This window comes from Isoptericola sp. NPDC055881 (assembly GCF_053615895.1).
This window is the reverse complement of sequence record NZ_JBSHCR010000007.1, coordinates 1-104,209: the sequence shown is the minus strand read 5'-3', so window position 1 is coordinate 104,209 and position 104,209 is coordinate 1. Positions and strand designations below refer to the sequence as shown.

The 104,209-nt window shown below is 72.4% G+C and carries 94 protein-coding genes, 1 tRNA gene and 2 riboswitches; of the genes, 50 read left to right on the top strand and 45 right to left on the bottom strand.

The genetic code is table 11. The features are described from left to right. The first annotated feature begins 251 nt into the window (after positions 1–251). Entirely contained in the window at positions 252–938 is a 687-nt protein-coding gene (locus ACWGKI_RS04040; protein WP_452184889.1) for a rhomboid family intramembrane serine protease, read from the top strand. Positions 939–1,007: 69 nt separating this feature from the next. Here ACWGKI_RS04040 and ACWGKI_RS04035 read toward each other — a convergent pair whose 3' ends face one another. Beyond that, positions 1,008–1,274, bottom strand: a complete 267-nt coding sequence (locus ACWGKI_RS04035) for a cell division protein CrgA (RefSeq protein WP_452184887.1) — start codon at positions 1,272–1,274, stop codon at positions 1,008–1,010. A gap of 132 nt (positions 1,275–1,406) precedes the next feature. Between ACWGKI_RS04035 and ACWGKI_RS04030 the strand changes: the two genes are divergently transcribed. Both ACWGKI_RS04030 and ACWGKI_RS04025 read left to right on the top strand, forming a co-directional pair. Then, positions 1,407–2,138 carry a DUF881 domain-containing protein gene (locus ACWGKI_RS04030; RefSeq protein ID WP_452184885.1) on the top strand — a complete coding sequence of 244 codons (732 nt, stop codon included), beginning with the start codon at positions 1,407–1,409 and terminating at the stop codon, positions 2,136–2,138. Between the two features lie 88 nt (positions 2,139–2,226). Next, complete coding sequence (locus ACWGKI_RS04025; protein ID WP_380240712.1) at positions 2,227–2,907, top strand: aminodeoxychorismate/anthranilate synthase component II; 681 nt, start codon at positions 2,227–2,229, stop codon at positions 2,905–2,907. A 46-nt stretch (positions 2,908–2,953) separates the two neighbouring features. Here the strand turns inward: ACWGKI_RS04025 and pknB are convergent, their stop codons facing one another. From pknB to ACWGKI_RS03990, 7 genes are read right to left on the bottom strand one after another with little or no spacing between them, the layout of a single operon-like run. After that, complete coding sequence (gene pknB / locus ACWGKI_RS04020) at positions 2,954–4,990, bottom strand: Stk1 family PASTA domain-containing Ser/Thr kinase (protein ID WP_452184883.1); 2,037 nt, start codon at positions 4,988–4,990, stop codon at positions 2,954–2,956. Then, entirely contained in the window at positions 4,991–6,622 is a 1,632-nt protein-coding gene (locus ACWGKI_RS04015) for a serine/threonine-protein kinase (RefSeq protein ID WP_452184881.1), read from the bottom strand. Next, a complete protein-coding gene (locus tag ACWGKI_RS04010; protein WP_452184879.1) occupies positions 6,619–8,082 on the bottom strand; it encodes a peptidoglycan D,D-transpeptidase FtsI family protein in 1,464 nt (487 codons plus the stop codon). The genes ACWGKI_RS04015 and ACWGKI_RS04010 overlap by 4 nt, the downstream gene beginning before the upstream one ends. Beyond that, a complete protein-coding gene (locus tag ACWGKI_RS04005) occupies positions 8,079–9,623 on the bottom strand; it encodes an FtsW/RodA/SpoVE family cell cycle protein (RefSeq protein ID WP_380240721.1) in 1,545 nt (514 codons plus the stop codon). The genes ACWGKI_RS04010 and ACWGKI_RS04005 overlap by 4 nt, the downstream gene beginning before the upstream one ends. Further along, positions 9,620–10,990 carry a Stp1/IreP family PP2C-type Ser/Thr phosphatase gene (locus ACWGKI_RS04000; RefSeq protein ID WP_452184877.1) on the bottom strand — a complete coding sequence of 457 codons (1,371 nt, stop codon included), beginning with the start codon at positions 10,988–10,990 and terminating at the stop codon, positions 9,620–9,622. The genes ACWGKI_RS04005 and ACWGKI_RS04000 overlap by 4 nt, the downstream gene beginning before the upstream one ends. Before the next feature lie 7 nt (positions 10,991–10,997). Then, positions 10,998–11,504: an FHA domain-containing protein FhaB/FipA gene (locus tag ACWGKI_RS03995; RefSeq protein ID WP_452184875.1), complete on the bottom strand. Its 507-nt coding sequence runs from the start codon at positions 11,502–11,504 to the stop codon at positions 10,998–11,000. Positions 11,505–11,514: 10 nt separating this feature from the next. After that, complete coding sequence (locus tag ACWGKI_RS03990; RefSeq protein ID WP_380240728.1) at positions 11,515–12,234, bottom strand: FhaA domain-containing protein; 720 nt, start codon at positions 12,232–12,234, stop codon at positions 11,515–11,517. 262 nt (positions 12,235–12,496) lie between these two features. On the opposite strand from ACWGKI_RS03990, the gene ACWGKI_RS03985 reads away from it, so the two are divergent. Continuing rightward, positions 12,497–12,580 (top strand) — tRNA-Leu (locus tag ACWGKI_RS03985). Between the two features lie 222 nt (positions 12,581–12,802). Here ACWGKI_RS03985 and ACWGKI_RS03980 read toward each other — a convergent pair. Continuing rightward, positions 12,803–14,434 carry a hypothetical protein gene (locus tag ACWGKI_RS03980; RefSeq protein ID WP_452184873.1) on the bottom strand — a complete coding sequence of 544 codons (1,632 nt, stop codon included), beginning with the start codon at positions 14,432–14,434 and terminating at the stop codon, positions 12,803–12,805. 59 nt (positions 14,435–14,493) lie between these two features. Continuing rightward, complete coding sequence (locus tag ACWGKI_RS03975) at positions 14,494–15,468, bottom strand: site-specific integrase (protein ID WP_452184871.1); 975 nt, start codon at positions 15,466–15,468, stop codon at positions 14,494–14,496. Positions 15,469–16,370: 902 nt separating this feature from the next. Here ACWGKI_RS03975 and ACWGKI_RS03970 point away from each other — a divergent pair. From ACWGKI_RS03970 to ACWGKI_RS03945, 6 genes are all read left to right on the top strand, one after another. Then, positions 16,371–16,751, top strand: coding sequence for a hypothetical protein (locus ACWGKI_RS03970; protein WP_452184868.1), 381 nt, complete (start codon positions 16,371–16,373; stop codon positions 16,749–16,751). A gap of 237 nt (positions 16,752–16,988) precedes the next feature. Then, entirely contained in the window at positions 16,989–17,945 is a 957-nt protein-coding gene (locus ACWGKI_RS03965; protein WP_452184866.1) for an AAA family ATPase, read from the top strand. Then, positions 17,942–20,542: a S8 family peptidase gene (locus ACWGKI_RS03960; protein ID WP_452184864.1), complete on the top strand. Its 2,601-nt coding sequence runs from the start codon at positions 17,942–17,944 to the stop codon at positions 20,540–20,542. Before ACWGKI_RS03965 ends, ACWGKI_RS03960 begins: the two co-directional genes overlap by 4 nt. A gap of 154 nt (positions 20,543–20,696) precedes the next feature. After that, positions 20,697–21,017, top strand: a complete 321-nt coding sequence (locus ACWGKI_RS03955) for a hypothetical protein (RefSeq protein WP_452184862.1) — start codon at positions 20,697–20,699, stop codon at positions 21,015–21,017. Continuing rightward, a complete protein-coding gene (locus tag ACWGKI_RS03950; protein WP_452184860.1) occupies positions 21,014–22,237 on the top strand; it encodes an AAA family ATPase in 1,224 nt (407 codons plus the stop codon). Before ACWGKI_RS03955 ends, ACWGKI_RS03950 begins: the two co-directional genes overlap by 4 nt. Beyond that, a complete protein-coding gene (locus ACWGKI_RS03945) occupies positions 22,234–23,616 on the top strand; it encodes a DUF6414 family protein (RefSeq protein WP_452184858.1) in 1,383 nt (460 codons plus the stop codon). Before ACWGKI_RS03950 ends, ACWGKI_RS03945 begins: the two co-directional genes overlap by 4 nt. A 540-nt stretch (positions 23,617–24,156) precedes the next feature. Here the strand turns inward: ACWGKI_RS03945 and ACWGKI_RS03940 are convergent. Beyond that, positions 24,157–25,269, bottom strand: coding sequence for an epoxide hydrolase family protein (locus ACWGKI_RS03940; protein ID WP_452184856.1), 1,113 nt, complete (start codon positions 25,267–25,269; stop codon positions 24,157–24,159). A gap of 62 nt (positions 25,270–25,331) precedes the next feature. On the opposite strand from ACWGKI_RS03940, the gene ACWGKI_RS03935 reads away from it, so the two are divergent. Further along, complete coding sequence (locus ACWGKI_RS03935) at positions 25,332–26,324, top strand: helix-turn-helix transcriptional regulator (RefSeq protein WP_452184854.1); 993 nt, start codon at positions 25,332–25,334, stop codon at positions 26,322–26,324. Positions 26,325–26,527: 203 nt separating this feature from the next. On the opposite strand, the gene ACWGKI_RS03930 is transcribed toward ACWGKI_RS03935, so the two are convergent. Then, positions 26,528–26,938, bottom strand: coding sequence for an Ohr family peroxiredoxin (locus ACWGKI_RS03930; protein ID WP_452184852.1), 411 nt, complete (start codon positions 26,936–26,938; stop codon positions 26,528–26,530). 173 nt (positions 26,939–27,111) lie between these two features. Here ACWGKI_RS03930 and ACWGKI_RS03925 point away from each other — a divergent pair, with 173 nt between their 5' ends. Continuing rightward, positions 27,112–27,912 (top strand): helix-turn-helix domain-containing protein, encoded by an 801-nt coding sequence (locus ACWGKI_RS03925; protein ID WP_452184850.1) that lies wholly within the window; start codon positions 27,112–27,114, stop codon positions 27,910–27,912. Between the two features lie 51 nt (positions 27,913–27,963). After that, positions 27,964–28,329, top strand: a complete 366-nt coding sequence (locus ACWGKI_RS03920) for an MmcQ/YjbR family DNA-binding protein (RefSeq protein WP_380240738.1) — start codon at positions 27,964–27,966, stop codon at positions 28,327–28,329. 110 nt (positions 28,330–28,439) lie between these two features. On the opposite strand, the gene ACWGKI_RS03915 is transcribed toward ACWGKI_RS03920, so the two are convergent. Both ACWGKI_RS03915 and ACWGKI_RS03910 read right to left on the bottom strand, forming a co-directional pair. After that, positions 28,440–29,342: an NADP-dependent oxidoreductase gene (locus ACWGKI_RS03915; protein ID WP_452184847.1), complete on the bottom strand. Its 903-nt coding sequence runs from the start codon at positions 29,340–29,342 to the stop codon at positions 28,440–28,442. A gap of 45 nt (positions 29,343–29,387) precedes the next feature. Continuing rightward, positions 29,388–30,137 (bottom strand): SDR family oxidoreductase, encoded by a 750-nt coding sequence (locus ACWGKI_RS03910; RefSeq protein ID WP_380240742.1) that lies wholly within the window; start codon positions 30,135–30,137, stop codon positions 29,388–29,390. 138 nt (positions 30,138–30,275) lie between these two features. Here ACWGKI_RS03910 and ACWGKI_RS03905 point away from each other — a divergent pair, with 138 nt between their 5' ends. Then, complete coding sequence (locus ACWGKI_RS03905) at positions 30,276–30,881, top strand: TetR/AcrR family transcriptional regulator (RefSeq protein ID WP_452184845.1); 606 nt, start codon at positions 30,276–30,278, stop codon at positions 30,879–30,881. Positions 30,882–30,921: 40 nt separating this feature from the next. On the opposite strand, the gene ACWGKI_RS03900 is transcribed toward ACWGKI_RS03905, so the two are convergent. Further along, a complete protein-coding gene (locus ACWGKI_RS03900; RefSeq protein WP_380240746.1) occupies positions 30,922–31,500 on the bottom strand; it encodes a dihydrofolate reductase family protein in 579 nt (192 codons plus the stop codon). Positions 31,501–31,713: 213 nt separating this feature from the next. Between ACWGKI_RS03900 and ACWGKI_RS03895 the strand changes: the two genes are divergently transcribed. Beyond that, positions 31,714–32,586, top strand: coding sequence for a DUF3800 domain-containing protein (locus ACWGKI_RS03895; protein ID WP_452184842.1), 873 nt, complete (start codon positions 31,714–31,716; stop codon positions 32,584–32,586). 243 nt (positions 32,587–32,829) lie between these two features. After that, positions 32,830–35,511 carry a pectate lyase family protein gene (locus tag ACWGKI_RS03890; protein ID WP_452184840.1) on the top strand — a complete coding sequence of 894 codons (2,682 nt, stop codon included), beginning with the start codon at positions 32,830–32,832 and terminating at the stop codon, positions 35,509–35,511. 33 nt (positions 35,512–35,544) lie between these two features. On the opposite strand, the gene ACWGKI_RS03885 is transcribed toward ACWGKI_RS03890, so the two are convergent. The 3 genes from ACWGKI_RS03885 to ACWGKI_RS03875 form a co-directional block, all read right to left on the bottom strand. Further along, on the bottom strand, positions 35,545–36,354 hold the full coding sequence (locus ACWGKI_RS03885) for an alpha/beta hydrolase fold domain-containing protein (RefSeq protein WP_452184838.1): 810 nt from the start codon (positions 36,352–36,354) through the stop codon (positions 35,545–35,547). Beyond that, positions 36,351–37,253 (bottom strand): GNAT family N-acetyltransferase, encoded by a 903-nt coding sequence (locus ACWGKI_RS03880; RefSeq protein WP_452184836.1) that lies wholly within the window; start codon positions 37,251–37,253, stop codon positions 36,351–36,353. Before ACWGKI_RS03880 ends, ACWGKI_RS03885 begins: the two co-directional genes overlap by 4 nt. A 70-nt stretch (positions 37,254–37,323) precedes the next feature. Then, positions 37,324–40,695: a DUF5979 domain-containing protein gene (locus ACWGKI_RS03875; RefSeq protein WP_452184834.1), complete on the bottom strand. Its 3,372-nt coding sequence runs from the start codon at positions 40,693–40,695 to the stop codon at positions 37,324–37,326. 192 nt (positions 40,696–40,887) lie between these two features. Here ACWGKI_RS03875 and ACWGKI_RS03870 point away from each other — a divergent pair, with 192 nt between their 5' ends. Beyond that, positions 40,888–41,847 (top strand): diguanylate cyclase domain-containing protein, encoded by a 960-nt coding sequence (locus ACWGKI_RS03870; RefSeq protein WP_452184832.1) that lies wholly within the window; start codon positions 40,888–40,890, stop codon positions 41,845–41,847. Positions 41,848–42,158: 311 nt separating this feature from the next. On the opposite strand, the gene ACWGKI_RS03865 is transcribed toward ACWGKI_RS03870, so the two are convergent. Continuing rightward, positions 42,159–43,082, bottom strand: coding sequence for an SDR family oxidoreductase (locus ACWGKI_RS03865; RefSeq protein ID WP_380240760.1), 924 nt, complete (start codon positions 43,080–43,082; stop codon positions 42,159–42,161). 76 nt (positions 43,083–43,158) lie between these two features. Between ACWGKI_RS03865 and ACWGKI_RS03860 the strand changes: the two genes are divergently transcribed. Together ACWGKI_RS03860 and ACWGKI_RS03855 are read left to right on the top strand one after the other, a co-directional pair. After that, positions 43,159–43,692, top strand: coding sequence for a low molecular weight protein-tyrosine-phosphatase (locus ACWGKI_RS03860; protein WP_452184893.1), 534 nt, complete (start codon positions 43,159–43,161; stop codon positions 43,690–43,692). Between the two features lie 56 nt (positions 43,693–43,748). Beyond that, a complete protein-coding gene (locus ACWGKI_RS03855) occupies positions 43,749–44,291 on the top strand; it encodes a GNAT family N-acetyltransferase (protein ID WP_452184830.1) in 543 nt (180 codons plus the stop codon). Here the strand turns inward: ACWGKI_RS03855 and ACWGKI_RS03850 are convergent. From ACWGKI_RS03850 to ACWGKI_RS03835, 4 genes are all read right to left on the bottom strand, one after another. Continuing rightward, entirely contained in the window at positions 44,245–45,369 is a 1,125-nt protein-coding gene (locus tag ACWGKI_RS03850) for an alpha/beta hydrolase (protein WP_452184828.1), read from the bottom strand. The genes ACWGKI_RS03855 and ACWGKI_RS03850 overlap by 47 nt on opposite strands. 72 nt (positions 45,370–45,441) lie before the next feature. After that, the gene (locus tag ACWGKI_RS03845; protein ID WP_380240769.1) at positions 45,442–46,878 is read right to left on the bottom strand and encodes a GntT/GntP/DsdX family permease; all 1,437 of its coding nucleotides are present in this window, start codon (positions 46,876–46,878) and stop codon (positions 45,442–45,444) included. A 41-nt stretch (positions 46,879–46,919) separates the two neighbouring features. Beyond that, the gene (locus ACWGKI_RS03840; RefSeq protein WP_452184825.1) at positions 46,920–48,536 is read right to left on the bottom strand and encodes an N-acyl-D-amino-acid deacylase family protein; all 1,617 of its coding nucleotides are present in this window, start codon (positions 48,534–48,536) and stop codon (positions 46,920–46,922) included. A 7-nt stretch (positions 48,537–48,543) separates the two neighbouring features. Continuing rightward, positions 48,544–49,875: an amino acid deaminase gene (locus ACWGKI_RS03835; RefSeq protein WP_452184823.1), complete on the bottom strand. Its 1,332-nt coding sequence runs from the start codon at positions 49,873–49,875 to the stop codon at positions 48,544–48,546. Between the two features lie 168 nt (positions 49,876–50,043). Here ACWGKI_RS03835 and ACWGKI_RS03830 point away from each other — a divergent pair, with 168 nt between their 5' ends. Together ACWGKI_RS03830 and ACWGKI_RS03825 are read left to right on the top strand one after the other, a co-directional pair. Then, positions 50,044–50,826, top strand: a complete 783-nt coding sequence (locus ACWGKI_RS03830; protein WP_452184821.1) for an IclR family transcriptional regulator — start codon at positions 50,044–50,046, stop codon at positions 50,824–50,826. Next, positions 50,823–51,230 carry a RidA family protein gene (locus ACWGKI_RS03825; RefSeq protein WP_452184819.1) on the top strand — a complete coding sequence of 136 codons (408 nt, stop codon included), beginning with the start codon at positions 50,823–50,825 and terminating at the stop codon, positions 51,228–51,230. Before ACWGKI_RS03830 ends, ACWGKI_RS03825 begins: the two co-directional genes overlap by 4 nt. Before the next feature lie 24 nt (positions 51,231–51,254). Here the strand turns inward: ACWGKI_RS03825 and ACWGKI_RS03820 are convergent, their stop codons facing one another. Next, on the bottom strand, positions 51,255–52,082 hold the full coding sequence (locus ACWGKI_RS03820) for an HAD-IIA family hydrolase (protein WP_452184817.1): 828 nt from the start codon (positions 52,080–52,082) through the stop codon (positions 51,255–51,257). A 7-nt stretch (positions 52,083–52,089) separates the two neighbouring features. Continuing rightward, the gene (locus ACWGKI_RS03815) at positions 52,090–52,698 is read right to left on the bottom strand and encodes a DnaJ family domain-containing protein (protein WP_452184815.1); all 609 of its coding nucleotides are present in this window, start codon (positions 52,696–52,698) and stop codon (positions 52,090–52,092) included. A gap of 76 nt (positions 52,699–52,774) precedes the next feature. Here ACWGKI_RS03815 and ACWGKI_RS03810 point away from each other — a divergent pair, with 76 nt between their 5' ends. The 3 genes from ACWGKI_RS03810 to ACWGKI_RS03800 all read left to right on the top strand — a co-directional run bounded on the left by ACWGKI_RS03810 (position 52,775) and on the right by ACWGKI_RS03800 (position 55,383). Then, on the top strand, positions 52,775–53,956 hold the full coding sequence (locus ACWGKI_RS03810) for an aminotransferase class I/II-fold pyridoxal phosphate-dependent enzyme (RefSeq protein ID WP_452184813.1): 1,182 nt from the start codon (positions 52,775–52,777) through the stop codon (positions 53,954–53,956). A gap of 156 nt (positions 53,957–54,112) precedes the next feature. Then, the gene (locus ACWGKI_RS03805; protein WP_452184811.1) at positions 54,113–54,892 is read left to right on the top strand and encodes an endonuclease/exonuclease/phosphatase family protein; all 780 of its coding nucleotides are present in this window, start codon (positions 54,113–54,115) and stop codon (positions 54,890–54,892) included. Next, positions 54,889–55,383 (top strand): DUF6328 family protein, encoded by a 495-nt coding sequence (locus ACWGKI_RS03800; protein ID WP_380240789.1) that lies wholly within the window; start codon positions 54,889–54,891, stop codon positions 55,381–55,383. The genes ACWGKI_RS03805 and ACWGKI_RS03800 overlap by 4 nt, the downstream gene beginning before the upstream one ends. Before the next feature lie 7 nt (positions 55,384–55,390). On the opposite strand, the gene ACWGKI_RS03795 is transcribed toward ACWGKI_RS03800, so the two are convergent. Then, positions 55,391–55,714, bottom strand: coding sequence for a CBU_0592 family membrane protein (locus ACWGKI_RS03795; protein ID WP_452184809.1), 324 nt, complete (start codon positions 55,712–55,714; stop codon positions 55,391–55,393). 193 nt (positions 55,715–55,907) lie between these two features. On the opposite strand from ACWGKI_RS03795, the gene ACWGKI_RS03790 reads away from it, so the two are divergent. The 8 genes from ACWGKI_RS03790 (at position 55,908) to ACWGKI_RS03755 (ending at position 66,697) form a co-directional block, all read left to right on the top strand. Beyond that, positions 55,908–56,816 (top strand): LysR family transcriptional regulator, encoded by a 909-nt coding sequence (locus ACWGKI_RS03790; RefSeq protein WP_380240793.1) that lies wholly within the window; start codon positions 55,908–55,910, stop codon positions 56,814–56,816. A 79-nt stretch (positions 56,817–56,895) separates the two neighbouring features. Continuing rightward, positions 56,896–57,552 (top strand): HdeD family acid-resistance protein, encoded by a 657-nt coding sequence (locus ACWGKI_RS03785; protein ID WP_380240795.1) that lies wholly within the window; start codon positions 56,896–56,898, stop codon positions 57,550–57,552. Positions 57,553–57,629: 77 nt separating this feature from the next. Continuing rightward, positions 57,630–57,737, top strand: a riboswitch (glycine riboswitch). A 214-nt stretch (positions 57,738–57,951) separates the two neighbouring features. Then, positions 57,952–60,876: an aminomethyl-transferring glycine dehydrogenase gene (gene gcvP / locus ACWGKI_RS03780; RefSeq protein ID WP_452184806.1), complete on the top strand. Its 2,925-nt coding sequence runs from the start codon at positions 57,952–57,954 to the stop codon at positions 60,874–60,876. A gap of 98 nt (positions 60,877–60,974) precedes the next feature. Further along, the gene (gcvT, locus tag ACWGKI_RS03775; protein ID WP_452184804.1) at positions 60,975–62,129 is read left to right on the top strand and encodes a glycine cleavage system aminomethyltransferase GcvT; all 1,155 of its coding nucleotides are present in this window, start codon (positions 60,975–60,977) and stop codon (positions 62,127–62,129) included. Positions 62,130–62,194: 65 nt separating this feature from the next. Further along, positions 62,195–62,563 carry a glycine cleavage system protein GcvH gene (gene gcvH / locus ACWGKI_RS03770; protein ID WP_380240801.1) on the top strand — a complete coding sequence of 123 codons (369 nt, stop codon included), beginning with the start codon at positions 62,195–62,197 and terminating at the stop codon, positions 62,561–62,563. 249 nt (positions 62,564–62,812) lie between these two features. Beyond that, positions 62,813–63,046, top strand: a complete 234-nt coding sequence (locus ACWGKI_RS03765; protein ID WP_380240803.1) for a helix-turn-helix domain-containing protein — start codon at positions 62,813–62,815, stop codon at positions 63,044–63,046. 93 nt (positions 63,047–63,139) lie between these two features. Beyond that, complete coding sequence (locus ACWGKI_RS03760; RefSeq protein ID WP_380240805.1) at positions 63,140–63,574, top strand: (deoxy)nucleoside triphosphate pyrophosphohydrolase; 435 nt, start codon at positions 63,140–63,142, stop codon at positions 63,572–63,574. A gap of 210 nt (positions 63,575–63,784) precedes the next feature. Beyond that, positions 63,785–66,697: an FAD-binding and (Fe-S)-binding domain-containing protein gene (locus tag ACWGKI_RS03755; protein WP_452184801.1), complete on the top strand. Its 2,913-nt coding sequence runs from the start codon at positions 63,785–63,787 to the stop codon at positions 66,695–66,697. Here the strand turns inward: ACWGKI_RS03755 and ACWGKI_RS03750 are convergent. Then, on the bottom strand, positions 66,655–67,635 hold the full coding sequence (locus ACWGKI_RS03750) for a DMT family transporter (RefSeq protein ID WP_452184799.1): 981 nt from the start codon (positions 67,633–67,635) through the stop codon (positions 66,655–66,657). The genes ACWGKI_RS03755 and ACWGKI_RS03750 overlap by 43 nt on opposite strands. Before the next feature lie 39 nt (positions 67,636–67,674). Between ACWGKI_RS03750 and ACWGKI_RS03745 the strand changes: the two genes are divergently transcribed. Further along, positions 67,675–68,160 carry a MarR family winged helix-turn-helix transcriptional regulator gene (locus tag ACWGKI_RS03745; protein WP_452184797.1) on the top strand — a complete coding sequence of 162 codons (486 nt, stop codon included), beginning with the start codon at positions 67,675–67,677 and terminating at the stop codon, positions 68,158–68,160. Positions 68,161–68,217: 57 nt separating this feature from the next. Next, positions 68,218–68,856, top strand: coding sequence for a DUF2268 domain-containing putative Zn-dependent protease (locus ACWGKI_RS03740; protein WP_452184795.1), 639 nt, complete (start codon positions 68,218–68,220; stop codon positions 68,854–68,856). Positions 68,857–68,977: 121 nt separating this feature from the next. On the opposite strand, the gene ACWGKI_RS03735 is transcribed toward ACWGKI_RS03740, so the two are convergent. Continuing rightward, a complete protein-coding gene (locus ACWGKI_RS03735) occupies positions 68,978–69,406 on the bottom strand; it encodes an NUDIX domain-containing protein (protein WP_452184891.1) in 429 nt (142 codons plus the stop codon). Between the two features lie 33 nt (positions 69,407–69,439). After that, complete coding sequence (locus ACWGKI_RS03730) at positions 69,440–70,018, bottom strand: helix-turn-helix domain-containing protein (RefSeq protein WP_452184793.1); 579 nt, start codon at positions 70,016–70,018, stop codon at positions 69,440–69,442. 36 nt (positions 70,019–70,054) lie between these two features. On the opposite strand from ACWGKI_RS03730, the gene ACWGKI_RS03725 reads away from it, so the two are divergent. After that, the gene (locus tag ACWGKI_RS03725) at positions 70,055–71,326 is read left to right on the top strand and encodes an alpha/beta hydrolase family protein (RefSeq protein ID WP_452184791.1); all 1,272 of its coding nucleotides are present in this window, start codon (positions 70,055–70,057) and stop codon (positions 71,324–71,326) included. Between the two features lie 41 nt (positions 71,327–71,367). Here ACWGKI_RS03725 and ACWGKI_RS03720 read toward each other — a convergent pair whose 3' ends face one another. From ACWGKI_RS03720 to ACWGKI_RS03705, 4 genes are all read right to left on the bottom strand, one after another. Continuing rightward, the gene (locus ACWGKI_RS03720) at positions 71,368–71,982 is read right to left on the bottom strand and encodes a LysE family translocator (protein WP_452184789.1); all 615 of its coding nucleotides are present in this window, start codon (positions 71,980–71,982) and stop codon (positions 71,368–71,370) included. Between the two features lie 77 nt (positions 71,983–72,059). Then, positions 72,060–72,860, bottom strand: coding sequence for an AraC family transcriptional regulator (locus ACWGKI_RS03715; protein ID WP_452184787.1), 801 nt, complete (start codon positions 72,858–72,860; stop codon positions 72,060–72,062). A gap of 60 nt (positions 72,861–72,920) precedes the next feature. Then, on the bottom strand, positions 72,921–73,853 hold the full coding sequence (locus tag ACWGKI_RS03710) for an RNA polymerase sigma-70 factor (RefSeq protein WP_452184785.1): 933 nt from the start codon (positions 73,851–73,853) through the stop codon (positions 72,921–72,923). Further along, positions 73,850–75,076: an NAD(P)/FAD-dependent oxidoreductase gene (locus ACWGKI_RS03705; protein WP_452184783.1), complete on the bottom strand. Its 1,227-nt coding sequence runs from the start codon at positions 75,074–75,076 to the stop codon at positions 73,850–73,852. Before ACWGKI_RS03705 ends, ACWGKI_RS03710 begins: the two co-directional genes overlap by 4 nt. A 168-nt stretch (positions 75,077–75,244) precedes the next feature. On the opposite strand from ACWGKI_RS03705, the gene ACWGKI_RS03700 reads away from it, so the two are divergent. The 10 genes from ACWGKI_RS03700 to ACWGKI_RS03655 all read left to right on the top strand — a co-directional run bounded on the left by ACWGKI_RS03700 (position 75,245) and on the right by ACWGKI_RS03655 (position 83,409). Further along, positions 75,245–75,790 carry a MerR family transcriptional regulator gene (locus ACWGKI_RS03700; RefSeq protein WP_452184781.1) on the top strand — a complete coding sequence of 182 codons (546 nt, stop codon included), beginning with the start codon at positions 75,245–75,247 and terminating at the stop codon, positions 75,788–75,790. Beyond that, positions 75,787–76,248, top strand: a complete 462-nt coding sequence (locus tag ACWGKI_RS03695; RefSeq protein WP_452184779.1) for a carboxymuconolactone decarboxylase family protein — start codon at positions 75,787–75,789, stop codon at positions 76,246–76,248. The genes ACWGKI_RS03700 and ACWGKI_RS03695 overlap by 4 nt, the downstream gene beginning before the upstream one ends. Positions 76,249–76,363: 115 nt before the next feature. Further along, on the top strand, positions 76,364–77,350 hold the full coding sequence (locus ACWGKI_RS03690) for a GNAT family N-acetyltransferase (RefSeq protein WP_452184777.1): 987 nt from the start codon (positions 76,364–76,366) through the stop codon (positions 77,348–77,350). A gap of 103 nt (positions 77,351–77,453) precedes the next feature. Beyond that, positions 77,454–77,786 (top strand): HAD family hydrolase, encoded by a 333-nt coding sequence (locus tag ACWGKI_RS03685; RefSeq protein WP_452184775.1) that lies wholly within the window; start codon positions 77,454–77,456, stop codon positions 77,784–77,786. Positions 77,787–78,017: 231 nt separating this feature from the next. Next, the gene (locus ACWGKI_RS03680; protein WP_452184773.1) at positions 78,018–78,320 is read left to right on the top strand and encodes a hypothetical protein; all 303 of its coding nucleotides are present in this window, start codon (positions 78,018–78,020) and stop codon (positions 78,318–78,320) included. Between the two features lie 354 nt (positions 78,321–78,674). Next, entirely contained in the window at positions 78,675–79,142 is a 468-nt protein-coding gene (locus ACWGKI_RS03675) for a hypothetical protein (protein WP_452184771.1), read from the top strand. Beyond that, positions 79,130–80,161 (top strand): hypothetical protein, encoded by a 1,032-nt coding sequence (locus ACWGKI_RS03670; RefSeq protein WP_452184769.1) that lies wholly within the window; start codon positions 79,130–79,132, stop codon positions 80,159–80,161. The genes ACWGKI_RS03675 and ACWGKI_RS03670 overlap by 13 nt, the downstream gene beginning before the upstream one ends. Before the next feature lie 61 nt (positions 80,162–80,222). Beyond that, the gene (locus ACWGKI_RS03665) at positions 80,223–81,482 is read left to right on the top strand and encodes a peptidoglycan-binding protein (RefSeq protein WP_452184767.1); all 1,260 of its coding nucleotides are present in this window, start codon (positions 80,223–80,225) and stop codon (positions 81,480–81,482) included. Continuing rightward, positions 81,479–82,168, top strand: a complete 690-nt coding sequence (locus ACWGKI_RS03660; protein WP_452184765.1) for an ABC transporter ATP-binding protein — start codon at positions 81,479–81,481, stop codon at positions 82,166–82,168. Before ACWGKI_RS03665 ends, ACWGKI_RS03660 begins: the two co-directional genes overlap by 4 nt. Then, a complete protein-coding gene (locus tag ACWGKI_RS03655) occupies positions 82,165–83,409 on the top strand; it encodes an ABC transporter permease (RefSeq protein WP_452184763.1) in 1,245 nt (414 codons plus the stop codon). The genes ACWGKI_RS03660 and ACWGKI_RS03655 overlap by 4 nt, the downstream gene beginning before the upstream one ends. Before the next feature lies 1 nt (position 83,410). Here ACWGKI_RS03655 and ggt read toward each other — a convergent pair whose 3' ends face one another. After that, positions 83,411–85,267 carry a gamma-glutamyltransferase gene (gene ggt, locus ACWGKI_RS03650; protein WP_452184761.1) on the bottom strand — a complete coding sequence of 619 codons (1,857 nt, stop codon included), beginning with the start codon at positions 85,265–85,267 and terminating at the stop codon, positions 83,411–83,413. Positions 85,268–85,420: 153 nt separating this feature from the next. On the opposite strand from ggt, the gene ACWGKI_RS03645 reads away from it, so the two are divergent. Then, positions 85,421–86,362: a helix-turn-helix transcriptional regulator gene (locus ACWGKI_RS03645; RefSeq protein WP_452184759.1), complete on the top strand. Its 942-nt coding sequence runs from the start codon at positions 85,421–85,423 to the stop codon at positions 86,360–86,362. Positions 86,363–86,372: 10 nt separating this feature from the next. Here the strand turns inward: ACWGKI_RS03645 and ACWGKI_RS03640 are convergent, their stop codons facing one another. After that, on the bottom strand, positions 86,373–87,119 hold the full coding sequence (locus ACWGKI_RS03640; protein WP_452184757.1) for a PAS and ANTAR domain-containing protein: 747 nt from the start codon (positions 87,117–87,119) through the stop codon (positions 86,373–86,375). Positions 87,120–87,382: 263 nt separating this feature from the next. Between ACWGKI_RS03640 and ACWGKI_RS03635 the strand changes: the two genes are divergently transcribed. Both ACWGKI_RS03635 and ACWGKI_RS03630 read left to right on the top strand, forming a co-directional pair. Continuing rightward, complete coding sequence (locus tag ACWGKI_RS03635) at positions 87,383–91,480, top strand: phosphodiester glycosidase family protein (RefSeq protein WP_452184755.1); 4,098 nt, start codon at positions 87,383–87,385, stop codon at positions 91,478–91,480. Between the two features lie 76 nt (positions 91,481–91,556). Continuing rightward, positions 91,557–91,781: a hypothetical protein gene (locus tag ACWGKI_RS03630; protein WP_452184753.1), complete on the top strand. Its 225-nt coding sequence runs from the start codon at positions 91,557–91,559 to the stop codon at positions 91,779–91,781. Between the two features lie 80 nt (positions 91,782–91,861). Here ACWGKI_RS03630 and ACWGKI_RS03625 read toward each other — a convergent pair whose 3' ends face one another. Then, the gene (locus ACWGKI_RS03625) at positions 91,862–93,607 is read right to left on the bottom strand and encodes a CocE/NonD family hydrolase (protein ID WP_452184751.1); all 1,746 of its coding nucleotides are present in this window, start codon (positions 93,605–93,607) and stop codon (positions 91,862–91,864) included. Between the two features lie 122 nt (positions 93,608–93,729). On the opposite strand from ACWGKI_RS03625, the gene ACWGKI_RS03620 reads away from it, so the two are divergent. Next, on the top strand, positions 93,730–94,404 hold the full coding sequence (locus ACWGKI_RS03620; RefSeq protein ID WP_452184749.1) for a TetR/AcrR family transcriptional regulator: 675 nt from the start codon (positions 93,730–93,732) through the stop codon (positions 94,402–94,404). Continuing rightward, positions 94,401–95,468, top strand: a complete 1,068-nt coding sequence (locus ACWGKI_RS03615) for a magnesium and cobalt transport protein CorA (protein WP_452184747.1) — start codon at positions 94,401–94,403, stop codon at positions 95,466–95,468. Before ACWGKI_RS03620 ends, ACWGKI_RS03615 begins: the two co-directional genes overlap by 4 nt. A gap of 83 nt (positions 95,469–95,551) precedes the next feature. Here the strand turns inward: ACWGKI_RS03615 and ACWGKI_RS03610 are convergent, their stop codons facing one another. The 9 genes from ACWGKI_RS03610 to ACWGKI_RS03570 all read right to left on the bottom strand — a co-directional run. Continuing rightward, positions 95,552–96,055 (bottom strand): FBP domain-containing protein, encoded by a 504-nt coding sequence (locus tag ACWGKI_RS03610; protein ID WP_380242062.1) that lies wholly within the window; start codon positions 96,053–96,055, stop codon positions 95,552–95,554. 417 nt (positions 96,056–96,472) lie between these two features. Next, positions 96,473–98,899, bottom strand: a complete 2,427-nt coding sequence (gene metE / locus ACWGKI_RS03605) for a 5-methyltetrahydropteroyltriglutamate--homocysteine S-methyltransferase (RefSeq protein WP_452184744.1) — start codon at positions 98,897–98,899, stop codon at positions 96,473–96,475. A gap of 25 nt (positions 98,900–98,924) precedes the next feature. Further along, a complete protein-coding gene (locus tag ACWGKI_RS03600; protein WP_380242057.1) occupies positions 98,925–99,947 on the bottom strand; it encodes a methylenetetrahydrofolate reductase in 1,023 nt (340 codons plus the stop codon). 5 nt (positions 99,948–99,952) lie between these two features. After that, positions 99,953–100,059: riboswitch (SAM riboswitch) on the bottom strand. Between the two features lie 80 nt (positions 100,060–100,139). Continuing rightward, on the bottom strand, positions 100,140–101,039 hold the full coding sequence (locus tag ACWGKI_RS03595) for an NADP-dependent oxidoreductase (RefSeq protein ID WP_452184742.1): 900 nt from the start codon (positions 101,037–101,039) through the stop codon (positions 100,140–100,142). A 255-nt stretch (positions 101,040–101,294) separates the two neighbouring features. Further along, entirely contained in the window at positions 101,295–101,627 is a 333-nt protein-coding gene (locus tag ACWGKI_RS03590; protein WP_452184740.1) for a hypothetical protein, read from the bottom strand. Positions 101,628–101,658: 31 nt separating this feature from the next. Beyond that, entirely contained in the window at positions 101,659–102,246 is a 588-nt protein-coding gene (locus ACWGKI_RS03585) for a hypothetical protein (protein WP_452184738.1), read from the bottom strand. Positions 102,247–102,386: 140 nt separating this feature from the next. Beyond that, the gene (locus ACWGKI_RS03580) at positions 102,387–102,752 is read right to left on the bottom strand and encodes a hypothetical protein (protein ID WP_452184736.1); all 366 of its coding nucleotides are present in this window, start codon (positions 102,750–102,752) and stop codon (positions 102,387–102,389) included. Positions 102,753–102,890: 138 nt separating this feature from the next. Continuing rightward, positions 102,891–103,145, bottom strand: a complete 255-nt coding sequence (locus tag ACWGKI_RS03575; RefSeq protein ID WP_380242045.1) for a hypothetical protein — start codon at positions 103,143–103,145, stop codon at positions 102,891–102,893. Between the two features lie 2 nt (positions 103,146–103,147). Beyond that, on the bottom strand, positions 103,148–104,209 hold a 1,062-nt coding region (locus ACWGKI_RS03570; RefSeq protein ID WP_452184734.1), incomplete at its 5' end, for a polymorphic toxin-type HINT domain-containing protein.

The window sequence follows — 104,209 nt, the reverse complement described above, 5'->3', positions numbered from 1 at the left end:
CGCTTCCGTCGTCGGAAGCGGGCCAGACGCCCGCTCACAACAGATCCCCGGAGGGCCGAGCCATCTCGACACCGCCACCCGCACCGCAGCCCGCACAGCCCGCCGGGGCGCCTCCGGTGTGCCCGCGACACCCTGACCGGGTCTCCTACGTGCGCTGCCAGCGCTGTGGACGGCCGACCTGCCCCGAGTGCCAGCGGCCTGCCGCCGTCGGGATCCAGTGCGTCGACTGCGTGAACCGGGCCGCGCGGGCCGTGCCGAGCACCCGCACGATCTTCGGCGGCACCGTGCGCGGCGGGCGGCCCGTCGTCACCCTGACGATCGTGGCCCTCTGCGTGGTGAGCTGGGTGCTGCAGCTCGTCACCGGTGGTGACTGGACCCAGCGCTGGGCGTTCGCCCCCTCCGTCGGCCTCGACGAACCGTGGCGCTTCCTCACCGCGGCGTTCCTGCACTCCACCAGCCCGCTGCACATCCTGTTCAACATGTACGCGCTGTGGCTCACCGGCCCGTTCCTCGAGCAGGCGTTCGGGCGCGGGCGCTTCATCGCGCTCTACGTGCTCTCCGCCGTGGCGGGATCCGTCGGCTACCTGCTGCTCGCCAGCCCCACCATCGGCGGCGGCTGGAACACCGCGGTCGTCGGGGCCTCCGGCGCCGTGTTCGGGCTGTTCGGCGCGATCATCCCCGTGCTGCGCCGCACCGGGCGCAGCGCAGGTCAGATCGTCGCGCTCATCGCCATCAACATGGCGATCCCGTTCTTCGTGGGCGGCATCGCCTGGCAGGCGCACCTCGGCGGCCTCGCCGTCGGGCTGGCGGTCGGCGCGGGGTTCGCCTTCGCGCCACGCGAGCGGCAGGCGCTCGTGGCGTGGCTGCTGCCCGCCGGGGTCGCCGTCGTCCTCGTCGCCGCGACCCTGTGGAAGTACGCCTCGGTGGGGATGCTCTGAGCTTCGCCCACAGGGTTGTCCACAGGTGTGGAACGAACTACACCTGTGGAAGTCGTCAGCCCGAGGTCGTCAGCGCCAGCGCGTGGTGAGGCCGAAGCCCGCGATGATCAGCACGAAGCCGACGGCGAGGTTCCAGCCCTCGAGCGCGGGGATCGGCAGGCCGAGCCCGGGTGCCGTCAGGTAGTACAGGACGATCCACGCCAGGCCGACGATCATGAGGGTGAGCATCGTCGGCACCAGCCACGGCGGGTTGCCCTGCGCCTTGGCCTTCGGGGTCGCGGTCGCGGTCTGCTCGACCGGCGCGCTCTTCTTCTTGCGGGACTTCGACTCGGGCACGGGGTGGGCTCCTGTCCGGACGGGCGGGTCCGGCGGTCGTAGGCCGGATGCCTGACACCGCCGGTGATTCTGTCGACTAGCGTAGTCGTCAGCAGGCTTAAGAAGGACAGCCCGGGACTGAGGTGTACTGCGATGAACCGACGACTGCGCGCGAGCGCGACCGTCGCGTGCGTCCTCGCCGCGTCCGGGCTCATGTTCACCGCCAGCGCGCAGCTCGCGGACGGCAAGGACGGCCGCGAGCCGCAGGACCTCGCAGAGCTCGTCACGACGGAGTCGGACCGGGTCTCCGACCTCACCGACCGGATGAACGAGCTCGAGGCCGAGATCGACGACCTCGGCAAGAAGGCGAACGCGGACCTGCCCACGCGCAGCGCCGCCCTCGCCGCCGACGAGTCCGTCGTGACGGGCGCGCTGCCGGTGGGCGGACCGGGGGTGCGCGTGGCGCTCGACGACGCTCCGGCGTCCAGCCAGTCCATCAGCGGCGCCCGCCCGGACGACCTCGTCGTGCACCAGCAGGACGTCCAGCACGTCATCAACGCCCTGTGGGCGGGCGGTGCCGAGGCCATGACCCTGCAGGGCGAGCGCGTCACCGCGACGTCGGCGTTCCGCTGCTCCGGCAACATCCTGCTGCTGCACGGCAAGGTGTTCTCCCCGCCGTACGTCATCGAGGCCGTCGGGGACCCGACGGCGCTCCGCGCGTCGCTCGACGCCGACCCGGGCGTCGCCATCTACAAGCAGTACGTCGACTGGGTCGCCCTCGGCTGGTCCGTCAAGCAGTCGGACGACCTGGACCTGCCCGCCTACACCGGCAGCTCGGAGATGAAGTTCGCCAAGGTCCCCGCCGGGACGGACGTGTTCTCGTGACCGGCGTCGGGCACCCGGGCCGGCGATGGCGCACGCGCCACGCCCCCGCGTCCTCCCCCGCCGCCCCCGTCGAGACGAGCCCTCTGCCATGACCGTTCCCGCCACCCCCGCCGCACCGCGCATCCTCGTGGTCGACAACTACGACTCGTTCGTCTACACGATCGTCGGCTACCTCGACCAGCTCGGGGCGCGCACCGTCGTCGTGCGCAACGACGCCGTGCCCGAGCCGGACGCCGACGGCGTCTTCCGGGACGCGGACGGCGAGCGGTTCGACGGCGTGCTCGTCTCCCCCGGGCCCGGCACGCCGAAGGAGGCCGGCGCGTCCGAGGACGTGATCCGGGCCTGCGCCAGGTCGCGCACCCCCATGCTCGGCGTCTGCCTGGGCCATCAGGCCCTCGCCGAGGTGTACGGCGCCACCGTCGCGCACGCGCCGGAGCTGATGCACGGCAAGACCAGCCTGGTGGAGCACGACGGCGAGGGCGTCCTGGACGGTCTCGCGTCCCCGTTCACGGCCACGCGCTACCACTCGCTCGCGGTGCTCCCCGAGACCGTGCCTGCCGAGCTCGAGGTGACCGGCGCGACGGAGAGCGGCGTCGTCATGGGCCTGCAGCACCGCGACCTGCCGCTGCACGGCGTCCAGTTCCACCCGGAGTCGGTGCTGACCGAGGGCGGCCACCGCCTGCTCGCCAACTGGCTCACGGTGTGCGGCGACGCCGGCGCGGTGGAGCGCTCGCACGGCATGGCGCCGCTGGTCCACACGGCAGGCTGAGCCCGGCGCCGGTCGGCACGGCCGGCGCCGGGTCAGAGCCGGTGGTTCAGGAGTCGTCGCCGCCCAGGTCGAGGCCGGGCAGCGCGCCGTCGTCCCCGCCGTCCGTCGAGGTGTCCGTGGGTGTCGGCTCGTCGGTCGGGGTGGACCCGGCCTCCGGGCCGGTCGAGACCACGATGCCCACGTGGGACCCGACCTCCACCTCAGTGCCCGCCGGCTTCTCCTGGGAGATCACGAAGCCCACGGGAACGTCGTCCGAGGGCGCGAAGGTCGTGTCCGGCGTGAGCTGGGAGTCGCCCATCAGGGTCTGGGCCTCCTCCGCGCCCTTGCCCACGACGTCGGGCACCGTCGTCATGTCCGGCGCCTTCTTCTTGGCGATGACGATGGCGACGTCGCTGCCCTGGGTGACCGGGCCGGCGTTCGGGCTCTGCCGGATGACGGTGCCGGGCGTCTCGTCGCTCTCCTCGGTGGTGCTGGACGAGCTGAGCTTGAGCTCGCTGATCTTCTTCTTGGCGTCCTTCTCCGACATCCCCACGAGGTTCGGCAGGTCGACCTGACCGGTGGAGACGACGATGTCGACCGTGTCGCCCTCGCTCGCCGCCTTGCCCTCGCCCGGGTCGGAGCTGATGACGAGGTCCTTCTCGACCGTGGCGCTGTTGGCCTGCGAGACGTCGCCGAGCTTGAGCTTCGCGTCGGAGAGCTTCTGCTCGGCCTCGGACTGCGTGAGCCCGGAGAGCTCGGGGACGGCGACGGTGTCCGGCCCGGCGGAGAACGTGACGGTGACGGTGCTGCCCCGGTCCGCCTCCGTGCCGCCCTGCGGGTCCTGGCCGAGGAAGGTGTTCTCCGGCTCCGTGGAGTCGGTGTCCATCTCCTGCCGGTAGACGAGGCCGGCCTTGGTGATCTGGTCCTCGGCCTCGGCGGGGGTGATCGTCTTGCTCAGCGACGGGACTGTGACGGTGTCCTCGCCGGCGGAGTTGACGATGATCAGGGTGATGATCGTGGCCAGGGCGATGGCGCCGATCGCGATCAGCGTCCACATGAGCCCCTTGCGGCTCTTCTTCTCCTCCTCCTGCGGCGGGACGCCGCCCGGCGGGGTCTGCACCGCCGTCGCGCCCCACGGAGAGGCCCCGGCCGGGTCCATCACCTGGGTGGCACCGCCCTGACCCATGACCTGGGTCGCGGCGGCACCGGCCGCGGCGGCGCCCAGCAGCGGCGCCGTGACGTCCCCGCCGCGCAGCGCCGTCTCGAGGTCCGCGCGGAACTCGGCGGCCGTCGAGTACCGGTCGTCGCGGTCCTTGGCGAGCGACTTGAGCGTGATGCGGTCGAGGACCTCCGGCACGTCCGACGCGAGCTCGCTCGGACGCTGCGGCGCCTGCCCGACGTGCTGGTAGGCCACCGCCACCGGGGAGTCCCCGATGAACGGGGGACGGCCGGTGAGGAGCTCGAACAGGAGGCAGCCGGTGGAGTACAGGTCGCTGCGGGCGTCGACGGTCTCGCCGCGGGCCTGCTCGGGCGACAGGTACTGCGCGGTGCCGATGACGGCATGGGTCTGCGTCATCGTCGCGGCGGAGTCCGCCATGGCGCGGGCGATGCCGAAGTCCATCACCTTGACCGCGCCGGTGGGCGTGATCATCACGTTGGCCGGCTTGATGTCGCGGTGCACGATCCCGGCCTGGTGCGAGTACTCGAGCGCGCTCAGCACGCCCGCCGTGATCTCGATGGCCTCCTCGATGGGCACCGCCGCGCCGTCCTGCAGGATGTCGCGGACCGTGTGGCCCTCGACGTACTCCATGACGATGAACGGGATGGGCACGGACGCGCCCTGCGTGTCCGTGTGCGTGTCCTCGCCCGTGTCGTACACGGCGACGATGGCGGGGTGGTTCAGGGCGGCCGCGGACTGCGCCTCGCGGCGGAACCGGGCCAGGAACGACGGGTCGCGCGCGAGGTCGGAGCGCAGCACCTTGATCGCGACGGTGCGACCGAGGCGCGTGTCGTGCCCGATGTGTACCTCAGCCATGCCGCCGCGGCCGATGAGCTCACCGACCTCGTACCGGCCCGCGAGTACCCGGGGCGTCTTGTCCACCACTCAGTCGTCCTTCTTGGTCATGGCCGCGCGCGCGGCGCGCGGCGTGTCTCGGAGCATCATCCCAGAGTTGGGACGGACGCCCGCGCGAACGGTCGTCGGGCACGGCGACGTGTCGCGCGGTACGCACGGCGTGCCCTGGTTCGTGCCCTGCACGGTGCGCCGCGTCGCACGCCGTGCCGTCGGGCGGGTGGTGAGTGGTGCGAGCCGGCCGCCGGTGAGGGTGAGGGCCGGACCGAGGAGGACCGCCGCCGCGGCCTGGTCGTCGGCGCCGGCGGCCATCGCCTGCACCAGCGTGGCGAGCAGCAGCACCACCAGCAGGCCGAGCAGCGCGAGGAGCGGCCACGAGAGCCGTCCGAGGGGGCCGAAACGCTGGCCGGTGGACGTCGAGGTGCGGCGCGTGGCGGGCTTCGCCTCCGGGTCCGGCCGGGACGCCCCCGCGCGGGTGCGGGTCGTGGCCGGGGCGGTCGGCGCCTTGCGGACCGCGGGTCGGCGGGGGTCGTGCGAGCCGGCGCGCACGTCCCGGCGCGACGGGAACGCGCGCGCGACGTCGTCGGACGAGGGCGCGGTCGGGGCGACGGCCGCATCGGCCTCCGCCCGCGCCTCCGGCATCGTCGCTCCGTCCGCGGCGTGGCGCGCGTCGTCGGCCGACCCGACGGACGCCCAGGTCACGGGCATCGCGGTGGACGGCGGGGTGGAGGGTCGCGGCGTCGGGGCGGCGTGCGCGGGGACGGCACGCGGCGGGCGCGCGCTCTGCCGCGCCGCGGCGGCGACGCGACGGGCCGACCGGGACCGCGCGCCCAGCGGGTCCTCCGCGATCTCGCGGGCGAGCGCCTCGAGCTCGCTCGCGAGCGCGGCGGCGGACTCGGGTCGGCGCGACGGGTCCTTCTCGAGCATGCGGCCGATGACGTCCGCGAGCCCGGGATGCACGTGCGTGGGCAGGGGCGGCACGGGCGCGTTGACGTGCGCCACCGCGATGTCGACCGGCGTCGAGCCGGTGAAGGGGCGCTTGCCCGCCGTGGCCTCGTACGCGACGACCCCGAGCGCATAGACGTCCGAGGCCGCCGTCGCCGGCTGCCCCACCGCCTGCTCCGGCGACAGGTACTGCGCGGTCCCCATGACCATGCCGGTGGCGGTCATCGGGGCCTGGTTGGCGGCTAGGGAGACGCCGAAGTCGGTGATCTTCACGCTGCCGCCGTGCTCCAGCAGGATGTTGCCGGGCTTGACGTCGCGGTGCACGACCTTCGCCAGGTGCGCGTGGTGCAGGCCCCGGGCGGTGGCGGCGAGGATCGGCAGCAGCTTGCGCGGCGCGACGACGGGCTCGCGCTCCAGGAGGTCGGCCAGCGGCTCGCCGAGCACGAGCTCCATGACGAGGTAGCCCGCGCCGTCCTGCTCGCCGTAGTCGTACATCTGGGCGATGTTCGGGTGCGACAGGGCCGCGCTGTTGCGCGCCTCCGTCCGCAGGCGGCGCAGGAAGTCCTCGTTGCCCGTGTACTCCTCCCGGAGCACCTTGACCGCGACCTCGCGCCCCAGGTAGCCGTCGTCGGCCACCCAGACCTCGCCCATGCCGCCCACCGCGATCTGGCGCGTGAGGCGGTACCGCTCGCCCAGCGCGAGCCCCGTGCTCGGCCTCATCCGTTCAGCACCGCTTCCATGACGGCCTTGGCGATGGGCGCGGAGACGGAGCCGCCGGTGGCGTGCGAGCCGAGGTCGCCGCCGTTCTCGACGACGACCGCGACCGCGACCTGCGGGTCCTCCGCCGGCGCGAAGCCGGTGAACCACACGTGCGGCGGCTCCGAGTTGTCGCCGTGCTGGGCGGTGCCCGTCTTGCCGGCGACGGTCACGCCGGAGATCTGGGCGGCGGTGCCGGAGCCGGACTCCACGACGCTCTTCATCATGTCGGTGAGCTCCGACGCCGTCTTCTCCGAGACCGCGCGGCCGAGGCTCTGCGGCGAGGTCTCGCGGACCACCTCGAGCTGCGGGTCGCGCACCGTGTCGACCGAGAACGGCTGCATGACCTCGCCGCCGTTCGCGATGGCCGCGGTGGTCATCGCGACCTGCAGCGGCGTGGAGACGACGCTGCCCTGCCCGATGCCGGACAGCTCCACCTGAGCGGTGTTCATCGCGTCCGGGTCGGGGTCGTACTGGCTCGCAGCGGTCGAGAACGGCACCTCGTACTTCTTGCCGAACCCGAACTTCTCGGCCTGCTCGTCCATCGCCTGGGCGCCGAGCTTGCCGCCGAGGCCGAGGAACGCGGTGTTGCAGGAGATCCGCAGCGCGTCGGCCAGCGTCATCTCCCCCGCGGACGCGCACGACGTGCCCGCGAAGTTGCCGACCTGCGTGCTGGTGCCCGTGAGCGTGTACGCGGAGGGTGCCGGGATGACCGTCGACGGCGTGTAGTCGCCGCTCTCGAGCGCGGCGGCGGTCGTGACCAGCTTGAACGTCGAGCCCGGGGGGTAGACGTCGGCCGTGGCGCGGCTGATCAGCGGGTCGTCGTCGGCGTTGAGCAGGTCCGTGTAGGCCTCGCTGGCCTTCTTGGTCGAGTGGGTCGCGAGGTCGTTGGGGTCGAACGACGGCTTCGACACCAGCGCGAGGATGGCGCCGGTCTTCGGGTCGAGGGCGACGACGGCGCCCCGCTGGTCGCCGAGCGCGTCCCACGCGGCCTTCTGCGCCTTCGGGTCGATGGTGAGCTCCACGGACGAGCCCTCGGGGTCACGACCGGTGAGCAGGTTCTGCAGGCGGTCCACCCACAGCGCGTCGGCCTGCCCGTTGAGGTAGTCGTTCTCGGCGTGCTCGATGCCCGTGGTCCCGTTGGCCAGCGAGAAGAAGCCCGTCAGCGGCGCGTAGAGCTTTCCGCTGGGGTACTGCCGCTGGTAGCCGAACTCGTCGTCGACCGGCTTGGACAGGGCCACCGCCTCGCCGCCCACGACGATCGGGCCGCGGGCGCGCCCGTACTCGGCGTAGATCGACCGGACGTTGCGGGTGTCGTTGTTCAGCTCGTCGGCGTGGAAGAACTGGATCCACGTGGTCGACACCATGAGCGCCAGGAACATGACCATGACGACGCCCGCCAGCCGGCGCAGGGTCGTGTTCACTGCTGCTCACCTTCTCGGGTGTCGCGGAAAGGCTCGAGCGCCTCTGTCGGGTGGTCGGAGCCGGTGACGGACCGCCGCACCGGGGTGCCGCCCGCCGGGGTGCCGGTGCCCGACCTGGACTCGTCGTAGGCGCCGACGACGATCGGGTCGTGCATCGCAGCGCCCTGCGCGACCGTGCCGCGCACGGGCAGCGCGGACGGGCGACGGGCGTTGTCCGAGATGCGTAGCAGCAGCGCGATGACGATCCAGTTGGCCAGCAGCGAGGACCCGCCCTGCGCCATGAACGGCAGCGTCAGACCCGTGAGCGGGATGATGCGCGTGATGCCGCCGACGACGACGAACAGCTGCAGCGCCATGACGAACGCGAGACCGCCGGCGAGCAGCTTGCCGAAGCCGTCGCGCACGGCGACCGCGGTCCGCAGGCCGCGCTGCACGATGAGCAGGTACGCCATGAGGATCGCGAGCAGGCCGGTGAGGCCCAGCTCCTCGCCCAGCGACGAGTAGATGAAGTCGGAGAAGGCGTACGGGACCTTGTAGGGGTACCCCTCGCCCCAGCCGGTGCCGAACAGGCCGCCGGCCGCCATCGCGAACGTGCCCTGGACGATCTGGTACGACGCGCCCGACGAGTACAGCTCGGCGTCGAACGGGTGCAGCCACACCTCCATGCGCGCGGCCACGTGCGAGAACACGCTCGTCGCGAGGACGGCGCCGGCGGCGAACAGCACGAGGCCGATGAGCACCCAGCTGAACCGCTCGGTGGCGAGGTACAGCATCGCGACGAACAGGCCGAAGAACAGCAGGGACGTGCCGAGGTCGCGCTCCAGCACGAGGACCGCCAGGGACGCGGCCCACACGATGATGATGGGGCCGAGGTCGCGGATGCGGGGCAGCTGGAGGCCGAGCACCTTCTTTCCCGCGAGGGCGAGGGTGTCGCGGTTCGTCACCAGGTAGCCGGCGAAGAAGATCGCGAACGCGATCTTGGCGAACTCGGCGGGCTGCAGCGAGAACCCGGCGATGTTGACCCAGATGCGCGCGCCGTTGATCTCGGTGCCGATGCCGGGCAGGAGCGGCATCAGGACCAGCGCCAGGCCTACCAGCATCGCCGTGTAGGTGAGGCGGCGGATCCAGCGGTGGTCGCGCAGGAACCAGATGAGCAGGATCGCGATGACGGCGCCGAGCACCGTGTACATCATCTGTGCCCAGGCGTTCGCGCCGGCCATGCCTGCGAGCTCGAGCCGCAGGATCATCGCGAGGCCGAGCCCGTTGAGCAGCACGACGGCGGGCAGGATCACCTGGTCCGCCCACGGGGCGCGCAGCCGCAGGACGACGTGCCCGGCGAGCGCGACGACGACCAGCAGGATGCTGACCGGCCAGAACTCGGTCGGCAGGGAGCCGGTGACGCTGCGGCCGACCATGGCGAAGGCCGTGATGCCGGCCGTGAGGGCGAGGATCAGCAGGAACAGCTCAGCCAGGCGTGCGGGGCGGCGCTCCGTCGGCTCGACGGTGCGAGCGGCGGGAGTCTCGACGGCGGCGGCGCTCACCCCTTCGACCCCCCGCCGGCCTTCGTGGCCGTGGCCTTGGGGCTGGGCGTGCTGGACGGCGTGGCCTTCGGTGTCGGCGACGGCGTCGGGGTGGGGGACGGCGTCGGTTCGGGTGCAGCCTCGGCGATGAGCCGGTCCGCGCGCTCGCGTGCCTCGGCCTCCGAGGAGGCGCGGATGGAGCCGTCGAGCCGCTCGGTCCAGTAGTCCGGCAGGTCGGAGACGGGGGTGCCGGTGAGCTCCACCGCGGTGGACAGCGTGATGGGGCCGGCGCTGGCCGGGATGCCCTGGTAGACGGCGACCTCGCCGTCGGCGACCCCGACGTAGTACTGCTGCTGCGTCCACCCGTACGCCCACCACAGGCCGTACCCGACGCCGCCGAGGACGACGAGCACCACGAGGGCGGTGAGCCACGGGCGTCGGCGGCGGCGCGGGCGGGCGTCGGTGTCGTCGGCCTCGTCGTCGGGGTCCTCGTCGTCCTCGTCGTCGTCCGGGTCGGTGGCCGCGGGCGCGCTCTCGGAGGTCTCCGCCGGGGTCGTGAGGACGTCGGGGAGCTCGCCGGTCGCGGCCGCGCCCACCACCTGCGGGACGGTGACGCCCTCGACCGGCACGGCAGCGACGGACTCCTGGGTGGTCGACGCGTCGTCGTCCACGACGTCGGCGACGATCACCGTGATGTTGTCGGTGCTGCCGGCCGTCATGGACAGCGTGATCAGCAGGTCGGCGGCGTCGTCGGGCGAGGGCGTCTCGGCGAGCACCTCGGTGATCTGCTCGGGCGTGACGAAGCCGGACAGGCCGTCGGAGCAGAGCAGCCACCGGTCGCCGGCGCGCGCCTCCCGGACGGACATGTCGGGCGTGAGGTCGACGTCGAAGTCGCCGAGCACCCGCATGACGACGTTGCGCTGCGGGTGGTGCTCCGCCTCCTCCGGCGAGATGCGGCCGGTGTCGACGAGGTGCTGCACGAACGTGTGGTCCACCGTGACCTGGGTGAGGCGGCCGTCGCGCAGCAGGTACGCGCGCGAGTCGCCGAGGTGGGCCATGACCAGCGTGGTGCCGGTGTGCAGCAGGGCCGTGACGGTGGTGCCCATGCCGACCAGCTCGGGGTCGGCGTCGCTGGCGCGCACCAGGTCCTGGCGTGCGCGCTCGACCGTGTGCTCGAGGTCGGTCAGGGCCTCTTCGGGCCCGTGCTCGGTGCTGTCGAGGGGCGCGAGCGCGGCGATGGCCAGCCGCGACGCCACGTCGCCGCCCGCGTGCCCGCCCATGCCGTCGGCGACGGCGAGGAGGTGCGGTCCGGCGTACGCGGAGTCCTGGTTGTTGGAGCGCACGAGGCCGACGTCGGACCGTGCGGCGTAGCGCAGGGTGAGGGTCACGGAGCAGTCACCCCTGGAGCTCGACGACGGACTGGCCGATCCGCACGCCGACGCCCGGCGCCAGCGGCTGCGGCCCCGACACCTGGGTGTCCCCGATGAAGGTGCCGTTCGTCGATCCGAGGTCCTCCACGTACCACTGGTCGCCCTGCGGGAAGATGCGGGCGTGCCGCGACGACGAGTAGTCGTCGTCGAGCACGAGGGTGCAGCCCGGAGCCCGGCCGATGAGGATCGACGCGGACGACAACGGGAGCGTGGTGCCGGTCAGCGGGCCGGTCGTGACGACCAGGCGCGTGGGGCCGGAACGGCGCGGGGGCGCGGGAGCCGCGGCCGCGCCGGCGGGTGTCGCGGCGGGGGCGGCCGGGGCCGGGTCCGTGCGTCGCCGGTCCGCACGGGAAGCGCGCGGGGCGCCCCGGGGTGCCAGGTCGCGGCGCAGCACCGCGATCGCGGAGAGCACGAACACCCAGAGCAGCACCAGGTAGCCCAGCCGCAGCAGGGTGATCGTCAGCTCACTCATCCTGGGGGGATCACCAGCCTTCGGTCTGCTGGCCGGAGGCGCTGCCGGTCCAGAACATGATGCGGGTACGGCCGATGGTCAGGGTGTTGCCGTCGAGCAGGGTGGCCGCAGGCACCTGGTGGCCCTCGACGAACAGGCCGTTGGTGGAGCCGAGGTCGGTCGCGACGACGCCGTCCGGAGTCACCCGGATCTCCAGGTGGCGGCGCGAGACGCCCGGGTCGTCGACGACGATGTCGGCCTCGGCGTCGCGGCCGATGACCGTGACGGGGCCGGTGAGCAGGTACCGCTGCCCGTCGATGTCGATGAGGGGGTGGCGCGTGGACGGCGCGGCCGACGTGGCCGGCGCGACGTTGCCGCGCACGGTGGCCGAGCGGAGCTCGAAACGTCCGGCGGAGATGTCCTCGTGCTCCTCGAAGGAGACGCTGACCGGGCCCACGAAGGCGTAGTGCTGCGACGCCGCGTACTCGGTGAGGTTCGTGGCGAGCTCGTCGGCCATCGTCTCCGCACCCCAGGCGTCGATCTGGGAGAAGTCCGCGGTCGACAGCTCGATCGTGAACTCGTTCGGGACGACCGTGCGGTCGCGCCCGACGACGGCGGCGCGGTCGTCGACCTCGCGCCGCAGCCGGCTCGCCAGCTCGACCGGCTTGATCTCGCTGTTGCGTCCCACCTTCGCGAACGCGTTGTTCATCACGCGCTCGACGCTCTTCTCGAAGCGCTCCAGGGCGCCCATGCCACCTCCTCCCGTCGGCCCACTCGTTCGCGGGCAGACTATCTAGATCGTAGGCAGGGCCGCAGCACCACTCCTCCGCGCGGTGTGGATTTCCTGCGAACGCTCGGCGCAGAACCGCGACCAGCAGGTCACGGCGAGGTGACGACGCGCTCTCCTGACCTGCCGCCGACCTGCGCGGGAACCGACCCTCGCCGGGGCGCGTCCGCACGGGCTGGAGGCGATTGGGGGCTACCCCCTGCGCCGTGTTAATGTTCTGCGGCACGCGCGAGTGGCGGAATAGGCAGACGCGCACGGTTCAGGTCCGTGTGCCCGAAAGGGCGTGGGGGTTCAACTCCCCCCTCGCGCACGTGAGGAGGGTTTCGGCTTCAGGGTCGAAACACCTTCGGAAAGTCCCGGTCAGGTTCTCCTGGCCGGGACTTTCTGCGTTCCGGGAGGTGTGATCCGGCTGTGGGCGCCGGCGCGAGCCTGACTCCGCTGTCGGACCTGGTGAAGCCGCGTCGTGAGGGCCGCGGGAGCCGTTGCGGGGCGACGGCGTGCGGCGCGGCCGGGCTGCGCAATGCCGGTGATGTCAGTTGTCGCCAGGTGCCTGGGGTCGCTGGGGCGGTCCTCGACGATGTCGGCGCGCTGACCGGGTGAACCGGCCCATGGGTCGAGTGTCGGGTGGTTCGCCGAGCTGCTCGGCCCAGGGTTCGGTCTGGTCGTGGCTGGTGGACCACCGGAAGAGCTCGACGGTGTTGTAGCCGGCGAGGTAGATCGCGAGCAGGAGCTCGGTGGCGTGGCGGTTGAGGATCTGAATGAAGCCGCGGTTGAGGTTGGTGTCGGTGAATCGGATCCGGGAGTTGAGGGTCTCGGCGTAGGTGCGGCGGTTGTAGGAGAGTGACCAGACGGTGGACTGCCACGGCAACTGCTGACGGTCACGCTCTTGATCGGTATCGGGAGCGGTGACCGTGGCGCCACAGCCGCACTGCGATCCGGGCTTGCAGGTGGAGGTCGGTAGGTGGGCTCCGAGTCGCATGCTCGCCGGGGAGTTCGGGCAACGGAGGCGGCCGGAGACGGCGGGTCCCTTGAGTCGTTGGGTGCCGAGGGCGTCGTTGTGGCGGCTGTGCGGGATGTAGCGGTACGGCTCCCGGGCGTCGAACACGTCCCTCAGGTGGGCTTTGGTCGCAGCAGTGTCGCCGACGTTCGGCGGGTTCAGGCGGCGCAGCGGGAGGGGCAGTGCCTCGGAGTAGAGGTGTCCGTCGAGCCAGAGAGTGCCGGGGACTGGACCGGGGTTGGTGCCCCTTTGGTTGGTGTGCAGGTCCATGGTGACGGTGATGCCGAGGTGGCGCATCGGCCTGGCGAAGCGTTCGGCGCTGGCCATGGTGTATCCGCGGTCGAAGAGGCCCTCGTCGACCGGCCCGTGCTGCTGGATCGCGCGTGTGAGCGCTACTGCGGCGCCGGCGCGGTCCTGGACACCTGGACGTATCGCCATGCCGGCGCAGATGCGCGGTCCCTCGTCTTCGCCGATCGAGGCGACATAGGTCGCGAGGTGGAACTCGTAGCCCACGTAGAACTCGCTCGGGCGCCGGTCGGTGGATGTGCGCTTGCCCCAGCGCGCGTCGGGGTCGGCGCACACCTGGCCCTCGCGGGTGCTGTGCCCGTCGTGGTATGGGACGGCGTAGGACTCGAAGTCGGTGCCGTCGATGGCGATCGCGTGGGTTCGGCGGAACGCCCGTGGCAAGGCCGCCTGAACGATGGTCACCGCGAGCTCGTCAGCGCTCAGGTCGAGGAAAGAACAGGCTGGCGGGCAGGGGTCGACCTCGCCGGTGTCGAGGTTCACCCGCAGGTCGTGGTTGTGGTCGACGTGCACGCCGTCGCGGGTGGCGGTGCTGAGGGCGGTGAACGCACTCCAAAGACGGCGGTAGAGCCGCTGCCGCCCGGCGGGGTCGTTGATCCAGGTCTCGGGGACTCCGAGGCGGTTGCGGGAATCTGGCGTGAGCCCGAGAACGGTGTTCTCGACGCTGCCGAGCGTCATGCGGTGGGGGCTCGACAGGGCGTGGAGGAACAGGAGCCGGGCGACAAGCTGTAGGGAGACGGCTCGTGGGCGTCCTCGGGTCGACGTGCTCGCCTGCAGGATCGCATGGATCCTCGGGTGGTCGGCGAGAGCGAGGGCGCGAGCGACGCGCTGCTTCTCGGTGAGCGGGTTGGGGCGGTAGCGCACGATGCTTCGACCTGACGCTGTGCGCGTCGGTCGGGCGTTGCGGACTGCCGTCCGGCGGCTCATCGAAGGGCGATCTCCGCGACGAGATCGGCTTCGTCGAAGGGTGGAAGGTAGCCCATGAGGTGGCCGAAGCTCTTCCACGAGGTGACCCCGGCCAGCTGAGCGAGGGCGTTGAGATGGACGCGGTGCTGCAGGTGATCGAGCATCCAGGTTGCCCGGAGGCGCGACATCCTGATCGGAGGGCAGTCGGCCGGGATCTCGGCCTTCTCGATCATGTGCCAGAGCCTGGAGCGGTCCCACTCGCGAGCGATGAAGCCGAGGATGGTTGACCCTGGGTCATCGCGTCGAATCCGATCGAGCGTCGTGTCGTGCGGCGGCGTGATCGGGATCGTGCGTGGCATGTCGCCGGGAACCTCGAGGCACAGGTGACCATGTCGCAGGACGAGGTGGTCGGTGGTGACGCGCCAGGTCTCTCGCGGATAGATCCCGGTGCCCAGCCCGAGGGCGAGTGTGGAGGTGAGCCTGCGCCGCTGTGTCGGGGTGCGCTGCTGCTCCGCGACCTCGAGCAGTCGATCCACTTCCGCGTGTGTGTACGGCACGATCGCGTAGTCGGCGCGCATGCGGGCTGGTAGCGGCGCCCATGGCGCGCGCCGGGTGACGGCTGTCGAGAACCGGCGCAGGTCGGACCGCCGCGTGGCTCGTGATGCGTGCGCGAGGTGGCTGCATCCGACCGCGATGTACCGCCCGACGACGTCGGGCGTGAAGATCTTCTCGCGTTCCAGCGGGATGCCCTGTCGGTGGGCCCAGACGACGAATTGGCTGAGGGTTCGCATGGCTTCGATCGCGCGCCGCCGGTCGACGGGACGGATATCGAGCGCGACGGCCCGGGTGAACTCGGCGACGGGCTGCCAGTCATCGGGTCGCAGCGCCGAGGGGACGTAGCGGCGTACTGCTTCGCGGGCGGACTCGGTATCGTCGTCGTCGTCGGCGTGGCGGTTGACGGGCGAAGTTCCAGAAGAGGACGCTGAAGGCATAGGAAGACCCCAATCGGTACTCGGGGTGGTTCTGGCAGCGGAGTCGAAGTCCGCTGATGCGAGGCGATCGGGTTCAGGAGGTGCGACTCCTGGACCCGTTTTCGCGCCTCCGGCGCCCAGCGCCGACCGAATCAGCCCATCGGGCCCCCGGCTGCGTCGTCGAGAGCCCTGGCAAGAAGCTCGGCGTGGACGGCGGTCACCGGCCGACCCGTCCGGTGCGCCACGTCGTACAGTCGCTGCGCAGTGCGGGCGGGGATGCGTGCGTCGAAGCGCACGAGCTCGTCAGGCTGATGGACACGGGGGCGCGACGACGGGCGCCCGGTCCTCGCTGACCGGATCTCAACCAAGTCCTTCGGTTCCATCGCTGCGTCCTCCCATCGCCCACGTCCACACCACAAACACCGGATCCGTGAATCCGTCGTGTCGGGTGGTTGGGCCGACTGAGAGGACGGTGGTCAGCCGCACCTCGCGCGCCGCGGTCTGGAGCCGCAAGCCAACTCCCGCACCTCGTACGGGTAGCCCTTCCAGAGTAGGCGCGCGCACCCTGGAGTCACGAGGGCGCGCGGGGCCAGCCGCTGAGTTAGGGCGGTCTCCGGTCTAGTCAGAGGTTCGACCGTGGGTAGCGATACCGACGGATCTCCGCCGCTGCGCACGCCACGTTCCGAGTCGTGCAGCAGGCTGCTGCACAACTGCTCCCGCGTGAGACCGGGAATCATGCGGAGGCGCTGCGCAATCCGTAGTAGCAAGGCAGGCCGCGGTAGGAGTGGCAGGTGGTGCACGCTCGGGCACCAGCGGCATGGTCGCAGGCGGCGGCAAGAGACGATTCTCGCCGCGGCGATGCCTGAGGGATTGTTGTTGCATTCAATGGTGCTTTGGTGTGCTCCACGGCTACAGTCGTTCCCATGGCTGGCAGCATCCGCACCAGAGCTCACGCCGCGGCAACCCAGGCGGACATCCACGACCTCGTGCGCGTACTGAACGAGAACGTCGGTCCGACGATCGTGCAGACGATTGCTGGCGTGAAGGACCGCACCCTGCCGAGCAAGTGGGCCAAAGCTGACGGCCCTACGCCACGCCAGGATGCGCAGCGGCGCTTGCGCCTGGGGTATCAGGCGTGGTGGACGGTGAGCAGTGCGCAGGGCCCGAGCGTCGCGATCGCTTGGCTCGTGGGTGCCAACCCCATGCTCGACGAGAACCTGCCGCTGCAGTACATCGTCGACGAGCGTGCGGCCGAGGTCCTCGGCGCCGCGGTCGCATTCGTCGATGACATGCACGCGGCATGACCCAGGGACTGTTCGAGTCAGTGGCGAGGCGCCGCCGTCAGTTCGCCCAGGGCGTTGGGACGTGGGCGCCACTGACGACGGGCGGTGTCGCGATGGCCGTCAGTCCAACGAAGCAAGGAGAGGAGGGGCCATGATGTCGACGCCAGCCGACCGGCCATCCGGCGTGGGCCAATCCGCTCCTCTTCATCGGCGATAGGATCGGCGCGCCAGTGCGCAGCACGACCGAAGGAGGCCAAGATGGCACGCGCAGACATGCTCCTTGACCTCGTACAGGCCGAGCGGCGAGGCGACAGGGAACGCTTCCGCGTCCTGGTCGAAGCCGTGATTGCCGAAGAGCGCGCCAACCAGCACCACCTGCTCGCCGACCGTCTCTCCGAAATCATCACCACCACCGGTCAGGGTCTGGCCCGTGACGACCGTGCCGCGGCTGTCAGTGACCTGGTTCAAGAGATCGTCGCCAACCGCCGGCTCGGCGACTTGGAGCTCGCAGACGTCCCGCGCCGGGTCGTGACAGAACTGATCGAAGAGCAGCGACGTGCCGACCTGCTCAGGAACTACGGGATTGAGCCGAGGAACCGCATCCTCCTGTCTGGTCCTCCGGGCAACGGGAAGACCAGCGTGGCCGAGGCGATTGCCTCGGAGCTGATGCTGCCGTTCTACGTGGTCCGGTACGAGGGGGTCGTGTCGAGTTTTCTTGGCGAGACCGCGGCACGGCTCGACAGCGCCTTCGAGTTCGCGCGTAGCCGACGGTGCGTCTTGTTCTTCGATGAGCTCGACACCATTGCCAAAGAGCGTTCGGACGAGCACGAGACAGGTGAGATCAAGCGTGTCGTGTCCACGCTCTTGCTTCAGATCGACCGCCTCCCGGCGCACGTCGTCTTTGTCGGTGCGACCAACCACAGCGAGCTCCTGGACCGTGCCGCCTGGCGGCGCTTCCAGGTGCGCGCCGAGCTCGATGCGCCGAGCCGCGACCAGGCGACAAGGTTCCTCGAGCGACTTGCCGCCAGGTTGGGCGGAGACCTCGGGTATGCGCCGCGAACCTTGGCGGACAAACTTGCAGGTTCAAGCTTCGCCGAGTTGGAGGAGTTCGCGCTAGATGTCAGGCGGCGTGCTGTCCTCGAGATGCCAGACGGCGACCTACGTCGCATCGTCCGTGAGCGCCTCGAGCACCGCCGTGGTCAGATGACGCGGTGAACGAAGCACAACGGCCACTGCTGGCCCTCGGCGCACCCACCGTGGCGCAGAGGGTGAAGCAGAAACCGCTGGCGATGCCCCGCGCATCTAGGGTGGGCGCCGCGCGGCAAAAGGAACGACTGACGCCGCAGTTCCGCGAGCTGGCGGCCGCGTTCGACGCGGAGCGGGCACGGCTCGGCCAGGACGTCCCTGACGAGGTCGATCCCGAACTGGTCGTCGTGTTCGACTTGGCCGGGAGCATCGGCGAGTTCCGCAACGCGGTCAACCGAATCGACGGCCTGGAGTTCCTGTCTGAGCTGCTGGGCGACGAGAGCGACCCCGACGACGATTTCTATATGACGGAAGTTGGCACCGGGCGTACCACCAAGCCGGTCCCGCACTCGCTGTACATGGTGATGACCAACTCCCGGGCGATCGAGGAGCTCCTGCGCCTGTTTGCCGTCTGGCAGCAGGACCCGTCGGCCAAGTTTGAGCACGGGCTCGGCAAGTTCAAGGACGCCTTCCAGCAGCTCTCCTCGATCAGGCGCTGGGGCCCTGAAGACCGAGTTCGGGAGACGGGCCTGCTTGACGCGTGGCGGGAACACCTCGAGTTCGTCGGCCAGTCTGTTAGCACTGTGATGGCTGAGATCGAACTCTGGTACCGGGGCGACCCAGGAGCCCGGACTCAGGCCGAGGACCACGTTACGCAGGTTGTCGTCGACTCTGGAGGGCGGGTGCTCCAGCGGTCCCAGATTGGCGAGATCGGCTATCACGCGCTCCTGGCAGAGCTTCCCGTCCAGCAAGCCGAGACCGTGTTGACTCAAGGAGCAGCGTCGATCAGGCTGCTGACGACCGACGACGTCATGCTCGTTGGTCCCTTCGCCCCGATGAGTGTCACACCGGCGAGCGAGGCGCCCGCGGTAAAGGTGCAGGTTTCCTCACAACCTGAAGCGGCCGGGCTGCCGAGGATCGCGCTTCTGGACGGTTATCCGTTCACGAACCACGACGCTCTGAGGGGCAGGCTCTCTATCGACGACCCTGACAGCCTCGAAAGCAACTATCCGGTGCTCGCACGGAACCACGGCACCGCGATGGCGTCGCTGATTCTCCACGGCGATCTTTCGATTCCCGGAGACCCGCTCGAGCGTCCGCTCTACGTGCGGCCGATCATGAGACCTCACGAAATCAACGAGCGGGTCGAGCAGGTCTTCCCGGACAAACTGTTCACCGATGTCCTTCACCAGGCGGTGCGGCGCATCGTCGTCGGAGACGGAAGCCGCGAGGCCGTGGCACCCAGCGTCCGGATCGTCAGCCTCTCCCTAGGTGCGCCGACGCGGGCGCTCGTGCGGCGGATGAGCCCGGTGGGCCGGTTGCTCGACTGGCTGGCATACGAATACAACCTGCTGTTCGTTGTGAGTGCAGGCAACCATGTTGGTCCAATCACGGTCCCCGCTGATGCCGCAACCGACCTGGACCGCGCCAGGACCGAGGCCGTCAAGTACGTCTACGGCAGAGCGATCCTCCGTGGCATCTTCCCGCCTGGTGACGCACTCAACGCCCTCACCGTGGGCGCCACCCACGAGGATGGGCTCAGTGACCACGAGGTACCGGATACGGTCTGGGACCTGACGCGTCCTGGTGCGCCGGCGCTCTATGGCGCGACTGGACCCGGAGTGGGCCGCTCGATCAAGCCGGACATCCTTCACAGCGGCGGACGTGCGTTCTTCACCCGCCCGGTCTCGGACGTCGAGCAGGGCACGGCCACTGCGGAGCTGTTGGCGACCACCGTCTCTGGACCTGGCCACCAAGTCGCTGCGCCCGGGCGGGGCGGAGCGACGAATCTCACCGTCTTTACTAACGGGACGAGCAACGCTGCTGCCCTCGTGACCAGAGAGGCGAGCCGCATCTTCGACATCCTCGAGGCGGGAGCCTCGAGCGAGGATGACATTCCGCTGCCTGACGCCCAGTACCACCCTCTGCTCGTTCGGGCCCTGCTTGCTCACGCCAGCTCGTGGGGACCGCTCGAGGGGACCCTGCGCCGCGACCTTGGGATCAGCAACCAGGACGCAAGGCGACGTTTGACTCCGCTGCTGGGTTACGGGCGGCTGGACACCAGCCGCCTTGGTGCTGGCGCAGCAAACCGTGCCGTGCTCGTCGCGGGTGGAAGCATCGGACGTGACGAGCGGCGAACGTATGGTCTGCCCTTGCCGACGTCGCTACAGGCTGTGGCCGATTGGCACCGCATCACGATCACTCTGGCCTCGATGGCCCCGACGATCGGTCAGCGAACCCAGTACAGGGGCTCGAAGGTCTACTTCGTCACACCCGACACCAAACTCGGCGGCGGAGACCGGATCGACGCAGAGCACAACGCCGTGAGGCGAGGCAGCCTGCAGCACGAAATCGTTGAGGGCAATCGCGCCATGGTGTTCGGTGACGGCGACTCGTTCCCCATCCATGTCGAGTGTATGAATCACGCACAGCGCCTGGGCGCAGGCGAGAGCATCCGCTACGCGCTCGTCGTCTCCATCGAGACAGCCCTGCAGACGTCGACCACGATCCACGACGAAGTCCGGACGAGGCTGCGTGAACGAGTACGAGGTCGCGCGACCGTGTGAGAGCCCGTGCGTACCCGCCACCTCCGCTGCAGGCTAGATCAGAGCCTCCACTGAACCCGGGCATAACAGTGATGCGGGTGAATCCTCGCCGAGTCCTGCGCTCTCGCCGCGTCGGCCTGGCGAGCAGCCAGTGGGTCACGGTAGGACTTCGGTTATGACGGAAGTGACCGAGCGACCGCAGACGCCGACCAGACCTGTCGAGCATGGTGCGTACCGTGCGTGGCTCCGCACCGGGGCGAGGGAGGATTGGGTCGACCGTGCTGCCGACCATGTGGGTGCGTGGCTGCGCAGCAAGGACCAGCGCTTGGACGTGGACCTGTCCCGCGGCGATGGTGTGCACATGGTCGCCGTAAAGACGATTATCGTGCGCCACCAAATCAACAGCGGTAAGAGTGCGTTCCGGCTCGCGATGGTCGAGGGTGTGCCAGGCTCTCGGTACAACGAAACCTCGCTGGCGCATGAGGAGTGGGAATGACCGACGAAGTATCGGTCGGAAATCTCATCAAAGTCGTCAGTATCGATGCACTTGACGGGACTGTGTACTTCCGTGTGAATGACGGGCGAACTGGTCGACACCCGGGCTGGCGTGGGGAGCTTCCCGAGCGAGGCGATCTCTTCATCGTTAGCGATGATAGTTGGGATCCTGCGCCCGCCGAGGCTTGGCCCGAAACGAACTCGATAGCAATCGTGAAGGGAATTCTTGACGACGGAACAGTCCTCCTCGACGCGTCTCTGGGAATACGAACCGCGCACAATCATCGCGGCGTAGCCATCGACATCAATTACACGGTCGAGTACAACGACGTGGACGGTATCGTCCGAGTCGTCTCAGAAACACCGATCCGCAGTAGAGACTTTGGGATGGACGCCGAAGATGTGGAGAGGGAGTACCATGTCGCGAGCAGCGGGGACGGACCATCCTTCGCCGACTTCGGCGGCTACCCAGAGGTGATCGCGCGCGCGCGTGAACTCATTGAGACGCAGCTTGAGCGACGCGAAAAGCTAGACGAGATCGGAGCGCGCCCGGTGAAAGGCGTGCTATTCACTGGGCCGCCTGGAACGGGAAAGACGCACCTCGCGCGAATTATCGCCCATGAGTCAAAGGCGGACTTTTACCTCATCAGTGGACCGTCGATTGTAAGCAAGTGGATGGGGGACACCGAGGAGACTTTGCGCCGCATCTTCAATGCCGCGACGGCAAGCGCCAGTGGCCGCGCGATCATCTTCTTCGACGAGATCGACAGCATCGCGGAACGCAGAACCAACGACTCTCACGAAGCGTCGAAGCGCCTGGTCGCGCAGCTCCTGACGTTGATGGATGGCTTCGACGACAAGGGCAAGAGTGTCGTCGTGATCGCCGCAACGAACCGAGTCGACACCCTCGACCCTGCACTGACGCGACCCGGTCGGTTCGACTGGGAGATCGAGTTCGGCCTTCCGGGCGTGGTCGATCGGCTCGAAATCCTTCGCGTACGCGCCCGTGAGCTGAAGACCGCGCGGGACCTGCCACTTGAGGACATCGCGGTTCTCTCGGAAGGATGGTCCGCCGCTGACCTAGCCTCCATCTGGACAGAGGCGGCGCTGGTTGCTGCCGGCGATTCTCGAGGCGAGATCGCTGCTGAGGATGTCGCACAGGCGTACGAGCGTGTCGCAGCTCGTCCCCGCCGCGCATACGTCGAGGAGGCGAGCAAGTGAAGGTTTGGACTCGGATCAAGCGCTGGCTACGGCGTCCCAAGCGCACCGCCGACCCGGACATGCCCCAGGCGCTCCAGGAGTCACCGCTTCGTGAGTTCGTCTACCTAGACGAGGTGAGTCTTAGGAGCCTCCTCTCCTCGCAGACCGGTGAGGTAACCGATTCCACATCGGAACAATTGAGCGACGCACTATCAACGGAGCTGTCCGGAACGATCGGAGCGAACCCTGGCCTTGTTGCGAAAGCAGAGCTAGCCTCGAAGTTCCAGACCAGCAACAGCAGCAGCATTCAGACGTCGCGCAAAGCGACCGTCCAGTCCTGGTTCCGCGAGTTTCATGCGATCTCCGGTCTTCGCCGCATCGAGCCGACAAGCGTGAGTGGTCCCGCGGATGACATCCCCTCCCTCGAGAAGGTCGACGATCCAGCACTCGCGTTGAAGTCAGCGGATCTGCGGCGCGGTGATCTGGTCGAGTTCCGAGTGCGGCTGAAGGCAGACCCCGTGTTTCACCTTGGCACGATGGTGTCCGAGTTTTCCGCGATGGCCGAGGACTTCCCGGACATGTTTGAGGCGGGGAACGGGCTCGAATCACTCCGCGAGGCGCAGCCTGTGAACAAGATCTTGCAGCGGCTGCTCGCGGGGCTCATTCCTATCCGGGCCGAGGCGATTGACTACTCGGTCGCAGTTGTAAACGGGACAGAGTATGTCGTTCATAACGAGCTCATCGAAGGGCTCCCGCTTGACGACGTGAAGCACCTTGAGATCGTTGGCGTCACGGAGCATATCGCGTACTGGAAGGACATCCGCCGAGTCCTGTTCTCGGATGCTGAGTTCACGTTGCTTGCGCGTGTCGCGCGATCCGGCCTCGAAGATTCTTGGACGCCGGTAAAGCTCGCCGACCTATTCCGCCAAGTTGCTCCCGGTCTAATCGACCAGATCAACTCTGCGAGCCGGGAGCCGTTCGACGGCACGCCACAGTTGCATTCTCCTGCGTCGGCACCCGAATCCGCGTTAACGAACGCGTTGATGATTTACTCAGACTCCCTTTTGAAGGAGTCAGGCAAGAAGCTAGTAAAGGCCGGGAAATCCCAGCTCGCCCAGCGTGTCAACAGGCTTGAATCGCTCGGCGAATCCGTTTCGGATCAGCGAACTGCTTTCCGGAGTATCAGAGAACTACTCGATGAGCTTTCGGGCGTCGCGGTTACGCCAGAGCGGGATCTGGAGCTCAGGGAAACTGCGCGCACGGCCGCAGGGCTGCCGATCTTTCCTGCACTTGCGCATGGGCGGTCGACGGCTGCGTCCACCAGTGTTGTCACTCAGAGCGCGAGTGCGGCCGCGAGTGAGCGTCTGCTCGACGTAGATGTGATTGCAATCTACTGGTGAACGATCTGGGTCTGCTGCATGGATAGGCGACAGCGGTGACCCGCCCTAGGGCTCGGTTACCAGATCCGGTCTGGTGGTTCGACTTCTCCAGTGAGAATGCTCGAGTATCCCGAAGCCGTGTCAGTCGTTCCTGTGACGAGACGATCCGGGACATGTTCGAGCTCGATGTTCAGCAATCAACTCAGATCCTGAACGAGGTTCGGTCGGCCGACGTTGTGGTGAAAGATGCGGCTGCTCCACAGCGCGGGCCTTCGATCAGGTGGCTCCCCGCTGAGCAACGTCATGGGCGTGGGACACGCCAGCCCTGATCGGCGATCGCCATCGGAACCCACGGTAGGGGGCGAGGGTGTGCTTGGACGCCGCGTTGGGGTGTGCCTGAGCCGCGGAGGAGCATGGGATCCCGCCTGGTGAGCGACTTTCCGGAACCACCCACGTGAGGAGGTTCCCGGGTAGTCGGGAGCCCACAAGACGAAAGTCCCGGTCGAGTTCAACTCGGCCGGGACTTTCGTCGTTTCAGAGGTCGACGGCCGACCTGACGCTTCAGCGCAGCCTGCGGAAGAACCCGCGGATGTCGTCGACCAGCAGGTCGGGCGCGTCGTGCGCCGCGAAGTGGGAACCGGTGTCGTAGACGTTCCACGACACGATGTTCTTGTGGTCCCGCTCGGCGAACGCGCGGATCGAGTGGAAGTCCCAGGCGAAGTTGGCCAGCCCCAGCGGCACGGTGGTCGGCTCGGTCGGCTTGTCCGTGGCGTGGAAGTCCTCGTAGTAGAGGCGCGCGGACGACGCCGCCGTGTTGGTGAGCCAGTAGATCATCGTGTTGGTGAGCACGTAGTCGGGGTCGAGGTTCGGCCCGAGCAGCTGCGCGTTCCAGCCGAGCTGTCCCACCGGCGAGTCCGCGAGCGCGTGCGAGAGCGTCTGCGGGGCGGTCGACTGCAGCTTGTCGTACGCACCGCCGTTCTCCAGCCACCACGACAGGAACTCGACGTTCTTTCGGTCTTCCGGCGACAGGTTCTCCAGCTCGGCGGGATCGCCGGACGGGAACGAGAAGACCTGGGTCACGTGCACCCCGAGGACGTGTTCGGGGTCGCAGCGCCCGACCTCGGGCGAGATGAGGGAGCCGCCGTCGTTGCCGTGAGCGCCGTACTGCTCGTACCCGAGGCGGTGCATCAGCTCGGCCCACGCCTTCGCGATCCGGTACCGGCTCCAGCCCCGGTCGGTGGTGTGGCCCGAGAAGCCGAAGCCGGGCACCGACGGGATCACCAGGTGGAAAGCGTCGGCCGGGTCGCCGCCGTGGGCTCGCGGGTCGCTCAAGCGGTCGATCACGTCCAGGTACTCGACGACCGTCGTCGGCCAGCCGTGCGTCAGCAGCAGGGGAGTCGCATCCGCCTCGGGTGAGCGGACGTGCATGAAGTGCACGTTCTGCCCGTCGATGGTCGTCGTGAACTGCGGGTACCGGTTGAGCCGCGCCTCCCAGGCGCGCCAGTCGTACTCCTCGCGCCAGCGCCGGACCAGACCCTGCAGGTACTCGAGCGACACGCCGTAGTCGGCGCCGCCGTCGGGCAGCTCGTTGGTCCAGCGCACGCGGGAGAGGCGCTGGTCGAGGTCATCGAGGTCGGCCTGGGGGATGTCGATGCGGTACTCGTTGATGTCCATGGATCCCACTCTGTCGGCCCATGAGGAAGACTTGCTTCCTCATAGGATGCGAATCTTGGGCCATGTCGGAAACCTCTGCGCGGCTCCTGCGCCTGCTCTCGCTCCTCCAGCTCCCGCGCGACTGGGCCGGTCCCGAGCTGGCCCGGCGGCTCGGGGTGAGCGGGCGGACCGTGCGCGCCGACGTCCAGCGTCTGCGGGACCTCGGCTATCCGGTCGTGGCCACACGCGGGAACGTGGGCGGCTACCGCCTCGGCGCGGGTGCGAACCTGCCGCCGCTGCTGCTCGACGACGACGAGGCGGTCGCGGTCACCGTCGGACTCCGTACGGCCACGGGCGGTGCCATCGCGGGGATCGAGGAGGCGTCGCTCCGGGCGCTGGCCAAGCTGGAGCAGGTGCTGCCATCCCGGCTGCGCCGCCGGGTCGGCGCCCTGCAGACCTACACGGTGCCTGTGCCCCATGACGACGCAGGACCGACCGTCGACACGGAGGTCCTGACGACGCTCGCCGCCGTCTGCCGCGACCGCGAGCGGCTCCGGTTCGACTACGCGGACCACTCCGGCGCGGCCACCGTCCGCGCCGTCGAGCCGTACCGGCTGGTGAACTGGGGCCGCCGCTGGTACCTCTTCGCGTGGGACCTGGACCGGGACGACTGGCGGACCTTCCGCGTCGACCGGATGCGGCCGCGCATCCCGACCGGTCCGCGGTTCGCCCCGCGGGAGCTGCCCGACGACGTCGCGGCGTACGTGTCGAGCCGGGTCTCCGCCGCCGCCTGGCGATACCGGACGCGGGTCACCGTGCACGCCCCTGCCGAGGTGGTGGGCGAACGGATCAGCCCGGCGGTGGGCGTCGTCGGACGCATCGACGAGCAGACGTGCGTGCTGGACACCGGAGCCGACACCGTGGAGACGCTCGGCGCGTACCTGGGACTGCTCGACGCGGACTTCGACGTCACCGGACCGCCGGAGCTCGTCGCACATCTCCGCCGTCTGACCGCGCGCTACGCGCGCTCGACCCCACCCACCTCCGACCGGGTGTGCCTGGCACCGGTGCCCTAGTCGCGGACGTGCTGGTCAGCGAGCTTCCGGAACCACCCACGTGCGATCCGGCTGTGGGCGACGGCACGGGCCCGTGGCCTGCTCGCCGTCGTCCTCGCCGCTCTCGTCGTCACCCAGGTCGCCGTGCTCCCCGCGGCGTTCGTGCGGACGGCGGGCGAGCCGCCCGACCTGACGCCGCTCGACGACCCATCGACCCAGACTGCTCACTCGACGACGATCTCGACCGGCACGTTCCCCTGGGTGGCCAAGGAGTACGGGCAGGAACGGTGTGTTGCCTCCAGCAGGGTCTTGCCGGTGTCGCCGGCCAGGTGCTCGGGGAGCTCGGCCCGCAGTGTGGCGGCGAGCGTGAAGCCCGGCCCGGTCGGCACGAGGCTGACCTCGGCAGTGACCGCAACGTCCTTGGCGTCGAGGCCTCTGCTCTGGGCGATGAGACCCATCGTGGTGGAGAAGCAGGCCGCCCAGCCCGCGGCGAAGAGCTGCTCAGGGTTGACGCCGTCGCCTGTTCCACCCATCTCCTTGGGCAGCGCGAGCTGAACGTCCAGCCGTCCGTCCGAGCTGACAGCGCGGGCGTCGCGTCCAGATGACGTGGCGACGCCGGTGTACGTCGGGTTCATGTTCTGACCTTCCGTCCTGGTGTACCTGGGAACGCTGTCAACGATCACCACCGTCCGTGGCAGCCGCCATGACCTCCTAGGTACAGCAACCCGCGTTACCTGACTGGTCATGGCCGCTCGCCTGCGAGCGCGCCACACTGGCGTGACCACCACACCCGAAGAATGCGACCGCCATGACTGCAGAACTTCGTGACGAGCCACAGGCCGTCGGCGAGCTCGTCCGCTTCTGGCGGGTGCACAGGCGCCTGAGTCAGCTCGACCTAGCCCTCCAGGCCGAGATGTCGACCAGGCACCTCAGCTTTGTCGAGACAGGGCGTGCCCAGCCCAGCCGGCAGCTGCTGGTCCATCTGTCCAACCAGCTCGACCTGCCGATGGCCGAACGCAACCGTCTCCTGCTGGCCGGTGGGTTCGCGCCGATCTACCTGGAGAAGTCGTACGAATCCGAGACGATGCGGCCGCTGCGCGAATCCCTGCACCAGCTGCTCGACGCACACATGCCTCACCCGGCGCTGATCGTCGACGGACTGTGGAACCTGATCGACGCCAACGACGCGGCGTCCTTGCTCTGGGCCGGGGTGGACCCCGAACTGCTGAAACCGCCCGTCAACCTGTTACGGCTGTCGGTGCATCCCGGTGGCATCCCCAGCATCTCGTCGATGACGGCCGCGTGCAGCGCCCCACTGATCCACCAGCTGAGACGCCAGAGCCGCGACAACGCCGACGGGGCCCTGGCCGAGCTGGTCGATGAGGTCGAGTCCTACCTACCCCACCAAGCACCCAGGGCTGCCACCCAGCCGATGGTCACTCTCGACCTCCGCACCCGCCGCGGCAACGTCCGCCTGTTCACCCTGATCGCCACGATCGGAGCCCCCCTCGAGGTCACCGCAGCAAGCCTCGCCATCGAGACCTTCCTCCCCGCCGACCCCCTCAGCGCCGCCCGCCTCCAAGAGCTGGCAGCCTCCGACGACAGCTGACCGAAACCATCGGCCGCCTCAGGAACGGTGGGCCAGGAAGGGAACTGAACCATGGCGGCCGTCGACGACGTTCGAGCGCTGGGCACACAGCTCGAGCGTTCCTCCGAGGTCTACGTGCGGGGGCGGCTGAAGTTCCGCGTCGGTCAGATGGTCTACGTGGCCTTCTCCCTGGACGAGACAGTGATGGGTTTCGCCTTCCCGAAGGAAGAACGGGCAGCGCTGGTCGGAGGGGACCCCCGCACCTTCCAGCTCCCCGCGGAGTCGGACCTCCGCTTCAACTGGGTCCACGCCGACCTCGCGGCCCTGGACCCGACCGAGGCGCGCGAGCTCGTCGTCGATGCTTGGCGGATGGTCGTCCCACGCAAGCTCTCCCGTGCCTACGACCTCGCCCATCCCGCCGGCCCGCACGACGGCTGACCGACGGCGCCACGCCATCGCGATCTCCCTCGCCGGCCGGGACCGGACGGTGGACTGTCGAGAGACCGGAGCCTTCCGCATCTCATCCGGTCGTGGCGCCGGGTCGAGCGTCAGGGAGCGAGCAGGAACTTCGAGCGCTCGCCCGCCTCGAGCCGTCGGTGCGCGTCGGCCGCCGCGTCGAGCGGGACCACGGTGCGCGCCCGGAGCGCCAGGCTCCCGTCGGCGAGGCGGCTCATCGCTTCCGACAGCGCGCCGACGATGCCCTCCGGCCTCGGCCCGGACAGCGGCACGCCGAGAGCGGGCCCGCTCGCGTTGCTCAGGGTGACGACCCGCTCGGGGCCGCCGGCCAGAGCGATCGCATCGCGGAGCTCGGAACGGGTCGCGGCGTCGACCACCGCGTCGACGTGCGGTGCACGGGCGCGGACGTCCGCCACGAGGTTCGGGCCGTAGGAGACGGGGACCGCACCCCAGCCCTCCACGGTGGCGAAGTCCGCCGGTCGTACGGCGGCGATCACGGTGGCGCCCCGGGCAATGGCGAGTTGCGTCACGATGGTGCCGACCGAACCCGCCGCGCCGAGCACCAGCAGGGTGTCGCCCTCGCCGACGGAGACCAGGTCGAGCACCCTGACGGCGGCCTCGCCGGACGCGGGGAGCGCCGCGGCGTCCTCCCAGGAGACGGTGGCGGGCTTGCGGACCCAGAAGTCGGCGACGGCGAGCGCTGCGTAGCCGCCGAGGCCGGGGAGGAAGACCGCCACCTCGTCTCCTGGTCCGACGTCGTCCACGCCGGACCCGACGGACTCGACGGTGCCCGCGCCCTCGAAACCGAGCACGGTGCCCTCGTGGGCGCCGAAGGCCTTGAGCCTCCCCGACCGCAGCGCCAGGTCGGTCGGGCCGACGCCGGCGAGGCGCAGGGCCACCCGGATCTGGCCTGGGCCTGGAGCGGGCACGAGGACATCTGCCGGGCGCAGCACCTCGGGAGAGCCGAAACTGGTCAGGGCAACAGCGTGAGTCATCACGAGCCTCCATTCGTTGGTGGTGAGAAGTGTGGGGCGGTCCGGTCAGACCTGGCTGGCGCCTCCGTCGACGTACAGCTCTGTGCCCGTGATGTAGGAGCTGCGCGGCGATGCCAGGAAGAGCACCGCGTCGGCGACCTCGTCGGGCGTCCCCAGGCGTCCGGCCGGCACGCCGCTGGCCAGGCCCGCGAGCAGCTGCTCCGACGCCGCGGCGTCGGGCGCGAGCCCGCTCAGGCCGGGCGTCCTGATCGGGCCGGGCGCCACCGTGTTGACGCGGATCCCGCGGCCGACCAGCTCGGCTGCCCAGCTGCGCGCGAACGACCGGAGGGCGGCCTTGCTCGCGGCGTACACGCTGAAGCTCGGGCTGCCCTTGACGTCGATGTTGGAGCTGGTGATCACGACGGACGCCCCGGGGTTGAGCAGGGGCAGCGTCTTCTGCACGGTGAACAGCGTCCCGCCGACGTTCCCGTTGAAGATGTCGGCATAGTGCTGCCAGGAGATCTCCTCCAGCGAGGCGAACCCTCCGCCGCCGGCGTTGGCGAACACGACGTCCAGACCTGCCCCCCGCTCCTCGATCGCGGCCACGAGCCGGTCGAGGTCCGCCAGGTCGGCGACGTCGCCCCGTACGCCGGTCGCGCCGTCCCCGATCGAGGCGACCGCCTCGTCCAGGGCCGTCTGGCGGCGGCCCGTGAGGAAGACGTGGGCACCCTCGCGCGCGAACCGCTGCGCGGTGGCCAAACCGATGCCCGAGGTCGCTCCCGTGACCAGCACCGTCTTGCCGTCGAACTCTCCCACGACTTCTCCCTCGCTCTGCCCCGGCGTCAGGCCGGGGCTATTTATGTATCGCGCGGTACATAAGTCGCGTGCGGGTCCCGGTATTCCGAGGACGGCGGATCTCTGTACGGTGCGGTACAGAACGCGGGAGGGGATGCGGTGACCGACGCAGACGGCAGGCGGGGCAGGCCCCGCGAGTTCGACGTCGACGAGGCGCTCGATCGCGCGATCGAGGTGTTCTGGCGGCACGGCTACGAGGGCGCGTCGCTGGCACAGCTCACGGCCGCGATGGGGATCAACCGGCCCAGCATGTACGCGGCGTTCGGCAGCAAGGAGGAGCTCTTCCACCGCGCGGTGAGCCGCTATGCCGAGGTCGACATGGCCTACGCCCGTCAGGCGCTCCAGGAGCCCACCGCCTACGAGGTCGCCCGCGCCTTCCTGCACGCCAACGTCGAGGCGCTCACCCGCCCCGACCGCCCGTCCGGCTGCCTCTCGGTCCAGGGAGGCCTGGCCGCGGGCGGCGACGGCGGACGGGCCGCAGCGTTTCTGGCGCAGAGCCGCCTGCGCGGCGAACGAGCGATGGCTGAGCGGTTCGCCCGCGCCGTCGTCGAGGGCGACCTGCCCGTCGGGACCGACGCCACCGACCTGGCGCGGTTCGTCATGGCCGTGAGCGAGGGGCACGCGGTCCATGCGGCGGCCGGCGTGGACCGCGCCAGCCTGCGCGCCTCCGCCGACATCGCGCTGCGTGCGATCAAGCACGCGTGAGGACCTGGATGCGGGCGGGACCTTCTGTGACCCGGACGGGTCAGGCGCGGTCGTAGGTGAGGACCTGCACGCCCGAGGAGAGCGTGACCTGCTCGGCCGGCTGGAAGAGGTGCGGCTGGAACGGGCCGTCGAAGAGCGGGATGCCCGACCCGATCACCGACCTGTTCTGCTTGAGGACGAGCCGGTCGATCTCCGGCAGCAGCGCGTGCGCGAGCTTGCCGCCACCCACCAGCCACAGGTCCAGGCCGTCCTCGGCCTTGAGCGCGCGCACCCGGTCCAGGGCGTTGTCACGGACGATCTCGACGGCAGGATCACGGCTCTCCAACGTGCTGGAGAAGACGAGGTGGCGCAGGTGGGGGTACGCGTCGGTCATCCCGGCGGCGAGCCCGACCTCGTACGAGGCCCGGCCTTCGAGGACGGTGTCGAACGCCCGCCCGGGCGCGTCGATGCCCATCGCCTGGCGGGCCGGGCCGGGGAGGGTCTCGGGAAAGTGCTCGACGATGAACTGGACGACGTCCGGTGTGATCGGGAAGAACTCCGCGCCGCTGGGGTCGCCGCCGTCGGGGCCGGCGATGTAGCCGTCGAGAGTCGTGGCCACGTAGTACACGAGCTTGCGCATGCATGTCTCCTTCGCGGTCCGACGAGTCGTGGGAGAGCACCGGACCCGTCGCCGGCTGGTCAGGGGGGGTCGCAAGCCCGGCACCTGCGACGACGCCCCAAGACTAGGGTCACCGCACCGGTTCGGTCCTTCGACCAGGGCAGGCGAGGCGCGGGTCGTGGTGGGGAAGGTATCCGCTGGTGCGCTCGGTGGTGTCCGGCCCACGATGACCCCATGACCGTGCCCACCGGCGAGACCGCGCAGGTCGTCGAGGTCGCGTGCGACGAGTCGGGGTTCTCCGGCACGAACCTGCTGGACCCGGCGTCGCCGGTGATCGTGCACGCGGCGGTGGACCTCGGCGAGGCGGACGCGGCGGAGCTGCTGGGCACGCTGCGGACGCGGTTCCACCACCGCGGGGCGGCGGAGCACAAGGCACACCTGCTGCTGCGGCCCGGGCAGCCGGAAGCGGTGGCGTGGTTCCGCGACGCGCTGGACGGACGGTCCACGGTGCACGTCGTGGACAAGCGCGGCCACCTCGCCGCGCGGGTGCTGGACCTCCTGACCGGGACGCCGTCGTACCTCGACGGCACTCCCCTCGGCCGCGACCACGGGGTGTCGGTCGACGTGCTGCGGGAGCGCACCGACGTGCTCGCCGCGTTCGTCGCGATGACACGGCTCAAGCACCGGCGGCGCGTGGACGGCGGCGCGGTCGACCGGTTCCTCGCCGTCGTCCCGGCGGACGTGCCGGAGCTCGCGGGCCTCACCCGCGCCGGTGTCGTCACGGTCCTGGAGCGCCTGCTGGACGGCGACCCCGCGGTGCCGCCCCCGCTGGAACCGCTCGTCCCCGCGCTGGCCGCGACGGCGTTGCGATGGAGCGACGGCCGCCGGTCGGTCGCCGTCGTGCACGACGAGCAGAGCGCGCTCACCCCGCAGCGCACCACCCTCCTGGCGGCCGCCCTCGCCGCGGCGGTCGCTCCCGCCCCGCCGCCGCTCCTCGGCGTGCGGCAGGTGGACTCGCGCCGCGACCCGCGCGTCCAGGTCGCCGACCTGCTGGCCGGGCTGGCCCGGCGCGACGCCCTCCAGGCAGCCGGGGCGCCCCGGCGCTGACTCTCACGGCGATGGACGCGGCATGGGGTTGCGCAGTGAGAAACCGGTCTCTAATGTCGGAAACCGGTTGCTGTACCTTTCCCATGACCAACGACGGTCGGGAAGGGCGGGTGCGCGCTGGCTGGCGCACCCCGTGCACCCGGTGAAAGTCCCGCGTTCGACGACGAAGGTGAGGCAACGACGATGAACCGACATGCTGCGCGACGACTCCTCGCGGCGGGGGTGACGACATCCCTGGCCGCCGTGATCGGAGTGACTGCCCTGACGCTCCCCGGCGCCCAGGCCGCGACAGGCGGCGTGACCGGGTTCGCCACCCAGAACGGCGGTACGACCGGCGGTGCCGGTGGCGCCGTCGTGAAGGCCACGACCGGTACCCAGATCCACGAGGCGCTGTGCCGGCGCGCCGCCGACGACACCCCGATCACGATCCAGGTCGAGGGCACGATCAACCACGCCAACACCAGCAAGGTCTCGGGGGACAGCTGCAACACCGCGGACGGCGTCATCGAGCTGAAGCAGATCAGCAACGTCACGCTCGTGGGTGTCGGGTCCGGGGCCACGTTCGACCAGCTCGGCATCCACCTGCGCGAGTCCAGCAACGTCATCATCCAGAACGTCACCGTCCGGAACGTCAAGAAGTCGGGCTCCCCCACGTCCAACGGCGGCGACGCGATCGGCATGGAGTCCGGCGTGTCGAACGTGTGGGTGGACCACGTGACGCTGGAGGCGTCCGGCGGCGAGTCCGAGGGCTACGACGGCCTCTTCGACATGAAGGCCGACACGAGGTACGTCACGCTCTCCTACAGCATCCTGCGCGGCTCGGGGCGCGGCGGACTCGTCGGGTCGAGCGACAGCGACCTCGAGAACGGGCCCGTCACCTACCACCACAACCTCTACGAGAACATCGACTCGCGCCTCCCCCTGCTGCGCGGGGCGACGGCACACATCTACAACAACCACTACGTGGACATCCACGAGTCAGGCATCAACGCCCGTGCCGGCGGCAAGGCCAAGGTCGACAACAACTACTTCGAGGACTCGAAGGACGTGCTCGGCACGTTCTACACCGACCTGCCCGGCTACTGGCAGGTCTCCGGGAACACCTTCGACAACGTGACCTGGTCGGCTCCCGGCGAAGACACCCACCCGGCGGGTCCGAACCCGACGTCGACGACGACGGTGTCCGTGCCCTACGCGTACACGCTCGACGACGCGAGCTGCGTACCCGACGTCGTCGACGCGACGGCCGGCGCCGACAAGGGCCTCCAGGTCTCCGACGGGTCGTGCGAGGCACAGACGCCGGACCCGACCGAGGAGCCCACCCCCGAGCCCACCCCCGGGCCCACCCCCGAGCCCACCGACGACCCGACGACCGACCCGACCGACCCGCCGAGCGGCACCAACCTCAGCCTCGGCGCGGGGGCCGACGGGTCGAGCAAGGCCTCGGGCACCAGCTACGGGAACGTCGTCGACGGTGACCCGGCCACCTACTGGTCACCCTCCGGCACGACGGGCCGCGTGTCCGTCAAGTGGGCCACCGCGCAGAGCGTGTCGCAGGTGAACGTGGTCGAGGCGGCAGGTTCCGCCGGCACCATCACCGGGTTCCGCATCGTCGACCACGACACCGGGGCCGTGCTGGCCACCGGGACCCGGGCGGGAGCCGTCGCGCTGCCGACCACCACGCTCAGCAAGCTCGACCTCGAGATCACCGGCGCCTCCGGCACACCGAAGGTGGCGGAGCTCGAGACCTACGCCGGCCGGGGCTCGACCGACCCGACCGACCCGACCGATCCCACGGACCCGACCGATCCCACGGACCCGACCGATCCCACGGACCCGACAGACCCGCCGACCGGTGGCCCGACCCCCGCGAGCGGTGCGATCTACGCCGCCCCGGACGGCTCGGCCTCCGCCGCCGGCACCGAGGCGGACCCGACGACGGTCGCCGCGGCGATCGACGCCGTCGAGCCCGGCGGGCAGATCTTCCTGCGCGGCGGCCGCTACGACCTGGCCCAGACCCTGACGATCGAGCCGGGCGACGACGGCACCTCGGCGGCACGCACGGTCCTCGCCGCCTACCCGGGCGAGACGCCGGTGCTCGACTTCTCCGCCCAGGCGGAGGACCCGTCGAACCGTGGCCTCGCCATCGGCGGCAACTTCTGGCACGTGTACGGCATCACCGTGCAGAACGCGGGCGACAACGGCATCCTGCTCGGCGGCGACGACAACGTGATCGAGCGGGTCGTGACCCGCGGCAACGCGGACACCGGGTTGCAGATCGCCCGGCTCGTCGCGGGCGCGCCGAAGGCGGAGTGGCCGGCGGACAACCTGGTGCTCAGCTCGGAGTCGCACGACAACGTGGACTCCGACGGCGAGGACGCGGACGGGTTCGCGGCCAAGCTGACCGTGGGCGAGGGGAACGTGTTCCGCGACTGCGTGTCCCACCACAACATCGACGACGGCTGGGACCTGTACGCCAAGACCGACACCGGCCCGATCGGCGTCGTGACGATCGAGCACTCGCTGTCGTACGAGAACGGGACGCTGTCCGACGGCTCGCAGGCCGGCAGCGGCGACCGCAACGGCTTCAAGCTGGGCGGCTCCGACATCCCGGTGGACCACGTGATCAGGGACTCGATCGCGTACGACAACGGGCACCACGGGTTCACCTACAACAGCAACCCGGGGTCGATCACCGTGACCGACAACGTGGGCGTCGGCAACGAGGAGCGCAACTTCGCGTTCGACGAGGGCTCTCACCTCTTCAGCGGGAACGTCTCCTGCGGCGGCGGCTCGGACGACAAGCTGTCCGGCACCGACGACGGCACCAACGCCTGGAACGGCAGCGGCGGCTGCGGGGCCTACGCCGGCGCGCTGGACTGGTCGTTCGCCGCGGACGGCACGCTGGAGGTGACCTTCGGTTGACCCGGACCGCCCTGCGTGCGGGACGGGAGCAGGTCAGGGCAGGTGCTCGCCGAGGCCGAAGAAGTCCGCGGCCGCGGCGAGCACCTCGCCCGCCCGCTCCGAGCCCACGAACCCGTGCTCCGCGCCGGTCAGCTCGACCAGGCGACAGGGCACGCCCTCGCGTCGACAGGCCGCGGCCAGGTCCCGTGCCTCCGGCAGCAGCGAGTCCAGCGTGCCCACCGCGACCACCGTCGGCGGCAGCCCCCGCGCGGACCGGTGGAGCCGCGGCGCGGCGGCAGGTTCGACGCCGGTCCACGCCCGCATCGCGTACGTCGACAGCTCCCGGCCAGGGCCGCCCGGCAGCGCGTCGTCGTACGTCGCGAGCGACAGGTCCAGGTTCGGGTTGGTGAGCAGCAGACCGGCGAGCGGACGCCGGCTGCGCAGTGCGGCGAGCGTCGCGACGGCACCGCCCGCCGAGTCGCCGTCCAGGTACAGCCGGTCGAAGCCCTCGTCCGCGAGCACCTCGACGGCCGCCACCGCGTCCTCCACGGCGTCGTCCAGCCGCGCCTCGGGCGCCAGGCGGTAGTCCACCGACACGACGACGACGCCGAGCGTCTCGGCAGCCCGCCGGCACCAGCCGTCCTGGAGGTCGAGGTCGCCGAACAGCCCGTACCCGCCGTGCAGGAACACGGCCGCCGCGCCCAGGGCCCACCGGTCGGGCGTGTACCGGCGCCACGCCCTCCCGGCGGGCGCGAGGTCCTCGACGACACCCGCGAAGGCGCGCGGAGGTCGGGCCAGGGCGCGCTCGCGGGCGCCGCGGCGCAGCGCCGCGACGTCGGGGACGGTGCCCGGCCTCTCGCTCACGACGCGATCCGCAGCTCGCCCATGTCGACCACCGGCTCGTAGCCGAGCCGCTGGTACAGGGCGTTCGACACCGGGTTCTCCAGGTCGGTGAACAGGCAGACGCGGTCCCCGCGGTCGCGCAGGAGGGCCGACACGTGCGTGACCAGCGCGCCTGCGTACCCGCGCCCGCGGTGCGCCGCCGGGGTGAAGACCGGGCCGAGACGGGCCACACCGAGGGACGGGCCGACGACACCCACGAGCGAGACGGGTGCGCCGTCGGCCTCCCACCACCACAGCCTCTGGTCGGTCACCCGGCGTTCCACCGTGTCGCGCGTCGGTCGAGCGTCGGTCGTGCCGGGCGCACGTCCGGCCTGCTCGTCGGCGGCGGCGCCGAAGTCGCCGAACCAGCCGTGCACGACGTCGACCTCGGCCGCGCTCACCGGCCGTGGCCCGCCGGGAGGCGTCCGCGCGGGCGGGACCAGCGTGCCGAGCTCGAACAGGCGGGTCGGGCGCGCGAGGACCAGGTCGCCGCCGGCACGCGCGCGCATCCGCTCGAGGAAGGCGTGGACCGGCACCTGGGCACCGTTCGCGGCAGGGACCATCTCGCCGCGGGCCAGGAGCAGGTCGGCCAGCGACGTGGCCAGGTCCGGCTCCATCGCCATGAGGTGCGCCTGGTGCGGCGGCGTGGCGGCCGTGCGCATCGCGGCTCCGACGACCTCTCCGTCCGCGGCCCGGGCGATCGCGAACCAGTGCGGGTGCTCGGGTGCCGCCTCGCCCCGCGCGGCGCGGGCGGCCAGCCGGTCCGCCGTGGACGCGACGATCGTCGCGCGCACCGGGTCGGCGGCCAGCACGCCGGCGACGGCGTCGAGGAAGGCCTGCGGGTCCTCGGTGAGCTCCCACGCGGGGGTCCGTTCGTCCATGCGCGCACGCTAGCGGCGGGCCGCGCACCCGTCACCCGTATTCGTCGCCGGAGGCGACGGTTGTCCGGTGTCAGGCGCGGACGACGGCGGCCAGCCGGCGGACGACGACGCCCAGGAGCACCAGCCCGGCGGCGAGCAGGGAGAGCGGTCCGCCCCCGAAGCCGGTCTCCGGCAGCTCGGGCTGGTCGGGGGTCGTGACGACCGGCGCGGCCGTGTTCGTCAGCGTGAGGGTGTTGAGCCGCTCGTCGTCCGCGTGGATCACCACCCAGCCGTCGTCGTCGGGCTCGAGCGGCTGCCCGTCGATCTGCCAGCCCTCCGCGCGCCACGCGACCCCGTCCACGCCCGGCGGGTCGGCCTCGCGGAGCGTCACGGTGGTGCCGAGGGGGACGTCGTCGGCCACGAACGGGTCGCCGAGCACCAGGTCGCCCCGCTGCACGGGCCCGTCGTCCACGCGGTACTCGACCGGGAACCGGGTGCCGTCCGGCACGTCCGCGCCGGTGACGACCTTCTCCACCCGCAGCGTCGTGGTCGGGACCGCGGTGTTGGTCACGGCGAGCTGCGCGGTACCCGTCCCCTCGTCGACGGTGATGCTGCTGCCGGGCGACCACGTCGCGACCGCCCACGTCCAGCCGTCCGGGAGGACGGCGTCGGAGGGCGGCCGCTCCGTGACGTGCACGGTGGTGCCGACCGGGAAGTCGCGGCCCGGTCCGGCAGGGCTGCCGTCGGTCGGCGCCCGGAGGACGCCGTCCACGCTGCTGCCGTCGGGCAGCGTCGCCGTCCAGGCGACGTCGAAGGCGTCCGCGTCCACGTCGCCGCGGTCGGCGCCGAGCAGGTCCTTGCTCACCTCGAAGGTGCCGTGCTCCACCGTCGCCTCGTTGGTGACCGTCACCCGCGTCGTCCCGCCGTCGCCCACCGTGATCTCGGCCGGCGAGATCGTCGGCGTGCCCCAGTCCCAGCCGGGCACGTCGGGCAGGTCCGCCTCGTCGAACGTCACGGTGGTGCCGACCGGGAAGTCGAGCGGGTCGCCCTCGGCGTCCGTGGGGGCGACGGGCCGGCCGTCCGGGGCGAGCGTGGTGGAGCCGCTGGTGGTCGTGCCGTCGACGTAGGTCGCGGTCCAGCCGACCGTGAACTCCAGGCCGGTCGGGACGTCCTCCGCGGCGGGCCCGTCGAGCGTCTTGGCGAGCGCGAACGTGCCCGTGGGGACGTGCCCGACGTTCGTCACCTCGAGCGCGACCGTCTCCCCGTCGACGAGCTCGAGCGGGTAGAAGCCGTCCTCGTCCGGGTCGGTGAGCGGTGTCCCGTCCACGGACAGGACCGGTGTCTCCCACTCGACGCCGTCGTCGAAGGTCGGCGGCGCCTCGCGCACCCACACCGTCGACCCCGCAGGGATCGGGTCCCCGTCCAGCAGCGACGTGACGGTCACCGGGTCACCGACCGCGATCTCGCGCTGGCGCGCCTGGCGTGTACCACCCGGCGGGTCGAAGGTGTACAGGACCGAGAACTGGAGGTCGGGGTCCACCGGACCGTCCACGTCGAGCACCTTCACCATGCTGAACGCGGTCTCGGCCTCGGTGTCGCTCACGAGGTTCGTGAGGTCGACGCCCACCACCTGGTCGTCCCGGTCGATGACGATGCTCTGCCCCGGGCTCAGCGACACCCCACCCCAGAAGAAGCCGTCCGGCGGGTCGCCGCGGTTCGTCTCGCTCAGCCGCACCTCCGTGCCGACGGGGAACGTCACCGGGTCGCCCGCGTCGTCGACGGGACGGGTGGGGGCGAACGTCCCGTCGGCGCCGGCGACGAGGTCGATCGTGCCGCTGCTGGTGCTGCCGTCCGGGTCGGTGGCGGACCACCCGACCGTGACCGTGGTGCCCTCCGGCACCGGCACCGCGTCGTCCGTGCCCGTGGTGACCGTCTTGGTGATCTCGAACGTGCCGGTCGTACGCTCCGCCGTGTTCGTGAGCGTCGCGGAGACGACACCGTCGCCGTCGGCCGTGACGGTGAGCGAGGACGGCGACACCGCCGCCCCCGTCCACTCCCAGCCGGGGACGTCCCCGGGCTGCTGCTCGTCGAACGTGACGACCGTGCCCACGGGGAAGGTGCTCAGGGTGTCGTCCACGTCCTGGGGCCGCACCGCGGTGCCGTCGGCGGGAAGCACGAGGGTCCCGGAGCCGAGGACGTCGCCGTCCGGAGAGGTCGCGGTCCAGTCGACGGGGAACGTGGTGCCGTCGGGCAGGTCGCCCGCCGTGACACCCTCCAGCGCCTTGGAGACCTCGAAGGTGCCGCTCGGCGCCCCGCACGGGACGGTGCCCGCGAACAGGAACGAGTGCACCTCCCCGCCCAGCAGGGTGACGTCACGACCGATCACCTGGCCGTCGAGCGGGGCGGCGTCCACGGTGACGTCGGCGAACGGCGCGTAGATCGATCCGTCGATCCGTTCTCCCGTGTGGCCCACGGTCACGTCCCCGGTCACGGCGGACAGGTCCCACAGGATGTACGGCGAGTACTGGCCCTGCGGGTCGATCCGCAGGCCGTGCACGTCGGTGGTGCCGGCAGGGACCCGGATGATCAGCGGGTTCTGCCGGCCGGGCACGGGGCTGCCCGGGGAGAACTGCAGCAGGTCGGCGCCCGCGACGTCCTCGTAGGCGACCACGTTGGGCCGGTCGGCGGAGAGCGGGGAGAGCACCTTGCGCTCGCCGTCGTCCTCCGCGACGGTCAGGTGGTTCGCCTCCTGCCCGTCCGGCGCGGTGACGGTCGCGAGGCACTGCGCGGTGTCCGCCAGGGTCGCGTCCTGCGCCGCCTGCACGTAACCGGCGACGACGTCCTGGGTGTCGCCCGTCTGCTCGGTGAAGATCGACGTGTTGTCGCTCGTGGGCGGCTGGGCGTCGGCCGGGTAGGACTGCGCCGTCGCGTCGATCAGCGGCGGGCTCGACCCGGGCAGGGCCACCCGCACCCAGCCCTCGCCGCGTGCCTCGGTGCCGAACGGACCGAGGTCGCGGTCCACCATCTTCAGCGCCCCGACGTTCTCGGGGGTGGTCGCACCACGGCTGGTGATGTTCACCTGGCCGACGTTCTCCGAGGTGTCCGGGTCGTAGCGTCCGACGAGGAGGCGCGTCGGGTCGCCGTCCACGGTGGGGATCGTGTAGTCCGCCGTCCCGGCGGCGACGTGGATGACCGCCCACTGGGCCGCCTGCGTCACGGTGAGGTCCCGCCCTGCCGCGAGCGACCCCTCCAGCTCCTGGTTGCCCACTCGCGCGTCGCGCTGCGCGTAGACGGTGAACCCGCCGGCGGACGAGAACGGGTTGACGTCGCCCTCGGCGGCGGCTGCCGCCGCCGGCGCCGTCGCGGCCTGGGCGCCGAGACCCACCAGCCCGCCGAGCGCGAGTGCCGCGGCCAGCAGTCCGCTCGTCGTCCTGCGTCCGCTGGTCGAGCCCGATCTGTGCATGTACCGCTACCCCCGGTGAGCGCCGTCCTGTCCGCCTCGCGACACTCTAGGGACGCGCGGCCCGGGCCGCCCGGTGGTCGCGCTCCCACGTTCGGGAGGGTGTCGCACCGGCGGCTGAACGACGGGCGAACGCTCGGCGAACATCACCCGCGACCCCCTGACGAGGGCCGCGGGCGCGACCATACTTCCGCTGTGCATGATGAGATCGCCCGCCTGGCGCGCCACGTCGCCCCGCGCGGAGCCACGCGCGCCGGGGCGATCGCGGACCTGGCGCGGCCGGTGCTCGTGGTCGGCTCCACGTTGCCGGTCGGGGAGCTCGAGGTGATGTTCCGGCGGCCCGAGGTGGGCTCCGTCGCGGTGCAGGACGACGCCGACACGACCCGCACGGGGATCGTCACGCGCGCCGGGCTGACGGCGGCGCTCACCGGGCGCCTCGGGTACGGCCGGGCGGTCCTGGAGCGGCGGCCCACGGGGGCGGTGGCGGACTGGTCCCCCCTCGTCGTCGGGCCGGGGACGCCGGTCGCGGACGTCGCGGGGCTGGCGATGTCCCGGACGGCGGTGCGGCGCTACGACGACGTCCTGGTGCCCGGCCCGACGGCGTGGGGCGCCGCGAGCACGGCCGACGTCATGCGCGCGGTCGTCGCCGAGCTGGCCGACCGCTCCACGCACGACCCGCTCACCCGCCTGCCCGGGCGAGCCGCCACCTGGTACGCACTCTCCCGGCGCTGCGAGCTCGTGCGCGGCGGCGCGACCCGCGTCGTGCTCGTGCTCCTCGATGTGCGCGGGCTCGGCGGGCTCAACGCCGAGCGAGGGCAGGACGACGGCGACGCGCTGCTCGTCGAGCTGGCGGCACGGCTGCGCGCCGCGTTGCCCGCCGGGTGCGAGGCCGGACGCGTGGACGGCGACGGGTTCGCCGTGCTCGCGACCCTGCCGGCGATGGACGACCTCCGTGCCGCGGCGTCCGCCGAGGCGTTGCGGCGGCACGTGCTGGCGCAGCTCGCCGACCCGTCGGGAGGGTGGGACGCCGTCGTGTGGCCCGCGCTGCACTCGGCCGCCGCCTGGTCGGTGGCCGGTGCGGCGGACGCGGACGAGCTCGTCGCCCGGGCGGAGCGGCGCCTCCTGCGGGAGCGGCGCGCGGCCGTCCTGGTCTGAGGCAGGGAAAAGCCCGCGGGCTGGAGGTCGAACCTCCTGCCGTGCTGGACGAGGGCACGGCACCCGCGGGCTCCGGTGGTCGCGAGGAACTCGCTACCCGTCCCGTGCGCCGTCCTGCCTGACGACCGGTCGTCAGGGGGACAGCGCGAAACGCTCAAGGGCGCACGCGACTAGCGCGCGACCACCTCATGGGTCCGAAGAGTCTTCACTGCTTCGATCACCTCCTTTCTCATGTGCCGACGACGGTACGCCGCACCCCCGGGCGAGGCCAAGGGTTTTCCTCAGGGTGAACGACGACGGCCGGGGAGGTCTCAGGCGCGTCGCAGGTGAGCCCACTCGCCGGGGTAGTCGTCCAGCCACTGCGCGAGGGAGCGCGCGGGCCGGCCCACCAGGCGGGAGACGTCGTCGGAGACGTGCGCCAGCTCGCCCGCGGCGATCGCCGTGTAGGACGTGACCCACCCCTCGACCTCGAACGGCTCGGCCCCGTAGCCGGCGCGGGAGGCGTACGCCTCCTCCACGGTCTCCGGGTCGTAGGTGATGGCCCGGCCGGCGGCGCGGCCGAGCGTCGTCGCGACCTCGTCGAGCGTCAGGGCCTGCGGCCCGGTGACCTCGTAGACGGCACCGTCGTGGCGGGCGGGCCGCTCGTCGAGGATGACGGCGGTCGCGACGTCCGCGACGTCGTCGTGCGACACCGCGGCGACGCGGCCGTCGCCCGCCGGGCCGCGGATCACGCCGTCGCGGCCCACGAACGTGCTCAGCGCGTGCAGGTAGAGGTTGTCGCGCAGCACCGTCCACCGCAGCCCGGTGCGTGCTGCGACGCCCGCCAGGTGCTGCTCGGTGTACCAGTGGTCCCGCGCGAACGTGAAGACCGCGTCCCGGGCGGCGCCCGCGAACGACGTGTACACGAGCCGCTCGACGCCGACCTCCGCCGCCGCGTCGATCATCGCCGTGTGCTGCGCGACGCGGTCGGGGGCCTCCCGCGCGCTCACCAGGAAGACGGTGCGCGCTCCCTCGAAGGCCGCCCGCATCGCCGCGGCGTCGTGGTACCCGTCCGCCACCGCGACCTCGGTGACGGGCAATGGGCGGCCGTCGCTCAGTCGAGGCGCTCGTGCCCGGTCGCGCACCACCAGCCGCTGCCGCGCACCCTCCGCGGCCAGCCGGAACGCGAGCCGCGACCCGAGGCGGCCGCTGGCCCCCGTCACGGCGACCAGCCCGTCCGCCGCCCATCTCGCCATGCCCCACGGTAGGCACGACCGTGGGGGTAGGGCCCGTCGAGCGGGTCGGCCGGGCGAGAATGGCGCGGTGAGTGTGATCCCGTTCCGTGTCATGACCGTCTGCACCGGCAACATCTGCCGGAGCCCGATGGCCGAGATCGTGCTGCGCGACCGGCTCGACGCCGCCGGGCTCGGCGACCAGGTCGAGGTGAGCTCGTCCGGGGTGAGCGACGAGGAGCACGGCCGCCCGGTGGACCGGCGCGCGCGCCGCACGCTGGAGGCGCACGGCTACCCCGGCGGCGACGGGCACCGCGCGCGCCAGGTCACCGTCGACGACCTCGCCTCCAGCGACCTGCTGCTCCCGATGACCGCCCAGCACGCGCGACGGCTGCGCCGCCTCGCCGCCGGGGCGCCTGCCGACGGCCTCGCCGAGATCCGCATGTACCGGTCGTTCGACCCGGACGCGCCGGTCGTCGAGCCGGGCGGCGACGAGCAGCCCCTCGACGTCGACGACCCCTGGTACGGCGACGAGGCCGGGTTCGAGGACTGCCTGGCCGAGATCGAGGCCGCCGCCGACGGCGTCGTCGCGCACGTGCGCGACCGGATCGCCGCCCGCGAGCAGGCCAGCTGACGGCGGCCCGTACCCCCGGGCCCGTCTCCCGGTCTCCGGGGTGGAAGGATCGCCGCATGACGACGACCCCCTCCCTCACCGTCCGCCGCGCCCGCGCCGAGGAGTGGCGCGAGACCCGGGAGCTGCGACTCGCGGCGCTGCGGGACCCCGCGGCCCCGGTGGCGTTCCTCGAGACGCACGACGCGGCCGAGGCCCGGCCGGACGAGTTCTGGCAGCAGCGCGCGACCACGGCCGCGACCAGCGACGCCGTGTGCGCGTTCGTCGCCGTCGACGCGGACGGGCGCTGGGTGGGCGCGACCACGGGCCTCATCGAGGAGCCGGGCGCGACGGACGTGCTCGGCGGCCCGGTCGAGCAGCGTCAGGTGCACCTCGTGGGCGTGTTCGTGCGGCCGGAGGCCCGGGGTGCGGGCGTGCTGGGGCGGCTGTTCGACGGCGTCCAGGAGTGGGCGCGCGGGCAGGGCGTCGAGCGCGTCCGGCTGTGCGTGCACGTGGACAACGCTCGCGCGCAGGCCGCCTACCGGAAGCTCGGCTTCGCGCCGTCGGGTGTGCGGTTCACCCTCGAGCAGGGCGAGGAGCTGGAGATGGTGCGGGCGGTGTGACACGCCGCCGGTCGGCGCGACGGCGGAACGTGCGCTGCCACCACGCCCCCGCCCCGGAGCGTTCGGGCGCGGGAGGCGTCGGACGCGGCCCGACGTAGGCCGCGAACCAGCGGGCGGTCTCGCGCCAGACCACCTCGCGCACGTCCGGCGCGGACAGGGTCACGTCGTGCACGGCGCCGTCGAGCCGCACCAGCGTGACGAGGCTGCCGAGCGCGGGGACCCGCAGCGCCACGCCGCCGACCTCCAGCACCGAGTCGGTCCGCAGCATCTCGGGGCTCCACCGCAAGGGCGCCGTCGAACGTGCCGAGAGCAGCACCAGCACCGGCACGTCGATCCCGAGCCCCCGCGACACCCGGTCCTGCCCCTGGAAGATCGCGGCCAGCCACGCCGGCGTGGTGCGCCAGCCCTTGTCGGGACGCCACAGCGGGTCGATGTCCCACGCCCCGTCGAACCGGCTCGACACGCTGCGCACGTAGTACCCCAGGTCGACGTTCACCAGGTGGCTGCGCGGCGCGAGGGCCGCCCGCGCGCGCAGCCCCGGCTCCAGCACCCACCGGCCCACGCTGCGGGTCTGGAACTCGAGCCACGGGCTGTTCAGCACCAGCGCCTCCGCCCGGCCGGGCTTGTGCGCCACCCACAGGCTGAGCACCAGCCCGCCCGTGGAGTGCCCCATGAGCACCAGGCGACGGTCGGACGACGGTTCCGGGCCGTGGCCGAGGACGGCGAGCGCGGCCTCGATGTCCTCGTCGTACGTCGCGAGCGCCGTGATGAAGCCGGGCGTCTGGTGGTCGCGCAGGCTGCGGCCGTACTTGCGCAGGTCGAGGGCGTAGAACCGGGCGCCTTGCCGCTCCCAGAACGCGGCGAGGTGGGTCTGGAAGAAGTAGTCGGTCCAGCCGTGCACGTACAGCACGTCCACGCCCGTGTCCGGCACGCCGCCGGGGTCACCGGGCTCGGGCGCCCGGCGCACCAGGGTCGCGACGACCGGGCCCTCGAAGTCCTCCTCGAGGTCCAGCGTCGTCTGCTCGAAACCGGGCAGCACGTCGGGCGTCCACACGGCGCTCGTCCCGTCCACCCCCACGTCCCGAAGGTAGAGAACGTGGCGCGCCCGCGCGACCCGGCGCCGCCCTGGCACCGTGGATCAGGGCGGGCCCTAGACGACCAGCCAGAGCAGCCAGGTGAACAGCAGACCCAGCACGGCGATGATCGTCTCCATCACCGTCCACGTCTTGAGGGTCTGGCCGACCGTCATGCCGAAGTACTCCTTGACCAGCCAGAACCCGGCGTCGTTGACGTGGGACAGGATGAGCGACCCCGCGCCGATGGCGAGCACGACGAGCGCGAGGTGGGTCGGGGTCAGGCCCGTGGCCAGGGGCGCGACGATGCCGGACGCCGTCACGATGGCGACGGTCGCCGAGCCGGTGGCGATGCGCACCAGCACGGCGATCAGCCAGCCCAGGAGGAGCAGGGACAGGCTCATCGCCACCGCCGCCTTGCCGATCGCGATGCCGGTGCCGCCCTCGACCAGCACGGCCTTGAAGCCGCCGCCGGCACCGACGATCATCGTGGCGCTCGCGATGGGCTTGAGGCTCTCCGTCATCTTGGAGCTCAGGGTGCCGAGGGAGAAGCCGACGCTCGTGCCGAACGTGATCATCGCGAGCAGGACGGCGATGAGCAGCGCCACCAGGGGCTCACCGATGAACGACACGAACGGGTAGAACCACGAGTCGGGGCTGGCCCAGACCTCGACGCCCGCGCGCACCAGCATGAGGATCACCGGGCTGAGGATGGTCACGAGGGTGAGCACGAACGTGGGGTTGCGCGTCTTCACGGTGCCCGGCTCGTCGGTGCCGTCAGTGCCGCGGGTGTCCTCCGCGACGATGCCGCCGCCGCCGCCCTGGGCGCCGATCGGCACCAGCTTCGCGGCGAACCGCCCCCACACGGGGCCGGCGATGATCACGGTGGGCACGGCGATGAGCAGGCCGAGGGCCATGGTGATGCCGACGTCGGCGCCGAGGTTGCCGATCGCGGCGAGCGGACCGGGGTGCGGCGGCACGAAGCCGTGCAGCACGGACAGGCCGGCCAGGGCCGGCATCGCCAGCAGCATCGCGGGCAGCCCGGAACGCCGCACGGCCAGCATGATCACGGGGATCAGCAGCACCAGCCCGACCTCGAAGAACATCGGGATGCCGATGAGGAACGCGATGAGCGCCATGCGCCACGGCAGGCTCCCCGTGCTGCCGCGGAAGATCTTGTCCACGATCTCGTCCGCGCCCCCGGAGTCGGCGAGCAGCTTGCCGAGCATCGCGCCCAGCACCACCAGCACGCCGACGCTGCCGAGCACGTCGCCCACGCCGCCCTCGAACACCTTGGCGACGTCGCCGAGCGGGATGCCCGACCCGATCGCCACGAACAACGACCCGAGGGTCAGGGCGAGGAAGCCGTGCATCTTCAGCATCGTGATGAGCAGCACGACGATCGCGATGCCGATGGCCGTGACCACCAGCACCTGCGTGTCGTGGCTGCTCCACGGCTGGTTGATGAGCTCGAGGGTGTCGTCGTCCCCGGCTGCCTGAAGCAGTGATCGCATCGGGGGTGTCTCCTGTCTGTCGGTCCGCGTCGGTGTGGACGTCAGCGGGTGCCGTTCCCGGTGCGCCGCAGCGCGCGGCCGGGAAGGGCGTCGGTGCGGACGGCGTCGTCGATGACGGCGACGCCGTCGACCAGGACCAGGTCGATGCCCGTCGCCTGCTGGCGCGGGTCCTCGAACGTGGCGGTGTCCTGGACGGTGTCGGGGTCGAGCAGCACGAGGTCCGCGGCGTAGCCGGGGCGGACCAGGCCGCGGTCGACCAGTCTCAGGCGGGCCGCGGGGCGGCCGGTGAGGTGGTGCACGCAGTCCTCGAGGGTGAGGACGCCGAGCTCGCGCACGTAGCGCGCGAGGTAGCGCGGGAAGGTGCCCCACGCGCGCGGGTGGGGGCGGCCGCCGACGAGGATCGCGTCCGAACCTCCGCAGTGCACCCGGTGCTGCATGATCGCGCGCACGTTCTCCTCGTGGCCCACGTGCTGCAGGATCGTCGTGCCCAGCCGGTCGGCGAGGAGCTGCTCCACGAAGACGTCGCCGGGCTCCCGGCCCTCGTCGCGCGCGATCGCCTCGACGGTGCGTCCCACCCGGTGCTCGAGCGCCGGGTTCTGCACCCCGCTGACCTCGATGGTGTCCCACTCGGCGACGCAGCCGTGGCAGCCGTCCGTGCCGACGTGCTCCACCTCGTGCAGGATGCGGGCCCGGTCGTCCGGGTCGGCGAGCCGCGCCAGCAGGGCGTCAGGCCCGCCGGAGAACGCCCAGCTCGGCAGGACGGCGCTGAGCGTCGTCGAGCCCGGCAGGTACGGGTAGGTGTCGAGCGTGACGTCCACGCCGTCGTCCAGGGCCTGGTCGACGAGCGCGAGGAACTCGCCCGCGCGTCCCTTGTTCGGCGCGAAGTTCATCGTCGCGTGCGTGAGGTGCAGGGCGCAGCCCGTGGCCCGCGACAGGTCGATCATCTCCGCGTACGCCTCGAGCGCGCCCTTGCCGTACGACCGCGTGTGCGGGCTGTAGTAGCCGTCGTGCGCGGCGACGACGCGCAGCAGCGCGGCGAGCTCGGCGTCGTCCGCGTACATGCCGGGCGTGTAGGTGAGGCCGCTGCTCATCCCGAGCGCACCCTCCCGCATCCCCTGCGCGAGCAGCTCGCCCATGCGCGCCACCTCGGCGGCGGTGGCGGCCCGCTCGTCGGGACCCACGACCAGGTGGCGCAGCGTGCCCTGGGGCACGAGGTACGCGGCGTGGCACGCGATGCCCCGGTCCAGCCGGTCCAGGTAGCCCGCCACGGACTCCCAGTCCCAGTCGAAGTCCGGCGGGTCGTCGTTCCAGCCCGCGATCTGGGCACGGACCGCCGTCCGGGTGCGCTCGTCGACGGGCGCGAACGACAGGCCGTCCTGGCCCAGCACCTCGAGCGTGACCCCCTGGCTCACCTTCGCCGTGTGGTCCGGGTTGGCGAGGAGCTGCACGTCCGAGTGGGCGTGCATGTCGATGAACCCGGGCGTCAGCGCGCGCCCGCCCGCGTCCACGGTGCGGTGCGCGCCGCCGGCGCGGGCGTCGGAGCGGCCCGCGTCGACGGCGGTGATCCGCCCCGCGGTCACGGCGACGTCGGCCACGACGCCCGGCGCGCCGGTGCCGTCCAGCACCAGCGCGTCACGGACCAGCAGGTCGGCCGTCATCGGGCGCTCAGAACCACGTGCGCACGAGGTCGACGACGACCGGGTCCGCCGCGTCGGCGTCGTCGACCACCGGCACGAGGGACCACTTGTCCATCGCGGTGCACGGGTGCGACAGGCCGAGCCGCAGCTCGTCGCCGATGCGCACCGGCGCCTCGCCCTCCCACCGGAGGAAGCCGTGCTGGTCGTTCAGGGCGGTGACCTGGGCGCCGGCCAGCGCGGTGGGCGCCTCCCCCGCCTCGCGCGGGCGACGGAGCTGCACCTCCGGCAGGCCTTCGTCGAACGGCAGGTCGCGCTTGCCCGCGTCGAAGAGCGCCAGCCCCGGCTCGGGCTGCGAGGTCACCCGCACCCAGCCGTGCATGGCGCTGCGGAACCCGGGGCCGTCGGTGCGAGGCTCCTCGCCGAGCGGCGAGATGTGCCGGTAGAAGCCGTCGTCGTGCACGACGTACGCGCCGCTGCGCAGCACCACGCGCGCCCCCTGCGTGGTCAGCGGGGACAGCACCTCGTCGACGAGGTCGAAGTACGCGCTGCCGCCCGCGGACACCACGGGCTCCTCGACCTCGTACGCGTCCGCCAGCCGGCGGTGCACCTCGACCATGTCGTCCAGGTAGCCGCGCACCACGTCCCGGCTGTGCGCGTCGGAGTCGTGCGCGAGCGCGCCCTCGTACCCGGCGACCCCCGCGAGGCGCAGGTGCGGCGAGGCGACGACGCGCTCCGCCACCGCCAGCGCCGTGTCCAGGTCGCGGGCGCCGGTGCGGCCCCCGGCACCGCCCCGCTCGACGAGCACGTCGACGGGCGGGCGCGAGCCGGCGTCGGCGACGTGGGTCGCGAGCGCGTCGTGCATGAGGTCGACCGTCGCCGGCGAGTCCGCCCAGACCAGGACGCGCAGGTCGCGGTCGGCAGCCAGCTCGTCGGCGATCCAGCGCAGCGCGAGGGGCGAGATGACGGTGTTCGCGACCATGACCCGGCCGACGCCGAACTCCAGCGCGACGCCGAGCTGGAACGGGTTCGCCACCGTGATCGCCCACGCGCCCGCGTCGATCTGCTCCGCCCACAGCTGCGGCGCCATCGTCGTCTTGCCGTGGGGCGCGAGGTCGAGGCCGCGCGCGGCGCACCAGTCGGCCATGACCCGCAGGTTGGTGTCGAGGGCGGCGCGCGAGAGCGTGAGCAGCGGGGTGGGCAGCTCCGACAGGCGCGGGCGGCGCTCGCGGACCTCCGCCACGGTGAGCCCCCAGAACGTCGGCGGCAGGGCCTTGTGGCGCCAGTCGACGCGCTCGCCGTCGCGGCGCGCGACCTTCTGACGGTCGATCCGACAGGCGTCGTCGGCTCCGGTGCGGTCCATCGGCAGACCCTCCTTGCTCCCGCTGCGTTGCGCATAGCGCAACGTTTGTTGCGCATGGTGTGGCACCTTGCTAGCATCGCGCCGGTCGTGCCGTCAATCCGGCACGAGTCCGAGCATGTGCCCGCTGGTCTCCCAGCGCGAGCCGGGCAGCAGGTCAGGGAGGGTGCGATGAGCCAGAGCGTGGGTCGGGCGCTGCAGATCGTGGGCCTCCTCGGCCACGGGTCGCGCACCCTCGACGACCTCGCCCAGGAGCTGGGCGTGCACAAGACCACCGTGCTGCGCCTGCTGCGCGCGCTCGAGGAGGAGCGCTTCGTGCGCCGCGACGACCGGCACCGCTACTCGCTGGGCTCGCGCCTGTTCGAGCTCGGGCGCCAGGCGCTCGAGGGCCACGGCGTGCGCGACGTCGCGCTCCCCCACCTGGAGCGCCTCGGGCGCGACACCGGCGGGCAGGCCGTGCACCTTGCCGTCCTTGAGGGCACGCGCCCCGTGTACGTGGCGAAGGTGGAGAGCACCAGCTCGGTCCGCATGTACTCCGAGCTCGGGCTCCCGGCCCCCCTGCACGCCACCGCCGTCGGCAAGGTGCTCGCCTCCGAGCTGCCCGAGGGCCGGCTCGCCCAGGTGCTGGCCGCGTCCGACTTCCATGCCTTCACGCCCCGCACCCTCACCGACCCCGACGCCTACCGTGCCGAGCTGGCGCGCGTGCGCGAGCAGGGCTGGGCGCAGGACGCCGCGGAGCACGAGCCCTTCGTCAACTGCGTCGGCGCGCCCGTGCGCGACGCGTCCGGCACGATCGTGGCAGCGGTGTCCGTCTCCGTGCCCGACGTGATCCTCGACCTCGACGGGGTCCGTGACCTCGTCCCGCTCCTCACGGCGACCGCCGCCGCCGTCGAGGCCGACTGGGCGGGGCGTGACACGCCCCGTCACCCCTCCACCGAAAGGACCCCGGCATGACCACCAAGACCGCGATCTCCACCGACCAGGCCCCGGCACCCGCGCACACGTTCCACCAGGGCGTGCGGGTCGGCAACCTGCTGCAGGTCTCGGGCCAGGGCCCCGTGGACCCGGCCACCAACGAGTACCTGTACCCGGGCGACGTGGCCGCGCAGACCACGCGCACGCTCCAGAACGTCGAGGCGATCGTCACCGCCGGCGGCGGCACCCTCGCCGACGTCGTCATGCTGCGCGTCTACCTCACCACCCGCGACGACTTCGCCGCGATGAACGACGCCTACGGCGCGTTCCTCACGGAGCGTCTCGGGCCCGACGCCGTGCTGCCGTCCCGCACCACCGTGATGGTCGAGCTGCCGCGCGAGGAGATGCTCGTCGAGATCGACGCGCTCGCCTTCGTCGAGTGATTCGTCGAGTGAGGTAGCCCCCACCTATCCCGCGGCGTCCTCCGCGCCCGCGAGCAGCGCCGGCAGCCCCGTGACGTCGGCGAGCACGTGCTCGGGGCGCGGCAGGGCGCCGTCGTGCTCCTGCCGCGCGAACTTGCCGGTGCGCACCAGCACGGTGCGGACCCCGGCGGCACGGCCCATCGCGACGTCCGACGAGCGGTCGTCGCCCACCACCCATGTGCGTGCTGGCCCGGGCGCGGGGTCGACCGTGCCGAGCGCGAGCCGCAGGAAGTCGGTGCTCGGCTTGCCCAGCGTGCGCGCGGTCACCTCCGCACCGTGCTCGATCGCGGCGACCACCGACCCCGTGTCCAGGGCGGGACGCCCACCGTGCAGGAACCAGCGCCCGTGCTGCAGCGCGAGCAGCTCCGCACCGCCGAGCACCGCGCGGAACGCCCCGTCCAGCGCCGGGTAGTCGAGCACGTCGTGCACGTCGCCCACCAGTACGTGCGTCGGGCCGTCGTCCACGCCGACGACGGTGAGGCTCGCGGCGAGCTGGTCGCGCACGGCCCCCGTCGCGAGCACGTGCACCCGCGCGTCCCGTGACCTCAGGTCGGCGATCGCCGCGTCCACGGGCGTGAACAGCTCCGCCGCGTCCAGGGCCAGGCCCATGTCGCGCAGCGTGGCGACGACCGACGGCGAGTCCTGCGAGTCCGTGTTGGTGACGAACCGGACCGCGTGCCCCGCGTCGCGCAGCGCCGCGACCGCGTCGTCCGCCCCCGGCACGAGCCGGTCGCCCTCGTAGACGGTGCCCTGCAGGTCGAGCAGGACCGCGTGCCCGGTCGTCCCCCGCACCTCCTCGGACGCACCGCCCACGGTGGCCTCAGAAGATCCCGCGGGCGCGGCGGCGCTCGCGCCACCGCTGCACCTCGCGCTCGACGTCGCGCGTGGGGGTCACGACGGGCGGCCCGCCCAGCAGCTGGCGCCGGGCGTCGACGACGCGCGCGTTGAACTCCTCGACGATCGTGCGGACCCGGGACTCCTCCGGTTCGCGGTCGAGGGTCTCGTCGAGCTCCGCGTCGTCACGGCGCAGCTGGCCGGCGGGCAGCACGCCGGTGATCTGCTCGCGCTCCACGAGGTTCTTCAACCACCAGTCCGGGTCGTGGGTGCCCCGCAGGCCCGGGATGGGCTTGCCCGCCAGCGGCAGGTCGTCGTACTCTCCGCGGCGGATCGCCTGGTCGACGACGGTGTCCACCCACAGGGCGCGGTCGTCCATCCGGCGCCGGGCGCGGCCGCGCGCGCCGTCCTCGGATGCCTCGGCACGTTCCGCGTCACCTGTCTCGTCGGACGTGTCGCGCGAGGCCGAGGCGGTGTCGGCGGCGATCTCCTGGTCCACCCGGTACTGCGCAGCCCGGCGGGCCGGGTCGCTCGGTTGCTCGCTCCCGGGCACGGTCCCGGGCTCGTGCTGGGAATCGCGGCGGCGTCGGAACATCGGCATCCCTCCGGTCGGTGGTTCCAGCCTAGGCGCGCTCCGCCCGGTGTCGGCGGCGACCCGGCATGATGGCCGCATGAAGGTCTCGCGCCGCAGCCACGTGCCGCCGTTCGCCGTCATGCAGGTGCTGGCCACCGCCAACGAGCGCCGCGCCGCCGGCCGCGACGTGCTCAACCTGTGCGCGGGCGAGCCGTCGACCGGCGCGTCCGACGTCGTCCGGGAGAAGGCGGCCGACCTGCTCCGGCACGCCGACCTCGGCTACACCGAGGCGATGGGCGTGCCCGCCCTGCGCCGGGAGATCGCGGGGCACTACCGCCGCTGGTACGACGTCGAGGTGGACCCGGCGCGCATCGCCGTGACGACGGGGTCGAGCGGCGGGTTCCTGCTCGCGTTCCTCGCGGCGTTCGACGTCGGGGACCGGGTGGCCCTCGCGCGGCCCGGGTACCCCGCCTACAAGAACATCCTCGCGGCGCTGGGGTGCGAGGTCGTGGAGCTCGACTGCGGACCGGGCACGCGCTACCAGCCCACGGTCTCCCAGCTCATGGAGGCGTACTACGAGGGCGGCCTGGACGGCCTGGTGGTCGCCTCCCCCGCGAACCCCACCGGGACGATGCTGCCGCCCGCCGAGCTGGCCGCTCTCGCCAGGTGGTGCGAGGAGCGCGACGTCCGCCTGATCAGCGACGAGATCTACCACGGCATCGCCTACTCCCCCGATGTACAGCAGGCGACGGCTGCGATGTACACGGGTTCGGGAGCCGTCGTCGTGAACTCGTTCTCCAAGTACTGGGCCATGACGGGCTGGCGGCTCGGCTGGCTGGTGCTGCCCGACGAGCTGGTCGGCCCCGTCGACGCGCTCGCGGGCAACGTGGCGCTCTCGCCGCCGGCGCTGGCGCAGCACGCGGGCGTGGCCGCCTTCTCCCCCGCGGGCTACGCCGCCGCGGCCGACAACGTGGCGCGGTACGCGGTGTCGCGCGCCGCCCTGCTCGACCGCGTCGACGAGCTCGGCTGGCGCCCCGTCGCCCCCGCAGACGGCGCGTTCTACCTGTACGGCAACGTGTCCGGCTTCCGCGACGCCGTCGGCGGGGACTCGGTGGCCTACTGCCGGCGGCTGCTCGCCGAGGCCGACGTGTCCCTCACGCCCGGCGCCGACTTCGACACCGTGCACGGCGGGGACTGGGTCCGCCTCTCGTTCGCCGCCGCGCCCGACGTCGTCACCCGCGCCGTCGACCGCATCGTGGCCTGGCACCGCACCCTCTGACGGGTTCTCTGCCGCACTCGCTGCCGCACCCTCCGGCGCCGGGGCTGCCCGCGCGCCGCGAGGTGGTGCGAGACGCCGCGTCGTGCGGGAGGCTCGCTCTACCTCGGGGCGCGGTGCGCCTTCGCAGGGGCGTACGGGCTCGCGAACGGAGGACGGATGATCCGGCTGGTGACGGCGAACGTCCAGCACGCGCTGGTGGACGGGCGGCAGGTGGACCTCGAGAGGCTCGGCGCGGCGCTGGCCGCGCTGGACGCCGACGTCGTGGCCCTGCAGGAGGTGGACCACGGCCAGGGGCGGTCCGGCGGCGAGGCGCAGGCGTACCGCGTCGCCGCGGCGCTCGGGATGCCGGAGCACCGCTTCCTCCCCGCGATCCGCGGGTCCCTCGACCCGGCCTGGCGCCGTCGTCGCGCCCCGCGCAGCGCCACCGGGGACGACGGCCGCATGCCCGCCCCGGCCGGCTACGGCATCGCGCTGCTGAGTCGCCACCCGGTGCGCGCCTGGCACGCGATGCGCCTGCCCGGCCTCAACCTGCCAGGGGTCCCGCCGCTCGGCGTGGACGAGCCCCGGGTGGCCCTCGCCGCGACCGTGGCGACCCCTGACGGCCCGCTGACCGTGGTCGCCACGCACCTGTCCACGAACGAGCCGTGGAAGGGTGCGCAGCTGCGCCGGTTGCAGCGCCGGGTGCGGCACGCGCCGCGTCCGCTGGTCCTGCTGGGCGACCTCAACACCCGCGGTGACCTGCCGGCCCGGCGCACGGGCTGGCGGGAGCTCGTGCACGTGCCGACCTATCCGCGCACGAGGCCGCGGCTCCGCATCGACCACGTCCTGGCCGACGGCCCGGTGACGGCGACCGGTGCCGCGCGCGCCGTGGACCTCGGCGTCAGCGACCACCGCGCGGTCGTGGTCGACGTCGCGCTCGGCGGGGAGGCGGCATGACCGACGAGCCCACGGGCGGGGTCCCGGACCACGGGCGCGGCCGCTCGGAGACGCCGGAGCAGCGCTCCGACCGGAACTGGGTCGAGCTGCTCCAGGAGCTGCGCGTCATGCAGACGGGCGTGCAGATCCTCACCGGGTTCCTGCTGACGCTGCCGTTCCAGCAGCGCTTCGCCGACCTGGACTCGTACCAGGTCGGCCTCTACCTGGTCCTGGTGGTCCTCTCGGTGGCGACCACCGGGATGCTCGTCTCCCCCGTCACCCTGCACCGCGCCCTGTTCCGGCGGCGGCTCAAGCAGGAGATCGTCACCGGTGGTGACCGGATGACGCGCGTCGCCATCGTGCTCATGGCGTTCGTCATGACGGGCGCCGTGATGCTCGTGTTCGACGTCGTCGTGAGCCGCGCCGCGGGAGTGGTGGTCGGCGCGTCGATCCTCGGGGTGCTGCTGGTGCTCTGGGTCGTCGTGCCGCTCGTGGTCCGGCGGCGCAGCTAGCCGGGGCTCAGGCGGCGAGGTCCACCTGCGCGGCGGACTCGACGCGCAGGGCGTCCTCCTGCTCGCGCCGGGCCGCGGCCCGCGCCTTGCTCACGGTCAGGAGCGTCTGCGCGCCGATGACGATCCAGGCGAGGTTCGCGGCAGCGGACGGCCAGACGCCGTTGACGCCCGCGACCACGGTCATCACGACCGCGCCGCACATGTTGGTGATCTGGAACGCGAAGGAGTTCGCGGTCCAGCGACCCTTGCTCACCATCCCGTAGGCGATGAGCCCGGCGAGGGCGCCGGCCCATCCGAGGGCAGTAATCACGGTCAGCAGGGAGATCGTCATGACGGGCACCTCCGGGTAGGTCGGCGCGGCACACCTGTGCCACGACAGAGGAAGGAACTGAGGGATGTGGACGCCGGCCACCGGGAACCGGGGGGCCGGGGCGAGGCACCGGCTTGGCGTCGAAACGATTCTGCGGTACGAAGGGCGTTCAGCACAATCAAATCTTTCTCCGACAGGTAGTTAGGATCACTACATGGCCACCGACCCACGGAGACTTGCCTTCCTCCTTGCCGTCCACCGTGCTGGAGGCGTGCTCGCGGCAGCAGACCTTCTGCATGTCACCCCGTCCGCGGTCTCCCAGCAGATCGCGCGCCTCGAGGCGGAGGAGGGCTTCGCCGTCCTCGACCGCGGGCCGCGCGGCGTGACGCTCACGCCGGCCGGTCGGGTGCTGGCCGAGGCGGGCGAGCGCATCGAGGGCGAGCTCCTCGAGGCCCGCCAGGCGATCGCGGCGCTCGGCGAGGGGGTGAGCGGACGCGTCGTCCTCGGCGCGTTCCAGACGGCGATCCGCGCCGTCGTCGCGCCGATGCTCATGGACCTGGCGGAGCGGTACCCGGGCGTCGAGGTCGACGTGCGCGAGCACGAGCCCGCCGAGGCCGTCCGCATGCTGCGTGCCGGCGACCTCGACGTGATCCTGCTCGAGCGGGACGCCGACATGGACGCCCCCGCCCCGCGCGGGGTGCACGACGTGCCGCTGCTCGACGAGCCCTGGTGCGTCGTCGTCCCCGCGAGCCTGCCGATGCCCGAGCGGCTCGACGACCTCGCGAGCCTGCAGTGGATCGGGGCGGAGAAGGACACGGCCTCCGACCGGGCGCTGCGCCGCCTGGCACGCACGCTGGGCACCACCATGAACCAGCGCCACCGGTTCTTCGACTTCGACACGGCGCTCGCGCTCGCCGCCGCGAACCAGGGCGTCGCGATGCTCCCCGCCCTCGCGCTGCAGGGCGGTGACGTGCCCGAGGGGCTCGAGGTCGCGCGGCTCGCAGGCCTCGGCACCCGCCGCATCGTCGCGCGGCACCGGGCCACCCGCCACGAGCCGGGGCCGGCCGTGCGCGCCGTCGTCGACGCGATGGTCGAGGTGACCCGGGACCTCGAGCTCGGCTGACCCCGCGGCGCGGGCCGGCCGACGAGCCCCGGCGACGCCCGGCGCGCGTCCGGGCGTGGACGCTCCTAGCATCGCGACCATGAGCGACACGACTGCGGGGTCGGCGGGTTCGGGCACGGGGGCCGCTCCCCTGTCCGACCGCACGTTCGGCGTGGTGCGGCGCCTGTGGGGGCTGGTCTACCTGCGCGCGCTCCTGTACCTCGCCGCGGGCATCGTGCTCTTCGCGAACCCGGACCGTGGCCTGGTGTGGGTGCGGTGGATCGTGGGGGCGCTGATCGTCGCGCAGGGCGTGCTGCTCACGGTCGAGGGCGCCCCGACGAAGCGCTCCGGCCGGCCGGAGGGCGCGGGCGACGAGATCAGCTGGCGGCTCATCGCGGGCGTCGTGAGCCTCCTCGCGGGCGTCCTCGTCATCGTGTGGCCGTCCATGACGGGCCCGGTGATGTACCTGGTCGTGGCCGTGTGGGCGTGTGCGGCAGGCGTCGTCGGGGTCATCGGCGGGCTGCGGGGCCGCGCCCTGCGGACCGCCTCCTGGGACTGGCAGCTCGTGAACGCGGTGCTGTGGGTCGTGCTCGGCCTGGTCATGCTGCTGCGCCCCGGCGCCGACGTCGCGACGTCGGCCCAGCTCCTCGCGATGTACCTGGTGCTCGCGGGCGCCGTGCTCGTGGTGGGGGCGTTCGCCACGGGCACGCGAGCCCGTGACGCACGCAAGGCCCGGCAGGACGGCGAGGCCGGGTAGGATCGGCCGCGTCACACGGCAGCCCCGGCTGCCACCACAACGCAGCGGCACCCTGGTGCTGCCGCCACATAGCCGCTCGAACCGCGACGGGAGAGCTCGCGCCGCGCCCCCGAAGGAGGGCCGGCCGGCGCCGAAGGAGCAACCCTCCCCGGGAATCTCTCAGGCACCCGTACCGTCACGGCGAGGCAACTCTGGAAAGCGGCCCACGTCGTCGTCAGCGACGGGTGGGCCCACCGACGGTGCAAGTCGGCGCGCCCCGTCGCGTCGCGGGGCCAGCCCTGCGACGACGCCACGGCGGACCGGCAAAACTCTCAGGTCGACGTGTGCGCGTCGGATGACAGAGCGGGGAGGACCTGCCCGTCCCCCGCCTGCCCCGGCCCGACCCACGGAGCGTCCGACGTGACCACCACCCCGTACGACACACCCTCGCAGGGCACCGTCGTCGACCCCGACGTCTTCGCCGACCGGCACATCGGCCCGCGGGGCCGGGAGATCGCGGCGATGCTCACGCAGCTCGGCTACTCCGACCTCGACGCGCTCGTCGACGCCGCGGTGCCGAGGACGATCCGCGCCGACCGCCCGCTCGACCTGCCCGCGGCGCGCTCCGAGGCCGAGGTGCTCGCGCACCTGCGCGACCTCGCCGGGAAGAACCAGGTCAAGCGCCAGATGATCGGCCTCGGCTACTACGGCACCACCACTCCCCCGGTGATCCGCCGCAACGTGCTCGAGGCCCCCGCCTGGTACACCGCGTACACGCCCTACCAGCCGGAGATCTCGCAGGGCCGGCTGGAGGCGCTCCTCAACTTCCAGCAGGCGGTGGAGGACCTCACCGGCCTGGGGATCGCGGGTGCGTCCCTCCTCGACGAGGCGACGGCCGTCGCCGAGGCCGTCGCCCTCATGTGGCGCGCCTCGCGGGCCAAGAGCGGCTACGTGGTGCTCGACGCCGACCTGTTCCCCCAGAGCCTGGCCGTGACGCGCGGCCGCGCGGAGGCCATCGGGCTTCCCGTCGTCGTGGTGGGGCTCGACGCCGGGCTCGAGGCGGGTCTCGACGCCTTCGTCGCCGCGGGCGGGACGCTGCCCGAGGGCAACCTCGTGGGTGTCGTGGTGCAGCAGGCGGGCGCGTCCGGGCGGGTGCTCGACGCGCGCGGCGTGGTCGCCGTGGCCAAGGAGCGCGGTGCGCTCGTCACCGTGGCCGCGGACCTCCTGGCCCTCACCCTCCTCACCTCTCCGGGCGAGCTCGGCGCGGACGTCGCGGTCGGTTCCGCGCAGCGCTTCGGCGTCCCGCTGTTCTACGGCGGCCCGCACGCCGCGTTCATGGCGGTCCGCCAGGGACTCGAGCGTCAGCTGCCCGGCCGCCTGGTCGGTGTCTCGACCGACGCCGACGGTGCCACCGGCCTGCGTCTCGCGCTCGCCACCCGGGAGCAGCACATCCGCCGGGAGAAGGCGACGAGCAACATCTGCACCGCGCAGGCGCTGCTCGCCATCGTCGCCTCGATGTACGCCGTGTACCACGGCCCGGAGGGCCTGCGCGCGATCGCCGAGCGCACCCACGCGCGCGCCGCGGACGTGGCTGCCGGCCTGCGCGCCGCGGGGATCACCGTCGAGCACGACGTCTTCTTCGACACGGTGCGGGCCGTCGTCCCGGGTCGCGCCCAGGAGGTCGTCACCGCCGCCGCCGACGCGGGCTACAACCTGTACAAGGCCGACGCCGATCATGTACAGATCGCCTGCGACGAGACGACGACGGCCGCGGACGTGTCCGGCGTCCTCGCCGCGTTCGGGGCGACGGACGTTCCGGCCTCCCGGGACGCCGGCCTCCCGGCCGCCGTCACCCGGACCACGCCGTACCTGCAGCACCCGATCTTCCACCTGCACCGCAGCGAGACGTCGATGCTGCGCTACCTGCGCGCGCTGAGCGACAAGGACCTCGCCCTGGACCGCACGATGATCCCCCTGGGCTCGTGCACGATGAAGCTCAACGCCACCGCGGAGATGGAGGCCATCAGCTGGCCCGGCTTCGCGGACATGCACCCGTACGTGCCCGCCGACCAGGCGCTCGGTTACGCGGAGCTCGTCTCCACCCTGGAGGCGCAGCTCGCGGAGATCACGGGGTACGCGGCGGTGTCGGTGCAGCCCAACGCAGGCTCGCAGGGGGAGTTCGCCGGCCTGCTGGCGATCAAGGGCTATCACCGGTCCCGCGGCGACGAGCACCGCGACATCGTGCTGATCCCGGCGTCCGCGCACGGCACGAACGCGGCGTCCGCGGCCCTCGCAGGGCTCCGCGTCGTGGTCGTGGCGACCGCCGACGACGGCGAGATCCAGCTCGACGACCTGCGCGCGAAGCTCGCCGCGCACGGTCCCCAGGTGGCCGGGATCATGATCACCTACCCGTCGACGCACGGCGTCTACGAGGAGCACGTCCGCGAGGTGTGCGACCTTGTACACGAGGCTGGCGGTCAGGTGTACATCGACGGGGCGAACCTGAACGCCCTGGTGGGCCTTGCGCGGCCGGGCGAGTTCGGCGGCGACGTCTCGCACCTCAACCTGCACAAGACGTTCTGCATCCCGCACGGCGGCGGCGGCCCGGGCGTGGGCCCGGTCGCCGTGGCGGCGCACCTGGTGCCGTTCCTGCCGGCCGACCCGACCCCGGGCGTCGCCCGGCACGAGGGGATCGCGCCCGTGAGCGCGGCGCCGCACGGCTCGGCGGGGATCCTGCCGATCTCGTACGCGTACCTCGCGCTGATGGGTCCGGACGGGCTCACGGAGGCGTCCAAGGCCGCCGTCCTGACCGCCAACTACGTGGCGTCACGCCTCCACCCGTACTTCCCCGTGCTCTACACGGGCGAGAACGGCCTGGTGGCGCACGAGTGCATCCTCGACCTGCGCCCTCTGACGGCGGAGACGGGCGTGACGGCCGAGGACGTGGCGAAGCGCCTCATCGACTACGGCTTCCACGCCCCCACGATGTCGTTCCCGGTCGCGGGCACCCTCATGGTGGAGCCGACGGAGAGCGAGGACCTCGCGGAGCTCGACCGCTTCGTCGACGCGATGATCGCCATCCGCGGCGAGATCGACCGCGTCGGGGCGGGGGAGTGGGCGGCGGACGACTCGCCGCTGCGCCACGCCCCGCACACCGCGGCGAGCGTCATGACCGACACGTGGGAGCACCCGTACCCCCGCGAGCTGGCGGCGTTCCCGCTGCCGAGCCTGCGGGCGGGCAAGTACTGGTCGCCGGTGCGCCGCATCGACGGTGCCAAGGGCGACCGCAACCTCGTGTGCGCCTGCCCGCCCCTCGAGTCGTACGCCGAGCCCACCGCCCACTGACCCGGTTGTGGGCGGGCGTTTGGCCCTGATTCGGGGGTGAACCGGGGCCAAACGCCCGCTCACAACGCACGACCTGAGTAGCACCGAAGGGAGCCTCGATGGCCGAGGACCAGCAGGACAAGACCACGCCGCTGCACCACGAGCACGTCGCGCTGGGTGCCAGCCTCACCGGGTTCGGCGGCTGGCTGATGCCGCTGCGGTACACCTCGGACCTCGCCGAGCACCGGGCGGTGCGCGAGGCCGCGGGCCTGTTCGACCTGTCGCACATGGGAGAGATCCACCTCGAGGGCCCGGGGTCGGGCGCGGCGCTCGACCTGGCGCTGGTGGGCAAGGCGAGCGCGATCGGCGTCGGCCGGGCGCGGTACTCGATGATCTGCGCCGAGGACGGCGCGGTGCTCGACGACCTCATCGTCTACCGGCTCGCGGACGAGCACTTCCTCGTCGTCGCGAACGCGGGCAACGCGCCGCGCGTCGCGACGGAGCTGGTCGCGCGGGCCGCCGGCCTCGACACGGTCGTCACGGACCGGTCGTCCGAGACGGCGCTGGTCGCGGTGCAGGGCCCGCGTGCCGAGAAGATCCTCGCCTCGCTCACGGCCGCGGACGACGTCGAGACCGTGCGCGGCATGAAGTACTACGCCTCCGCTCCCGCGACCGTGGCCGGGGTCGCGGCGCTCGTGGCCCGCACCGGGTACACGGGCGAGGACGGCTTCGAGCTGTTCGTCCCCGCCGGGCATGCCGTGGAGCTGTGGCGGGCGCTGCTCGCCGCGGGGGAGGGGCACGGCCTGGTCCCGGCCGGCCTGTCCGCGCGCGACTCCCTGCGTCTCGAGGCGGGCATGCCCCTGTACGGGCACGAGCTCGACGAGACCACCACGCCGTACGAGGCCGGCCTCGGGCGCGTCGTGAAGCTCGACAAGACCGACTCCGACGGCGAGCCGCTGCCGTTCGTCGGCCGCGCCGCGCTGGCGGCACGTGCCCAGAGCCAGCCGGCGCGCGTGCTCGTCGGGCTCCGCGGCGAGGGGCGCCGGCCCGCCCGTGCCGGGTACGACGTCGTGCAGCGCGGCCTGGACGGGGCCGTCGGCGCCGTCGTCGGCCACGTGACGTCCGGCGCGCCGTCGCCCACGCTCGGCTACCCGGTCGCGATGGCGTACGTGACGCCCGAGGTGTCCGCGGAGGGCACGGCCCTCGCGGTGGACGTCCGGGGCCGCGCCGAGCCGTTCGTCGTCGTGCCGCTGCCGTTCTACCAGCGTGCGTAGGACCATCGTCCTCTGACCGTCCTGATCCTCTCCACACCTGCCGAAGCCCCTGAAGGAGCAGTCCCATGGCCGACTTCCCCGAGAACCTCCGCTACTCCGCCGAGCACGAGTGGGTGGACGACGCGTCCCCCGCGACCATCGGCGTGACGTCCGTCGCCGCCGACGCGCTCGGCGACGTCGTCTACCTCGAGCTGCCGGAGGTGGGCGCGACGATCGAGGCGGGCTCCGTCGTCGGGGAGATCGAGTCCACCAAGTCGGTCTCGGAGCTGTACTCGCCGGTGAGCGGCACCGTGGTCGAGGTCAACCAGTCCGCCGTGGACGACCCGGCCGTGGTGAACTCCGACCCGTTCGGTGCGGGGTGGCTCTTCAAGGTGGACGTGACCGGTCGCGGGGACCTGCTCACGGCCGAGCAGTACGCCGCGCAGGCGGGCTGACGCTTTCCCAGATTCCGTGACCAAATCGTGACTTACGGGTCCGATATGGGTTGATTGCCTGGGATAACCGCGCTGACCTGCGACAACACGGCCGGCTTCGCCTCCACGGGGTGCGAAGCCGGCCGTGGACGTCCCGCCGTCGCGACAACGCGCAGAAATCTGCGTCATGACCAGGCTGCACGTTCCTCCTCATCCATGACGGCTTCCCCTGGTCGACCAACGGTCGGCGGCCGTCGAGGAGGAAGAACGATGAGCACCATCGAGCTGACTGGCCCCACGACGTCCCGCCTGCTGACGCGCCGCGAGCGAGTGGTTCTTTCCAACCTGTCCGAGGACGTCACCCTCGAGCAGATCGCGACCAAGCTGTTCGTCACGCGGAACACGGTGAAGTCGCAGGTTCGCAGCGTGTACCGCAAGATCGGCGTCTCCAGCCGGGCCGAGGCCGTCGCATGGGCGCGACAGTCCGGGTACGGCATCGGCTGACCGCACGCGTGATGTAGGAGCCCCGCTCGACGACAGGGGAGGTCGTCGGTGCGGGGCTCTCGCACGTCCGGGCCCGGATGAAAGACTCCGCTCATGACTGCACGCCGCCTCGTGGTCGCTGCCGCGATCGTCGACGACCTCGACCGTCCGGCCCGCCTGCTCGCGGCCAGGCGGAGCCGCCCGGCCCACCTGGCGGGCCGTTGGGAGTTCCCGGGCGGCAAGGTCGACCCGGGGGAGACGCCGGTCGAGGCGCTGCACCGCGAGCTGGTGGAGGAGCTCGGCGTCCGGGTCCAGCTCGGCGACGAGCTTCCCGGGCCCGACGACGGCGCCTGGATCATCACCGACCGGCACGACCTGCGGCTCTGGCTCGCCGTCGTCACGGACGGCGACCCCGCACCCCTGGTCGAGCACGACGAGCTGCGCTGGCTCGGGCGTGACGACCTGTTCGGCGTGGACTGGCTCGACGGCGACGTGCGCATCGTGGAGGCGCTGGCCGCGGCCCTCGACGGGGTCGACGTCAGCCGCTAGACGAGGCTGCCTCCAGGCCGGCGCTCCGGCCGGACACACGGACGCGCGCGGCCGTGAAGTCACTTGCCCGACACCCGGTACGGTGTGGAGAAAATTGCCAACCGGGTCAGGGGACAGGGCCGTCGTGACGCGGGAGGGCAGCGCGGTTCCGCCCGGCGGGGGCCGTGCTCGCGAGGCATCGTTGCCAGGGAGGCCCACGGAGGTGCGGGAATGACGGCACGACTCACGACCGGACGCACGCGACGGCGCCCACCGTCTCCCGAGGACGCCCTGGGCTATGAGCTGCGGACGGACCTGCTGACGCGGGTGGCGCACGCGCACGACGCGTCGCACTACCTGCTGCGGCCGGAGGTCGTGGTGCGCGCGGACGGTGTCGACGGCGTGGTCGCCGCGATGCGGGAGGCGAGCCGGCGGGGTCTGCCGGTGACGTTCCGCTCCGGCGGCACGAGCCTGTCGGGGCAGGCGTCGGGTGCGGGGATGCTCATCGACACGCGCACCCGGTTCACGCGCGTGGAGGTGCTGGACGGCGGGGAGCGGGTGCGCTGCCAGCCCGGCGCCACGCTGCGGCTGGTCAACGGCCACCTGGCTCGGCACGGTCGTCGCCTCGGCCCGGACCCGGCGAGCGAGATCGCGTGCACGGTCGGGGGAGTGGTGGCGAACAACTCGTCCGGGATGTCGTCGGGCACCACGCGCACGGCGTACCGGACGGTCGAGTCGATGACGGTGGTGCTGGCGAGCGGCACCGTGGTGGACACCGGGGCGCCCGACGCCGACGCGCGCCTCGCGGCGCGGGAGCCGGACCTGCACCGTGGGCTTGCCGCGCTGCGCGACCGCGTCCGGTCGAGCCCGGCGATGCGCGCCGAGGTCGAGCGGCAGTTCGCGATGAAGAACACCATGGGCTACTCGGTGAATGCGCTGCTCGACCACGACTCCCCGGTGAAGATCCTCGAGCACCTGCTGGTGGGCTCGGAGGGCACGCTCGGCTGGGTCGCCGACGTCACCTTCCGCACCGTGCCCCTGCTGACGAAGGTCGCGACGACGCTGCTGGTCTTCGACTCGCTCGAGCGCGCCACGGACGCGCTGGTGCCTCTCGGCCTCTCCGGGCCGGAGGCGATCGAGCTCATGGACGCCGCGTCGCTGCGCGTGGCGGCCGCCGACCCGAAGGCGGACCCGTCGATGCGGTCCCTCGCGCGCGGCGCGGGCATCACGGGGCAGACGGCGCTGCTCGTCGAGTACCGCGCGGCGACCGACGACGCCCTCGCGCCCCTGCAGGACGCCGCGCGCGCCGTCGTCGACGGCCTCGCGCTGGAGGTGCCCGCGACCCTCACGACCGACCCCGCCACGCGCGAGCGCCTCTGGCGGGTGCGCAAGGGCCTGTACACGGCGGTCGCCGGCGCCCGGCCGGCCGGGGCGACGGCGCTGCTGGAGGACGTCGTCGTCCCTGTCCCCGACCTCACCGCCACGGTGCGCGACCTGGGCGGCCTGTTCGCCCGGCACGGGTACGACGACGCCGTGACGTTCGGGCACGCCAAGGACGGCAACCTGCACTTCATGATCAGCCCCCGTCTCGGCGACCCGGCCGAGCTGGACCGGTACGAGGCGTTCAGCGACGACCTCGTGGACCTCGTCCTCGGCCACCGCGGCTCGCTCAAGGCCGAGCACGGCACCGGCCGCATCATGGCGCCGTTCGTGCAGCGCCAGTACGGCGACGACCTGTACGCCGTGATGCGCGAGATCAAGAGCCTGTTCGACCCGCACGGCGTGCTCAACCCCGGCGTGGTCCTCACGGACGACCCGCGCGAGCACCTGCGCGACCTCAAGGTCGAGGCGTCGGCCGGGGGAGAGGACGCCCCGCTGGTCGACCGGTGCGTGGAGTGCGGGTACTGCGAGCCCGGGTGCCCGTCCCGCACCGTCACCACGACGCCGCGGCAGCGGATCGCCCTGCTCAAGGAGCTCGCCGTCGCCCCCGAGGGGGAGCGGGAGGAGCTGGCGAAGGCGTACGAGTACTGGGGCGTGCAGACCTGCGCCGCCGACTCGATGTGCGTCGAGGCCTGCCCCGTCGGCATCGACACGGGCGTCGTGATGAAGGGGCACCGGGCGCGGTCGAACCCCGCCCTCGTCCAGAAGGGCGGCGAGGCGCTCGCCGGGTCCTGGGGGCCGGTCGTGGACGTGCTGCGCGGCGCGCTCGGCGTCGTGCAGAAGGTGCCGACGCCGGTGGTGCGCGTCGCGTCGGAGGTCGCGCGCGGCGCGGTGGGGACCGACGTCGTGCCGCGCGTCGACGGCGATCTGCCCGGGCCCGGTCCGCAGCGCGAGGAGGCAGACCTGGCGGCGGCCGACGGCGACGCGCCCCGCGCCGTCCTGTTCGCCTCCTGCATGGGCGAGCTGTTCGCCCCGGCGGACGGCGGGCTGCCCGACGACGGACGCCCGGTCGGCGCGGAGGTCGCGTTCCGCGCCCTGTGCGAGCGGGCAGGGGTCGGCCTCGTCGTGCCGCAGGGCATCGGTGGGCTGTGCTGCGGCACGCCGTGGGTGAGCAAGGGGCTGCCCGACGGCGCCGCGCGCATGGCGCGGCAGGTGCTCGACGCCCTGTGGACGGCGACCCGCGGCGGCGAGCTGCCGGTCGTGTGCGACGCGTCGAGCTGCACGCACGGCCTGGTCGAGACACCGCACCACCTGTCGGCGCAGGACGCCGCACGGTTCGCGCGGCTGCGGATCGTCGACGCCGTGACGTTCGTGCGCACCGACGTGCTGCCGGCGCTCGCGGCCCGCGGGGTCGACGTCGAGCGCCTGCCGGGCGTCGTCGTGCACCCGACCTGCGCCACCGTGCACCTGGGCGCGGTCGACGACCTGCGCGCCGTGGCCGCGGCCGTCGCGGACGACGCCGTCGTGCCCGCCGCGTGGGGCTGCTGCGGCTTCGCCGGCGACCGCGGCATGCTCCACCCCGAGCTGACCGCCGCCGCCACCCACGCCGAGGCGACGGAGGTCGCGGCAGGGGAGCGGACGCTGCCGGACGGCCGGTACGCCGCGTACGTCTCGAACAACCGGACCTGCGAGATGGGGATGGCCCGCGCCACCGGCAGGGACTACGTGCACGTGCTGGAGCTGCTAGAGGCGGCGACGCGCTGAACCGGCTCCCGCTGCCGGACCGGGCGGGTCCCGGGGGGAGGCGCCTCCCGTCGCGCGGACCCGGCCCGGCGGCCGCCCGTGGCGAACGCGATGCTCGCCAGCACGAGGCCGATCCCGACCCCCTGGAGCGCGGTGAGCGTCTCCCCGCCGACGGCGACCCCGAGGGCGACCCCCGTGACGGGGTTGAGCAGCCCGATCACCCCGACGGCGCCCGCCGGCAGGTGCCGGAACCCGCTGAACCAGCAGACGAACGCCAGCGCCGTCGCGACGACGCTCACGTAGGCGAACGCGAGCGTCTCGGAGAGCGACAGCGCGGGCGGCCTCCCCTCGACGAGGGCCGCGGCGACCAGCAGCTCCATGCCACCGACGACCAGCTGCCACGCGGTGACCGTGAGGACGGGGGTGCCGTCCTGCCACCGCTTCGTGAGGACGGCTCCGACGGACGACAGCGCCATCGAGGCGACCGACGCCGCGATGCCCCACCCGTCGAGCGCGGCGGTCGCGGTGCCGACGATCAGGAGGACGCCGGCCCCGCCCACGCCGGCCCCGACGAGGATCCGCGGCGTCGGGCGCTCGCGGACCAGCAACCATGCGGCGCCGGCGATGGCGAGCGGGCTGAGCGACATCAGCGAGGCGGCGACGCTCGCCGGGAGCAGCTGGGCCGCGAGGTACACGAGGCAGAAGAACAGCCCCATGTTGAGCGTCCCGAGCACCAGAGACCGCCACCACCATGCGCCGCGCGGCAGCCTGCGGGCGATCAGCACGAGGAGCACGCCCGCCGGCAGCGCGCGGGTCGCCGACCCCCACAGGGGCGTGTCCGCGGGGAGGAGCTGATGGGTGACGAAGTAGGTGGACCCGAACGCGACGGGCCCGACGGCTGCGAGCAGGGGCCAGCGGACGGCGTGCCACCACGGGGCCGCCCTCAAAGAAGTTTCCACGGAAACCAGTGTACTTTCCACGGAAAGTACACTGGGCCCATGGTGGAGGTTGATCGCGTCGGGACGTTCGTCGAGCAGTGGCGCCGCGAGCGTCCGGACCTCGACCCGAGCCCGATGGCCGTGATCGGCCGGATGCGCCGGGTCTCCGACGACTTCACCGCGGCGCTCGTGGAGAACTATCGGCGCTACGGGATCGGGGAGGGCGAGTTCGACGTCCTCTGCGCGCTCCGGCGGGCGGGCGCGCCCTTCGCGCTCAACCAGGGAGACCTCGCGGAGCACACCATGGTGACGGCGGGCGCGACGTCGAAGCGGGTCGACCGGCTGGAGTCCGCCGGGCTGGTGTCCCGGCAGCTGCAGGCCGACGACGGCCGCGGGCGCGTCGTCACGCTCTCGCCCCAGGGCCGCCGTCTCATCGACGAGGCCTATCCCGAGCACCTCCAGCTCGAGGAGCAGCTGCTCTCCCCGCTCTCGCGCGACGAACGGACGCAGCTCGAAGCGCTGCTGCGCAAGCTCGTCGGCGGCTGAGCGCGGCACCGAAGCCGTCGGCGTCTATGGAGCCGACCAGAGCCCTAGGGTGGTGCGGTGCCTCCTGCGATCGACCTGCACCTGCCCACCGGATCGGGTGTCTACTCCGAGCAGCAGCTGGCGGTGCTCGACGAGGGGTTCCAGGACGCCGTGCGGCTGGTCCATGACGTCCTGCACCTGAGCGGGGTGGACGTCTTCGCGGTCGACGCCCCGGACATGACGATCCCGAGCTGGGGTTGCGGCGGCTACACGTACAGTGCGCGATCCGTCGTCCTCGCGGTCGACGCGTCGCAGACGACCACGACGTCAGCCGTCCGTGCGACCCTGGTCCACGAGCTCCACCACGTGGCGCGGGAGCGAGGACCCGGGTGCGGGTCGAGCCTTCGTGACCGCGTCGTGTCCGAGGGCCTGGCCATGCTGTTCGAGGAGGAGGTCCTCGGGGCGGCGTCGGAGTTCGCGCACCAGGACGTCACCGACGCCCAGGTCGCGCGCCTGGTCGACGCGCTGGACGAGGATCCCGCCGACGACGGGCGATGGTTCTTCCGCGCCGGGGACATGCCCCTGTGGCTCGGGTACACCGCCGGCTACCGGTGGGCGCGCTCGTACGCCCGCGAACACGGGCTGAGCGCGTCCGCGCTGGTCCACGCGCCCGCCGCCGCGATCACGCGCGCGCTCGAGCACGACGAGCCGCGCTGAGACACCTCTGCCCGCCTGTCCTCTGTCGCCGTTCTGAGTGACGACCCACAAGTCGTCGTCGGGTCGCCATACCTCCGTCGTCCACGCGGACGTCCACGACCTCGAGGTAGCTCCTGACAGGTCAGGTCGGGTCCGCGACTGACGACTCATGCCGACGGTGCGGCACGTCCCTGCCGCGCTGTCTCGCGACCAGGTCCGTCAGCAGACTCGGGTACTCGGGGTGAGCGAACTCGAGCCGCGGGAACTCCTGGACGTCGACGAAGCGCAGGTCGTCGTGCTCGTCGGGCGCAGCGTTGGTGATGCGACCGGACCACGCGGGCACGAGGTGAGCGTCGAGCGCCAGGTCGCCTGACTCGACCCGGAACAGGGCCCTCGGCTCGACGACGGCCTCGACACCGAGCTCCTCGCGCAGCTCGCGGGCCAGCGCCTCCATCGTGCTCTCGCCTGGTTCGACGTGACCACCCGGAAGATCCCACACGCCCGGGTACGCACGACGTGCCGCGGACCGTAGCCCCAGCAACACAGACCCGGTGCGGAAGAGCACACCCACCACGACCCGATGCTCGAAGCTCACGCGCGCACGCTACCGCTCCGAACGCTCGCGGGACCGGGCGGCGAACTCCTCTCCGCCGGCGGGGAAGAGCACGGGGCTGAGGACGTAGCGCCGTCGTTCGCCGTCCTCGGCGGGCTCGGGGCCGCCGGTCAGGGCCGGGGTGATGGCGTCACGCAGGCGGGTGATGAGTTGCTCGACCTCGCGCGGCGAGAGCCATACGGCGTGCTGCCGATATCCGACGAGGTCGGCGGCCGGATCGGCGTCGGGGCGGTCGACGTAGGCGCCGAACTCGGCGAGCAGGGCGGCCATCGCGACGCCGAAGGCAGCCCGGTGGTCGTCGACGGTCGCGGTGCGTGCTGCTGCCGGGGTCACCGCGGCTCGATCGGGGACCAACCGGTAGGTGCGTTCGACGGCGCCGCGGACCCGCCGTTCGCTGGTCACCTCCAACAGGCCGGCGTCGAGGAGTATCGCGACCTGCCGATAGAGGGTCGCCTGGGAGACGTCGGGCAGCGCCCGGTGCAGCTGGGCGGTGGTGAGCTCTCGCCGGCCGGACAGTGCCCCGGCGATCCGCAGGCGGACAGGGTGGACGATCGGATGGTTGCCGGCCATGGACCCATGGTCTCACCGCCGCTAATGTTCTCATTCGTGCAAACAATCGCGGTACGGAATGCCGACCTCGTCCTGCAGCACCTCGACCGCGGCGACGCCCGACGTGCCCAGGCGCTGTTCGACCCCGCCGTGCGCCGGCGCCTGCCGGCGCGCCGGCTGGGGCACGCCTGGCGGCAGGCTGTGAGCGTGCACGGCGGCCTGACCGCGTGGCAGCTGGACAGCGTCGCGGTGCCCGAGGAGCCCGGCGCGCCCACGGTCGTGCGCCTGGCCTGCCGGACGCCCGGCCCGGCGCTGACCGCCGTCGTGACGGTCGCACCCGACGGCGGGCTGCTCGACCTGCAGGTGCGTCCCACCGTCCTGGCATGGGAACCACCGACCTACGCGGACGTCGAGGAGCTCGACGAGGTCGAGACCGTGATGGGTGCCGGCGACACCGCCGTGGGTGGAACCCTCACGATTCCGCACGGGAACGGCACCGTGCCCGCCGTCGTGCTGTTGTCCGGGATGGGCCCGTTCGACAGGGACATGACGACCGGGTCGAACCGGATCGGCCGGGACCTCGCCTGGGGCCTGGCCACTCGCGGCATCGCCGTGGCGCGCTACGACAACCCGAGCCATGGGGCGCCCGAGCGCGCCACCCGGCCTGGCGCCGTCGCCATGGACGACTACCGGCCGGTGCCCGACGCGGTTCGCCAGCTGGGGCAGCACCCGCGCGTGGACGCCGCGAGGATCACCCTGGCCGGGCACTCCATGGGCGGCAAGATCGCACCGCGGGTTGCCGCCCTCCTCGACGACGACCGCCGCGCCTCCCTCGGCGGTCTGATCCTCCTGGCAGCAGACGCTGCTCCGATGCCCGAGGCGGCCGTCCGGGTCGTCAAGCATCTTGCGACGCACCCGGGCACCGGCGTCGACCGGCGCGACGTCCGCCGCACCGTCCGCCAGGCCCGTCGCGCCGCCGGTCCTCGCCTGCGGCAGAGCACCCCCACCTCGCGGCTCCCCTTCGGGCTGCCTGCCTCCTTCTGGCTCGACCTGCGTCGGTACGACCCGGTCGCCACCGCGCGGCAGTCGGGTCTTCCGCTGCTGCTGCTCCAGGGCTGCCGCGACTACCAGGTCACCGTCGAGGACGACCTCGCTCTGTGGCGACAAGGTCTGGCCGACCACCCCCACGTCACGATCCGGGAGGTGCCCGAGGACGACCACTTCTTCCTGCCCGGGACAGGACCATCGCTGCCCAGGGACTACGAACAGCCGGGCCATCTCGACCAGCAGGTCGTGGACGCGATCGCCGACTGGATCCACGCGCACTGAGCCCATCGACTGAACGGCGCGGTACCTGCTCGCCACGCTCGTCACTGCGCGGCGGCTACGAGCCTGACGATCATCCCGATCCCCAGGAGGACGAGCACGGCGCCCGCAGCCTTCGTCAGCCACGGCAGCACACGGGCGAGCCGGGCGCGCGCCCGCTCGGATCCCAGCGCGACGGCGACGAACAGATCCCATGCGAGCACGACGGCGACCATCCACACGCCGTACAGCGTGAGGACGGCGGGGCCGGCGCCGGTGAGAACGGCGGCGAGGCTGACGTAGAACAGAGCGTTCTTCGGGTTGAGGAGCCCGGACGCGAGACCGAGACCGAGGCTCCGCGTCCACGCCGTGCGGGCGAGCCGAGCGGGCGAGGCGACGCCGACGTCGACTTTGGCCCGCAGGAACGTGACCCCCATGACGACCAGGAATCCGCCGCCGGCGCCCTGGACCACCTGCAACACCGCGGGACTCGTGATCGCCGCCAGCCCGCAGAACGCCGCGGCGACGAAGACGCCGTTGGCGCAGGCGATCCCCACGCACACGCCGCTGGCGCTGCGCCAGCCGCTGGTCAAGGTGGTGCGTGCGATCAGGAAGAAGTCGACCCCTGGGATGAGCAGGGCGAGAAAGTGCGCGACGGCGACGGCGAGGAACTGCTCCATCTCTCCCCAGACGTAGAGGACGACCTGTCGCCTCGAGTCTGGAGTGGTCCCGGGTGGGGGTCTTGAACGATATTGCGTCAGCGCCGGTAGGCGCCGGGGGTGGCGGCCACGTGGGCGCAGAACACCCGGTGGAAGTGGCTCTGATCGGCGAACCCGAGCGCTTGCGCGGTCTCGGCGAGCGATCTGCCCTCACGGAGCATCGTCCGCGCGGTGATGACCCTGTCGTTGTGCCGCCACGCCACCGGCGTGAGACCGGTGGCCCGCCGCATCGCCCGGATGAGCTGATACCGGTCCATCCCGGCGGCCTCGGCCAGCTCGGTGAGCGCCGGGTTCGACGCGTCCTCGTGCAGCCGGTCGAGCGCCGGCCCCAGCCGGTCCAGCAGCTCGATGTCGGTGGCGGAGGGCAACCGGTGGAGCGGTGTGGCCGCCATGCACTCGTTCAGGGCCCGGCGGAGCGTGGCCTCGACGTCTCCGGTCGCTGCCTGCCGAGCGTCGGGCCCGGCGAACAGCAGGTCGTTGACGGCGTCAAACCTCCGGTGCACGCCGCGGTCGCGGACGACGGTGATCCCCCCGAGGAGGATCTCGCCGCCCTCGGGCAGCAGGCTCGCGATCCAGCGCTGGTCGGCGTGGATCATCTGGTACTCCCAGCGCCCCCGGCCGGGGTTGCAGGCGTGCACGTGCCCAGCCGGAATGAGGATCACGTCGCCGGCGGCGAGCGGGACGGAGCCGCCCGCCGGCCCGGTGAATGCCGTCGTGCCGGTGTCGACGAGTCCGATCGAGAAGCGGTCGTGCGCGTGCGGCCGGTAGCAGGCGGCATCCTGGCAGGAGCGTCGTGACTCCAGATGTGGCAGCTCCGTGCTGTGCCAGAACTCAGCCATCGATCGTCCTCCCCCTCGGACCGTCATTCGACAAGCGCACGCCCGCCGCGCGCGGTCCGCTCATCGCGCCCCGAGGTCGTAGGCGGTGCCGCCCGCCACGGCACGGAGCTTGTCCGGGTTGGCCACGTTGCGGACCGCGATGACCCTGCCGTCGCCGTCGACCTCGACCGTGACGGTGGCCACGACCCGCCCCCCACCCCGGAAGACGATCCCGGGCTCGCCGTTGATCTCGACGAGCTCGGTCACCATGTCGGCGGGCTCGACCCCCTGATACGTGACGGTGCCGATGGCTGCGAACCACCGGGCCACGGTCTCCGCGCCGACGATCGGGCGCAGCGCCTGCCGGACCTTGCCGCCGCCGTCCGTCCAGAGCGTGACATCCGGCGCGAGCAGGTCCAGCAGCGTGTTGACGTCCCCACCCGTCGCCGCGGCGAAGAAGCGCTCGGTGACCGCACGGTGCTGCGCACGGTCGGCCGCGAACCGGGGCCGTCGGGCATGGACGTGCTCGCGCGCACGGTGCGCGGCCTGACGAACCGAGACCTCGGACCGGCCTACGGCCTCAGCAATCTCGGCGTGGCTGAAGTCGAAGATCTCCTTCAGCACGAACACGGCCCGCTCCAGCGGGCTGAGCGTCTCCAGCACCACCATCATCGCCATCGACACGGACTCGGCGCCGGTCACGGCGTCGACGGTGTCCCCGGCGGTGAGGATCGGCTCGGGCAGCCACGGACCCACGTACGTCTCGCGCTGGTACCGCGCGGACCGCAGGCGCTCGAGCGCCAGGTTCGACACGATCCGCGCCAGGTAGGCCTTCGGGTCGGCCACGTGCGAGCGGTCCGCCGACGACCACTTGATCCACGCGTCCTGGACGGCGTCCTCGGCATCGGCGGCGGAGCCGAGGACGCGGTACGCCACGGAGAACAGGAGCCTGCGGTGCTGGTGGAAGACGTCGTCGTCGGGGCCGGGCGCGCCGTCCTCACCGGCCGCCGTCACCGGGCGGCCCGCGTGTACCGGCCGCCGCGCGGCCAGAACGCACCGGAGGCGGGCAGCTTCTTCATGCGGCCGTACGTCGGCCAGGGCGAGGCAGTCACGGTCTCCTTGTACCGCACGGCCGCGCCGCCCGTCAGGCAGATTCGCCGGGGGCTGTCGTCGGGACGCGTGAACTGCACGACGGCGTCGTGCCGGCCGAGGCTCACCGGCGTGTGGTAGTACCCGAAGCGGAACGGCTTCGGCTGCCTGCCCCGCAGCACCCGGTCAATCGACAGCGCGGCGTGCACCCCCGTCGGCATCCCGCCCTGGCAGGTGCCGTGCATGACGCCGTACCCCTGGCGGATCGCTGCGGCGTCACCGACGGCGTACACGTCGGGGTGCGACACCGACCGCAGCGCGGAGTCCGTGACGATCCGTCCCCGGTCGTCCACCGTGAGACCGGCGGCGGCGGCCATCGGCGAGACGCGCGTACCGCTCGTCCACAGCACCACGTCGGCGGCGAGGACCTCCCCGCCCGCCAGCTCCAGCGTGCCGGGGAGCACCTTCGTGACCTCGGCTCCCGAGCGCACCTCGACGCCGAGCCGGTCGAGCGCCCCGCGCAGGTAGGCCCGTGCCCTCGGGTTCAGGCTCGCGCCGGGCTCCTGCCTCCCCACCAGCACGACGTCGAGGCCCGGGTGCTGCTCGGCGATCTCGGCCGCGGACTCCACGCCTGTCAGGCCGCTGCCCGCGACGACGGCGACGCCGCCCCGCAGGCCGGCGAGCCGGCGGGCCAGCACCTCCGCGTCCTGGACGCTGCCGAGGCTGTGGGCGTGGTCCTCGGCGCCGGGCACCGCCGACGTGTCGGCCGCGCCCCCGAGCGCGTAGACCAGCGTGTCGTAGGTCAGGGTCCGGTCGTCGTCGATACGCACGATCTTCGCGTCGGCGTCGACCGCCGTCACCCAGCCCTGCACGAACCGTGCGCCCGTGCCGTCGAGAATCTCGGGGATGCGCAGGTCCGCGACCTGCTGCCCGGTCGCCGTCATGGGGAAGCGCAGGCGCTCGGAGAACCGCTCCTGGGCGTTCACCATCGTCACCTGCACGTCGTCGCGCCGCCCCACGCGGGCGGCGAGCTGCACCGCCGCCGCCATCCCGGCGTAGCCCGCCCCCAGGACCACCACGTGGTGGGGAGCACGCCGGCCGGTCGTCGTGGCCGAGGTCGTCGTGTGCTCTGCCTGCTGTGCGTCCATCGTGTCCGTCTCCTCCGTAGGTCCGGTGATGCCCACGAGATGGGCGCGGCCGGGCAGAACGTGACATCGCCGCACTGTGACGCCCGTCACGTCGCGCCGGGGCATGGCGCCAGGGCATGGCGCCGGGGGTCGGCGCAGCGCTCGGGAACCTCGGCTCTGTGTCCTGTCGTGCATGTCGTCGTGCAGGTCGCGGGGCGGGCCATGTCGCCGCTTGCGTTCGAGTGCGCTCGAAGCCCTACCGTCCTCGGCATGGAACTGGACGACGCACTGAGCAGGGCGCTCCGCCTGGCGGTGGACCCGCCGGGAGGGGTGTCGGTCGAAGCGTTGCGGGAGCTCGCGCGCGACGACGATGCCGTCGAGTGGGACATCGCGACCGCGGCCGAGCATCTCGAGGTCAGCCCGCACACCTTGCGGTACTACGAGCGCATCGGGCTGGTCAGCGTCGCCCGCGACGCCGCCGGCCATCGTCGCTACGACGCGGCCGCGGTGCGGCGGCTGGTGTTCCTGACGCGGATGCGCACGTCGGGCATGTCGATCAGCGACCTGCGCCATTACGTCGACCTCGTCGACGAGGGTCGGGACACTGTGTCCGAACGCCTCGACCTGCTGTTCGAGCACCGCGACACGCTGCGGTCCCAGGTCGCGCAGCTGCAGCTCGCGCTGGCCGCCACCGAGTACAAGATCGCCACCTACCAGGAAGCGCCTCGACCATGACGACCACCACCCCGCAGCACGCCATCGACAGCCCCGAGAACCTTGCCCGCCGCCGGTACGGGCAGTCCGTCCTCGCGCAGATCGACGGGCACCAGGGCGAGGCGGTCGTCGACTCCCTGGCCGACATCAGTCCCGCGCTGGGCCATCACGTCGCGGCGTTCGCGTTCGGCGACATCTACGACCGGCCCGGGCTCGACCCGCGCAGCCGGCAGCTGGTCACCCTCGGCGTCCTGACCGCGCTCGGGGGCTGTGAACCCCAGCTCAAGGTGCACGTCGGCGCCGCCCTCAACGTGGGCCTCAGCCGCGAGGAGATCATCGAGGCGATCCTGCACGCCGCCGTCTACTGCGGGTTCCCCCGGGCGGTGAACGCGACCTTCGCCGCCCGTGAGGTCTTCACCGAGCGCGACGACGATGCCGCGCGCACGTCCGGGGAGGCTTCTCAAACCTCCACGGACTGACGGGTCCGTCCTGATCGGTGAGGTCCTGGTGTGCGGTCACGGTCAGTCTGGGGAGCGGCCCGTTCGGTGATGACCAGGCGTCTGTCGGTGGGGCTGGGCCTGGCAGGATCGCCCCATGACCTTCCCGAGCACGGCCGCTCCTCGCTTGTCCGCCGTGCCCGGTCCTGGCGCGGAGCTCGACCGTGTCCTCGCGCTGACGTCGCGCGAGCCCGTGTGGCGGTTGTCTGCCGACTCGTACCGGGCGGAGGCCGCCGAGCAGCAGTACCGGCCGGAGTGGACGTGGGCCGCCTGGGGCGCGGACGGCCAGGTCCTGGCCCGCGCGCTGTGGTGGGGGCAGAGCGACAGCACCCACCCCCTCGCGCTCGACTGCCTCGCCGTCGTCGACGACGTTCCCGCCGTCGACCGGGCTCCGCTGGCGGCCGCGCTCCTCCGGGCCGGGCACGACGCCTTCCGCGGGGCCGGCGCGGAGGCCCCGCCCCTGTACAACCTGATGCGCCTGCCCGAGTCCTGGCGGGACGACCCGGAGCACGTCAGCGCCGTCGCCTGGCGCAGGGACGCCGCCCGCCTGGCGGGTCTCGGCGTCGAGGTCGAGCGGCTCCAGTTCGAGTGGACGCCCGAGTCGCCGCTGCCCGCCGCGCCGCAACGGCTGATCTTCTCGCCGGAGCCGGACGACGAAGCCTTCCTCGCGGCGATGCTGCGGGTCGCCGAGGGCACCCTCGACGCGCACACCCGCGAGGGCGAGGCGGCACACGGGCCCGAGGCCACCGCCCGCGAGAGCCTGCAGTTCTACCTGGACCGGCCCGGAAGGCGGGAGTGGTGGCGCCTCGCGCACACCCCGGACGGTGCCCTCGCCGGTCTCGCGATCCCGTCGGCGACCCCCTACGCCCGCAACGTCGGCTACCTCGGCGTCGTCCCGGAGCTGCGCGGCCGCGGCCACGTCTCGGAGATCCTTGCCGCCATCACGCGCTTCCACGCCGCCGACGGCGCAGAGCGCATCACCGCCACGACCGACCTCGGGAACCGCCCGATGGCGGCGGCGTTCACCCGCGCCGGGTACCGGAACACCGACGTCCGCCTCATCTTCTCGGCGCCGGTGGACTAGCGCTGTCCCACAGCGTCGGACACGCGCGCTGGCGGAGCCAGGTGCACGAGGCCACACCCTCTGAGTTTCAGGGTGAACAACGCGCTACCGGCAGCACGTGCGCATGGCCGTGGTGACCACCTCCAAGCGCGCGGACTTCGAGCTCATCCACGCCACGCGCGACATCCTGCGGTTCATGGACTTCGCCCTCGTGCGCGAGGACGACACGCACGCGAAGCCGCACCCGGAGCCGTACCTGACCGGCCTGCGCCGCTTCGGGGCCGATGCGGGGGAGGTGCTGGTCGTGGAGGACTCGGCCCGAGGTCTCGGCTCCGCCGTGGCGGCGGGCATCGACTGCGCCGTCGTGCACCACCCCTTCACGCAGGCCCAGGACCTCTCGCGCGCCACACATCGCATCGCCGACCTCGCAGAGCTCGCGGACCTCGTCGTGGAGTGACTTGTACCGTCGCGCGAGCGAGCGCAGAGGCCAGGAACCTCGAACGTCTAAGGTCGGATCTGACACCAGCCGTGCGGACTCTGCAACACAGCGTCGTCGCGGTGGCCGACGGTGTTGAGTCGTGACGAGGTCAACCACATGGGTGGTTGAGGTACACGCGCCACGAGGAGCTTCATGAAGCAGCGACCTTTCCCGGCTGGAAGCGGAAGATCATGACTTCTTCCGGCTGCTATGCCTGACCCCGTCGTCAATCGCTCGGCCGAGGTGACGGCGGTCGGCGTTGGCGTCATCGCCCTCCTTGCGGTCGCGTTCCTCACCCCGGTGGTCGGGACGCTGGCCGCCCTCGCCGCTGCGGGGCTCGCCGTCCGTGCCCTCGTCAGACGCGTGGGTCGCCGTTCCTGGATCCTTGCGGGCCTCTCCCTGGCCGCATGCGGCGCGCTCCTGGGGGTCGGCCTGACGGTTCTCGCGATGGGCGTCACCGACGATGTCGGTAGAGACCCGGACGGTAACAACTCGGTCGAGGTCTTCACCTAGGCCCGGCAGGGGCGGTCCTTGAGGGTGTGGCCGGGGCGGAGCGCGCCTGGCGAGCACTCGAAGCGAGCAGCACGGAAGCGAACAGCACGCCGCGACCGCCTCGACCGGAGCAGTCGCAGGACCTGCACGCGCCACGCATCGCATCGCCGGCCTCGCCGAGCCTGCGGACGTCGCCCGCCGCGGAGGGTCGCGTCCCGGTCGCACGGACGATCGGTGGCGACGCCAAGCACGCCTGGCTTCACGGGTCGAATCTGGCACGTACCGTGCGAATCTTGCAACACTGCACCGCTTAGGTGACCGATGGTGTTGAGTCGGAGCGAGGAACCCGACAGGCAAGGCTCGAAGGAGAAAACTGTGCGCAAGGCGTTGGCGTCCGTCGGTATCGGGGCGGTCCTGGCCGTCGGCCTCGGGGCGGCGGCCGTGCCGACCGCGTCGGCCGCGACCTACCCCGGTTGTGACCACGGCTACGGCTGCATCTGGAAGGACAAGAACTACAACGGGTTCAACGGCATGGGGGACCCCTATGGGGCATGGGCGCGCATCGGTGACACCAAGAACGACTTCACAAGATTCAGGTTGCGGGACGGCTCCGCGGCCAGCAACAGCGCCTCTTCCATCGGCCAGAACCTGCGCCAGTGCGAGAAGGGCTTCTTCTACGACTATCGCTTGGCGCCGTACAACGGGGGCACCGGCTCGTACGTGCTGTTCCACAAGGGCACGCGCGACCCCTATCTGGCCAACGGCGGCGGCTCGAGCCCGTACAAGGACGAGAACTGGGACAACCGGATCAGCTCGAACTGGTACAAGTCGTGCATCTGGTGAGCAGAACGCCGGCGAGTCTGAGGCCACCTGGCGCGATGCTCGCTGCAGGCCGTCGAGCGGGACTGGCGACATCGATCGCCGTGTCCCTCTGCGTCGTCGCCGGGTGCGCGAACAGCGTCGACGACCCCGGGCCGCAGTCGACCCGTGAAACGGTGCTGGATGTCCCGGACGCAGTCGCACCGATCATCGACGAGCGGGGAGGCACGGTCCAACCCGGATCCATGCGTCTCTTCGTCGACGAATACCACCGAGACAAGCTGGACTTCATCGTCCGTGCCGCGACGACCGACTGTCTGCGACGCCAGGGCTATACAGGGCCGGTCGACAGGGTGCGGGTGCCGGACCCGCTGTACGGGTCGGCGGTCGTGCTTCCGCCGTGGCTCGAGACGCAGGCCGCACGCTTTGGATTTCTGCCGCCGCAACCGTTGGCAGACCTGGTGGCCAACGGGGTCGAGATCCGCACGTCCGCGCAGGATCGGGCCGAGGAGATCCGGGAACTCTTTCGCCGCAGCGACCGCTTCTACGACGACCTCGATGCCGCGAAGGAGACAACCCGGTACAAGGACGCAGCGGCGGCCTGCAAGAGTGACCCTGCGGTGGCCAGATGGTCGTCCCTCGACATCGACGAGCCTGCGCAGGGCCCCTGGCTCGAAGAGTTCACCGCGGACCAGACGCAGGCGTTCGCCGACCCGGCGATGACACCGATCAAGGCGGACTACGACCGGTGCCTGTCGAAGCACGGGCTCACCGCCGCGGCCCCCGACTCGGTCGCCTACGACGACATGTTCTCCGTCGTGGGCCAGAGCTGGGAGGTGATCGACGAGCAGCAGGTCGCGCTGGCGACCCAGGTGGCGCGGTGCAAGGCCGACACGGACGCGGTGCCACGCATGATGGAGGTGTGGTCGCGGTACGAGGGCGCGACGTTCCTGAGGTACGAGCAGGAGCTGACGGAGGCGCTGACCTTCACCGAGAAGACCGAGGCCATGATCGACGAGTACCTCGCCACGCATGCCGAGTGACGGGCGCAGGACCGCGCGCGACCCAGGTGACCGCCGTGCCCGGTGGGTCGCGGTCTGGGTCGTGTCCGCGGTCGTGGTCGTGGGCGGCGCGTTCGTGGCGGGCTCGTTCGTGCGTTCGCCGTGGCAGGACGCCGTGGAGAACGCCGAGGGTTCGGCGTCGACGACGGCTCAGGTGGTGTCCCGGGAGTTCAGCGCCCGGACCGCCCCGGTCGCCGGGGCGGTGTCGCTCGGCGCGACGATGACGGTGGCGGTGCCGGAGGTCGCGACACCGCGGACCGTGGTGACGTCCGCGACCCCGGCGAAGGGGTCGCGGGTGTCCAGCGGACGAGTTCTCGCGGGCGTCTCCGGACGTCCGCTCATCGCCCTGGACCTGCAGCTGCCGCTGTACCGGGACCTGACCCCGGGGACGACGGGTCCCGACGTCCGGTCGTTGCAGCAGGCCCTCGTCGACCTCGGGCTGCTCCACGGCGCGGTCGACGGGGAGTACGGTCCGGCGACCTCAGGCGCGGTGACGGCGCTCTACACCCGCTCCGGGTACGACCCGCCGGCCGCAGTGCGGTACGCCGGGGTGGAGACCGCGGACGAGGTGTCGCCGCCGGAGGCCGCCGCCGATACCGACGAGACCGACGAGACCGACGAGACCGACGAGACCGAGGACGATGCAGACACCGCGCAGGCTCGGTCGCCTCAGGCCGAGGCGTCGGCGTCCGTCCGGACGGGGACGCCGCTGCCGTGGGCGGAGGTGGTGGACGTGCCCGCGAAGGGGGCGACGGTCCGCACCGCCAGCAAGGCAGGCCGCGTGCTGGAGCCGGGGAGCCCGCTGCTGACGTTGCGCACGGGCAGCGCGCACGTGACGGCGCGGGTCCCCGCCGCGGACAAGGCCCACTACCGCCGGGGCACGAAGGTCCTGGTCGACCTGCCGGGGACGGAGACCCGCCGGTTCGAGGCGTCGATCACCTCGCGGTCGCGCTTCCGGCCCGGGGACGGCGACGGCGCCCTGCCCGGCTACGACATCCGTGTCCCGCTGCCTGCCGCCGCGCTGGACGGCGTCCGGGACGGCACATCGGCGACCGTCGGCCCCGCGGCGGCGGAGGCGGCGGTCACCGCGCCGGCCGTGCCGCTCGCCGCGGTGCGCCAGGACGACGGCGGCACCTACGTCCTCACGCCCGCCGCGTCCGGCGACGTCCCGCGACGCGTGGACGTGACCCTCGGCCTCCAGCAGGACGGGTACCTCCAGGTCGACGCGGGTGAGGTGACGGTCGGGCAGACGCTGGTCGTCGGGGGCGACGCCGAGGCGCCGACCCGCGGGAGCGACGGGTGAGCACCGGCCCCTCCCTCCGGGTGCGCGGGCTGCGGAAGGTGTACCCGTCGGCTCCGCCGGTGGTCGCGCTGGACGGGGCCGACCTCGACGTCCATCCCGGCGAACGGCTGGCGGTGCTGGGACGCTCAGGGGCCGGGAAGTCCACGCTGCTCAACATCCTCGGCCTGCTCGACACCGCCACGGCCGGCGACTACGACCTGCTCGGCGTACCGGTCGCCGCTCTCTCGGGCCGTCGGCGCGACACCCTGCGCGCCGACGCGCTCGGCTTCGTGTTCCAGGCCAGCCACGTCCTCGGGCACCGCACCGTGGCCGAGAACGTGCTCCTCAAGCTCACCACCGCGCGGGTTCCCGCCGGACGGCGCCGCGACCTCGTCGACCGGGTCCTGCACACCGTCGGGCTGTCCGCCCGCGCGCACGCCCTCGGCGCCACGCTGTCCGGCGGGGAGAAACAACGGCTGGCCCTGGCACGCGCCGTCGTGACCGGGCCGCGCGTCGTCCTGGCCGACGAACCCACCGGCAACCTCGACGACGGCAACGCCGCCAACGTGCTCCACCTCCTCGACCGGCAGGCAGCCGCGGACGTCACCGTCGTCGTCATCACCCACGACCCGCGCACCGCGCGCTGGGCGGACCGCGTCGTCGAGCTCGCCGACGGGCGCCTCCACCGGGTCGAAGGGCGCCCATGAGGATCACCGACCTGGTCGCCGACGTCGTCGTCGACCACACCGCCCGGCGCACCCGCGTCCTGCTCATGCTCACCGCCATCGCCTTCGCCACGGGATCGCTCGTCACGGCCCTCGGCATCTCCACCACGGCCGCCCAGCAGATCGACGCCGACCTCGCGGCGGCCGCGACCGACACCCTCACCCTCACGCCGAACACCACGCCGTCCGACGAAGGCGCGCCCTCTGGCGACGGCCCGGACCCGACGACGACCTACTTCCCCGCCGGAGCGGCCGGGCAGGTCGAGGCGATCGACCTGGTCGACTCCGCCGGGCTCCGTCTCCCTGTCTCCACCGAGCGCGTCACGCGCCCGACCGGCGACAGCGACCCGGGGGCGGGCGCGTCGGACGGCGCGCCCGCCGAGCTCCGCGTCGTCGGCGCGACCAGCGGGTACCTGGCCACCCAGGACGTCGCGTCGAGCCGGGCCTGGATGCTCGACACCGCGGACTCCTCGCAGCAGCCCGGTGCGGGGCTGCGGGTCGCGTTCCTCGATACCTCGGCGGCGTCCGCGCTCGGCGTCCCGCCGGGGCTGTCCGACTACACCGGCTACCGCGTCGTGGTCGACGACGTGCCGCTGGAGGTCGTCGACGTCGTCCACGGCCCTGCGACCGCCGGGGCGGTCCTGGTGCCGTACCAGCTCGCCCTGCACCAGCTCGACGGGTCCGCGACCGACGCCCAGATGCTCGTCCGCACCCGCCCCGGCGCCGGGCCCGCCGTCGCGAGGGTGGTGCGCGAAGCCGTGCACCCCGACCGCCCGCAGCTCCTGAGCGTCTCGACCGCCGTGAGTCTCGAGTCCCTGCGCCAGGGCGTCGCCACCCAGCTCGACCGCTTCGCGGCGGCGATCGGCGCCGTCCTCCTCGTCCTGACCACCCTGCTGATCGCGAACTCCATGGTCACCGCCGTCGTGACCCGCACCCCCGAGATCGGGCTCCGGCGCGCCCTGGGCGCCTCCCGTGCCACGATCTCCGGGCTCTTCCTCGTGGACGGAGCCCTGTCAGGCGTCCTCGGCGGCCTCGCCGGTTCGGCGCTCGGCACCAGCGCGATCGTCGTCGTCGCCTGGCTCAACCGGTGGACGGCGATCATGACCTGGCACGACGCCGTCCTCGGCCCCGCCGTGGGCCTCGTCGTCGGGCTCACCGCCTCGGCCTATCCCGCCGTCCGGGCCGCCGCCGTCTCGCCGGCCGAGGCCGTCCGCGCGGAATGAGTCACGGCGTCGCCGGGTGCACCACCATCGCGGCGCCGCCGCCGCGGCGACGAGGCTCGGACACGGCGGTGAGCAGGCCGTCGTCGCCGATCTGGACGGCGGTGGCGGCACCGATCTCGGCGGCGGCCGTGAACAGGTCGCCCGAGGGCACCAGGGTGTGGCCGTACTCCTCCAGCGCGGGGCCGTACGCGGCGATGAACTCCGGTTCGGCGGTCACCGACGCGGTGTTGCGCTGGGCCGCGCGCGGGGCGGCGAGCGCCTCCCCGATCGGCATCCCACGGTCGAGATGGTTGGTGAGCGTCTGCAGCACGGTCGTGATGATGGTGGAGCCGCCGGGGGAACCGAGGGCGAGCACCGGCTCGCCGTCACGGAGCACGATGGTGGGTGCCATCGACGACCGGGGGCGCTTGCCCGGCTCGATGCGGTTGGGGTCGTCCGGCGCCCACACGGTGGAGAAGTCGGTGAGCTCGTTGTTGAGGAGGAAGCCGCGGCCCGGCACGAGCATGCCGGAGCCGCCGGTCTGCTCGATCGTCAGCGTGTACTCGACGACGTCGCCCCAGCGGTCCACGACGGTGAGGTTGGTGGTGGACACGTTCTCCGTGTCGGAGTCCGCGGGGGCCACAGTCTCCCCGCAGGTCGGCTGGTCGGCGTTGACGTCGCCGGGAGCCACCGGCTTCACGGCGGCCTTCTCGGGGTCGAGGAGGCAGGCGCGCTCGGCCGCGAAGTCGTCGGAGAGCAGGGTGTCGAGCGGGACGTCGACGAACGCGGGGTCGCCCACGTAGGCGCCGCGGTCGGCGAACGCGAGGGCGCTCGCCTCCAGGTAGTGGTGCAGGTAGGCGGCGTCGTCCATGCTCGCGAGGTCGAACGTCTCGAGGATGTTCAGCGCCTCCTCGACGGTGGACCCGCCGCTGGAGGACGGCGCCATGCCGTAGACGTCGTAGTCCCGGTAGTCGGAGACGGCCGGGTCCTGCACGATCGCCTCGTACCCGGCGAGGTCGTCGACGTCGAGGTAGCCGGGCGGCACCGGCAGGGTGGTCGCCGGGTCGGTGCGCGGGTGCTGCACGACGTCCGCCATCTCGGCCGCCAGCGGGCCCTCGTAGAACGCGTCGGTGCCGTGCTTCGCCAGCAGGTCGTAGGTGGCCGCGAGGTCGCGGTTGCGGAACACGCTGCCCACGGTGGGCGGCTCCCCGCCGGGCAGGTAGAGGGCGGCGGTGTCGGGGAACGCGGCGAAGCGGGTGGCGTTCGACGCCGTCTGGTCGTGGAACGTCTGGTCGACGACGAATCCGCGCCGGGCGAGCTGTGTCGCCGGCTTGAGCGCCTGCTTCAGCGAGTACGTGCCCCACTCGTCGAGCGCGGTGGCCCAGGTGGCGGGGGTGCCGGGCGTCCCCACGGACACGCCGCTGGTCACGAGCTGTGGCGTGAACGGGTACGGCTTGCCGGTGGCCGGGTCGATGAACGCGTCCGTCGGCATGTCCGCCGGGGCGGTCTCACGTCCGTCGATCGTCTGCACCTCGCCGGTGCTCGCGTCGTAGTGGACGAAGTACCCGCCGCCGCCGACCCCCGCGCTGTACGGCTCGGTGACGCCGAGCGCCGCCGCGGCCGCCACCGCGGCGTCGACCGCGTTGCCGCCCTTGCGCAGCACCTCCAGGCCGATGCGGCTCGCCTCCGGGTCGACGGTGCTGATCGCGCCGCCGTAGCCGACGGCGGTGGGCACCTTGACGTCGTCGCGCGGGTGCGCGCCCGCGGACGTGGCGCCGAGCGTGCCGACGACGGCGGTGCTCGCGGCCAGCGCCGCGGCCGTCAGGACGGCGGCGGCCCGGGTGCGGGTCGAAGGGCGGGCGGAACGGCGGTGGTCCACGGCTGCCTCCTGGGCGGTGGTGCGTTCCTCCCACAGTGACGGAGTTCGGCGCCGGGCGCCCGCCGAAGACGCCGGGCGGTCCCCAGGAGCGACCCCGCGGGGGGTCTACCTGCGGTGTTGCGCGCCGGCCGTGCGAGCCGCCACCGTTGTCGGATGACGACACCGGTCGAGGGGTTCGCGCTGCGCACCTCGGACGCCCAGGAGGCCGAGGCGGCGCTGAACGCCATCTTCCCGGGCGTGCAGCTGCGGGCACCGCAGGAGTCGTTCGAGTTCTCGATCCGCTCCGCGGCGGTCGCCCACGCCACCTGGACCGACCACACCCTGCCCATCGCGGGCGCCACGACGATGGACGAGCCGGGGCCGGTCATCGTGCTCCAGCTGCACGGCCGGATCCGGCTGGAGCACGCCGGGGCCGCGCACACCGAGGGGCCGGCGTTGATGGACGCGCCGGGTCCCGCGAGCGCGACCTGGCAGACGGCCCGCTCGAAGGGCTTCGCGCTGGACCGCGAGTACGTGCGGTCGGTGGCGACCCGCCTGACGGGGCGGAACCAGCCGGCCCACCTGTTCCACGCCGGCCGGCCGCAGGGACCGGCGGAGGCGCGCACCTGGAAGGCCGCGGCGGACTTCGCCGCGCAGTCGCTGACCAGGCACGCGGACGCGATGGCGACGCCGACGCTGCAGCGTTCGCTGGTGCACCACCTGGTGCTCACGCTGCTGCACACGTTCCCCAACGTCGCGCTGGACGACGTGCAGCGCGGGACCGACCGGGTGCTGCCCGCGGCGGTGCGGCGGGCCGTGGCGTTCATCGACGAGCACGCGCACGAACCGGTGACCGTGGACGACGTCGCCGCCGCGGCCCACGTGTCGAGCCGCGGGCTGCAGGCGGCGTTCCGCCGGTCCCTCGGCGTCACGCCGGGGCAGGTGCTGAGGCGGGCGCGCCTGGACGGTGCCCGCCGGGACCTCCTCGACGCCGACCCGGAGGTGGTCACCGTGGCAGCGGTGGCGCACCGGTGGGGCTACCTCCACCTGGGCAACTTCGCCGCGGTGTACCGGGACGCGTTCGGCGAGCTGCCGTCCCGCACCCTGCGGCGTTAGCGGATCCCGGTCAGCGCGTCCCGTGGGACGTCGCCCGAGGGATGCCGAGCACCGGACCGAGCTGCCGGTGGGCCTCGGCCCCGTCCCGGCGGGCGACCTCGACCACCAGCGCGGCGAGGTCGCGGAGCTTGACGTTGCGGACGTTCGACGCGGTGCGCAGCACGGCGAACGCCTCGTCGGACGTGAGGCCGTAGAGCAGCGCGAGCGCGCCCTTGGCCTGGTCGATCGTCTCCCGGCTCCGCGTCGCGGCCGCGACCTGCTGCGAGGCGTCCCGGCGGGCACGGTCGCCGACCTGGTCGGTCACGTCCGTGACGAAGCCGCAGAGCGCCTCGCGGGAGGGGTCGTCAGGCAGGTGCTCGACCTGCCCCATGAGGACGACCGTCCGCTCTCGCCCGCGGGCGTCCATGATGCGGTGCAGGCTGGCGAAGGGCGTGCGCGTGCGGCGTGCGCCGGCGAGGATGCGGCGGACGCGCTCGCGGTCCTCGGGGTGCTTGTGGGCCAGCACGAGGGCGGTCGTGGGGACGACGTCGCCCGGTTCGAAGCCGTGGATCCGGTACGTCTCGTCGGACCACCACCAGGTCTCGTCGGGCAGCACGCACCGGAACGACCCGGCGGGCTGGCGGTCCTCGATCTCCAGGGCGTGGTCGACGAGCGGGGAGTCGAGCGGCTCCTGGAGAGGTGGCCGCATCATGCTTCCCGGTGCGCTCTTCGGGGTGGTCCCCGGTGTGCCTTCTGTCGCCGCGCGGTCCGTGTCCATGGCACCTCCTGCAGGGGTCCTCTCGATGAGAGGTCCGTCGGCCGGACCGCTGCTCGATGCCGGCGGACCACCACACCACAGGCCGGTGCGCCGAGGGTGACGTGGTGCGGATCCGGGACCTTGTCGTGCGGGTCAGCGACATCGAGGGGAGCAAGCAGTATGACGAGAAGTTTCCGTAGCCGTTGACATCGTGAAAGTTGATGGCAACCTGGACGCGGGACGCTGCGACGGCGCACGTCCCGGCCCGACCAGCGGAGGTTCCGATGAGCCGAGCTCTGCCCCCAGCCCGACGCACCACGACCGTTCCCGCGGGGATCGGCATCCTCGTCGGCCTCGCGCTGGCCGTCCCGGCGGGCACCGCCGCCGCGGCCCCCGACCCTGACCAGGACCTGCCGGTCGCCACCGCCGACCTCGCGCCCGCCACGGCCCTCGCGCCGAGCGACGACGTCGCCGACCTGCCGCTCGACGACGGCGGCGCGGCCATCGTCACCGAGCGGACGGAACGGCTGGTCGCGCCCGGCCTCGAGCTCACCCAGTTCGGCCGGGTCTCCGCCGCGGGCTGGCTGAGCGGCGAGGTGCTCGTCGCCCACCTCGGGCAGAAGGGCGGGCCCCGGTTCGGCTACCTCGGCCCGGACGCCGTCGCCGGCAACGCGACCGTGAGCGACATGGCCGCCGACCGTGGCGCCGTCGCGGCGGTCAACGGCGACTTCTTCGACATCAACAACTCGGGGGCCGCGCTCGGCACGGCGGTCGACGACGGCACGCTGCTCAAGTCCGCGACCCCCGGCCGCGAGAAGGTTCTCACCGTCGACGCGTCCGGCGTCGCGCGGCTCGCGGAGCTGTTCCTCGAGGGCACCGTCTCGTTCGGGTCGGGCGACGGGGCGCGCGAGCTGCCCGTCGCGGGCCTCAACGTCACCGGGGTCCCGGCCGGCGGCGTCGCCGTCTACGACACCGCCTGGGGCGACGTCGCGCGCACCCGCCCGCTCGGCGCAGGGGAGCAGGGGGTCGAGGTGCAGGTCCGGACGTCTCCCGACAGCCCCGACGGCACCACGGGCACCGTCCTCTCCGTCGGCACGCCCGGCGCGGGCCGGCTGCCCGCGGGGGTGCGGGCCGTCGTCGCCCGTCCGGGTGCCGCGGCCGACGCGCTCGCGGCGCTCGCGCCCGGCGCCACGGTGACGCTCGCGTACGGCCTGCGCGACGACCTCGGCGAGATCCGCACCGCCATCGGGGGCGACCCGGACGACTGGCTGCTCGAGGACGGCGAGGTCACGTCGTCCACCAGCGACTTCGCGACGCTGCGCCACCCGCGCACCGCGGTGGGCCTCAGCGCGGACGGCGCGACCGCCTACCTCGTCGTCGTCGACGGCCGGCAGGCGCAGAGCATCGGCGCCTCCCTGCCGGAGCTCGGACGGTTCCTCGCCCAGCTCGGCGCTGACGACGCGATCAACCTCGACGGCGGCGGCTCGACGACGATGGTCGCGCGGCTGCCCGGTGACACGGGCACGAGCGTGCTGAACAGCCCGTCCGACGGCGCCGAGCGCCTGGACGCCAACGGCCTCGGCCTGTTCACCCCGCAGGGCTCGGGCGAGGTGCACGCGTTCGACGTCCGCGCCGCCGTCCCCACGGGCGACGCCCCCGCCACCGACGCGCTGCGCGTCTTCCCCGGCCTGCACCGCACGCTGACCGCCGCGGGCTACGACGAGACGCGTGCCGCCGTCGACACCCTGCCCGACGGCTGGACCAGCAACGACGCCGCAGTGGCGACCGTCGCGCGCGCCGCCGACGGCGCAGGCGTCGTCACCGGCGTCGCGCCCGGACGGGCGACCGTCCGTGCCGCGGCCCCCGCGGCCGACGGCGTCGCGACGGGCTCCGCCGACCTCACCGTCCTCGGCGAGCCCGTGCGGCTCACCGTCCCCGACCCCGTGGTCACGCTGCCCGACGCGGACGCGACCGCGTCCCTCACCGTCGTCGGGCACGACGCCGACGGCTACTCCGCCCCGGTCGAGGCGCGGGACGTCGAGGTCACCGGCGGTGACGGCGTCGCGGCGCTGGAGCCTGCGGCCGACGGGTCGTTCACCGTCCGCGCCCTGCGCCCTTCCGGAGCCGCGAGCTTCACGCTCGCCGTCGGGGACGAGGAGGTCCGCGTCGCCGTGGCGGTGTCGCTGGAGGACGTCGTGGTGGCCGACCTCGCGGACGCCGCCCGGTGGACGTCGGCGAACGACCGGGCCCCCGGCGGGTCCGTGACGCCGGCCGACGGGCACGACGGCGCCGCGGGGCTGCGCCTCACCTACGACTTCACGCAGTCCACCGCGACGCGTGGCCAGTACGCCGTCGCACCGGACGGGGGGATCGTCGTCGCGGGACAGCCCCGCAAGATCACGATGTGGGTGGACGGCGACGAGCAGGGAGCCTGGCTGCGCCTGCAGGTGCGCCAGGGCGACGGCGTCGTCACGAACCTCGACGGCCCGACGGTGTCCTGGAAGGGCTGGCGCCAGGTCGAGCTCACCGTGCCCGAGGGTGTGGCCTACCCGCTCACGGTGCAGCGGGTGCGCTTCCTCGAGACGCGGGCCGCGGCGCAGTACCAGGGTGCGGTCACGATCTCGGACGTGCGGGCGCAGGTGCCGCCGGACGTCGACGCGCCGCAGGCCGAGCGGGTCGAGGACCCGGTGGTCGTCGCGGAGGACGCGACGGACGACGCGCCCCTGCGCGTGGCGGTCCTGTCCGACGCGCAGTTCGTCGCCCGGGACCCCGGGTCCGGCGCGGTGCAGGGCGCGAAGCAGGCGCTGGCGGAGATCGTCGCCGAGCACCCGGACCTCCTGGTCATCAACGGCGACCTGGTGGACGAGGCGTCGCCCGCCGACTTCGACCTGGCCCGCCAGATCCTCGACGAGGGCCTCGCCGACGCCGACTTCCCCTGGTACTACCTGCCGGGCAACCACGAGGTGATGGGCGGGTCCATCCAGAACTTCGAGGACGAGTTCGGCGAGCGCACCCACGTCGTCGACGTCCCCGACCCGCGCGACCCGGCGGGCGGCACCACCCGCCTGGTCATGCTGGACTCGTCCAGCGGCCGCCTCGGCAGCGACTTCGCGCAGCTGCGCACGCTGCGGGACGCGCTCGACGACGCGGCGTCCGACGACGCCGTGACCGGTGTCGTGACCCTCTTCCACCACCCGCTCGACGACCCGCTGCCCACGAAGGCCAGCCAGCTCGTCGACCGCGTCGAGGCGCGGACGCTGCGCGCCTGGTTCGAGGACTTCCGCGAGTCGTCGGGCAAGCAGATCGCGTCCGTCGGCTCGCACGTGGGCGTCTTCCACGCGGGCACCGAGGACGGGATCCCGTACGTGGTCAACGGCAACTCGGGCAAGAGCCCGGCGAGCACCCCTGCCGACGGCGGGTTCACCGGCTGGTCGATGATCGGCGTCGACCCGGCGGCCGAGGGCACCGGGGACGGCGGCTGGTTCTCCTGGGAGGTCAACGCCCGCGCCGCGAGCGTCGCGGTGAGCGGCCCCGAGGAGCTCGCGGTCGGCACGTCCGGCCAGGTCAGCGCCCTGCTCACGCAGGACGGCACCCGGGAGGTGCCGGTCGCCTGGCCGGTCTCGTCCCGCTGGGCCGGCCAGCACGTGTTCGTCGGGAGCGTCGCCGACGCGCCGCGAGGCACCGTGCTCGCCCTCGACCCGCGCACGCACGTGGCGACCGCCGTCGCCCCCGGCCGCGCGACCGTCGAGGTCGAGGTGAACGGCACGGTCGGCACGCTCGAGGTGCTCGTGCCCGCCGGGGCGCCCGGACAGGCACGGATCAGCGACGACAACGGCTGGGACACCGGCCTGCAGGACGGCGACTACCGCGTCCTCGTCGACCTGTGGTGGGGCGAGAACGCCACCAGCCTGCGGCTGTACGAGGACGGCACGCTGATCCACACGGAGAAGCTCACGCACGGCGGCACCGCCGCCCAGCGGGTCGCCGTCCCCGTGACGGGCAAGCGGAACGGCACCTACGAGTACACGTGCGAGCTGGTCAACGCCGCGGGCACCACCCCGTGCGCGGGCAGCCACGCCGTGCGGGTCACCGACGCCAACCCGGGCACGCCCACCCTGTCGCACGACAACACCGACGGGGACGGCGACTACGCCGTCACCATGCACAAGTGGTGGGGCACGCAGGCCACCGGCTACGCGCTGTACGAGGACGGCGTCGAGGTGGACCGGCAGGACCTGGTGCCCGGGACCGGGGGAGCCGCACAGTCCGCGACCACCGTCCTCACCGACCGGGCGCCCGGAACCCACCGGTACGTCGCGGTGCTCACCAACGCCGCGGGCGAGACGCGCAGCAAGGAGCTGTCGGTGCGCGTGCGGCGCTGACCCTCGGGGTGACCCACCGGTCGCCGTCCGCCGCGGGCGTTCGCCCCGGCCCCGGCGGGCGGCATATCCTCGGACCATGAGCGACTTCCAGGTCAACCCCCGCGTCAAGTCCGAGCCCTCCGGCGCCCTCTTCGGCCGCGTCCTCGTGGCGTTCGTGCTCTTCGCCGGGGGCCTGGTGCTCCTCGGCACCGGCGCGTCGGGCGGCAACCCGACCCTGGACCCCTACCTCTTCGTGGCCGGCATCCTCGCCGTCGCGCTGTCCTTCGGCCTGCCGATGATCGGCGCGCACGAGCGGGGCTGACCCGCACCACCCGGGACGCGGTCCCTGGCACGAACGACGACAGCCCGTCCCGCCCGAAGGGGGGACGGGCTGTCGTGCACTCAGCCGGCCTGGACGGGGAGGCGCAGGGACGACGCGTGCTCGCCCCCGGTGTGGATGACGTGCCGGCCCTTGTTGACGGCTGACGTGTACTCCCGGTTGCCGGGCATCATCGTGCCGAGCAGGCTGCGCCCGCTGATGACGAGGCGCAGCTGCTCGCCGGGGCGGAAGACGAGGCCGACGGGGAGCAGGTCGATCTCGACGTCGACGATCTCGCCGGGGGAGAGCTTCGCGACGCGGTCGAAGGTGTGGACGGGGACGTCGTCGGTGGTCCGGTCCTCGTCGAGCTGGCGCAGGGAGACGCGCAGGCGCCCGTCGGAGCCCTGGTAGCGCAGGATCGAGGCGCCGCGCTCGGTGACGTCCTGGATCATCGCGCCCTGGTTCGGCACGGTGAACTCCTGCAGGGGTGTGCCCTGGGCGTCGAGCTTCTGCACGAGGACGAAGAGGTCCATGTCGTCGGAACCCTCGGCCTCGACCCACAGGTGGGCCTTCGGGTACCCGACGAGCACCGTCTCGTCCTCGAACCGGGTCACGAAGGACAGGACGTCAGGGTTGCCCGCGACGGCGTAGCCGGCGCTCGCCTCGGCGTCGGGCGCCGTCGTGGACAGGGAGCGGGTGCGGGCGTCGAGGTAGTACGTGGTGGGGCTGACGTCCGCGGGCGGGAACTGGTCGGCGGGGACGCCCGCCCGGTCGCCGCCGGTGAGGTCGAGCACGGAGTAGCGCACGCGGGGGGTGGTCTCCCAGCCGTTGTCGACCCCCTTGAGGACGTGGTCGAAGAACCGGCGCAGGTCCTCGACGTTGGCCTCGTCGTAGTAGTCGGGCCATTCCTGGCTGTGGTGGATGCGCAGCCACTTGTCGGTCGAGGCCATGCGGCGCCAGGCGCGGAACGTGCCGGCGGTGTGCAGGGTGTTGGAGTAGCTGGCCACGACGTAGGCGGGCACGGTGATCTTGTCGAAGTCGGGGATCTTGTCCTGCCACAGCTCGTCCATCAGGGGGTGCTGGGCGGCCTCGGTCAGGAGGTCCTCGCGGCGGCCCTTGCCCCAGTAGCTGTTGTCCTGGAGCTGCTCGGCGAAGCCGGTGTCGGGCATGCCGCCGCGCAGGACGAGGTCGCGGTAGACGTCGCTGACGCCCTCCCAGGGGTTGATCGCGGCCAGGTGCGGGGGCTGCTCGGCGGCGGCGAACCACTGCGAGACGGCGAGGTAGGAGGTGCCGCTCATCGCGACCTTGCCGGTGCACCAGTCCTGGGCGGCGAGCCACTCGATCAGGTCGTAGGCGTCGCGGCCCTCCTGTCGGTCCCAGATCACGCTGTCGCCCTCGGACTCCGCGACTCCCCGGATGTCGGGGTTGCAGACCGCGTAGCCACGCGCGCACCAGTACGCCGGGTCCGGGCCCTCGAACTTCTCCAGCCCGGACACGACCGAGTTGTCCAGGCCGACCATCCCGAAGATGCCCATGACGCTCGCGGACGTGCCCTGGCCCTTGCCGTACGGGCTGAACGCCATGATGACCGGCACCTGCTCGGTCCCGGCGGGACGGAAGACGTCCACGTGGACGGTCACGCCGTCGCGCAGGGTGACCGGGACGTCCTTGTCGAGCACGACGTCGACCGGCAGCGGCTTGAACGGCGGCGCGACCTGAAAGCCGGCCTCCAGGGTCCGGGTGCCGGGCTCGAAGCCGGACAGGATCCCGTACCGGGGGCCGGGCTCCAGCGGCTGGGACGGCACGTACACCTTCTGGTCAACGCTCATCGTGAGCTCCTCACCTCAGTTCGCCCGTGGTCGGGCTCTGCCAACGCCTTCGACGTTAGGCCTGTCCCGCGAGAAACTCAACACGCGTTGAGAAAGTGTGACCGACGAGGTAGTTTCGGGGCATGGTCACCACGCCGAGCACCACGCCGAGCACCAGGACGAGCCCTGCGCCCGCCGCCCGCCGCGGCCGCCGGCCGGGGGCGAGCACGACCCGGCAGGCGATCCTCGACGCGGCCCGCGCCCGCTTCGCCGCCGACGGGTACACCGGCACGACGATCCGCCGGGTGGCGGCCGACGCCGGGGTCGACGCGTCGCTGGTCATGCAGTTCTTCCGGTCCAAGGACGAGCTGTTCGCCGCGGTGATGGCCGTGCCGCCGGAGGCGCTCACCCGCTTCAGCGCCGCGTTCGAGGGTGCCGACGACGGCCTGGGCGAACGCGTGGTGCGGGCCTTCCTCGAGATCTGGGAGGAGGACGCCCGGAGCGCTGAGCCGCTCATGGCCATGTTCCGCGGTGCGATCGTCAACGACCTGGCGAACGCCCAGCTGCGGGACTTCCTCCAGGAGCGCCTGCTCGTCGACGCCGTCGCGTCGCGGGACGTCGACGACGTGACGCTGCGCGCGGGGCTCGTGTCGTCGATGCTCGTGGGCCTCGTCGTGGGGCGCGGCGTGGTCGGCGTCCCCACGCTCGCGGCCGCGGACCGTGAGACGCTGATCGCGCTCGTCGGGCCCGCCGTGCACGGTGTGCTCGTGCCGGCAGGCGGGCAGGAGCCCGGGAACGAGCGAGGAGCGGACCGATGACGGCGACCGACAGCCGGATCTACGTCGACGGCCACCTCGCCGCGTCCCCGCCCGACCTGCCGAGCGCCGCCGACGAGCTGGCACGCTCCGGCGGCGTCGCCTGGATCGGTCTCACCGACCCGGGCGAGGCCGAGCTTGAGACCGCCGCGGGCCGGTTCGGGCTGCACGAGCTGGCCGTGGAGGACGCGCACAAGGGGCACCAGCGGGCCAAGCTCGAACGGTACGGCGACACCGTCTTCGTGGTGATCCGCCCGGCCTGGTACGACGACCGGGCCGAACGCGTCGACATCGGCGAGGTGCACCTGTTCGTCGGGCGCGAGTTCGTCATCACCGTGCGCCACGGCGACCGGCAGGACCTGTCCGCGGCCCGCGACGCGCTGGAGGCCGACCCCCAGTTCCTCGGCACCGGCCCGGAGGCGATGCTCACGGCGTTCCTCGACGTCATCGTCGACGGCTACGCGCCCGTCGTCGCCGGCCTGGTGAACGACGTCGACGAGGTCGAGGACAGCCTGTTCGGGGCGGGCAACACCGACCCGGCGTTGTCGAAGCGGATCTACAAGCTGTTGTCGCAGGTGATCGCGCTCCAGCGCGCGGTGGCGCCGCTGCCCGACATGGTGCGCGGGCTGCTGCGCGGCGCCGGGCGGTACGGCACGGACGACGAGGTGCAGAACCGGTTGCGCAACGTGCTGGACCACACCATCCGGGTCGCCGAACGGGTCGACGGGATCAGGTCGGTCCTCGAGAACGCCCTGACGGTGCACTCCACCCTCGTGACGACGGAGCAGAACGAGGCCATGCGGCGCATGTCCAGCGCCAGCCTCGCCCAGGGCGAGGCCAGCCGGCAGCTCGCCCAGGAGACCATCGAGCAGGGTGAGCAGGTCAAGAAGATCTCGTCCTGGGCGGCGATCCTGTTCACCCCGACCCTCGTCGCGGGCGTGTACGGCATGAACTTCGACCACATGCCCGAGCTGCACTGGACCTGGGGCTACCCGTTCGCCGTCGCGCTCATGGTCGCCTTCGGGTTCGGGCTCTGGCGCGTCTTCAAGTGGCGCCGCTGGCTGTGAGACCCGCGCTCGTCGGGGACGGCCGCGCGACGGCTGCCGCCGGTCGCAGCCCGGGCCCGGTACCCCGGGCCCGGGCGTAGGCGTCAGGCGGTGCGGCGCACCTCGTCGACGAACCGGCGCACGTGGGCGCGCACGGCGTCGACGCGTCGCTCGACGATGGCGGCGCGCACGCCGTCGTCGTCGGACCCCGCCTCCGCGAGGGTGGGCCGGCGCCGCGCGTTGCGGGAGCAGCGGAAGTCGCTGCAGACGAGCGTGCCGATGGTGTCGCCCTTGCGGCCGGCGGCCCCGCCGCGCTTGGCGACGTAGAGCTGGACGTCGCGGGTCTCGACGACGTCCTCGCACCACGCGCACATGGCGGCGCGGCGCGGGCCGGTGCGCTCGCTGGCGCGCAGGAGGACGCCGACGGGGGCGTCGTCGACCCAGGTGACGACGTACGCCGCCAGGGGCTGCTTGCGGTCGCGCCAGCCGAGGTAGTCGAGGCGGTCCCAGGCGACCTCCGCCAGGTCAGGGGCGAGGAGGCGCTGCCGTTCGCTGCGCGTGGCGTTGACGAGGCTGTCGCGGAGCTGCTGCTCGGTCAGGGGGTTCATGAGGATTCGGCTTTCGGTGAGCGGGGGTGGGCAGGGCGAAGCCCCGCACCGCCCGGCCTGCTCGAACCGATCAGCCTGAAGAACGAGCCTGAACGATCAGCGGGGGGCGGTGCCGGGGCAGGCGGGACTGCCCGAGCAGGCCTGGTGGCCCACCCCGCTCCCTGCGACGCCCGGCATCGCTCGCTCCTCGCTCGTAAAAGATGTGGTCCGCTCGCGCTCGACGGCGCGACCGGCCCTTCCATGGTGCCACGCGGCCGTCGCCCGGGTCGACGAGAATTCCGTCACTCCGCCCCGCCCCCGTCGCCGAACAGGTGGTTACACACCTTCTGAACGCTCAGAAGGTGAGTAACCACCTGTTCGGCAGCCGGCGTGGCGGGGCGGCCGGCGTGGCGGGGCGGGAGGACGGGAGCGAGCGCGTCAGAGGGTGGCGCGGACCTCGCGGGCGGCGGCGACGAGGTGGGCGAGCGCGGGCTCGACCTCCGGGTACCGGCGGGTCTTGAGCCCGCAGTCCGGGTTGACCCACACCAGCGCCGGGTCGATCGCCTTCACCGCGAGCCGGAGCAGCTCCGTGACCTCCTCGGACGACGGGACGCGCGGGGAGTGGATGTCGTAGACCCCCGGCCCGATGCCGCGGGAGTAGCCGGCGTCGGCCAGCTCCGGCACGATCTCCATGCGCGAGCGCGCGGCCTCCACCGACGTCACGTCGGCGTCGAGCCCGTCGATCGCGCCGATGACCTCGCCGAACTCCGAGTAGCACAGGTGGGTGTGGACCTGCGTCGCGACGTCCACCCCGGACGTCGCGAGCCGGAAGGACCCGACCGACCAGCGCAGGTACTCCTCCTGGTCCGCGCGCCGCAGGGGGAGGAGCTCGCGCAGCGCGGGCTCGTCGACCTGGACGATGCCGATCCCGGCGGCCTCCAGGTCCGCGATCTCGTCGCGCAGGGCGAGGCCCACCTGGTTCGCGGTGTCGCCGAGGGGCAGGTCGTCGCGCACGAACGACCACGCGAGGATCGTGACCGGGCCGGTGAGCATGCCCTTGACCGGCTTCTGCGTGAGCGACGCCGTGTACGCGGACCACTCGACCGTGATCGGCGCCGGGCGCTGCACGTCGCCCCACAGGATCGGCGGCCGCACGCAGCGCGAGCCGTACGACTGCACCCACCCGTTCGCCGTCACCGCGAAGCCGTCGAGCTGCTCGGCGAAGTACTGCACCATGTCGTTGCGCTCGGGCTCGCCGTGCACCAGGACGTCGAGGCCCAGGTCCTCCTGGAGCCGCACGACGCGCCCGATCTCCTCGCGCATCGCGGCGGAGTAGTCGGCGTCGGAGAGCTCGCCCTGGGTCCACGCGGCGCGGGCCTTGCGGATCTCCGGGGTCTGCGGGAACGAGCCGATCGTCGTCGTCGGCAGCGGCGGGAGGTTCAGCCGCGCGGCCTGGGCGGCCGCGCGCTCGGCGTACGGGCCGCGGGCGAAGTCGGCGTCGGTCAGCGCCGCGGCCCGGTCGCGCACCGCCGGCACGACGACGCCCGCCGCGGTCGCGCGCGAGGCCACGGCCTCGGACGACGCCGCGAGCTCGTCCGCCACGGCGTCCCGCCCGAGGTCGACGGCGCGAGCCAGGGTCGCGACCTCGCCCACCTTCTGGTCGGCGAACGCCAGCCAGTCGCGCAGCCGCGGGTCGAGCGTGGTGCCCGTGCGCGCGCCGTCGTCGAACACCTCGTCCTCGACGTCGTGCGGGACGTGCAGCAGCGACGTGGACGTGCCGACGGCGAGCGCCCCGGCGCCGAGGTCGCGCAGCGCGTCGACGACGTCGAGCCGGGCGGCCAGGTCGGCACGCCAGACGTTGTGCCCGTCGACGACGCCCGCGACCAGCGTCTTGTCCCCGAGCCCCGGCACCGTGCCGTCGAGGGTGCCGGCGGGCACGGTGCCCTTGACCAGGTCGATCGCGATCGCGTCGACGTCGGTGGCGGCGAGGAGCGCGAGACCGTCGTCGCCGAGGCCGCCGAACGGCGCGGTCACGAGGATCGCGGGCCGCAAGCCCACGGTGTCCTCAGAGGCAGTGTCGTCGTTGCCCTTCGTGAGGTCCGTCGCCAGCGCCCGGTACGCGGAGGCGACCGCGGCGTGCAGGCGCTCGGCCGGGACGTCGAGGGAGTCGGTGACCAGCGCCGGCTCGTCGAGCTGCACCCACGGCGCCCCGACGGCGGCGAGCGCGCGCAGCAGCTCCGCGTACGCGGCGACGACGTCGTCGAGCCGGTCGAGCGGGTGGAAGCCGTCGCCCGCCTCGTCGGCCGCCTTCGACAGCGCGAGGAAGGTCACCGGGCCCACGAGCACGGGGCGGGTCGTGACGCCGGCCTCCTTGGCCTCGGCGTACTCGCGCACGACGCGGTGGTCGGCGAACGAGATCGGCGTCGTCTCGCTGATCTCGGGGACGAGGTAGTGGTAGTTGGTGTCGAACCACTTCGTCATCTCGAGCGGCGCGTCCTCGCCGCGCCCGCGGGCCACGGTGAAGTAGCCGTCGAGCTCGAGCGAGCCGTCCTCGTCGTCGAGCAGGTCGCGGAACCGCTCGGGGACGGCGCCCAGCAGCGCGACGACGTCGAGCACCTGGTCGTAGTAGGAGAACGCGCCCGGGACGGAGCCGTCGTCGGGGTTCAGCCCGAGGGACGTCAGCCGGCGGGCGGTCTCCCGGCGCAGCGCACCGGCCGTGACCTCCAGGTCGACGGCGTCGGTGCGGCCGGCCCAGAACGACTCGACGGCCTTCTTGAGCTCGCGGCGGCGCCCGATGCGCGGGTAGCCGAGGATCGTGCCGCCGGGGAAGGCTGCGGGTGCGGGGCTTGTCGGTGTGGTGGACATGAGCACTCCAGAGGTCGGGCGCCCGTCAGACGGCGGGAGCCTGGGTCGGGATGCTCGGTACCCACGGCCTTCTGGCCAGGTCCGCGCCGTCCGACGGGTCGTCGGCCGACGCCGGTCCGCCGAGGTGCACACCCTCGAGCAGGTCCAGAGCGGGTCGGTACTTGTTGAACGTGTACACGTGGATGCCGGGGGCGCCCGCGTCGAGCACGCGCTGCGCGAGCTCCACGGCGCGCGCCGTCCCGTAGGCGTGCTGCGCCTCCGGGTCCGGCAGGGCGTCGAGCGCGTCCAGCAGGTGCCGGGGCGCGCGGACGCCGGTGAGCTCCTCGACGCGACGGAGCCGGTGGGGCTCGGTCGTGGGCAGCTGCCCGGCGAGGATGGGGATCGTCACGCCGGCCGCGCGGGCCTCGGCGACGAAGTCGGTGTACGAGTCGGCCTCGTAGAACAGCTGCGTGATGGCGAAGCCCGCCCCCGCCTGCTGCTTCTCCAGCAGCCGCTGGACCTCCTGCGCCCGGGTGGTGCCGGCCTGCCTGTTGCCGTCGACGAACGTCGCGACGGCGATCGTCAGGGGGCGGGTGGCGCCGCGGAGGGCGGTGCCCGGGTCGTGCGCGCAGCGGCGCGCCTCCACTTCGCGCAGCAGGTGCACGAGCTCGATCGACGACTCCACGCCGTCGGACGGCGGTGCCCAGTCGGGCTGGTCCTTGGGCGGGTCGCCGCGCAGCGCGAGGAAGGCGCGCGTGCCGGCGGCGAGGAAGTCGTCGATGACGGCGGAGACGTCCTCCCGGGACGCGCCCACGCAGGTCAGGTGCGCCACGGGCAGGACGGGCGTGCCCTCCAGCAGCCGGGCGACGACCTGCCGCGCCGTCGCCCGGTCACCGCCGCCCGCGCCGTACGTCACGGACACGAAGTCCGGGCGCGCGGCCACGAGCCGGCGCGCCGTCTCCCAGAACTTCGGGGCGGCGTCCGGCCGGCGCGGCGGCATGAGCTCGAACGAGACCGTCGGGCGTGCGGGCAGCACCGGGGTGGGCGGAAGGGATGCCTCTGCGACCATGCGTCACTCCATCGATCCTGGCGTGAGCACCTTCGTCCTCGGGAGGCTTCCGTCGGAGAACGGGTTGCTGCGGCGTCGTCGAGCCAGGACTCTCGGCCGCTCTGGATGGCTGGACCTCGATCGTACGCACCATCCGCGATGCGGTCGAGATTTCGCCCGCCTGATGAGACAACCGGGGGACGACGCCGCTGGTCAGGGCACCAGCACGACCTTCCCGCCCGGGTGGCCGGACTCGACGAGCGCGTGCGCACGGGCCGCGTCGGCCAGCGGGAGGACCGCGCCGACGGTGGTGGTGAGGTCGCCGCGGGCGAGGGCGTCGACCGCCTGCGCGAGCTCGTCGGCGTCCCGCTCGGAGCGGTAGCTGGCCGTCACGCCCAGGTCGGCCGCGGCGTCGTCGGCGATGGTGACGATCCGGTCCGTGCCGCCGCGCAGGGCGATCGAGTCGGGCAGGACGCCCGCGCCGGTGGTGTCGAGGACGGCGTCCACGCCGTCGGGCGCGAGGGCGCGGACGCGTTCGACCAGCCCGGCGCCGTAGGTGGTCGCCGTCGCCCCGAGGGCGGCGACGCGGTCCTGGTTCCGCGCCGACGCCGTCCCGATCACCCTGGCGCCGCGGCGCACCGCGAGCTGGGTGGCCAGCGCGCCCACCGCGCCGGACGCCCCGTGCACGAGCAGGGTCTCGCCGGCGCGCAGGTCCAGCAGGCGCAGCACGCGCGTCGCCGTCTCCGCCGCGACGGGGAGCGTGACGGCGTCGGTCACGGCGAGGCCGTCGGGGACACGGGCGAAGACCTTCGTGAGCGCGAGTTCCGCGTACCCGCCGCCGACGGCGAACCCCACCACACGGTCGCCGGGCGCGACGCCCGTCACGCCGTCACCGAGCGCGTCCACCACGCCCGCCACCTCCAGGCCGGGCACGACCGGGGTCGCGGGCTCGGGGGCGCCGGTCACTCCGGCGCGGGACTTCACGTCCCAGCCGTTGACGGCGGCCGCCTCGACACGCACGCGCACCTGGCCGGGCCCGGCTTGCGGGTCGGGGACGTCGGCGAGGTGCAGCACCTCGGGGTCGCCGTGGGACTCGTAGACGATCGCGCGCACGCGGTCATCCTGGCGCAGGCGCCGCCGCCCTGCCCGCGCGGACCAGCGGAGGCGCGGCGGTGTCGCGGCACGACGGGATCACGGGGTGGCGAGTTCGGCAGCGTCCAGGACGTCGCCAGAGGCGCTCATGAGCCACTCGGTGGCGAACAGGACCTTCAGGTACTGGATGACGACATTCGTCGCGGGGCTGTGTTCAGCCGATGGCCGGCCGGCTCGGCAACGTCCGATTCGCCCGACGACCGCGGTACGACGTAGTCAGCCCTCTGGGGCGCGGGCGGCGAACACCCAGACGGTCGTGTCGTGCGGCGTCATGGTTGGCGCGGACTGTGTCTCGAAGCGCGTGGTGACCCGCACCCGCTCCCCGAGGAGGAATTGGAGCTCCTGGGCGATCTCGTCGACATCGACACCGGAGTCCTCGGTCCTCTCGCGCACCTGGCAGACGACGGCGACGTCGAGGCCGTCGACGGCGACGCCCAGCGCCAGCGCGTCGCGCGGGACGAGGCTGAGCGAAGCCTGCGTCAGCTGGGCGACGACGTAGTTCTCCCAAAGGGGCGCGTCGCCGAGGTACTCGGGGGTCGGCAGGGTCATGAGGCTGTCCGCTGGACGCTCCGTACGCCCGTCACCCGGCGGCCGTGTTCTCCCAGGTACTGAACCCGACGACCGGTGTGTCGGGCCTCCACCAGCCTTCGTGGGTCGCTGCGGATGCGGCCTGCGGGCTGGCGAGGATCAGCAGGTCCGGTACGGCCGGGACGACGCCGGGAGACGCCACGAACGAGTCCCAGTCGACGTCGGCCGTCGTGCCCCGGCGGTCGACGACGAGACCCAGGGCGTCGGCGCTGGACGTCTGGATCACCTCCTGCGCCGCACGTGAGACCGCGTCGACGTCGTCGGAATCCAGTCCGTCCAGGTAGCAGGTCACGCCGACGAAACCCCGGCTGCCGTCGTCGCCGTACCGGTGTCGTCGGACCGTGACGATCATGTCGTCGGACCCGGACATCCATGTCTGGAAGGTCCGGTCGGCGTCGTCGGCGAGAAGCCCGGAGAGCTGGTCACGGTCGACGAGGTGACGGTCGCCTTCCAGGTCGAGCACGGCGACCAACCCGTCGGTGCCCGGCGCCGTCAGTCGAGCGCCCGACCCCGTGACCCAGTCAGTGATCCACGCGCCGCGGACGGCGGAGACGTAGAGCGTGAGGAAACCGTCTGACATCTGCTACTCCTTGGGGAACGTGAACACGTTGTCGACGCCCAGCTTTCGACCCGCCTGATCGATCGCGCTCGTGGGAGTGCCGTCTTCGAGGTAGTACATGGCGCGGACGCCGTCCCGATCCGCCGCCGCCTTGCTCACATTCAGTGCGTGGCCGAACTTGGCTGGGTCCTTGGCCTTGGCAGGCCCCCGACGAAGATGTACTCACCGTTGGGCCCGATGACGTCGAGCCCGGTCGACCCGACACCGTCGACCTTGATCTTGATGTCCTGCCCATCGGGGCCCTTGGCGACCTTGCCACCGACGATCTTGGCGACGCGCTCCTCGCGCGCGAGACCCACCGAGTTGGCCGCCTTGCCGTGCCCCGCGGCATTGTGGACCAGGACGGGCAGGTCGCCGGCCAGGACGTAGTAGTTGTGGTGCGTGGCGACGTGGAAGTTGTAGACCGTGACCGGGCCGTCGGGGTCGTGCTCGTCGCGGTGCTCGATGTCGATCCGATCCAGCTTCACGGTCCCCGTGCCGCAGCATGATCACCGCAACGGAGCGGGCCGCCATCGTCTCGATGTGTTCCGTGCCCGTTGCTCCGGCATCTGGTCCGCGCGTCACGTCAAAGCTGAGCAATCACGACCCGGTCGAGCTCGCGAACGTCACGACGCAGCGCGGAACTCGCTGAGCCAGGTCCGAAAGTCCGCGGTCCCATGCAGACGCGTCCCGGGACCCGACAACAGGTCCGCCCCGGAGAGCCTGTCCAGGGCGTCCATCACGACGTCGTCCACATCATCGTCATCGTCCATCGCCCGCAGCGTGGCCATGGCCCAGTCGGCCGCCTCATCCGGGTCGAGCGAGCCATTGGCCAGCGCGCTCAGCTTGGAATCGATCGTGGATCGGTCAGTGGCTTCCATGCTCAGAACACTCCCGTGAAGTTTCCGGCGGCGTCAAAGAGGTAGTGGACCTTCGTGCCCCCGGTGACGCTCACGTCCGGGCGTACGATCCTGACGCGTCCTGCTGCGTCGACGGTCTCGTGCCACAGGCGCTTCGCGCCGGTCCCAGGATCCCACTCCCGCACCAGGCGCCGGCCAATCATCTCGCCAGGGTTGGTGGCGGGCGTGACACGCCCATAGAACCGGAAGCGACCGTTCTCCAGCTGCTTGAAGCCGTCTCTGCCGTACTTCTTGAGCTGCTTCGCAAAGGCCTGGCTCGCCTCCCCCGCGAGTGCGTCATGCCCGCCGGCATTGTGGACCAGGACGGGCAGGTCGCCGGCCAGGACGTAGTAGTTGTGGTGCGTGGCGACGTGGAAGTTGTAGACCGTGACCGGGCCGTCGGGGTCGTGCTCGTCGCGGTGCTCGATGTCGATCTTCTCGAGGGTGACCGTGCCGGTGCCGGTGCCGGTGCCGGTGCCGGTGCCGGTGCCGTCGCCGGTGTCGGGGGTGACGAGGATGTCGCCGGGCTGCAGGTCGCGGGCGAGGATCCAGCCCATGTTGCGCACCATGAACGGGTGCTCGTCGGTGGTCGTGACGACCTGCCCGGCGATGGTCAGGTGGAACAGGGTGGTCGTGGTGCGGACGAAGGTGTCCATGACGAGCTGCAGCTCGTCGGTCCCGGTGGCCAGGTCGTGGGCCCAGACCTTGTCCCCGGGCCGCAGGTCCTGGATCGGACGGTCGCCCTCGGGGGTGCGTACCAGGGTCCCGGCGGTGAAGCAGGTGCCGAACCCGACCTTGCACCATGCCTTCTTCGCACCGGACTTGAGCCCGGACTTCATGCCCTGCTTGAACGCGGCCTTCGACAGGCCCGTGGCGGCCTTGGCCGCCCCGCCCAGCCCGATCACGGACAGGGCGGCGCCGGCGATCGCGATCCCGGCCTCGGCCCAGGAGCGTTCCCCGGTCGCGGCGAGGGTGAGGTTCGCCAACGCGGACACGATCGCCGCGACCGCGGCGACGACGATCAGCACCCCTGCCAGCGCGGTCCC

Bases quoted from the DNA above. Each gene is read 5' to 3' on its own strand.
- ACWGKI_RS03880 (WP_452184836.1), bottom strand. From the start codon at position 37,253: ATGGACGAACGGACCCCCGCGTGGGAGCTCACCGAGGACCCGCAGGCC.
- ACWGKI_RS03995 (WP_452184875.1), bottom strand. From the start codon at position 11,504: ATGAGTGAGCTGACGATCACCCTGCTGCGGCTGGGCTACCTGGTGCTG.
- ACWGKI_RS03600 (WP_380242057.1), bottom strand. From the start codon at position 99,947: ATGGTCGCAGAGGCATCCCTTCCGCCCACCCCGGTGCTGCCCGCACGC.
- ACWGKI_RS03935 (WP_452184854.1), top strand. From the start codon at position 25,332: ATGTCGGAAACCTCTGCGCGGCTCCTGCGCCTGCTCTCGCTCCTCCAG.
- ACWGKI_RS03845 (WP_380240769.1), bottom strand. From the start codon at position 46,878: ATGCGATCACTGCTTCAGGCAGCCGGGGACGACGACACCCTCGAGCTC.
- ACWGKI_RS03830 (WP_452184821.1), top strand. From the start codon at position 50,044: ATGAGCCAGAGCGTGGGTCGGGCGCTGCAGATCGTGGGCCTCCTCGGC.
- ACWGKI_RS03925 (WP_452184850.1), top strand. From the start codon at position 27,112: ATGACTGCAGAACTTCGTGACGAGCCACAGGCCGTCGGCGAGCTCGTC.
- ACWGKI_RS03720 (WP_452184789.1), bottom strand. From the start codon at position 71,982: ATGGAGCAGTTCCTCGCCGTCGCCGTCGCGCACTTTCTCGCCCTGCTC.
- ACWGKI_RS03950 (WP_452184860.1), top strand. From the start codon at position 21,014: ATGACCGACGAAGTATCGGTCGGAAATCTCATCAAAGTCGTCAGTATC.
- ACWGKI_RS03810 (WP_452184813.1), top strand. From the start codon at position 52,775: ATGAAGGTCTCGCGCCGCAGCCACGTGCCGCCGTTCGCCGTCATGCAG.
- ACWGKI_RS03900 (WP_380240746.1), bottom strand. From the start codon at position 31,500: ATGCGCAAGCTCGTGTACTACGTGGCCACGACTCTCGACGGCTACATC.
- ACWGKI_RS03930 (WP_452184852.1), bottom strand. From the start codon at position 26,938: ATGAACCCGACGTACACCGGCGTCGCCACGTCATCTGGACGCGACGCC.
- ACWGKI_RS04025 (WP_380240712.1), top strand. From the start codon at position 2,227: ATGACCGTTCCCGCCACCCCCGCCGCACCGCGCATCCTCGTGGTCGAC.
- ACWGKI_RS03765 (WP_380240803.1), top strand. From the start codon at position 62,813: ATGAGCACCATCGAGCTGACTGGCCCCACGACGTCCCGCCTGCTGACG.
- ACWGKI_RS03955 (WP_452184862.1), top strand. From the start codon at position 20,697: ATGACGGAAGTGACCGAGCGACCGCAGACGCCGACCAGACCTGTCGAG.
- ACWGKI_RS03800 (WP_380240789.1), top strand. From the start codon at position 54,889: ATGACCGACGAGCCCACGGGCGGGGTCCCGGACCACGGGCGCGGCCGC.
- ACWGKI_RS03840 (WP_452184825.1), bottom strand. From the start codon at position 48,536: ATGACGGCCGACCTGCTGGTCCGTGACGCGCTGGTGCTGGACGGCACC.
- ACWGKI_RS03635 (WP_452184755.1), top strand. From the start codon at position 87,383: ATGAGCCGAGCTCTGCCCCCAGCCCGACGCACCACGACCGTTCCCGCG.
- gcvH (WP_380240801.1), top strand. From the start codon at position 62,195: ATGGCCGACTTCCCCGAGAACCTCCGCTACTCCGCCGAGCACGAGTGG.
- ACWGKI_RS03975 (WP_452184871.1), bottom strand. From the start codon at position 15,468: ATGCCTTCAGCGTCCTCTTCTGGAACTTCGCCCGTCAACCGCCACGCC.
- ACWGKI_RS03795 (WP_452184809.1), bottom strand. From the start codon at position 55,714: ATGACGATCTCCCTGCTGACCGTGATTACTGCCCTCGGATGGGCCGGC.
- ACWGKI_RS03920 (WP_380240738.1), top strand. From the start codon at position 27,964: ATGGCGGCCGTCGACGACGTTCGAGCGCTGGGCACACAGCTCGAGCGT.
- ACWGKI_RS03695 (WP_452184779.1), top strand. From the start codon at position 75,787: ATGACGACCACCACCCCGCAGCACGCCATCGACAGCCCCGAGAACCTT.
- ACWGKI_RS03640 (WP_452184757.1), bottom strand. From the start codon at position 87,119: ATGGACACGGACCGCGCGGCGACAGAAGGCACACCGGGGACCACCCCG.
- ACWGKI_RS03590 (WP_452184740.1), bottom strand. From the start codon at position 101,627: ATGACCCTGCCGACCCCCGAGTACCTCGGCGACGCGCCCCTTTGGGAG.
- ACWGKI_RS03575 (WP_380242045.1), bottom strand. From the start codon at position 103,145: ATGGAAGCCACTGACCGATCCACGATCGATTCCAAGCTGAGCGCGCTG.
- metE (WP_452184744.1), bottom strand. From the start codon at position 98,899: ATGTCCACCACACCGACAAGCCCCGCACCCGCAGCCTTCCCCGGCGGC.
- ACWGKI_RS03645 (WP_452184759.1), top strand. From the start codon at position 85,421: ATGACGACACCGGTCGAGGGGTTCGCGCTGCGCACCTCGGACGCCCAG.
- ACWGKI_RS03940 (WP_452184856.1), bottom strand. From the start codon at position 25,269: ATGGACATCAACGAGTACCGCATCGACATCCCCCAGGCCGACCTCGAT.
- ACWGKI_RS03970 (WP_452184868.1), top strand. From the start codon at position 16,371: ATGGCTGGCAGCATCCGCACCAGAGCTCACGCCGCGGCAACCCAGGCG.
- ACWGKI_RS03585 (WP_452184738.1), bottom strand. From the start codon at position 102,246: ATGTCAGACGGTTTCCTCACGCTCTACGTCTCCGCCGTCCGCGGCGCG.
- ACWGKI_RS03685 (WP_452184775.1), top strand. From the start codon at position 77,454: ATGGCCGTGGTGACCACCTCCAAGCGCGCGGACTTCGAGCTCATCCAC.
- ACWGKI_RS03790 (WP_380240793.1), top strand. From the start codon at position 55,908: ATGGCCACCGACCCACGGAGACTTGCCTTCCTCCTTGCCGTCCACCGT.
- ACWGKI_RS03855 (WP_452184830.1), top strand. From the start codon at position 43,749: ATGACGACGACCCCCTCCCTCACCGTCCGCCGCGCCCGCGCCGAGGAG.
- ACWGKI_RS03655 (WP_452184763.1), top strand. From the start codon at position 82,165: ATGAGGATCACCGACCTGGTCGCCGACGTCGTCGTCGACCACACCGCC.
- ACWGKI_RS04030 (WP_452184885.1), top strand. From the start codon at position 1,407: ATGAACCGACGACTGCGCGCGAGCGCGACCGTCGCGTGCGTCCTCGCC.
- ACWGKI_RS03865 (WP_380240760.1), bottom strand. From the start codon at position 43,082: ATGGCGAGATGGGCGGCGGACGGGCTGGTCGCCGTGACGGGGGCCAGC.
- ACWGKI_RS03895 (WP_452184842.1), top strand. From the start codon at position 31,714: ATGACCGTGCCCACCGGCGAGACCGCGCAGGTCGTCGAGGTCGCGTGC.
- ACWGKI_RS03730 (WP_452184793.1), bottom strand. From the start codon at position 70,018: ATGGCCGGCAACCATCCGATCGTCCACCCTGTCCGCCTGCGGATCGCC.
- ACWGKI_RS03875 (WP_452184834.1), bottom strand. From the start codon at position 40,695: ATGCACAGATCGGGCTCGACCAGCGGACGCAGGACGACGAGCGGACTG.
- ACWGKI_RS03835 (WP_452184823.1), bottom strand. From the start codon at position 49,875: ATGGACCGCACCGGAGCCGACGACGCCTGTCGGATCGACCGTCAGAAG.
- ACWGKI_RS03915 (WP_452184847.1), bottom strand. From the start codon at position 29,342: ATGACTCACGCTGTTGCCCTGACCAGTTTCGGCTCTCCCGAGGTGCTG.
- ACWGKI_RS03610 (WP_380242062.1), bottom strand. From the start codon at position 96,055: ATGAACCCCCTGACCGAGCAGCAGCTCCGCGACAGCCTCGTCAACGCC.
- ACWGKI_RS03990 (WP_380240728.1), bottom strand. From the start codon at position 12,234: ATGGGCGCCCTGGAGCGCTTCGAGAAGAGCGTCGAGCGCGTGATGAAC.
- ACWGKI_RS03620 (WP_452184749.1), top strand. From the start codon at position 93,730: ATGGTCACCACGCCGAGCACCACGCCGAGCACCAGGACGAGCCCTGCG.
- ACWGKI_RS03625 (WP_452184751.1), bottom strand. From the start codon at position 93,607: ATGAGCGTTGACCAGAAGGTGTACGTGCCGTCCCAGCCGCTGGAGCCC.
- ACWGKI_RS03690 (WP_452184777.1), top strand. From the start codon at position 76,364: ATGACCTTCCCGAGCACGGCCGCTCCTCGCTTGTCCGCCGTGCCCGGT.
- ACWGKI_RS03615 (WP_452184747.1), top strand. From the start codon at position 94,401: ATGACGGCGACCGACAGCCGGATCTACGTCGACGGCCACCTCGCCGCG.
- ACWGKI_RS03680 (WP_452184773.1), top strand. From the start codon at position 78,018: ATGCCTGACCCCGTCGTCAATCGCTCGGCCGAGGTGACGGCGGTCGGC.
- ACWGKI_RS03965 (WP_452184866.1), top strand. From the start codon at position 16,989: ATGGCACGCGCAGACATGCTCCTTGACCTCGTACAGGCCGAGCGGCGA.
- ACWGKI_RS03705 (WP_452184783.1), bottom strand. From the start codon at position 75,076: ATGGACGCACAGCAGGCAGAGCACACGACGACCTCGGCCACGACGACC.
- ACWGKI_RS03715 (WP_452184787.1), bottom strand. From the start codon at position 72,860: ATGGCTGAGTTCTGGCACAGCACGGAGCTGCCACATCTGGAGTCACGA.
- ACWGKI_RS03785 (WP_380240795.1), top strand. From the start codon at position 56,896: ATGAGCGACACGACTGCGGGGTCGGCGGGTTCGGGCACGGGGGCCGCT.
- ACWGKI_RS03630 (WP_452184753.1), top strand. From the start codon at position 91,557: ATGAGCGACTTCCAGGTCAACCCCCGCGTCAAGTCCGAGCCCTCCGGC.
- gcvT (WP_452184804.1), top strand. From the start codon at position 60,975: ATGGCCGAGGACCAGCAGGACAAGACCACGCCGCTGCACCACGAGCAC.
- ACWGKI_RS03755 (WP_452184801.1), top strand. From the start codon at position 63,785: ATGACGGCACGACTCACGACCGGACGCACGCGACGGCGCCCACCGTCT.
- ACWGKI_RS04015 (WP_452184881.1), bottom strand. From the start codon at position 6,622: ATGAGGCCGAGCACGGGGCTCGCGCTGGGCGAGCGGTACCGCCTCACG.
- ACWGKI_RS03805 (WP_452184811.1), top strand. From the start codon at position 54,113: ATGATCCGGCTGGTGACGGCGAACGTCCAGCACGCGCTGGTGGACGGG.
- ACWGKI_RS03815 (WP_452184815.1), bottom strand. From the start codon at position 52,698: ATGTTCCGACGCCGCCGCGATTCCCAGCACGAGCCCGGGACCGTGCCC.
- ACWGKI_RS03825 (WP_452184819.1), top strand. From the start codon at position 50,823: ATGACCACCAAGACCGCGATCTCCACCGACCAGGCCCCGGCACCCGCG.
- ACWGKI_RS03745 (WP_452184797.1), top strand. From the start codon at position 67,675: ATGGTGGAGGTTGATCGCGTCGGGACGTTCGTCGAGCAGTGGCGCCGC.
- ACWGKI_RS03760 (WP_380240805.1), top strand. From the start codon at position 63,140: ATGACTGCACGCCGCCTCGTGGTCGCTGCCGCGATCGTCGACGACCTC.